Source organism: Tolypothrix tenuis PCC 7101, from assembly GCF_963874875.1.
In the GTDB taxonomy this organism is placed as follows: Bacteria; Cyanobacteriota; Cyanobacteriia; order Cyanobacteriales; family Nostocaceae; genus Aulosira; species Aulosira tenue.
The window spans coordinates 5278798-5394140 of sequence record NZ_CAWNJS010000001.1; the positions used below are offsets into that span (position 1 = coordinate 5278798).

Annotated in this window: 103 protein-coding genes, 1 tRNA gene and 1 CRISPR repeat array (1 of these 105 running past the window's edge); of the genes, 46 read left to right on the forward strand and 58 right to left on the reverse strand. The window is 40.2% G+C overall.

Annotated elements, in window-relative coordinates:
• Positions 1–805 carry the 3' portion of a hypothetical protein gene (locus AACU25_RS20810; protein ID WP_321206661.1) on the forward strand. Its footprint begins 395 nt before the window's first position, so only the last 805 of its 1200 coding nucleotides appear in the window; the start codon falls outside the window, past its left edge; its stop codon occupies positions 803–805.
• 141 nt (positions 806–946) lie between these two features.
• Here the strand turns inward: AACU25_RS20810 and AACU25_RS20815 are convergent, their stop codons facing one another.
• From AACU25_RS20815 to nadA, 3 genes are all read right to left on the reverse strand, one after another.
• A complete protein-coding gene (locus tag AACU25_RS20815) occupies positions 947–1201 on the reverse strand; it encodes a GIY-YIG nuclease family protein (protein ID WP_190445722.1) in 255 nt (84 codons plus the stop codon).
• 157 nt (positions 1202–1358) lie between these two features.
• Positions 1359–1910: a lecithin retinol acyltransferase family protein gene (locus AACU25_RS20820; RefSeq protein WP_096578877.1), complete on the reverse strand. Its 552-nt coding sequence runs from the start codon at positions 1908–1910 to the stop codon at positions 1359–1361.
• A 169-nt stretch (positions 1911–2079) separates the two neighbouring features.
• A complete protein-coding gene (gene nadA / locus AACU25_RS20825; RefSeq protein ID WP_096578879.1) occupies positions 2080–3054 on the reverse strand; it encodes a quinolinate synthase NadA in 975 nt (324 codons plus the stop codon).
• Positions 3055–3377: 323 nt separating this feature from the next.
• On the opposite strand from nadA, the gene AACU25_RS20830 reads away from it, so the two are divergent.
• Complete coding sequence (locus AACU25_RS20830; RefSeq protein ID WP_096578881.1) at positions 3378–4307, forward strand: TIGR04168 family protein; 930 nt, start codon at positions 3378–3380, stop codon at positions 4305–4307.
• A gap of 83 nt (positions 4308–4390) precedes the next feature.
• Positions 4391–4475: transfer RNA gene (locus tag AACU25_RS20835), tRNA-Ser, on the forward strand.
• Positions 4476–4496: 21 nt separating this feature from the next.
• Here the strand turns inward: AACU25_RS20835 and AACU25_RS20840 are convergent.
• From AACU25_RS20840 to AACU25_RS20855, 4 genes are all read right to left on the reverse strand, one after another.
• The gene (locus AACU25_RS20840) at positions 4497–5921 is read right to left on the reverse strand and encodes a hypothetical protein (protein WP_096578883.1); all 1425 of its coding nucleotides are present in this window, start codon (positions 5919–5921) and stop codon (positions 4497–4499) included.
• Between the two features lie 136 nt (positions 5922–6057).
• Positions 6058–7059: a hypothetical protein gene (locus tag AACU25_RS20845; RefSeq protein WP_096578885.1), complete on the reverse strand. Its 1002-nt coding sequence runs from the start codon at positions 7057–7059 to the stop codon at positions 6058–6060.
• Positions 7060–7216: 157 nt separating this feature from the next.
• Complete coding sequence (locus AACU25_RS20850; protein ID WP_096578887.1) at positions 7217–7933, reverse strand: flagellar motor protein; 717 nt, start codon at positions 7931–7933, stop codon at positions 7217–7219.
• 21 nt (positions 7934–7954) lie between these two features.
• A complete protein-coding gene (locus tag AACU25_RS20855) occupies positions 7955–9367 on the reverse strand; it encodes an MlaD family protein (RefSeq protein ID WP_096578889.1) in 1413 nt (470 codons plus the stop codon).
• Positions 9368–9568: 201 nt separating this feature from the next.
• On the opposite strand from AACU25_RS20855, the gene AACU25_RS20860 reads away from it, so the two are divergent.
• The 3 genes from AACU25_RS20860 (at position 9569) to AACU25_RS20870 (ending at position 11394) form a co-directional block, all read left to right on the forward strand.
• Entirely contained in the window at positions 9569–10600 is a 1032-nt protein-coding gene (locus AACU25_RS20860) for a serine/threonine-protein kinase (RefSeq protein WP_096578891.1), read from the forward strand.
• A 78-nt stretch (positions 10601–10678) separates the two neighbouring features.
• Positions 10679–10945, forward strand: a complete 267-nt coding sequence (locus AACU25_RS20865) for an Arc family DNA-binding protein (RefSeq protein WP_096578893.1) — start codon at positions 10679–10681, stop codon at positions 10943–10945.
• Entirely contained in the window at positions 10942–11394 is a 453-nt protein-coding gene (locus tag AACU25_RS20870; RefSeq protein ID WP_096578895.1) for a type II toxin-antitoxin system VapC family toxin, read from the forward strand. Before AACU25_RS20865 ends, AACU25_RS20870 begins: the two co-directional genes overlap by 4 nt.
• A 123-nt stretch (positions 11395–11517) precedes the next feature.
• Here AACU25_RS20870 and AACU25_RS20875 read toward each other — a convergent pair whose 3' ends face one another.
• Positions 11518–11730: a helix-turn-helix domain-containing protein gene (locus tag AACU25_RS20875; RefSeq protein WP_045872408.1), complete on the reverse strand. Its 213-nt coding sequence runs from the start codon at positions 11728–11730 to the stop codon at positions 11518–11520.
• 215 nt (positions 11731–11945) lie between these two features.
• Here AACU25_RS20875 and AACU25_RS20880 point away from each other — a divergent pair, with 215 nt between their 5' ends.
• From AACU25_RS20880 to AACU25_RS20890, 3 genes are all read left to right on the forward strand, one after another.
• A complete protein-coding gene (locus tag AACU25_RS20880) occupies positions 11946–12452 on the forward strand; it encodes a hypothetical protein (RefSeq protein WP_096578897.1) in 507 nt (168 codons plus the stop codon).
• A gap of 149 nt (positions 12453–12601) precedes the next feature.
• Entirely contained in the window at positions 12602–12811 is a 210-nt protein-coding gene (locus AACU25_RS20885; RefSeq protein WP_096578899.1) for a transferase hexapeptide repeat containing protein, read from the forward strand.
• 83 nt (positions 12812–12894) lie between these two features.
• A complete protein-coding gene (locus AACU25_RS20890) occupies positions 12895–13242 on the forward strand; it encodes a type II toxin-antitoxin system VapC family toxin (RefSeq protein WP_321206662.1) in 348 nt (115 codons plus the stop codon).
• A 129-nt stretch (positions 13243–13371) separates the two neighbouring features.
• On the opposite strand, the gene AACU25_RS20895 is transcribed toward AACU25_RS20890, so the two are convergent.
• The gene (locus tag AACU25_RS20895; protein ID WP_096578903.1) at positions 13372–14274 is read right to left on the reverse strand and encodes a S1 RNA-binding domain-containing protein; all 903 of its coding nucleotides are present in this window, start codon (positions 14272–14274) and stop codon (positions 13372–13374) included.
• Between the two features lie 183 nt (positions 14275–14457).
• Positions 14458–15198 carry a dienelactone hydrolase family protein gene (locus tag AACU25_RS20900; protein ID WP_096578905.1) on the reverse strand — a complete coding sequence of 247 codons (741 nt, stop codon included), beginning with the start codon at positions 15196–15198 and terminating at the stop codon, positions 14458–14460.
• A gap of 199 nt (positions 15199–15397) precedes the next feature.
• On the opposite strand from AACU25_RS20900, the gene AACU25_RS20905 reads away from it, so the two are divergent.
• Entirely contained in the window at positions 15398–16381 is a 984-nt protein-coding gene (locus AACU25_RS20905) for a GntR family transcriptional regulator (RefSeq protein WP_096578907.1), read from the forward strand.
• A 137-nt stretch (positions 16382–16518) separates the two neighbouring features.
• Positions 16519–17149: direct repeats of the CRISPR family, unit length 38 nt; unit sequence TGTTTCAATCCCTAATAGGGATTAAGTGAAATTTCAAC.
• 262 nt (positions 17150–17411) lie between these two features.
• On the opposite strand, the gene AACU25_RS20910 is transcribed toward AACU25_RS20905, so the two are convergent.
• The 4 genes from AACU25_RS20910 to tig form a co-directional block, all read right to left on the reverse strand.
• Positions 17412–18323, reverse strand: coding sequence for an alpha/beta fold hydrolase (locus tag AACU25_RS20910; protein ID WP_096578909.1), 912 nt, complete (start codon positions 18321–18323; stop codon positions 17412–17414).
• Between the two features lie 126 nt (positions 18324–18449).
• On the reverse strand, positions 18450–19793 hold the full coding sequence (clpX, locus tag AACU25_RS20915; RefSeq protein WP_096578911.1) for an ATP-dependent protease ATP-binding subunit ClpX: 1344 nt from the start codon (positions 19791–19793) through the stop codon (positions 18450–18452).
• Positions 19794–19802: 9 nt separating this feature from the next.
• Complete coding sequence (gene clpP, locus AACU25_RS20920) at positions 19803–20501, reverse strand: ATP-dependent Clp endopeptidase proteolytic subunit ClpP (RefSeq protein ID WP_045872397.1); 699 nt, start codon at positions 20499–20501, stop codon at positions 19803–19805.
• A 334-nt stretch (positions 20502–20835) separates the two neighbouring features.
• Entirely contained in the window at positions 20836–22260 is a 1425-nt protein-coding gene (gene tig, locus AACU25_RS20925) for a trigger factor (protein WP_096578913.1), read from the reverse strand.
• 845 nt (positions 22261–23105) lie between these two features.
• On the opposite strand from tig, the gene AACU25_RS20930 reads away from it, so the two are divergent.
• From AACU25_RS20930 to AACU25_RS20950, 5 genes are all read left to right on the forward strand, one after another.
• Positions 23106–24143: an aspartate-semialdehyde dehydrogenase gene (locus tag AACU25_RS20930; RefSeq protein ID WP_096578915.1), complete on the forward strand. Its 1038-nt coding sequence runs from the start codon at positions 23106–23108 to the stop codon at positions 24141–24143.
• 117 nt (positions 24144–24260) lie between these two features.
• A complete protein-coding gene (gene dapA / locus AACU25_RS20935) occupies positions 24261–25145 on the forward strand; it encodes a 4-hydroxy-tetrahydrodipicolinate synthase (protein WP_096578917.1) in 885 nt (294 codons plus the stop codon).
• A 289-nt stretch (positions 25146–25434) separates the two neighbouring features.
• Positions 25435–27207, forward strand: coding sequence for a ribonuclease J (locus AACU25_RS20940; RefSeq protein ID WP_096578919.1), 1773 nt, complete (start codon positions 25435–25437; stop codon positions 27205–27207).
• Positions 27208–27451: 244 nt separating this feature from the next.
• The gene (locus AACU25_RS20945; RefSeq protein ID WP_096578921.1) at positions 27452–28648 is read left to right on the forward strand and encodes a DNA cytosine methyltransferase; all 1197 of its coding nucleotides are present in this window, start codon (positions 27452–27454) and stop codon (positions 28646–28648) included.
• Positions 28642–29694, forward strand: coding sequence for a Bpu10I family restriction endonuclease (locus AACU25_RS20950; protein ID WP_096578923.1), 1053 nt, complete (start codon positions 28642–28644; stop codon positions 29692–29694). Before AACU25_RS20945 ends, AACU25_RS20950 begins: the two co-directional genes overlap by 7 nt.
• Before the next feature lie 35 nt (positions 29695–29729).
• On the opposite strand, the gene AACU25_RS20955 is transcribed toward AACU25_RS20950, so the two are convergent.
• Positions 29730–30926 carry an anion transporter gene (locus AACU25_RS20955; protein ID WP_096578925.1) on the reverse strand — a complete coding sequence of 399 codons (1197 nt, stop codon included), beginning with the start codon at positions 30924–30926 and terminating at the stop codon, positions 29730–29732.
• 520 nt (positions 30927–31446) lie between these two features.
• On the opposite strand from AACU25_RS20955, the gene AACU25_RS20960 reads away from it, so the two are divergent.
• On the forward strand, positions 31447–31824 hold the full coding sequence (locus AACU25_RS20960; RefSeq protein WP_096578927.1) for a Mo-dependent nitrogenase C-terminal domain-containing protein: 378 nt from the start codon (positions 31447–31449) through the stop codon (positions 31822–31824).
• 361 nt (positions 31825–32185) lie between these two features.
• Here the strand turns inward: AACU25_RS20960 and AACU25_RS20965 are convergent, their stop codons facing one another.
• Positions 32186–34177: a caspase family protein gene (locus AACU25_RS20965; RefSeq protein WP_096583914.1), complete on the reverse strand. Its 1992-nt coding sequence runs from the start codon at positions 34175–34177 to the stop codon at positions 32186–32188.
• Between the two features lie 193 nt (positions 34178–34370).
• On the opposite strand from AACU25_RS20965, the gene AACU25_RS20970 reads away from it, so the two are divergent.
• The 3 genes from AACU25_RS20970 (at position 34371) to AACU25_RS20980 (ending at position 36221) form a co-directional block, all read left to right on the forward strand.
• Positions 34371–34988 carry a hypothetical protein gene (locus tag AACU25_RS20970; protein WP_321206663.1) on the forward strand — a complete coding sequence of 206 codons (618 nt, stop codon included), beginning with the start codon at positions 34371–34373 and terminating at the stop codon, positions 34986–34988.
• A gap of 177 nt (positions 34989–35165) precedes the next feature.
• Positions 35166–35342: a 50S ribosomal protein L32 gene (gene rpmF / locus AACU25_RS20975; protein WP_045872386.1), complete on the forward strand. Its 177-nt coding sequence runs from the start codon at positions 35166–35168 to the stop codon at positions 35340–35342.
• Positions 35343–35627: 285 nt separating this feature from the next.
• Positions 35628–36221: a sulfite oxidase-like oxidoreductase gene (locus tag AACU25_RS20980; protein ID WP_096578929.1), complete on the forward strand. Its 594-nt coding sequence runs from the start codon at positions 35628–35630 to the stop codon at positions 36219–36221.
• 83 nt (positions 36222–36304) lie between these two features.
• Here the strand turns inward: AACU25_RS20980 and AACU25_RS20985 are convergent, their stop codons facing one another.
• From AACU25_RS20985 to AACU25_RS20995, 3 genes are all read right to left on the reverse strand, one after another.
• Positions 36305–37687 (reverse strand): aldehyde dehydrogenase, encoded by a 1383-nt coding sequence (locus AACU25_RS20985; RefSeq protein WP_096578931.1) that lies wholly within the window; start codon positions 37685–37687, stop codon positions 36305–36307.
• A gap of 66 nt (positions 37688–37753) precedes the next feature.
• Positions 37754–38899 (reverse strand): hybrid sensor histidine kinase/response regulator, encoded by a 1146-nt coding sequence (locus tag AACU25_RS20990; RefSeq protein WP_096578933.1) that lies wholly within the window; start codon positions 38897–38899, stop codon positions 37754–37756.
• A gap of 367 nt (positions 38900–39266) precedes the next feature.
• Complete coding sequence (locus tag AACU25_RS20995; protein ID WP_096578935.1) at positions 39267–39497, reverse strand: hypothetical protein; 231 nt, start codon at positions 39495–39497, stop codon at positions 39267–39269.
• A gap of 155 nt (positions 39498–39652) precedes the next feature.
• Between AACU25_RS20995 and AACU25_RS21000 the strand changes: the two genes are divergently transcribed.
• A complete protein-coding gene (locus AACU25_RS21000) occupies positions 39653–42037 on the forward strand; it encodes an NACHT domain-containing protein (RefSeq protein ID WP_096578937.1) in 2385 nt (794 codons plus the stop codon).
• Between the two features lie 117 nt (positions 42038–42154).
• Here the strand turns inward: AACU25_RS21000 and AACU25_RS21005 are convergent, their stop codons facing one another.
• The 4 genes from AACU25_RS21005 to ureC form a co-directional block, all read right to left on the reverse strand.
• Positions 42155–42610 (reverse strand): HNH endonuclease, encoded by a 456-nt coding sequence (locus AACU25_RS21005; RefSeq protein WP_096578939.1) that lies wholly within the window; start codon positions 42608–42610, stop codon positions 42155–42157.
• Positions 42529–42852: a hypothetical protein gene (locus AACU25_RS21010; protein WP_321206664.1), complete on the reverse strand. Its 324-nt coding sequence runs from the start codon at positions 42850–42852 to the stop codon at positions 42529–42531. Before AACU25_RS21010 ends, AACU25_RS21005 begins: the two co-directional genes overlap by 82 nt.
• Positions 42853–42957: 105 nt before the next feature.
• Positions 42958–43911, reverse strand: a complete 954-nt coding sequence (locus AACU25_RS21015) for an RpnC/YadD family protein (RefSeq protein ID WP_096578941.1) — start codon at positions 43909–43911, stop codon at positions 42958–42960.
• Between the two features lie 3 nt (positions 43912–43914).
• Positions 43915–45630 (reverse strand): urease subunit alpha, encoded by a 1716-nt coding sequence (ureC, locus tag AACU25_RS21020; RefSeq protein ID WP_096578943.1) that lies wholly within the window; start codon positions 45628–45630, stop codon positions 43915–43917.
• A 79-nt stretch (positions 45631–45709) separates the two neighbouring features.
• Here ureC and AACU25_RS21025 point away from each other — a divergent pair, with 79 nt between their 5' ends.
• Together AACU25_RS21025 and AACU25_RS21030 are read left to right on the forward strand one after the other, a co-directional pair.
• A complete protein-coding gene (locus AACU25_RS21025) occupies positions 45710–46087 on the forward strand; it encodes a GxxExxY protein (protein WP_096578945.1) in 378 nt (125 codons plus the stop codon).
• Between the two features lie 93 nt (positions 46088–46180).
• Positions 46181–46393: a hypothetical protein gene (locus AACU25_RS21030; protein ID WP_096578947.1), complete on the forward strand. Its 213-nt coding sequence runs from the start codon at positions 46181–46183 to the stop codon at positions 46391–46393.
• Positions 46394–46444: 51 nt separating this feature from the next.
• Here the strand turns inward: AACU25_RS21030 and AACU25_RS21035 are convergent, their stop codons facing one another.
• The 3 genes from AACU25_RS21035 to AACU25_RS21045 are packed head-to-tail and all read right to left on the reverse strand — an operon-like array spanning position 46445 to position 47956.
• Entirely contained in the window at positions 46445–46750 is a 306-nt protein-coding gene (locus tag AACU25_RS21035) for an urease subunit beta (protein WP_096578949.1), read from the reverse strand.
• Positions 46751–46768: 18 nt separating this feature from the next.
• Complete coding sequence (gene ureA / locus AACU25_RS21040) at positions 46769–47071, reverse strand: urease subunit gamma (protein WP_096578951.1); 303 nt, start codon at positions 47069–47071, stop codon at positions 46769–46771.
• 39 nt (positions 47072–47110) lie between these two features.
• Positions 47111–47956, reverse strand: coding sequence for an urease accessory protein UreD (locus tag AACU25_RS21045; RefSeq protein ID WP_096578953.1), 846 nt, complete (start codon positions 47954–47956; stop codon positions 47111–47113).
• 363 nt (positions 47957–48319) lie between these two features.
• Between AACU25_RS21045 and AACU25_RS21050 the strand changes: the two genes are divergently transcribed.
• Positions 48320–49159 (forward strand): hypothetical protein, encoded by an 840-nt coding sequence (locus AACU25_RS21050; protein ID WP_096578955.1) that lies wholly within the window; start codon positions 48320–48322, stop codon positions 49157–49159.
• 361 nt (positions 49160–49520) lie between these two features.
• On the opposite strand, the gene AACU25_RS21055 is transcribed toward AACU25_RS21050, so the two are convergent.
• From AACU25_RS21055 to groES, 3 genes are all read right to left on the reverse strand, one after another.
• Complete coding sequence (locus AACU25_RS21055; RefSeq protein ID WP_096578957.1) at positions 49521–50339, reverse strand: DUF4351 domain-containing protein; 819 nt, start codon at positions 50337–50339, stop codon at positions 49521–49523.
• 120 nt (positions 50340–50459) lie between these two features.
• Complete coding sequence (gene groL / locus AACU25_RS21060) at positions 50460–52097, reverse strand: chaperonin GroEL (protein ID WP_096578959.1); 1638 nt, start codon at positions 52095–52097, stop codon at positions 50460–50462.
• 107 nt (positions 52098–52204) lie between these two features.
• Positions 52205–52516 (reverse strand): co-chaperone GroES, encoded by a 312-nt coding sequence (gene groES / locus AACU25_RS21065; RefSeq protein ID WP_045872370.1) that lies wholly within the window; start codon positions 52514–52516, stop codon positions 52205–52207.
• A 741-nt stretch (positions 52517–53257) separates the two neighbouring features.
• Between groES and AACU25_RS21070 the strand changes: the two genes are divergently transcribed.
• From AACU25_RS21070 to AACU25_RS21090, 5 genes are all read left to right on the forward strand, one after another.
• Positions 53258–53407: a hypothetical protein gene (locus AACU25_RS21070; RefSeq protein ID WP_339382054.1), complete on the forward strand. Its 150-nt coding sequence runs from the start codon at positions 53258–53260 to the stop codon at positions 53405–53407.
• A gap of 310 nt (positions 53408–53717) precedes the next feature.
• Positions 53718–54395 carry a response regulator transcription factor gene (locus AACU25_RS21075; protein ID WP_010997804.1) on the forward strand — a complete coding sequence of 226 codons (678 nt, stop codon included), beginning with the start codon at positions 53718–53720 and terminating at the stop codon, positions 54393–54395.
• A gap of 1131 nt (positions 54396–55526) precedes the next feature.
• Positions 55527–56066, forward strand: a complete 540-nt coding sequence (locus tag AACU25_RS21080; protein WP_045872369.1) for a YqeG family HAD IIIA-type phosphatase — start codon at positions 55527–55529, stop codon at positions 56064–56066.
• A gap of 263 nt (positions 56067–56329) precedes the next feature.
• Entirely contained in the window at positions 56330–57439 is a 1110-nt protein-coding gene (gene proB, locus AACU25_RS21085; RefSeq protein WP_096578961.1) for a glutamate 5-kinase, read from the forward strand.
• Between the two features lie 199 nt (positions 57440–57638).
• Complete coding sequence (locus AACU25_RS21090) at positions 57639–59615, forward strand: MASE1 domain-containing protein (RefSeq protein WP_096578963.1); 1977 nt, start codon at positions 57639–57641, stop codon at positions 59613–59615.
• Between the two features lie 36 nt (positions 59616–59651).
• Here AACU25_RS21090 and AACU25_RS21095 read toward each other — a convergent pair whose 3' ends face one another.
• The 5 genes from AACU25_RS21095 to AACU25_RS21115 form a co-directional block, all read right to left on the reverse strand.
• Positions 59652–61316, reverse strand: a complete 1665-nt coding sequence (locus tag AACU25_RS21095) for an ATP-binding response regulator (protein WP_096578965.1) — start codon at positions 61314–61316, stop codon at positions 59652–59654.
• Between the two features lie 199 nt (positions 61317–61515).
• Positions 61516–64497 (reverse strand): methyl-accepting chemotaxis protein, encoded by a 2982-nt coding sequence (locus AACU25_RS21100; RefSeq protein WP_096578967.1) that lies wholly within the window; start codon positions 64495–64497, stop codon positions 61516–61518.
• Between the two features lie 779 nt (positions 64498–65276).
• Positions 65277–66755 carry an ABC transporter substrate-binding protein gene (locus AACU25_RS21105; RefSeq protein WP_096578969.1) on the reverse strand — a complete coding sequence of 493 codons (1479 nt, stop codon included), beginning with the start codon at positions 66753–66755 and terminating at the stop codon, positions 65277–65279.
• Positions 66756–66828: 73 nt separating this feature from the next.
• A complete protein-coding gene (locus tag AACU25_RS21110; RefSeq protein ID WP_096578970.1) occupies positions 66829–68199 on the reverse strand; it encodes a serine/threonine-protein kinase in 1371 nt (456 codons plus the stop codon).
• A 259-nt stretch (positions 68200–68458) separates the two neighbouring features.
• Positions 68459–69418 (reverse strand): ROK family protein, encoded by a 960-nt coding sequence (locus AACU25_RS21115; protein WP_096578972.1) that lies wholly within the window; start codon positions 69416–69418, stop codon positions 68459–68461.
• Positions 69419–69620: 202 nt separating this feature from the next.
• Between AACU25_RS21115 and AACU25_RS21120 the strand changes: the two genes are divergently transcribed.
• Positions 69621–69869 (forward strand): hypothetical protein, encoded by a 249-nt coding sequence (locus AACU25_RS21120; RefSeq protein ID WP_096578974.1) that lies wholly within the window; start codon positions 69621–69623, stop codon positions 69867–69869.
• Here AACU25_RS21120 and AACU25_RS21125 read toward each other — a convergent pair.
• Together AACU25_RS21125 and argJ are read right to left on the reverse strand one after the other, a co-directional pair.
• Complete coding sequence (locus tag AACU25_RS21125) at positions 69850–70617, reverse strand: Mut7-C RNAse domain-containing protein (protein WP_096583918.1); 768 nt, start codon at positions 70615–70617, stop codon at positions 69850–69852. The two genes, AACU25_RS21120 and AACU25_RS21125, sit on opposite strands and share 20 nt — an antisense overlap.
• Before the next feature lie 286 nt (positions 70618–70903).
• Positions 70904–72145: a bifunctional ornithine acetyltransferase/N-acetylglutamate synthase gene (argJ, locus tag AACU25_RS21130; protein ID WP_096578976.1), complete on the reverse strand. Its 1242-nt coding sequence runs from the start codon at positions 72143–72145 to the stop codon at positions 70904–70906.
• Between the two features lie 1229 nt (positions 72146–73374).
• Between argJ and AACU25_RS21135 the strand changes: the two genes are divergently transcribed.
• Genes AACU25_RS21135 through AACU25_RS21145 form a run of 3 tightly spaced genes read left to right on the forward strand, consistent with a single transcriptional unit; the run spans position 73375 to position 74740 of the window.
• Positions 73375–74013, forward strand: a complete 639-nt coding sequence (locus AACU25_RS21135) for a Uma2 family endonuclease (RefSeq protein ID WP_096578978.1) — start codon at positions 73375–73377, stop codon at positions 74011–74013.
• A gap of 29 nt (positions 74014–74042) precedes the next feature.
• A complete protein-coding gene (locus tag AACU25_RS21140) occupies positions 74043–74324 on the forward strand; it encodes a type II toxin-antitoxin system Phd/YefM family antitoxin (RefSeq protein ID WP_096578980.1) in 282 nt (93 codons plus the stop codon).
• The gene (locus AACU25_RS21145; RefSeq protein WP_096578982.1) at positions 74321–74740 is read left to right on the forward strand and encodes a PIN domain-containing protein; all 420 of its coding nucleotides are present in this window, start codon (positions 74321–74323) and stop codon (positions 74738–74740) included. Before AACU25_RS21140 ends, AACU25_RS21145 begins: the two co-directional genes overlap by 4 nt.
• 98 nt (positions 74741–74838) lie before the next feature.
• Here the strand turns inward: AACU25_RS21145 and AACU25_RS21150 are convergent, their stop codons facing one another.
• Positions 74839–75963 (reverse strand): site-2 protease family protein, encoded by a 1125-nt coding sequence (locus AACU25_RS21150; RefSeq protein WP_096578984.1) that lies wholly within the window; start codon positions 75961–75963, stop codon positions 74839–74841.
• A gap of 125 nt (positions 75964–76088) precedes the next feature.
• Entirely contained in the window at positions 76089–77009 is a 921-nt protein-coding gene (locus AACU25_RS21155) for a phosphodiester glycosidase family protein (protein WP_190445723.1), read from the reverse strand.
• 331 nt (positions 77010–77340) lie between these two features.
• Here AACU25_RS21155 and AACU25_RS21160 point away from each other — a divergent pair, with 331 nt between their 5' ends.
• A complete protein-coding gene (locus AACU25_RS21160; RefSeq protein ID WP_096578986.1) occupies positions 77341–77844 on the forward strand; it encodes a 2TM domain-containing protein in 504 nt (167 codons plus the stop codon).
• A 140-nt stretch (positions 77845–77984) separates the two neighbouring features.
• Here the strand turns inward: AACU25_RS21160 and AACU25_RS21165 are convergent, their stop codons facing one another.
• A complete protein-coding gene (locus AACU25_RS21165; protein ID WP_096578988.1) occupies positions 77985–78308 on the reverse strand; it encodes a TIGR03792 family protein in 324 nt (107 codons plus the stop codon).
• Positions 78309–78509: 201 nt separating this feature from the next.
• On the opposite strand from AACU25_RS21165, the gene AACU25_RS21170 reads away from it, so the two are divergent.
• Both AACU25_RS21170 and AACU25_RS21175 read left to right on the forward strand, forming a co-directional pair.
• Positions 78510–78833: a phasin family protein gene (locus AACU25_RS21170; protein WP_045872357.1), complete on the forward strand. Its 324-nt coding sequence runs from the start codon at positions 78510–78512 to the stop codon at positions 78831–78833.
• Between the two features lie 78 nt (positions 78834–78911).
• Complete coding sequence (locus tag AACU25_RS21175) at positions 78912–79436, forward strand: FKBP-type peptidyl-prolyl cis-trans isomerase (RefSeq protein WP_096578990.1); 525 nt, start codon at positions 78912–78914, stop codon at positions 79434–79436.
• A gap of 85 nt (positions 79437–79521) precedes the next feature.
• Here the strand turns inward: AACU25_RS21175 and AACU25_RS21180 are convergent, their stop codons facing one another.
• The 4 genes from AACU25_RS21180 to gloB all read right to left on the reverse strand — a co-directional run bounded on the left by AACU25_RS21180 (position 79522) and on the right by gloB (position 86455).
• A complete protein-coding gene (locus AACU25_RS21180; protein ID WP_096578992.1) occupies positions 79522–83652 on the reverse strand; it encodes a replicative DNA helicase in 4131 nt (1376 codons plus the stop codon).
• A gap of 289 nt (positions 83653–83941) precedes the next feature.
• Entirely contained in the window at positions 83942–84400 is a 459-nt protein-coding gene (gene rplI / locus AACU25_RS21185; protein WP_096578994.1) for a 50S ribosomal protein L9, read from the reverse strand.
• A gap of 165 nt (positions 84401–84565) precedes the next feature.
• Positions 84566–85645 carry a DUF2817 domain-containing protein gene (locus tag AACU25_RS21190; protein ID WP_096578996.1) on the reverse strand — a complete coding sequence of 360 codons (1080 nt, stop codon included), beginning with the start codon at positions 85643–85645 and terminating at the stop codon, positions 84566–84568.
• A gap of 36 nt (positions 85646–85681) precedes the next feature.
• Positions 85682–86455, reverse strand: coding sequence for a hydroxyacylglutathione hydrolase (gene gloB, locus AACU25_RS21195; RefSeq protein WP_096578998.1), 774 nt, complete (start codon positions 86453–86455; stop codon positions 85682–85684).
• Positions 86456–86829: 374 nt separating this feature from the next.
• On the opposite strand from gloB, the gene AACU25_RS21200 reads away from it, so the two are divergent.
• The 9 genes from AACU25_RS21200 to AACU25_RS21240 all read left to right on the forward strand — a co-directional run bounded on the left by AACU25_RS21200 (position 86830) and on the right by AACU25_RS21240 (position 96819).
• Complete coding sequence (locus tag AACU25_RS21200) at positions 86830–87057, forward strand: hypothetical protein (RefSeq protein WP_096579000.1); 228 nt, start codon at positions 86830–86832, stop codon at positions 87055–87057.
• 127 nt (positions 87058–87184) lie between these two features.
• Positions 87185–88024 carry a hypothetical protein gene (locus tag AACU25_RS21205; RefSeq protein ID WP_096579002.1) on the forward strand — a complete coding sequence of 280 codons (840 nt, stop codon included), beginning with the start codon at positions 87185–87187 and terminating at the stop codon, positions 88022–88024.
• Positions 88025–88098: 74 nt separating this feature from the next.
• Positions 88099–89205 carry a glycosyltransferase family 4 protein gene (locus AACU25_RS21210; protein WP_096579004.1) on the forward strand — a complete coding sequence of 369 codons (1107 nt, stop codon included), beginning with the start codon at positions 88099–88101 and terminating at the stop codon, positions 89203–89205.
• 179 nt (positions 89206–89384) lie between these two features.
• A complete protein-coding gene (locus AACU25_RS21215) occupies positions 89385–91715 on the forward strand; it encodes an ATP-binding cassette domain-containing protein (RefSeq protein ID WP_096579006.1) in 2331 nt (776 codons plus the stop codon).
• Positions 91708–92916, forward strand: a complete 1209-nt coding sequence (locus AACU25_RS21220; protein WP_096579007.1) for a glycosyltransferase family 4 protein — start codon at positions 91708–91710, stop codon at positions 92914–92916. The genes AACU25_RS21215 and AACU25_RS21220 overlap by 8 nt, the downstream gene beginning before the upstream one ends.
• A gap of 17 nt (positions 92917–92933) precedes the next feature.
• Positions 92934–93896, forward strand: coding sequence for a glycosyltransferase family 10 domain-containing protein (locus AACU25_RS21225; RefSeq protein WP_190445724.1), 963 nt, complete (start codon positions 92934–92936; stop codon positions 93894–93896).
• Between the two features lie 3 nt (positions 93897–93899).
• Positions 93900–94877 carry an Npun_R2821/Npun_R2822 family protein gene (locus AACU25_RS21230; RefSeq protein ID WP_096579009.1) on the forward strand — a complete coding sequence of 326 codons (978 nt, stop codon included), beginning with the start codon at positions 93900–93902 and terminating at the stop codon, positions 94875–94877.
• A 3-nt stretch (positions 94878–94880) separates the two neighbouring features.
• Positions 94881–95771: an Npun_R2821/Npun_R2822 family protein gene (locus tag AACU25_RS21235; RefSeq protein ID WP_096579011.1), complete on the forward strand. Its 891-nt coding sequence runs from the start codon at positions 94881–94883 to the stop codon at positions 95769–95771.
• Between the two features lie 16 nt (positions 95772–95787).
• Complete coding sequence (locus tag AACU25_RS21240) at positions 95788–96819, forward strand: Npun_R2821/Npun_R2822 family protein (protein ID WP_096579013.1); 1032 nt, start codon at positions 95788–95790, stop codon at positions 96817–96819.
• 98 nt (positions 96820–96917) lie between these two features.
• On the opposite strand, the gene AACU25_RS21245 is transcribed toward AACU25_RS21240, so the two are convergent.
• The 9 genes from AACU25_RS21245 to nfi all read right to left on the reverse strand — a co-directional run bounded on the left by AACU25_RS21245 (position 96918) and on the right by nfi (position 105962).
• Positions 96918–97802, reverse strand: a complete 885-nt coding sequence (locus tag AACU25_RS21245; protein WP_190445725.1) for a hypothetical protein — start codon at positions 97800–97802, stop codon at positions 96918–96920.
• A 319-nt stretch (positions 97803–98121) separates the two neighbouring features.
• Complete coding sequence (locus tag AACU25_RS21250; RefSeq protein WP_096579017.1) at positions 98122–98496, reverse strand: hypothetical protein; 375 nt, start codon at positions 98494–98496, stop codon at positions 98122–98124.
• A gap of 50 nt (positions 98497–98546) precedes the next feature.
• Positions 98547–100271 (reverse strand): ABC1 kinase family protein, encoded by a 1725-nt coding sequence (locus AACU25_RS21255; RefSeq protein WP_096579019.1) that lies wholly within the window; start codon positions 100269–100271, stop codon positions 98547–98549.
• Positions 100272–100677: 406 nt separating this feature from the next.
• A complete protein-coding gene (locus tag AACU25_RS21260) occupies positions 100678–101112 on the reverse strand; it encodes a hypothetical protein (RefSeq protein WP_096579021.1) in 435 nt (144 codons plus the stop codon).
• An 89-nt stretch (positions 101113–101201) separates the two neighbouring features.
• Complete coding sequence (locus tag AACU25_RS21265) at positions 101202–101912, reverse strand: GDSL-type esterase/lipase family protein (protein WP_190445726.1); 711 nt, start codon at positions 101910–101912, stop codon at positions 101202–101204.
• A gap of 159 nt (positions 101913–102071) precedes the next feature.
• Positions 102072–104036 (reverse strand): FHA domain-containing protein, encoded by a 1965-nt coding sequence (locus tag AACU25_RS21270; protein ID WP_096579025.1) that lies wholly within the window; start codon positions 104034–104036, stop codon positions 102072–102074.
• 130 nt (positions 104037–104166) lie between these two features.
• Positions 104167–104757, reverse strand: a complete 591-nt coding sequence (locus AACU25_RS21275) for an FHA domain-containing protein (RefSeq protein WP_096579027.1) — start codon at positions 104755–104757, stop codon at positions 104167–104169.
• 132 nt (positions 104758–104889) lie between these two features.
• On the reverse strand, positions 104890–105258 hold the full coding sequence (locus AACU25_RS21280; protein ID WP_096579029.1) for a pentapeptide repeat-containing protein: 369 nt from the start codon (positions 105256–105258) through the stop codon (positions 104890–104892).
• Between the two features lie 38 nt (positions 105259–105296).
• Positions 105297–105962, reverse strand: a complete 666-nt coding sequence (gene nfi / locus AACU25_RS21285) for a deoxyribonuclease V (RefSeq protein WP_096579031.1) — start codon at positions 105960–105962, stop codon at positions 105297–105299.
• 238 nt (positions 105963–106200) lie between these two features.
• Here nfi and AACU25_RS21290 point away from each other — a divergent pair, with 238 nt between their 5' ends.
• Positions 106201–107040: a prohibitin family protein gene (locus AACU25_RS21290; RefSeq protein ID WP_096579033.1), complete on the forward strand. Its 840-nt coding sequence runs from the start codon at positions 106201–106203 to the stop codon at positions 107038–107040.
• A 277-nt stretch (positions 107041–107317) separates the two neighbouring features.
• Here the strand turns inward: AACU25_RS21290 and mnmH are convergent, their stop codons facing one another.
• From mnmH to AACU25_RS21305, 3 genes are all read right to left on the reverse strand, one after another.
• Complete coding sequence (gene mnmH / locus AACU25_RS21295; RefSeq protein WP_096579035.1) at positions 107318–108385, reverse strand: tRNA 2-selenouridine(34) synthase MnmH; 1068 nt, start codon at positions 108383–108385, stop codon at positions 107318–107320.
• A gap of 569 nt (positions 108386–108954) precedes the next feature.
• Complete coding sequence (locus AACU25_RS21300; protein WP_321206666.1) at positions 108955–109812, reverse strand: methylated-DNA--[protein]-cysteine S-methyltransferase; 858 nt, start codon at positions 109810–109812, stop codon at positions 108955–108957.
• A 104-nt stretch (positions 109813–109916) separates the two neighbouring features.
• Positions 109917–111083, reverse strand: a complete 1167-nt coding sequence (locus AACU25_RS21305) for a hypothetical protein (protein WP_096579039.1) — start codon at positions 111081–111083, stop codon at positions 109917–109919.
• Between the two features lie 652 nt (positions 111084–111735).
• On the opposite strand from AACU25_RS21305, the gene AACU25_RS21310 reads away from it, so the two are divergent.
• Positions 111736–112359, forward strand: coding sequence for a CP12 domain-containing protein (locus AACU25_RS21310; RefSeq protein ID WP_190445727.1), 624 nt, complete (start codon positions 111736–111738; stop codon positions 112357–112359).
• Positions 112360–112490: 131 nt separating this feature from the next.
• Here the strand turns inward: AACU25_RS21310 and AACU25_RS21315 are convergent, their stop codons facing one another.
• The 3 genes from AACU25_RS21315 to AACU25_RS21325 all read right to left on the reverse strand — a co-directional run bounded on the left by AACU25_RS21315 (position 112491) and on the right by AACU25_RS21325 (position 115071).
• Entirely contained in the window at positions 112491–113606 is a 1116-nt protein-coding gene (locus AACU25_RS21315) for an LptF/LptG family permease (protein ID WP_096583926.1), read from the reverse strand.
• Positions 113607–113814: 208 nt separating this feature from the next.
• A complete protein-coding gene (lptB, locus tag AACU25_RS21320) occupies positions 113815–114543 on the reverse strand; it encodes an LPS export ABC transporter ATP-binding protein (RefSeq protein ID WP_096579041.1) in 729 nt (242 codons plus the stop codon).
• Between the two features lie 30 nt (positions 114544–114573).
• Positions 114574–115071: an LptA/OstA family protein gene (locus AACU25_RS21325; protein WP_096579043.1), complete on the reverse strand. Its 498-nt coding sequence runs from the start codon at positions 115069–115071 to the stop codon at positions 114574–114576.
• Positions 115072–115343: the final 272 nt, after the last annotated feature.

The window sequence follows — 115343 nt, forward strand, 5'->3', positions numbered from 1 at the left end:
GTCTAAAACAGAACTTGCTCAGGTCAGCTTACCTAAGCCAAATTCTTTGCGATCTGTGGTTTTCAAACGCAGAAATAGAAATAAGGCTAGAAATAGGTTCCAGAGTAAAAGTATACCTAAACAGTCCTTACCTATAGGACTACTGAAGGTATCTAGTTTATGTTTGCCTCTACTGTTGCTAGTTTGGGGTGCTTATGCATGGTTAGAAGGGAAAGGCGAAAGCTCTACTTCAGCAGAGACTTCTAAATCTTTAACTATCCAACCGCAAGTATCATCTCTGGCAAATACTCAAAGTTTTTCTCAGAAAACTGAAGACCCATTTGTCGCCGCAGTGCGGATTGCTAATCAAGCTTCTGCATTGGGTAAAAAGGCTCTAACACCTGAGCAGAGATTGGAGCTAGCTACTAAATGGCAAGAGGCTTCTGATTTAATGAGTCAGGTTCCAGCAAAACATAGCCGCTATCAGGAAGCGCAAAGCCGCATTCAACTGTATAAGAAATATGCAGAAGCTTCTCAATCGATAGCTGCAAAGCCAAAACCCACTCCTACGCCTGGAGTTAAAACTCTTTCTACCCCAGATCCATTTGCAGCTGCAGTGCGGATTGCTAATCAAGCTTCTGCATCTGGGAAAACAGCCGCAAGTTCAGAGCAATGGTCAACTCTAGCAGCGAAATGGCAAGAGGCTTCTGATTTAATGAGTCAGGTTCCAGCAGAACATAGCCGCTATCAAGAAGCGCAAAGTCGCATTCAACTATATAAGAAATTTAGTGAAGCGGCTAAAGTACAAGCTCAAAAAGGTCAGTGATGAAATTATCTACTGGTGGGGAATTCACATTCCCCATCTGTCATTTTGATATGCAGAGAAACACCTTTGCAAGAGAGGGTTTCCCATTGTGACTGATTGACGTAAGAAAACTGCTAAAAGAAGGCGATCGCACTACTTAATTTATTGATTATACTCAGGTTGAATCATCTGTTTCCATTGCTCAGATCGCTTGCTCATCAGTGATGGCTGATTCGCAGTCACTTCGATAATTCCAAACATAAAAGCTTCTTCTCCGAACTGCTGATAGTCATCAATGAATTGTTGGTAATCTTTACCAAATGAACCCCTTTGCAGTTCTCGTTTATTTGCCTCAAAACGTGACTCAATATTTTCGCTATAACCTATATATCTACGTCCATTGACTTTATTAGTCATTATATATACGCCACTTGTCATATCTAATTATTAGCTCCCATTGGCATACTAAATATCAGAATTATATGGGGTACAAAATATTTATTACAATCGTAATTATAATGATGTGAATAGTACGTAGGGTGTGTTAGCCTACAGCGTAACACACCTTGAATAGTTAACCTTCTTCATAATCTGGTTGATCTGAAAATAAATTTGCAATTCTTTTTCCTAACTCACTTCCCCCAAAACCAGCTGCCAAGCATACGCCAATAATAACTACTTCGGGAAGAGTTAAAGGTAGAACTGCACCTGCAACTCCTCCTGCTATTGCACCTCCTAAAATGCCTCCGGCTTCTTCTATAAAATTATGTAATTGACCGCATCTTTTTGTACCTGTTTTGCACCAATGTGCAAAGTGTTCGCAATTATTTCCAAATAAATTATAATCAGGTTCTCCTAGCTTATTTATGGCTCTATCTAAGACTAAATTATTATAATAACAAGAACCTTTTTTATATTGAACTACATAAATATTATGTCCTTTTGCAAATTTTTCAAATGATACTCCTCTGATTTGACCTCTTTTGAATTTTCCTTCAAAATGAATTACAACATTATGATAAATTTTATTTTTATATGGAATATCGCCACAATATATTCCATGATGATCGTGAGTTCCACAACGATAGAAAATGTGGTCACCTGGAATAATATCAACTGAATTCATGTTATTTAAATTCTAAGTATTGCTTTAATACTTAGATTACCCACTTTTTAAAAGAGATATATAATATAATTTTAAATTTATGAGCAAAAAAGAAAGGCTTTATTAAAGTTTGTATATTGCTTTTGTAGAGACGCAAAATGGCGCGTCTCTACAATTTATCTAAACATACCTAAACACTCATTTCTAACATCCGTTGCATTGGGCGCAACGCTGCTAAACGTATCTCCTCAGACATGGTGATTTCGGGAGTACGATTTTTCATTGCCAAATACACTTTTTCTAAGGTATTTAAGCGCATAAACGGACATTCATTGCAATTACAGTTATTAATTGGTGGCGCAGGAATAAACCGCTTTTGGGGAGCTAGTTTTTGCATTTGGTGAATGATACCTGGCTCTGTAGCCACGATAAATTCCTGTGCAGGGCTGTTTTGACAATATGTTAGTAAAGCTGCTGTAGAACCGATATAGTTAGCGTGGCGCAAAATGCTAGTTTCGCATTCTGGGTGTGCGATCGCCTCCGCTTCGGGATGGGCAATTTTTAACTGGACAATTTTCTTTTCCGAGAAAGTTTCATGCACAATGCAGCTACCGTCCCAAAGCACCATATCTCGTCCGGTTTGCTCCATGACATAGCGCCCCAAATTGCGATCGGGGGCAAAAATAATGGGCTGGTCTTTCGGTATTTGCTGCACAATCTTCACAGCATTCGAACTGGTGCAGATAATATCGCTCATGGCTTTAATATCTGCAGAACAGTTAATATAAGAAACCACTAGATGATCGGGATGGGCGGCTTTAAAAGCTGCAAACGCCTCCGCTGGACAACTATCTGCTAAAGAACAACCAGCATTTAAATCTGGTAGCAGTACCAATTTATCAGGATTTAGTATCTTTGCTGTTTCTGCCATGAAGTGAACACCAGCAAAAACAATTGTATCTGCATTGGTATTAGCTGCAGCTCTGGCTAGTTGTAATGAATCCCCAATAAAGTCTGCAATATCCTGGATATCTGGCTCTTGATAGTAATGGGCTAAAATCACTGCGTTGAGTTCTTTTTTGAGACTCTCAATCGCCGCAAATAAATCCAGTGGTAGTACACCCGGATGGGTGGTTTCTCGATCAACAAGTGCAGTGTTAAACACAATTAGGGGTTAGTTAAAGTTGCAAGTATTTATGCTGTGGATTAATTATAGTAGTTTTTACCAAAAAATATAGTGGTTTTTACCAAAAATCGTAGAAGCTTTATAGAAACTCTATCCTTGGACATAGCATATTGGTATGGTTTTGGGGAAAAGGTTAAAGGTTTTTTCTTCCCCTTTTCCCATTCCCCTTTTTTCCCTTAACCGACAAGTGTTGGTTTCTTTCCCATCCCCAATGCCCAATGCCCCATACCCAGAGTTTTGACAATTTATGTCCAAAATCTGCTGAGTTGCCTATCCTAAAAGTAGACGGCAAGGACAGTGGCATGACCAGTGAGATAACAGAATCAATAAACCTGAAAATAGCTGTAGTTGGCGACGTTCACGACCAATGGGAAGAAGAAGATGGTATTGCACTCAAGCATTTGGGTGTGGACTTAGTGCTGTTTGTGGGAGATTTTGGCAATGAGTCAGTGGAAGTGGTAAGAGCGATCGCTTCTGTTGATATTCCCAAAGCCGCCGTAATGGGCAACCACGATGCATGGTACACTGCCACGGAATGGGGACGGAAAAAATGTCCCTACGATCGCACTAAGGAAGACTGGGTACAAGAACAACTTGATTTATTAGGTTCCGCCCATGTTGGTTATAGTAAGCTAGATTTTCCGCAATGGAATTTAACAGTAGTCGGAGGTCGTCCCTTTAGTTGGGGTGGGCCAGAATGGAGATTTGCTGACATCTGCAAAGAACGTTACGGTGTCAACGATTTTGAAGAATCAGCAAATAAAATTATGGCTGCGGTCAAAAGTGCTGCCTACGACACGATTATTTTTGTGGGACACAATGGCCCTAGTGGATTAGGCGATCGCCCTGAAGACCCCTGTGGTAAAGACTGGCTCCCCATTGGCGGCGATTTTGGCGATCCAGATTTTGGCGAAGCAATTTCCCAGGCTCTCAACGCTGGTAAAACTGTTCCTCTGGTGACATTTGGACATATGCACCATAGCCTACGACACACCAAAAAAGAGCTACGCAAGCCACTGCTGAAAAGCCCAGAAGGGATATTTTACTTGAATGCGGCTAGCGTACCCAGGATAGTAGAAATTCAAGGCAACAAGCGGCGGAATTTTTCCCTAGTCTCCCTAGAGGCGGGTGTAGTGTCGCAAATCTCACTAGTTTGGGTAGGCAATGATTACCAGATAGTCTCAGAAGAAATTTTTTACGAGCGATCGCGTCCAGTAGTGCAATCTGCGTAGATGATGAGATATAGTGTTATCTGTCAGCTTTTGTGCTAATCTAGAAAAGGCTTTGCACCAATAAAAAAGCTAGACAGTTTACTGGAGAGGTGGCAGAGTGGTCGATTGCGTCCGACTTGAAATCGGATGAAGTGAAAGCTTCCGGGAGTTCGAATCTCCCCCTCTCCGTTTTTCAGATAAGGTAACAATTTAAAGAATTAGAGATTGATCTGAATTCGTCATAAACTGATCAAACTCTTGAAAGTTTTCAAATTGTAGTTTTTTGCCTAAATTTTCGGCAAACTCCGCTAGAGCTTGAGTTGTAGATTCTATATTATTCGACGTTAATCCTGCATCTATTGCAGCAAAATAGGCATCAAATTCCATACAACGAGCCTGGAAGTTAGTTTCAAAAAGATGCTCAAACTCAGCTTGTTGTTGTTCCATAGCTTTACAAGCTGCTTGGCACATAGCCACGACTCGTTCAGCTTCTGCTTCTGCCAGACGAGCCTGTTTAAAAATAGCGGCAGCAGATTGATATATACTCGCAGCTATAAGATAGCCTGCCATACTTCCTACTATTGCGCCGACAGGGCCAAAAATAGCTCCTGCTGCTGTACCTGCATACAGACTATAAGTAGTACAGGTTCCAGTCTGACCGACTTTTTGTATTAACTCTTCAGTTGTAATTTCTCCTTTAGCAAAGCTGTAGACAGAGGCTCCAACATCAATTACACCAGCAGCAATAGTAACCGCAACATTGGATTTAGCTAATGCCTTAATACCTAGCTTAGTAGCTCCATACCTGATGAGCGTACCTCCTACACCTGTAGTACCACCACGCAGTCCAGATTTACCTGCATCTTTAACAGTGCTAAAAATCGCATCTTCGACAGTGTTTTCGCCGTGTAAAACGGCTATGCTGTTTTTTACTGCTGAAATTACTCCACCAACTACGAATCCTGCAACTGCTGCGTTAGCTCCTGTAACGGCTGCTTCTTTAGCAACAAACTTTGCTTCGGTAATAGCTGCGTAAATATCAGGCTTTTTAGCAGCCCAAAGGTTTTCTTCATAAGATGTACCTTCTGACTGTATTTTCTCTGCTTTCAGTCTATCTGTAGTATTTTTAGCTGTATCTGCATATTCTTCTGCTTTGATAGTTCCGGATTGTGCGCGGTTTTCAGCTAGTTGCCTCACCTTCTCAGCATTACCATCAGGCACTAGTTTCTGCATTCCCTGATACTTTTGATTGCTGAGAGCATGAGTCAAGTTACTAGCTTTATCCATAGACTTAGCTTGAACTTCTTCGATAACTAAATCACCCTTCTTAATCAAGATATCAGCAACAGCGTGAGGTTCACCTTCAGCAGCTGTTACAACTGCCTTGAGCGGGGAACTGTTTAAAGCAGCATCCGCATTAAATTTAGCTGCTTCTATATATTCAAATAGATTACCTTGTGAAATTTTAGGGTCAACGGCTCCCAACTTTTCAGCAGCAATTGTGAATAAATCCATCCCTTGCTTTATGGCATCTGTTGCTGCTGCATTTTGTTGAGCTTCTACAGCACCGTAAATACCAGATGCAAAAGATGTTGCAGAATAAACTGATTCTTGATTTTGGGCTTTCTTAGGCATTTTTGATACCAATAAAATGGGAGTTTTTTAGTAAAAAATTATAGGCAGAAAAAACAAAACTCCCAACTTAAAAGCTTTATCATAGTTAGGAGTAATTGAGGCTACAAATTACAGCTATTTAGCCATCATTAATAAATTAGGATTGACCTAAGAATGACTGTCCTTGCTTTAAAGCTTTATTGGAGCTTTCATCCAAAGCCCCATCTTTGGTGAGTAGTGGAGTTTCTAGTAAAAGCTTTAGAACTTGAGCAAACTGAACGGTGAGATATACTTGATGTTTTTGTGACTGATTATATTTAACAAAATCTGTACCTGCGGCAAGAATTGTACTTTCCAAACCATCTAGTACGGGTGTCATAGCTGTTGACAGTCGCATGATGACTTCATCAAATTTTGTGGCTACTTTGGTGATGGCATCTAAAACACTAATAGCCTTTTCCATTTCTTTTGCCATATTATCTGCTTCTACTTTATAGCTGCGAGCCTTTGCTAGATTTTCACTCGCTTTTGCAGCCATTAACATACCACCAACAGCTAAGACGGGGCCTGCTACTATTCCACCAAGGACAGCCATACCTCCAGCCATACCAAATCCACCAGCAGCGATTGAGCCTCCGCCAAACCATGCCAGAGTAGCATTAGTGGCGGCAGCACCTGCAAGCGTACTAATCGCAGTCCCGGTTGATGCAGAGGCAAACATCATAACACCCCCGTAACTAGCAATTCCTGCTAATGCTCCTGCTCCAACTGCACCAGCTCCTCCTACGACCACTTCGTGCGCTTTTAATGCAATATCTCTCATCTGAGCTAATTCATCCCTAGTAAAATTAGCTGCGTTAAACTCATCTGTATTCGCTTGTCCGGTTAACTCAACGTTTTTTAATTGCTCATAAAGCTTCACGAAACGTCCAAGTTGTGTATCCCAGACTTCCAATTTAAGTTGTCCTAAATGCTCTAGTGTTTCGGTTGTTACTTGTCGTGAAGACTTTAATTTATTTTCTGCACGCTCATAAACTGCCTGTGCGTCACGCTGTAAATCCTTGGCTTTTGAGTTATCTGAGTAAGCATCTACTCCTTTTTTAGCTCCAAATAAGCCTGCTCCTAAAGCTGCTGCACCAAGAATAAAAGGTAGAACCATGTTTACTTCACTAATTAAATCGTTATATTTATAATTCCCAACGAAAAAATAATTTTCTAAATATTTATACGTATTTAATATGTACTAAAATCGACAAAGAATTAGCTCTAGCAAGATTTTGTGCCATGATTGAAAATTTTTGCAGGAATCATAGGTATTAGCGGTTATTCCCTGGGGTTTTATACTGTCCCAATTGCGCGAAGCGAATTTCAATCCGCCGGCGCTTGGGGTTATCCCTTCTGTCTGGTGGCGCAAATCCTTGATCGTCTGGTAGCAGTAATTGTGCCGCAGAATAGGCTCTAAACTTTAGCCGTTTGAAAAGTCCAGATTTTCTTTGACGTTGAACATTTTGCAGTTCTTTCACTACTGCTAAGGCGCGCATTAAACCCAAATCAGCATTAGAACCTGGGCAAAGAATAGACACATCTTTATTATGAGTAGCGACTTCTTCTAATTTTGTATCTAAATTACCGCCGTTGCGATCGCTACAATTTAAAGAACCTACTTCTTCTCCATCTGTATGCCCAATTACTTCAATAACATCTACTTTTTTATTACTATTTTCAATTTGCTTAATATTATTTTCAATTTCTTTTAAAATTATGCCATTTTGATTAATATCTTTTTTCAAATTCTGTGGTAAAACTGCGCTACCTGACTTAAACTCATATTTTTCTGCTGGTAGTTCTATGATGGTTGGTTTCTCTTCATCACCAGTTGATATCCGAGAATCATTTATACTTTTTGAGTTTCTCGCTATCACTAATAATAATAGCAAGGTAATTATCATAAAAGCATTAGACATTAAGTCTGTAAAAGAAGTCCAGATACTAAAGGTGTCATTTATTGGTAAACTTCTTGTTCTTCTCCGCATATTTAAATTTCTCCATTGAGGCTAGAATCTAGATTTCTGTAACTGTGCTAATGCTGACAATAAATCAGAAAAATTATTTTGGATTTGCCTCATGGTTTGAGCATTGCGATCAATACTCTCAGATATATTTTGCAATTGATTAATTTGGCTACCTAATAACGATGCATTTTGATTTAATACTGATACTATTTGCCCCATATTAGTATTAGAAGATTGTGTAGTATTTTCAATAACTCCAAGTAAATTCTGCAATCTATTATTGTGGTTACCTACTTGTCCTGTGTGCTGCGTTAAAGATGCTGTTACCTGGAATATATTATTATTGAAAGTCTGGCTAGTTGCAGATAGTGTATTCGCATTTTGCAGCAGGCGATCGCTCACATGATTCAGGTTTTCCTGATTAGTTTGAATTAAGCTTTGGGTCTGTGAAGAGTTGTTCACCAAAGCATTACCAATATCTGCCAATTTATCTGCATAAATTTGTAATGTATCTATGGCGTTGTCAAAAGATTTTGTCGAATCATGCAGAGAGGATGTGATATCAGAAAAAGTTGTGGTTAATCTTGCCAAATTGTTAGTTGCATTAGTTAAAACATTAGCGCCTGTTTGCATCGATTGCGAAGATTGATTCGCGACAACCTGAAAATTATTCGCAGATGTATTGAGTGTATTAGAAGCTGCTGTGACAGCATTTTGAAAATCTTGAGTATTTTTTGGTAGAGTTGTGACAAATCCACTCAAGCTTTTGGCATAATTGTCTATAGTTTTAATCAGTACATCTATCTGTTCTGCTACTGTTGGCTGGTTTTGAGAGATAAAATAATCATTATCAAGAAAATCTTCTAAAGAAATTAGCAGTTTATCCTTCTCTAAATCTAAATCATAGGTGGGATGAAACTTCGTCAAGAAGACACTTCCAGCTAAAGCTGCTAGGCTACTAACGAATGCGATCGCCATTGAACCAATAATATCTGGTAAGGCTTTTTGTAATTGCAATTCACCACCAGTATTTCTACTAATTAAGAATAGATTCATGGTTATACCCAAGAATGTCCCCAATAAGCCAAGCGCTAAAAGAGAGTTGGGTAGTAATTGATAAGAGCGTTTATGTCGTTCCCAAATTTTTAATTCTTGATTTTCGCTACATCTTTTTTCAATTAAAGCGATTTTATTAATTCTCTCATATTGATTTCTACTAATACCTTGAACTTTCTGGACAAGTTCAGACCGAAGTTTTTGCTCGATTATACCTACTTGTTGAAGTAAAGCATTTTTCAGACGAATCCCATCAATAGTAGATTTGACAGTTAAGCCTAAAAAGGCTAGCACTATTAAAAAGGGAAACCAAGGAATAAACGATGGCGTAATTAAATAAAGTAATAGCAATACAAAACAAATTATAAATACACCATAGCGCAGTGATAGTTGCTTCATAATTCCGCAAATTCAATAATTGATTAATCAATGAAAAATATGTAATAAAAATTCTAGGTGTGTCCAAAGGATCATATCATATTGGTTGTAGTATAAAATATGTTACATACTTCGCTCAAGTTAGTTTCCTAGCTTTGACGTAGAGGCTTGAATATAAATTGACAAAGATTGCTTGGGTAATCTCTGCAACAGTGGTATCACATGAATACAGGTATATCAAAAATTCTCGGCGGACGTTACGAAATAGTTGCATTGCTAGGAGAAGGTGGTTTTAGTAGAACTTATCTAGCTAATGACTTGTTTCAGTCTGGAGTTCAGTATGCAGTCAAGCATTTTATCTTCTCTAGCGGTAATCAAAATGAGGTGGTTACAGCCAAGCAACTATTCCAACGTGAAGTCACAATTCTCAAAAACTTAAATGGACATCCGCAGATTCCCAAGTTTTATGAATACTTGGAAGAAAATCAAGAATTTTACTTAATTCAACAGTATATTCAAGGAAATACTTTAAGTAAAGAAATCAAATCTCGCCAAAAACTAGAAGAGCCTGAAGTTATCAAAATATTAGATAAATTAATAAATATTCTGCTATTTGTGCATAGCAATAATATTATACATCGGGATATTAAACCAGATAATATTATTGTGGATGATCATGATAATTTATTTTTAATTGACTTCGGAGCAGTCAAAGAAATTATTGTTAGAAATACGAGGTTGCAAAAACCGGGGACACAAATTTATACTCAAGGTTATTCTCCCGTAGAGCAAATGCGCGGATATCCGCAATTCAATAGTGATATTTACGCACTAGGAATGACTTTAATTGAGGCAATTACAGGTTTAGAGCCTCAAGCTTTAACAATAGATAATTTAGGAGAAGTTGTCTGGCGAGATAAAGCGGATGTTAGTAATTGGCTCGCTAGTATTTTGTCTAAAATGGTTCGTTATGAATCTAATGCAAGATATCAATCAGTTACGGAACTACAAAAAGACTTCAATGTAAGTCTATCTGCCACTAAGCTACCAAACACTAAAATGATGGCAGCATCTCTCAACCCATATTCCACAAGTGGCGAATCAATAAGTAATATAATTCTTTATCTAATCTTGAGCTTACTATCGATAATAGCAATTTTATATGCTGCTGGTTTACTACCAGAAAAAAGAGATAATGAGCTAAAAAAGCAACAGTCTTTATTGCCAGAAATAGCTTTAATGGTGGATGTTTAATCAGAGGCGATCGCCTATCTTATCCCCTCAATTACATCATGTTATTATTACTAATAACTACCTTGTAGATATAAAAAAATGGCTAACCTAAATCTGCTCAATATACCTGATGATTTATATGAGAAATTGCAAGAGTTAGCTCAAGCTGAACATTCTTCTATTGATGCTCAAGTGATTACAATCTTGCAAAATGCCTTAGCAAAAAAGACACAGCTAACAGAAGAAGAAAGGCGAAAGAATGTCCCCAAACTTCTAGAGGAAAGTCGTAATCGCCGACGGTTAAATCCAGCAGACTTTGGATTACCTGATAGTACTGAACTGATTCGAGAAGACCGCGACAGATGATTAATTCTCTCAGATGCGTGGTAGATACCAGTGTGTGCATCAAGTATTTTATAGCTGACCCACTAACTGCTAAAGTTAATCAACTCTTTAGCCATCTTGCCAATCCACAGGCTGAAATTTATGTACCAGACCTGTTTTACATCGAGTGTGCTAACGTTTTCTGGAAATACGTCCGTGCAAGAATGTACACGGCTGCTGAAATACAGACAGATTTAGCTACTCTCAAAGCCTTTCCCTTGCGTATTGTCTCCACAGCCGATTTGATGGCAGATGCAGTCAATATTGCCTTAAATTATGGCATTTCAACCTACGATGCTTCTTATGTTGCGCTTTCACAGCAGGTAGATGCAACTTTGTTGACTCTCGACAATAAGCTAGTGAGAGCATTAAGCGCTTCATCTTTCGATGTTTCGTTTTTCAATGACTTTGAAGTACCACCGTTAGTTTAAAATAACAGCGCGCCTTTGTTCATATCAGCGATTCACGCCAGGTTTTGGCATAACCAAGCATAAAAATATTTCTTTCCCATGCCCTATGCCCCATGCCCTATGCCCATTTCCAAACTAGTATAATTATTCCTGCACAACTTCAACCAATTCCTCAATCATCACATCAAAAGTTCGTGCTAACTTCTGAATTGCGGTAAAATCTACAGTTGCAAGTCCAGGCGATCGCGCATAGGTTCTGAGAGTACTATAAACCACACCAGAACGGTCAGATACCTCTTTCAGCGTCCAGCCCTTCTCCGCAGCAAATTCTCGAATCTTTAGCCTAACCATTCCCATAATTTGCTTGACAAATGACTTATATGAGTCGTTTAATAATTATATCCTAAATAATAACGATCGCCCTCTGGCCTGGAAAACTAAAGGGCGATCGCATTATCTACAACTACACATTCCATCAAATTTAAGAATCTTCTCTTTTCATCAGAATCATCTGTTTGACGAGAATCATCTTTTTTGAAGGGAATCATCTTTTCTGACGGGAATTATCTTTTATGCTATCATCACTCAAGCCGAAAGTGCTTGTCATCCGTGAATCAAAAATTGTTCACAAATCAGCAATTGTTCACCCGTTGGCGCGATTTGTTACAGAAGAAGCAATTTGCTTAATATTCCAAATTAGCATTGAAGATATATATACTGTGGAATGCTGGCGCTACATGGTTTACGTCCACGGTAAAGGCTTGAGTAAATTTGTTAGTTACGCTGATTTTCCGCCAATCTTGGGTGTAAAACCACCTACCCAAAGCGACTTTATCAAATGGCGTAGACGCTGGCGTAAGCAACATGAACCTCATCGCCACAAACAAGCACCCCAGTGGTGGGCAAAATTTTTCGTTGATGAATTCTGCCAAGCTCACTCAGAAGCTATGTTAAATAGTTGGGTAGAACTAATTGAGTTGATTCAATTTGCTTTTAATCCGGAAAAGTTAAAAGAACTCCAAAATAGCTATCATCAAGAAAAATTAGTTTTGAGCAGAGAAGTTTTCACAGATTTTTAATACCTAGACAAACTCTACATTATTTAGCAAAACATTACCTAGATAAGTAAAGTGCCTCGCAGTAATATTGACCAATTTTCAACTGAATTGAAAAAGCATTCCGCAAGCTGAGTGGCTATATAACAGTGAACGCTAAAAGGAGAGAACCCATGATAGATGAAACAGTTCTAGAGCATCGCCTGTTAAACCTTGAGCAAGCAATCTCTGATCTCCAACGCAAAGTCGAAGGAAAACCTTCCGAAAACTGGTTAGAAAAACTCATTGGCTCAATTTCTGATGAGGAAGCTTTTCTGAAAGCTCTGGAATATGGACGTGCTTTTCGTCAGGCTGATAAGCCTACTGATGAGGATGAAGAGTAATTGTGAAATATTTGCTCGATACCGACCACATCAGTTTTTTACAGAGACGTTCAGGTTCAGAGTTTACTCGTTTGATAGAGCGCATGGGACAGCATTCCTCTGCCGACTTTGCCTTATCGATCATTAGTTTTCATGAGCAAGTGCTTGGTGCTCATAACTTCATTAATCGTGCTCAGACGAATACTGACATAATCCGCGGATATGCTTTGCTGCTGGGAACTCTTCAAGGTTTTGCAACAGCTCCTATTTTATCGTTTGATGCCAGAGCGATCGCAGTCTTTGATGCGTTACGAGGGCAAAGGGTTCGTGTATCCACAATGGATTTAAGAATTGCAGCGATCGCTATATCTCGTGATTTGGTGTTGTTGACCCGAAATGCTAGTGACTTTAGTAAGATTCCAGGTTTAATGATGGAAGATTGGACGATTTAGAACCATCAGGCTCAAAAATCAGTGGAGCTGATTGTTCCTGGCTAATACAAAGACGCTTTCTTAGCGCAAATGGGATGAGAAAAGAAAGCGTCTCATAAGTGAAAATTAATTGGTAATTAATCAAAGCCGCTATTCAGCAGCTTTCTGATTAGCACGATTAGCACGCGCCTCAGCCGAAGCCATAACTTCATCCATATTTTCTAAAACTTCACCGGGGAAATTTTCTAAAACTCTGGTGGAAAGTGCAACCCGGCCTTTACCTTCATCTAAGTCAATAATCACAGCTTTGATTGGCTGACCAATTTGAAATACTTTATCTAGAGACTCAATAAACTTTTGGCTGACTTGCTTAATATGCAGTAAAGCACTGACCCCATCTAAATCGATAAATACGCCAAAAGGTTTAATACCTGTGACTTTACCTTCGACTAATTGACCGATTTCTAACAAGCTAAAGTTGCTAGAACGACTCGCCAAACGTTGAGAAAGAATTAGCTTTTTGTTATTGCGGTCTACTTCTAAAAAACCAGCAGTGAGAGTTTGACCTTTAAGTGCTTCTAAATTATCACGCTCAATCAAGTGCGATCGCGGAATGAAACCTCTTAAAGATTGAAGATCAACGGTGACACCACCTTTATTTACCCCTGTCACCCGCACTGGCACCGTTTGGGAATTTTCTTGCATTTGCGCCAGTCTTTCCCAAATATGCTGAATTTCTAACTGTTTTCGCGAAAGAGTAACTTGACCTTCTGCATCCTGTTCGCGGATAATCAAAAACTCCAGATCCTCTTGCATGGGTAGCACTTCCGATAAATCGGTAACTGCTCTCAAAGAAGCCTCATCACGGGGGATAAACGCTGACGATTTGCCACCAATATCAACATAAGCCCCATCATGGTCAAGCTGGAAAACTTTGCCGTGTACTACCTGTCCCTTTTGAAACTGGTAGTCGTGTTTTTCTAGTGCTTTGGCAAAGTCGTCCATTGTAAATGACGAATTGGCTGTTTGAGAACGTTTCGCTTCGGAATTCATGACTTTTGCAGATAATATTGTTATTTGCGCTGATGCTACTGGAGTTTTCAGAAGATTGCTTGTCTTCTATCTCCTTTTTCTCGTTAAGATTAACATTTGTCATTTGTCATTTGTAATACCAAGGACAAATGACAAATAACTAAAAACACCTCGACGAAAAAGTAGGCAACGGCTACATAGGTTTTATGCCAGTTGACCAAAGAGTTGTTTCACCTGCTCCCAAGCATCGGCTGCAACTTTAGGATTATAGCTGGCGCGACGGTCGCAGAAAAATCCGTGGTCAGCTCCATCGTAGCGAAACACGCGGTGCGGAATGTTGTATTTTTCTAACGTTGCTTCAATCTCGTCTACCTGTTCGGGAGGAATGCTGGCATCTTCCATGCCAAATAAGGTGTAAATTGTGCCTTTAATTTCACTGGTACGGGTAACGGTAGGCTGTCCACCGCCGGGTGTGCGCGTTGTAATCCCTGCGCCATAAAAGGAAGCTGTAGCTTTAATATCTGGGAGAGTAGCAGCCAGGTATGCTACGTGACCACCAAAGCAGAAACCTATACAGCCGAAGCTATCTTGTTTGACATTGGGAAGAGTTTTTAGATAATCAATTGTGGCTTGAATATCGCTCAATAATTCAGAAGCTGTGGTTTGCATTGCATAGCCGCGGCCAATTTCAATATCTTCGGGAGTATAGCCAGTTTCAAAACCTGGTGCTTGGCGTTGAAACAGTGCAGGTGCGATCGCAACATAACCTAGTTTTGCAATCCGTTCGGTAACATCGCGAATGTGGACATTGACACCAAAAATCTCTTGCAACACCACAATTGCTGGGTAAGAGCCTGATTCTTTTGGCTGTGCCAAGTAAGCTACTATTGAAAGATTATCTTGCGAAATTTGAACCGTTGTGGTGTCGATTGCTCGCTCTGTCATAATAGTTTTTACCAGGGTTGCGTGATTATTTGATATAACTATGCCAGTATCTCAAAGCTTTCTACCATCAAATTATCAATTAACAACAGTGAACAGATTAGAAATTTCTCTCGGAAAAATTTTATGTATAAATAAATTATTTAAAAGGTAGCAAATGCAGCTGGTTATATATCGCTACTAGCACCTAGGAGGTTTGGTGATGATTCAATTTCGCATTCAACCAGACAGTGAGATTCCCGCCTCAACCCAGCTGTTTAATCAAATCCGGTTTGCGATCGCTTCCCGGCAATATCCACCTGGGTACAAATTGCCGAGTACAAGGGCATTGGCAATGCAGACGGGGTTACACCGTAATACAATTAGCAAGGTTTATCGTCAGTTAGAAGAAGACGGATTTGTCGAAAGTCTCGCAGGTTCGGGGATTTATGTCCGCGCCCAAGGCCATGAGGGTGGTAGCAGAATGCAATCGCCCATTCTCAAGCAACATCCCGAAGCAGACAAAGTTGTTCAGCAAGCACTTGATGAACTTCTTTCTCAAGGATGTACACTCTCGCAAGCAAGGGAGCTATTTTTAGCAGAAATTGATTGGCGGTTGCGTTGCAGCGCTCAGGTGTTAGTAGCAGTTCCTACTTATGACATCGGCGCTGGGGAGTTGATGGTCTATGAATTAGAAAAAGCCCTGCAAATACCAATCCAGTTGATACCAATGGAAGAATTAGCATCTGTGCTAGATAAAACTTCCTCTGCCACAGTTGTGACTAGTCGGTATTTTATTGGCGACGTAGAAGACATCGCTTCCCCGAAAGCTGTACGGGTGATTCCTCTGGATATCTACGACTATTCTAAAGAACTTAATTTGTTGAAAACCTTGCCCAAAGAAAACTGTGTGGGCATAGTCAGCTTAAGTTCTGGAATTGCGCGCGCCGCCGAAGTGATTCTTCACGGACTCCGGGGAGATGAACTATTGGTAATGACAACCCAACCAAAAGATGCTTACAAACTTCAGGCGATCGTCAAGCGAGCCGAGGTAATTATCAGCGATCAAGCAAGTTATGCAGCAGTGCAAGCTGCTGTACAAGCGGCGGTAGAAGACATCATTCGTCCGCCCAAGTTGATTAAGGTTGATAATTATATTGGTACTAATTCCATCAATTTATTGAAACGAGAATTAGGTTTGGGTTAATTGAACCTATCCCACTAATAATATTTGCGCTAGAAAACTTAGACTGAGTTGAGAATTAAAAACGAAAAATCAAGGTTTTTAGGCATTTTTTACAACTAGATTTAGAGGTTTTAAAAATAGTGGGATAGGTTATTCTTAATTTTGTATCCTAATAGGGATTAAGTGAAATTTCAACCTGAAGGTGCGATCGCACTGGTTACAGTAAAATCTCTGGTTTCAATCCCTAATAGGGATTAAGTGAAATTTCAACGAGATGGTAGACCGGGAATAAATGGTATCAACGGAAGGGAGTTTCAATCCCTAATAGGGATTAAGTGAAATTTCAACTAGTTTTGTTAGCTTTCTTTAAGTCTAGAGTAACTATGTTTCAATCCCTAATAGGGATTAAGTGAAATTTCAACTTCATCAATTCAATGCGCTGCCTCAATTGATCTGTTTCAATCCCTAATAGGGATTAAGTGAAATTTCAACTGTCCCTTTCACATGGTGCTGATGGCAGAACCCCGTTAAGTGTTTCAATCCCTAATAGGGATTAAGTGAAATTTCAACCACCAACTACCATTACGCCAGACTTAACACCAATGTTTCAATCCCTAATAGGGATTAAGTGAAATTTCAACACTATAAGGCAGGTGGCAGGATTTGGAAGTGGGAGGTTGTTTCAATCCCTAATAGGGATTAAGTGAAATTTCAACTTGCTAGTTTGGTGTTATCATTCATGATGTATATTTGTTTCAATCCCTAATAGGGATTAAGTGAAATTTCAACTGCGGAAGCCTGAAAGTCAACTAATATAAGGTTTTCAAGGTTCTGGTGCGCGGATAGGTCAATCATAACATAGGCAATAAAGAAAAAGCAAAACCAAAATCGCTGAAAGTCAGTCTGTGTAAGGAGCGCGGGTGATAGAACAGCAATGAATCTTTGAAATTATTACAGATAAGGAGTTTCAGCGCTTTATATATAAATGCAGTTTTCAACACCTACCCATCCGCGCATTCTGCAACCAAAGTTGTCAGATTGGACATCAACTTTAATCAACTTTTGTGGGAATTTGCAAAAACTCCCCCACCCGTCGTAGATAAGTTGGAGCATCTTCTAACATTGGGAAATGCGCTGTATTAGGAAGCATGGCAAACTCAACTTTTTCATTCATCGCTGCAGCTTGTCGCCCCATCTCAGCAGGAATAATCTTGTCATACTCCCCAGCTACCAACAGTGTTGGCACTGTTAGCTTGGCAAATTCCTGCGGCATAACTTCCGATTGTACTTTGCTTACTGAAGTAAAAATTGTTCCTAGTGCAGCATCATAATCAGCTTCCAGAAAATCCTGTAAAAAAGCCTGACGTTCAGCTTTTGGTATAGGGCGATGCAGAAATCTCGCCATAAACATCTGGTCAACAAATGGAATTTTACCTAACCACTTGGGGCGAAATTTAACTACGTACCCACCAAATTTATGAAAAGCAGCAAAAGCTTTTTCGTCGTACTCAAAAATTCCGCTACAAGTCAAAATTCCCTGTTCGACTTTTTGGGGATAGCGGTTAAAAAACAAAACTGCAATGGATGCACCCATTGAGTGAGCATTAATATAGACACGCTGAAGCTGCAATTTACCTAGCAGTGCTGCTAAGTCATCAGCGTATTCTTCTAATTCATAAGTTAATTTTTCGATTGCTGCTGCTGTTGCTTCCGGAAATTGGGATTCTGCAACCGATTCACTAGCCTCGGCTATGGTTGGTTTACCACCAGAACGCCCAAAGCCACGTAAATCATACAGCAAACAATCAAACTGGTCTAATAAAGCATTAGCAGTACTTTGCCAATATCTCGCCGAACCAGCCCAACCGTGGATGAAAACCATCACTGGCTTAGGTAAGGAATCTGATGGTTTTTTCACCCACTCATAGTAATGCTCAATACCACGAACATTAATGTAAGGCATTTGTCATTTGTCCTTTGTCATTTGTCCTTGTTCTTTATTATTGATTATCTTGTTGGACTAATGACTCTTGAACGCCAGTTCACTCAACGGAGGGAACCTCCGCATTTGACTGGCTCCTCTTGACTACTAAGCCGATTCTGGTTTGGGAAGGGAAGAGGGATGTACTAAGAGTTCAGCAGTGGAACGCTTCTCAACCATTTCCCGGGTGACTGTACAGCGAGTTACATCCTTGCGGGATGGTAACTCATACATCACATCTAACATTAATTCTTCCACAATACCCCGTAATGCTCTCGCTCCAGTTTTGCGGCGGTAGGCTTCTTGAGCGATCGCTCGCAAGGCTTCTGGTTTAAAGTCTAATTGGACGTTATCCATCTTCAGCAGTTTTTGGTACTGCTTCACAAGGGCACTGCGTGGTTGGGTGAGAATCGCCATTAAAGCTTCTTCATCTAGGGGATCTACCACTGCTACCATTGGTATCCGTCCGATGAATTCGGGAATCATGCCAAATTTCACCAAATCATCTGGTTCTAGGTAGCGCAGGGTATCTGCTGCTCGTTTTTCCTTCGTCTGTCCTTCACCAGGTTGCACAAAGCCGATGGACTTTTTACCGACTCGTTGATCCACAACCTTCTCTAAACCAACGAAGGCTCCACCACAAATAAACAGGATATTACTGGTATCGATTTGGATACAATCTTGATAGGGATGCTTCCTTCCGCCTTGGGGTGGTACGTTAGCGATCGTCCCTTCCAACATTTTCAGCAAAGCTTGCTGTACGCCTTCACCAGAGACATCGCGTGTAATTGAGGGATTCTCACTCTTACGAGCAATTTTGTCAATTTCATCGATGTAGATAATTCCCCTCTGTGCTTCCTCTACATCCAAATCTGCAACTTGCAACAGTCGCAGCAAGATATTTTCCACATCTTCTCCCACATACCCAGCTTCTGTCAGCGTTGTGGCATCAGCTACTGCAAAGGGGACATCCAGAATTTTCGCTAGGGTTTGCGCTAAGAGAGTTTTGCCGCAGCCAGTAGGGCCAATGAGCAGAATGTTGGACTTTTGCAGTTCTACGGCATCTTCACCGCCACCTTTACCACTAGCCTTAGACTGCACGATTGCCAACCGTTTATAGTGATTGTAAACCGCTACTGACAGTACTTTTTTAGCTTCGTCTTGACCAATGACGTGCTCGTCTAGATACTTTTTAATCTCTCTAGGTTTGGGTATTTGGTTAAACGAAAGACTGGAAGAGCGGGTGCGGCGTTTCTGAGGTGGTTCCGACTTTGGTGTTGGTTGGGAAGCTGCTGCACCATTTGTGTCGAGTAACTCCTCGTCGAGGATTTCATTACACAAGTCAACGCATTCATCGCAGATGTAGACTCCCGGCCCTGCGATTAGTTTACGCACCTGCTCTTGAGACTTGCCACAAAACGAACATTTTAAATGGGAGTCGTACTTAGACATACCAGCCTCTTATTTCAGAATGGTGACGTTTTCCCCTGGTGTGGGAAGATTTTGCCGAGAAATGACTTGGTCAATTAAACCGTAGTTCTTCGCCTCTTCTGCCGACATAAAAAAGTCGCGTTCCGTATCTGCTTCTATTCTTTCTAGGGGTTGACCAGTATGCTGGGCCATTAACTGATTCAACTTACCCTTAATGTAAAGAATTTCTCTAGCTTGAATTTCGATGTCAATAGCTTGCCCTTGAGCACCACCAAGTGGTTGGTGAATCATAATTCGGGAATCAGGTAGAGACATGCGTTTACCAGCAGTCCCTGCTGTTAACAAGAATGCCCCCATGCTCGCGGCTAGCCCAAAACAGATGGTAACTACATCGGGACGAATTTGCTGTATTGTATCATAGATTGCCATCCCTGCGTAGACAGAGCCGCCGGGAGAGTTAATGTACAGTTGAATGTCCTTTTCTGAGTCTTCGGCATCCAAGAATAATAGTTGGGCGACTATGGAATTGGCAACAGCATCGTCTATGGGTGTTCCCAAAAATATAATCCGCTCTCGCAGTAGGCGGGAGTAGATGTCAAATGCCCTTTCTCCCATACCAGATTGTTCTACCACCATTGGCACAATGTTGCTGATGCCGTTGAGGTGGGAGCTAATATTCATTTGGCTTAAGCTGCTGATTGGGTAATTTCCCGACTGCGATACAAGCATAAAAAAACATTTGACAAGTAAGTGGGACAAGTTCAAAGCAGCATTAACTGCTTCTTTAACTAATTTAGATTTTTATTTGAGCTATGTGTTAACCATTATGCCTCATCTAAATTTTTCTCGTGTACCCCAGTGTCCCGCCTAGATAGTAGCAGATGTAGTAAGTAATTTCTTTAACATTTGTTAACCATTTTAGCGGGATGTTGGGGATGGGGCATTGGTAATGGGTAATGGGTAATGGGTATGGATTTTGGTTATTTCCTCTCATCTCCCACCCTGTGGGTTCGCCTTTAGGCTACATCTCCCTCATCTCCCTCATCTCCCCAATCCCCAGTCCCTATTCCCCTTCAACAGTTTCTGCTACAACTTCCACTGTGGCAGATTCTGCTTCCGGCTCGGCTGATGTTGCTTCTTCTTCATCTGGGGTACTTAAAGAGCCTTCGGGTACTAGTTCCACTGATGAGTTTTCTAGCAGCCAATCGATGATTTTTTCGGTTGTGAGTTCATTTTCCACAACTGAGCGCAGTCTGTCTGCGTCTACATCTTCGTCTGGATATTCCTGCAACAACTCTGTGACTCTAGCTTTAATTTCTTCTTCTGTCACCTGGATGGATTCGCGTTTACTCACTTCCCGTAAAGCGAGGGAGCGTTTGAGGCGTTCAATGGCCTCATCACGCGATCGCGCCCGTAATTGCGGAATAATATCTTGGGTAAATAACTTTCTCACATCCAGCCCTTGCTGTGACAGCCGAATTGCTGTTTGTGTGAGCATCGCATCAACTTCCTGCTCGATTAATGTCGCTGGTAGATCGATTTCTACATGCTTGAGCAGTTCTGCTAACAAGGCTTCTTGCTTGTTAGTTTTGGTTTTCTGTTCGGCTTCTTTTTGATATCGCTCTTCTAAGGAAGTCCGCAATTCTGCTAAGGTTTCAAAGTCGCTGACTTCTTGGGCAAAATCATCATCCAACTCAGGTAGTTCTTTTTCCTTGAGTTCATTGAGCGTGACTGTAAATACAGCTGGTTTGCCTGCTAACTCTTCATTAGCATAAGGATCTGGGAACTGGGCAGAAATTTCTTTGGTTTCTCCAGGATTCATGCCTACCATACCCAAGATAAATCCGGGAATAAATTTATCTTCGTATAGTTCGACTTGAAAATCAGTCGCTTCTCCTCCGGGAATAGGCGTAGGTTCTGCGGATTCGTCGTCACCCTCAGCTTTCGCTATTACGCCTTTAAAATCAACAACTGCAACATCGCCAATTTGGGCAGCACGCCCTTCTACAGGAATCAATGTTCCCATTTGTTGACGTTCTTTATCTAGCGCTTCATCAACCCGTGCGGGATCGTACTTGATTTCTTCAGCTTTCGCTTGTAATCCTGTGTACTGTGCTATGTTGATTTCCGGTTCCACATCGACAGATGCAGAAAAGGTCAGCGGTTTACCTGGTTCATAATTATTAATCAATTCGTCAAACGATGAGCGCAACTGTGGTTGCCCAATCGCCGGAATTTCTTCTTGTTTAACAGCTTTTTCTATGCCATCTTGTATGAGTTCTTCCAGGGCTGCTGCCTTAATGCGTGTAGTGCCAAGGCGCTGTAGCAATATCTGCCGAGGCACTTTGCCTTTGCGAAACCCAGGAATATTGGCAGTACTAGCTAGGTTTTTAATTACCTGTTCGTAAGTTTGTTTGGTAATCTCTGGTGTAATTTCTATTTCTAGTCCAATTTGGCTGGCGGGAAGTTTTTCCTGGGTGACTTTCATGCTTCGTCTCTGTTTTCTGGTATTGGTGACTCCGAGTACAGACAAGATGCGATCGTTCGCTTCTGTAGGTGGATGTCTCTTAGCTGGAATGGCAAATGACCACAAGGCATCATGAGAATCCCAAAATGGATAAGTGCCTGGCAGCAGAGATCCAGTTTACTGCTAATGGCAAAATCCTGAACACTTTAGCGCAATAAGTTTACTCTTTGTACATCTAAAGGCGATGACAATGAGGTCTCTTGCTCCGTCGCCATCTGTGTTGCATAATCAAACACTTCCTCAATGACCTAACGATTAGGGGTTTCGCACTCTGGATCTAGGCAAGGAAGTGGATTTATGATTCAGGGGGCTAACACCGTGATATCCTGGTTTTCAAGTAGAATTTGATTTCCAGATTGGATTGATTAGGACTGACTGCATTGCCGCATAGCTCAGTTTGTAGTGGTTCGTGGTTTTCTTTCACTTGGATCATAGTACATCTATAATCTGTGCAGCCCAGATAAATAAGCAAAATTATTGACTGAACTGGAAAATTATTAAACTTTAACTATGGCTGAGTGCAGATATTTTAATTCTTTCGCTGCTGATAAATTAGTTGTATAATATATACTTTAAATGAAAGTAACGAAATATGAATGTCATAAAACCAAAGGAAACTAGAATATTAATTAATTGATGAAAAAGAAAAAAACTTAATAATGTAATAAAGTAAAAACAAAAGCATAAATTTCCCAGTAAAGAAAATTTTATTTAAATGTTAAAGCAGACGGCTGTAATTTAAATACTGCATAAGTTTTGTATCGATCGCATAAATCTTATATAACCTCTTAAAGGAGGAAGTTAGGTTGTCTAAATCCTATAATGTAGCTATTTTGGGCGCAACTGGTGCTGTAGGCACAGAGTTGTTGGAATTACTAGCAAATCGGAATTTTCCGTTAGCTAATTTAAAGTTATTGGCTTCAGAAAGAAGTGTGGGGCGGACACTGTCGTTTAAAGGGGAAAATTTGCCAATAGAGGCAGTGAGCGATCGCGCCTTTGATGGTATAGATATAGTACTGGCCAGTGCAGGTGGTTCGACATCTAAAACTTGGGCAGGCAAAGCAGTAGAAAAAGGCGCGGTAGTAATTGATAACTCCAGTGCCTTTCGCATGAAAGAAGAAGTGCCTTTGGTAGTACCAGAGGTAAATCCCCAAGCTGCGGCTCATCATCAAGGAATTATTGCTAATCCTAACTGCACAACCATCTTGCTATCGGTAGCATTGTGGCCCCTACATCAGGTAAGACCAATAAAACGGTTGGTTGTTGCTACTTACCAATCTGCTAGTGGTGCAGGTGCAAAAGCAATGGCAGAAGTGCAAACCCAATCCAGCGCCATTTTATCAGGGCAACCAGCAGTTGCCGAAGTATTACCTTATCCCTTGGCATTTAATTTATTTCCGCACAATTCCCCATTAAACGAGCAGGGGTACTGCGAGGAAGAAATGAAAATGGTCAATGAAACTCGCAAAATTTTTGGCACACAACAAATCAGAATTACCGCCACTTGTGTGCGGGTTCCCGTACTGCGTGCCCACTCGGAAGCAGTTAATATAGAATTCGAGGTGCCTTTTAGTCCAGAGGAAGCTAGGGAAATCATCAGTCGCTCCCCTGGAGTAAAATTGATTGAAGATTGGCAGGCAAATCATTTTCCTATGCCAATTGAAGCTACTGGTCGAGATGAAGTTTTAGTAGGCAGAATTCGTCAAGACATTTCACATCCTTGCGGCTTGGAACTATGGTTATGTGGTGACCAAATCCGTAAAGGAGCAGCTTTAAATGCAGTACAAATTGCGGAGTTATTAGTAGAAAAAAATCTACTAAAACCATTAGCCATTAGTCATTAATTCTTCAGAAAATATAACTGACAAATGGCACTTGTAAGCAATTTGCAGATAGGCTATTAAAATAAAAAACCACCAAGCGATAAAAAACAAAAAAGGGTAATCAGGAGTGAAAAGAGGGTGGGAGATTTTGGCAGAGTTTTAACCGCTATGATTACGCCGTTTAAAGCAGACGGCAGTGTCAACTATGATGTAGCGGCAGAACTAGCGGCACATCTAGCTAACAACGGTACAGATACATTGGTGGTATGTGGTACAACAGGGGAATCCCCTACCCTGAGTTGGGAAGAGGAATACCATTTGTTTGTTGAGGTGTTGCAGGCTGTAGCTGGAAAAGCCAAGGTGATAGCAGGGTGTGGTTCTAACTCCACCAAAGAAGCGATCGCCGCCACCCAAAAGGCAGCTAAAATAGGAGTACATGGGTCTTTACAAGTAGTTCCTTATTACAATAAGCCACCGCAAGCAGGTCTGTACCAGCACTTTCAGGCGGTAGCGCAAGCCTGTCCCGACCTACCTATGTTGTTATACAACATTCCTGGTCGTACCGGTCAAAATCTGAGTGCCGAAACAGTTACCCGGTTAGCGGAGATTGATAATATTGTTGGTATCAAAGAAGCTAGTGGAAATTTAGACCAGGCGAGTGAAATTCGCCGCTTGACACCAAAAGAATTTCAGATTTACGCTGGTGATGATTCTTTAACTCTACCTTTGTTAGCGATCGGAGCAAAGGGTGTGGTCAGCGTTGCTTCTCATCTGGTAGGAAACCAACTACAGCAGATGATTCAAGCTTTTGATTTAGGTAAAATTCAAATTGCGACAGATATTCATCTTCAACTTTTTCCCCTGTTTAAAGCTCTATTTTTAACGACAAATCCTATTCCAGTTAAGAAAGCATTAAAACTTCTAGGTTGGGAGGTAGGTTCAACTCGTCCGCCGTTATCTGAAGCTGAACCAGAAGTAAGTCATAAGTTAGAGGTGGTTCTGAAAGAACTTAGTTTACTCTAAGTAACAATTTGTTCAGCAATGGCGAATTGTTAGTATCTAAAATTACATATAATTTGGGAATAATACATATCTTTGATCAGGTTGCACTGAACAAAACCTGTGCTACGACTGAATCGCTATACTATTAATCCTTCAGCGTAAAATCCATTTTTATTGAACAAACAATAGAAAATTCTGACGTTTACTCAGCTGCTTTCAGATGACTTTATAAGACAGCTAATGATGTTGTCTTTGATACAAGACTAAATTTTTAACTTAAATTAACCACAAACAACAATCTAAGGAGCAAATGGCTAAAAACGAAGCTGATTCCGCCCTAAAAATTATTCCTTTGGGCGGTTTACATGAAATTGGTAAAAATACCTGTGTTTTTGAATATGACGATGAAATTGTCCTTTTAGATGCAGGTTTAGCCTTTCCCACAGAGGCAATGCATGGTGTAAATATTGTCCTGCCAGATATGACCTATCTCCGGGAAAATCGCCATAAAATTAAAGGGATGATCGTCACCCACGGTCATGAAGATCATATTGGTGGGATTGCATTTCATCTCAAACAGTTTGAAATACCTGTAATTTATGGCCCGAGATTAGCAATGGCCATGCTAGAAGGTAAATTAGAAGAAGCGGGAGTACGCGATCGCACAGAATTAAGATCGGTTTTACCTCGTGATGTCGTGAGAATTGGGAAATCTTTCTTTGTAGAGTACATTCGCAATACCCACTCCATTGCTGATAGCTTTACAGTTGCCCTGCATACACCCATCGGTATAGTCATCCATACAGGAGACTTTAAAATCGACCATACCCCAGTGGATGGTGAAAGATTTGACTTACAACGGTTAGCAGAACATGGCGAAAAAGGCGTACTGTGTTTGTTAAGCGATTCCACTAACTCAGAAGTGCCAGGATTTACACCTTCGGAACGTTCTGTATATCCCAATCTTGACCGCGTATTCTCACAAGCTACGGGGCGGCTGTTTGTCACAACTTTTGCTTCTAGCGTCCATCGCATCAACATGATTTTGGAGCTAGCGCAGAAGCACAACCGCACAGTCACAGTGGTTGGGCGTTCGATGCTCAATTTAATTGCCCACGCACGCAATTTAGGTTACATCAAGTGTCCAGATAATCTGCTGCAACCGTTACACTCTGTTCGCGGTCTACCAGATGATAAAGTATTAATTCTGACTACTGGCTCTCAGGGTGAGACAATGGCAGCCATGACACGCATTGCCAACAAAGAACACCCCCACATTAAAATTCGCGAAGGAGATACGGTAGTTTTCTCCGCTAACCCAATTCCCGGAAATACGATCGCAGTTGTCAATACTATAGATAAATTAATGCTCCAAGGAGCAAACGTAGTCTATGGTCGAGACAAGGGAATTCACGTTTCTGGTCATGGCTGTCAAGAAGACCAAAAACTGATGATTGCTTTAACTAAACCGAAGTTTTTCGTACCCTTCCACGGCGAACATCGGATGTTGGTGAAGCACGCCCAAACAGCGCAAAGTATGGGCATTCCTGCAGAAAACATGATTATTATCCAGAATGGCGATATCGTGGAGTTGACAGAAGACTCGATTAGTGTATCTGGAAAAGTGCCATCGGGTATTGAACTGGTGGATACTACTAGTTCGGGCATGGTTAGCGCTAAAGTCTTACAAGAACGCCAACGCATGGCTTCTGAAGGTATTGTTACCATCGCTGCTGCCATCGATTGGAGTGGTAAATTATTGGCAAAGCCAGAAATTCACCTGCGAGGCGTAGTCACAAGTATAGAGCGATCGCTGTTGCAAAAATGGGTACAGCAGCGCATTGAAGAAATCTTAAGCGTTCGCTGGTCAGAATTTTCTCAACCCGGTGAAGGCGAGCAACCTGAAGTCGATTGGGGTGGATTGCAAGGAACTTTGGAAAGAGAGTTACAACGTTCCATCCGTCGGGAACTGCAATGTCAACCAACTGTGACATTGTTGATGCAGATTCCTGATGAGCCACCTGTAAAAGTTGCTGATGGGAGAAGACGGCGGACTAGAACTGCAGCTCAGGTAGCATCGTAAGGTATTTAGAATTAAAATTCAGAACTAAAGGTAAGGTTTTCTTACTTGTTAAGGGTTGGAGTGGCTTTGCCTTCCACCCTTAGTTTTTTTATATGTAGTTACAACTCAACTATTTTTCCTAATACGTGAAAAAGCCTTTATTCCGATTCATCATGTGTAATATAGTTAAACAGTCTTATTAGTAAAATATCTTAAACAAACAAGATTTAATTGAATAAAAATATTGGTTTAAGGAGGTATTTAATTGCTAAAAGTACTTGATATATTTGCAGGCGCTGGTGGATTTAGTTTGGGGTTTAAGCTGGCAGGAAATATAATTATAGGAGCTATAGAAGAAGATAAATGGGCGGCGGAAACGTTTGCGTATAATCACAAAGAAGCAAAAGTACTTATTGGAGATATACAAAATTTTTCAGATGAATACTTGTTAGATGAGTTTAAAGATAATTTACCTGATGTTATTTTAGGTAGTCCACCATGCCAGGGATACTCAATATGTAGGAAAAATGCAGGTGATCCAAAAGACCCTAGAAACTCTCTTTTCCAAGAATTTTTAAGAATTGGAAAATTATTCCAACCAGACTTATTAATTATGGAAAATGTACCAGGACTTATAAAAGCTAAGACAATTCTAGGTGAATCTGTTATTAACATTATAAAATCAGAACTAGAACAGATTGGATATTATGTATATATTGATATCTTAGAAGCTTTTAAATATGGAATACCACAAATAAGGCGAAGGCTATTTGTTATTGCCTCTCGTGATAAACTTGAAAGACCTTTTCCAGCACCTACTCATTATTTTCAAGACGGTGAACAGCTACAAATATTTGATTCCCATCTGAAACCATGTGCTTCATTATGGGATGCTATTTCTGATCTACCTGATATCAATGCTAGAGAAGGTCAAGAGGAAATGAAATATGATAGAGAAGCTACTAATGAGTACCAGTATCAAATGCGAATAGGTTCGCAAAAAGTTTACAACCACGTAGCAATGAAACATTCTAAGCGGACTATAGAACGTTTTGAATTAATGTCTTGGGGAGAATCACTAGCTGATATTCCTGAACATTTAAAGCCATATAAAAGAAATAGTAATGGAATTATATCTGAAACAGTCTACGATCAAAACAGTAGAAGATTACACCCATATAAACTCTGCCATACTATTCCTGCATCATTCTATGCAAATTTTGTACATCCCTATAAAAATAGGAACTTTACTGCTAGAGAAGGCGCAAGAATTCAATCATTTCCTGATTGGTTTGTATTTAAAGGTAAACCGACTGTAGTCAGTCATAAGCTACTTCAGAGAGAAGGTAGAGTAGAGGAAAAACATCTCTGCCAATATAATCAGATTGGTAATGCAGTACCGCCACTATTAGCAAAATCTATTGCTGAAAACATTATTAATGAGACTAAAAAAATATGCTAGTACATGGCGCAAATTTAAGTACAAAAGAAAATCATAGATCAAAATACAAAGATTCTGTAAGTAAAGAATATTTAGCTGAAATTCGCTCTAAATATGATAATTGGCACAAACAAAATATCGATTTAGTTGGGCCCGGTGTAATTGAAGCAGGAACTGATATAGAAACAATACAAAAACGTGTAGCATTTTTTGAGGACTATAAGAACTTTATTGATCAACAGCATTATGCTGAAAAATTTGACTCTAGATCAAATTTGCACTCAAGTGCCTTAGAGGAGTTTTTATACTATTTGTTTAAGGATTTAGTGAGTGATTTTGGAGAGCGTGCATTGATGGGAAAATCTCGTACTTTTAAGGATATTTTCTTTGCAGCACCCAGTTACACCAAAATGTTGGAAACACCTTACGCAAGAATTGAGAAAAAGGATCATGATTTTGTCATAGGTGTTACAGTTTTAGCCTCTTTACAAACGAGTAAGTCAGGCTTATCAAATATACAAAATTATGATTTAAATCTTGAAAAACAGACTGAAGTTGTCGATGATGCGGCAGCAAAGGCTGCGGACATTTTAAAAGAATTAGAGCAAAATATAGACAAGCCAATTGAAGGCCCGCTTGTAGTACCTGCTGAAAGCTTATCAGCATTCAGTACAACTTTGACTGCTGGCAATTCAGAAGAGCATTTTTTTGATATTCCTGTAATTGCAATAGAATGTAAAACATATCTTGATAAAACAATGCTAGAAGGCTCATCTAGAGCAGCAGAAGAAGTAAAAGCCCGAAATCCAAACGGATTATATATTGTAGTAATGGAGTGGCTCAAGCTTTCTGATGCAGTAAATTTGCGAAAATACAAGGTTGATCAAATTTATGTCTTACGTAAACAAAAAAATACTGACAGAGAATATAGATACCTTGATAGCTACGTTAAAAATCCAATTGATCCTAATGTCGTGTGGCATCTGTTTGATACCGTAAGGAAACACTTAACTACAGACTGGGCGGGTAGTGTAGAACAAGGGCTGCAACGTGGTTGGTTAATTTAATAGATCACTTTAGTTTGCTTAGTTTTTACAGGCTTCTAAATCCATAGGTAAACTAGAATTAGGGTAAAAAAAGTAAGTGGTACGCCAAAGCGTAAATGCTCCAGAAATGTCAGTTTGTAGCCTAAGTTTGTAGCCGCTTCAACAACTATTAAGTTAGCAACTGAACCAAATAAAGTAAGATTACCTGCTAATGTAGATCCGGCTGCTAGTAAGAGCCAATAGTGGGTATCATCTTTGGGAATTAGAGGATGTAATAAAAGTACTGCCGGAACATTGGAAATCAGATTAGATAAGATAACAGTTACAGTCAAAAAACTGGCAGAAGTGTTGACTGCATGAGTAAATGGCTGCAATAAATTTAACTTTTGTGTGACGCGCGTCAGGATAAATAATCCTGAAAACATCACTAGTAAATTCCAATCTACTTTTTGCAAAATGCGCTGTGGTTTAATTCGCCTCGTAATCAATAATAAACTAGCAGCAACTAAAGCAGATTCGGCTAAAGGTAAACCCATCGCAAAAGCAATAAGTAACCCTGTAGTGATGACTAAAGTTTTATTAAATAAGGGTTTAAAAATACGATTTTTATTGTTACTACTTAACTCTTGACATGGTTGGGTGGAACGAACATCAGGATAAAGTAGCCATAGCAATCCTACCTGAATTGCTAAACCAATTAAGGCTACGGGAGCTAGTGTGCGCAAAAAATCGAGGTAGGGAATCCCGGAAAAGGAACCAATTAAAATATTTTGCGGGTTACCGCTGAGAGTGCAAACAGAACCTATATTAGTTGCACCTGCGATCGCTAATAAATAAGGTATAGGATTTAAACTCAATGCTTGAGTTAGGCTCAAGGTGAGTGGTGTAAAAATTAGCGCTATTGTGTCGTTAAGAAATACGGCAGATAGAATACCACTCCCAAAAGTTAAGGCAATCAATAAGCCTAATGGACTGCGGGTTACGCTCAATAGCAGCGAGAGCGATCGCCCAAAAAAGCCTGAGTATTCTAAGTTAGCGTTAACTACCATCATACTCAGTAAAAATACGATGGTGTTAGCATCAATTGCCTGCCAAGCTTCTTGTAAATTGACAGCACCCAAGGCAATTAAAAACGCCGATCCCACTAAGGCAATAGTGGCACGGTTCATGCGTAAACCAGGGATGTAGCCCAATGCTAACCCCAGGTAAGTCAGCCCTAATACGCCATAGATTGCAAATTGCAAGACAGTCACTCGCTTTACATATGAGCAGTCATGTCATATAACAATACAGCAGTTAGGGAGGATGAGGGGGATGAGGAGGATGAGGGAGAAATAACAAACCCCAATTACCAATTACCAATTACCAATTACCAATTACCTAAAATACACCTTTCCTTAACGGAACCTTATACAAGGTATGTGAGTCTGTATGTATATAATTGAGATGCTAATATTTTGACTAGCTAAAAATACGGCCGAAAATATTATATAATAATATTTGTAAAGATTACACAAAAACCTACCTGAAGATAGATGTCTTCATTAGAATTTAAACTGTGTCAAGTTATGAACAAGATCGGATTATTACACTTCCGATTCTAGGGAAATTGCGTTTAACTTGACGTAGTGATAAATGAGTTCTGACTCAGTGGCTACGGATAACATCAGATTGCATCAAAGTCAGAATAAGAATTTTCCGGGAATGGTCGTAGCCACTATGTATATGTTCATCGTTAAGGTGAATACCCTCAAGTCAATAGAGGAGTAAACCATGAAGGTATTTGATAATACCACAAAAAGAATTTTTCTCGCAAGTTGGGTATCAATAAATCCAGCAGAAGTCAACAAGACCGATGTAACTCAGCTACATAGTGCTGCTGCTAAGTCTAAATTTGATATTCTCCAGCCCTTACGACAAACCGTAGACAAAATACAAGTCCGCGATCGCAAATTAGCGCACCGCTTGTGTCAAATAATACCTTCCCAATGTCCTTTTGAGCGTGATGTCAAGTTATTTGGCAAAACCTTATTTCACATTCCGCCAATGTGTAAGCTGAATCCTTTGTATGAAGAAGTTGTGAGCTTACGTTTCCGGGCGTTATGCTATCTAGCTGATGAATGTGGAGAGGATGTGTCTCAGTACTGTTAAATTCCAAGTTACGCCTTATGTGAATGACAAGCGCCGCTTAGTTAATCAGGGTTTCTAAACTATCTCAAAGTTATGGTTTTGTGACTATCGAAGAAATTAAAGGCTTTTAAGACTGAATTCACATTAAACGTAAGCGATTATTTCTCAATTTTTAGCCATTATTGCTTGGTCAAGGACAAAGGGTAAGGGGACACAACCTTTACCCTTTCGTCTTTTTCAAGTTAAGGGGAAAAGGGGAATGGGAAAAGGGAAAGAAAAAACCTTTAACCTTTTCCCCACAACCAATTTTGAGTTCAAAACGCTTAACCAGTAGTATTGGAGTTAATCCAAATCTCTTTGACTCTAGACTTTGGACTCTAGACTAATTTTTTATCCGCCTAACTTGCCATTTTTGGATGGCTTCTTGAGCATCTTCATAGGCAGATGTCATTTCTGGCACTAAGGCTGCGGTTTCAATTGCTGCATTGAGTTCGCCTTGGACTGCACGATTTTTCGCTACGTCCAAAATCTTTTCGCTCCATTTATTAATTGATTTTTGAGCAACATCGAAGCCTGGCTGTCCTGGTGGGACTTTTTTCGCAACTTCGATTGCTCGATTATATGTAGATGCTTGCCCTGACTTAATTAAGGCATTAGCCGCATCTAAAAGAGTTTTGTTACTGACATACTGCTTGGCTTCTAGTCGCCATTGATTAATCAGTGCTTGTGCTTTAGGATACAGATTTTCGTCTTTAGTAATTAATTGTGCGGCAGCTACAGCACTGGCATACTGTTTTTGTTGAGCGCGACCTTCTGCCAAATCTAAAATCATGCGACTCCAGATTTTAATATCTTCCTGAGCTTGTTCGTAAAGCGGTTCACCTGGTTGAATTTTTCGCGCCGTGGCGATCGCTAAACTTAAATCGCTAGCCTGAGTTTCTCTCAGGGACATTTTCGCCAGATCTAAGACTGCTTGACTCCGTGTTTGTGACTCAGGATTAACTACTGGTGGCGGGTTTGATGGTTTTGGTTCGGGAGTTGGAGAAGCGGCAGTTGTGATAGGACGAGTACTTGGTAAAGTATTGAGGTCTTGTGGCTGATTAGTAGCTGTATTAGTTGATGTCCTAAATACTTCGGTAACGCCAAATTTTGACTGATTACGGAGAAAAACTACTGCAACTAAACCAACTATTAACAAACCACCGCCAAACCACCACAAAAGCTGTTTCCAAAAAGGTGTACTTGGCTGAGTTACAGGCGCTTGGGAAACGTAACCTGGGGAAGCATTAGGAATAAACCTTTCCCTACCACTTTCTTCTGGGGAAGATGGCGGTAGTTGTTTAAACTTCTCCTCTGGGTGAAGAAGTGCTTGAGAGGTGAATTTACTAGCTGAACCTGAGACTGGTTGAGCGGGAAAGTTTTCATTTCCTACTGTCAACTGGGCAGATTTTCCGGGCTTGGATCTACGACTGACAGTAGTTTCCACTCCTTGCACTGGTCGGTTGATGCCCGTTTTTTCTAACTGTTCTGAAGTTTTGGAAGAATTGGCTTCCAGAGAAGGTGCTGCACGTGTGACAGCGAAGGATTCTTCCGGAAAAATCACGGAGTTGACTTCGCTTTTAATTGGGATACTAGGAGGTGACGATGGTGGTAAGATAACCTGCTGCTGAGATGGAACTACAGCGATCGGGTTTTGCGTAGGTCGCCAGTAATGTTGACATAATTGTGGCGTAAGCAAACTCAAGTAGCGTTCCAAATCTACTAAGTTCGTGCCACGACCAGAACGCAAAGCTTCCAATAACGCTGCGGTAAAGAATCCGTGACCTAGTTCCCGGCTTTCATGGGAAAATTGCTCTGGTTGGCAAGACAGAATAGTCGCCAGTTGTAGTTCTTGAGCTAGTTCTATGGTTTCTTGCCCTACGGGAGCATCGGCTTGAGTACCAAAAGCGCGGTTGATATCCAGTAGTAGCAATACATTGAGATTAGTAAGTTGCAGACTTTGCATCAGCGATCGCAATTCTATGCCAGTCTCCTGTACGAGATCAGGGTTCCCTTCCACTGGCATTAAGTAATCTTGACCTTTGTAGTTGATGCCGTAACCGCTAAAGAATAACCACAGATGGTCTTGCGGTTGCCAAGATGATGCTGCTAAATCCTCCAATAACAGCAGAATATTTTCCCTAGTCGGATAGGTAGATTTATCTTTATTAAGCGGCGGTGAAGTATCTGTCATCAACAGGCAGTTCTGCGGCATGAACCCTGCCTGTGTCACCAATAAATCCTTGAGTGCCTCAGCATCTGCTTTGGCACAATCTAAAGGTTGAAATAGATGATATTGATTAATTCCAATTGCGATCGCCCAGTAATTTGTCATCCCCTCTTTAGTCATAGTTGTTTGCTTAAAATTGCGGTTGGCTTTGCCTAAAAAACAAAGTTAACCTATGTCTTATAGTTTAGGAGATTTCTCTCGAACCCAAAATTGTATGTAATTTTTATTACATAAATTACTCTGTAAATACTTTCACTCAATTTAAATTACAAATAATGTAGTAAGGAGTTACCAGGTCATGAGTAGAAGTGTTGCTCATCAACCATCATCGATCATTTCCTTTTCAGTTATTAGCCAAATTGGCACAAAAATCCGGATAGTTCCGTTAATATTTTTGCTCTTAACTGCTGTTCCTGTGTGGTTTGTCTGTGAAGCGATCGCCCCGCAGATTGTTAGAGCTTACACCGCTAGAGTTGATCTAGCAATTGATCGGCTACCGGAAGAAACCTACGAAACTGTACTGAGAAGGGCAGAAGCGGCAGCGAGAGCAGCAGCCCAGAGAAGCTTCGATCAAGATATTCTAGTTACAGATGTTTCAGTAATTGTATCCGTACAAAGCCAAGGAGCGATCGCCCCAGTTTTAGCTTTAGATGTGAGTCGTCCCCAATGGCGGAATCGTCCCGATACTCAACGTTGGGCAACTTATTTTAAAACAGCGCGATCGCTATTGTTTTTTGAACAAAATCTCACAACTGTACCTGCTCTACAAAATCTCACAACTCCACCTCCTCTGCAAAATCTCGCCACTCCCCCTGCTACTACAGAAAATCCCATAACTCCACCTGCTACAGAAAATCCCACAATTCCACCTCCACCTGTTACAGAAAATCCCACAACTCCCCCTGCTAGTAATTAAGGGAGTGGGGATTGGGAAAAGGCAGGGGACAGGGAGACAAGGGGAAAAATTCCAATTACCAATTATCTATGCCCAATGCCCAATGCCCCATGCCCAATTCTTTATTAACCTCTTGTTGCCAGTGTCAGTGGATGGCTTAGAATAAAAAGGTTGTCAAGAATTGCGATATCCGCTATCATGGCTGTTCCTAAGAAGAAAACATCTAAATCCAAGAGAGATAAACGCCGCGCTACCTGGAGACATAAAGCTGCTGTTGAAGCTCAAAAAGCTCTTTCAATGGGCAAGTCAATTTTGACTGGACGCTCTACATTTGTTTATCCAAGTGCTGAAGAAGAGGAAGCAGAAGAAGAATAAATTCCTTAGTTAAGAAAAGCACGAACAGCGCTATTAAATGAGCGCTTTTTCGCTGCTTTTCGGCATTATGCATAGTTATAGTTAATTGGATCAGCTCAATTAACTATTGCTTATGACTGATGCTTAAAGAATTTATAAAAAGTAAGTTATCTGTAGTTTCTGGATTTTTAGTATTCAGCGCGATTGGTATTTTGCCTCCTTTTGAGGGTAGCGCAGATGCTCAAATCCTTAGACAATAATCTCAAGAGTACTAAATTATCTTGAAAAATTCATTTTTCTACGAATATGTTAGGAAAATTTTTTCAGAAACCAGAGCAACAAGAAAACGAACGGGTACCTCCTGGCCAATATCTAGCTAAGGGGTTCCCGGTTTTAACTTATGGTGCAACACCGCAAATAAATACTGAAGAATGGGAATTTAAAGTTTGGGGTTTGGCAAAACCTGCCACTTTTACATGGGCAGATTTTATGGCTTTACCTCAATCTGAATTCACAGCAGATTTTCACTGTGTAACTCGCTGGTCTAAGCTCGATGTTAAGTGGACTGGGATTAAAGTTACAGACTTTATGAGTTTGATAGAGGTAGATCCCCAAGCAGTTCATGTGATGGAACATTGCTATGGTGGCTACACTACAAATATCTCAATGGCAGATTTTCTGCGTGAAGAAAATTTCTTTGCTTTTAATTTGTTTGGTGAACCTTTACCAGCAGAACATGGTGGCCCAATGCGGTTAGTTGTTCCCCATCTTTATGCTTGGAAAAGTGCTAAGTGGATCAATGGTTTAGAGTTTCTCAGTCGTGAAGAACTGGGTTTTTGGGAGCGTAATGGTTACCACCAACGTGGTGAACCTTGGGCAGAAGAGCGTTATAGTTACTAATTCGTAATTCGTAGTTCGTAATTCGTAATTAAGTATGAGTTTGCAAATAGCGCACTCTAGAAATTAGGAATTTTGTGACTTATTTAGTAACCAAGAAGCCGTTTGAGGAAACCTAGTTTTCCTTTATAGGGAGCGTAACGCCAATTTATGTCTAATAAAAAGGAGTTTTGCAAGACGCTTTTACGGTGGGAGAAGGTGTCAAAACTGGCTTTACCGTGATAGCTACCAATACCGCTATCATTAACACCACCAAAGGGTAAAGATGGAACACCAAATTGCAGTATTGTATCGTTGAGACAAACTCCACCGGATGAAGTTTCCTGCAAAACGCGTTTTTGCAGGCTTTTATTTTGGGTAAATAAGTATAAAGCTAAGGGTTTTGGTCGAGAGTTAATTAAGGCGATCGCATCTTTAATGTCACTATATTCAATGATGGGCAAAATCGGCCCAAAAATTTCTTCCTGCATCACTGCATCTTCTAAAGAGACGTTATCAAGCAGTGTGGGAGCAATATAAAGTTCTTCTGAATTGATTTCTCCGCCAATAATTACTTCACCATTTTTGAGGACATTTGCTAATCTATCAAAGTGTTTTTGAGAGATAATCCTGGCAAAATCTGGACTCTTAGCAGGGTTATCTCCATAAAATTCTTTGAGACATTTTTTGATAGCATCTAATAAATTATTTTTAATTTTTTTATCAACTAAAAGATAGTCAGGCGCGATACAAGTTTGTCCAGCATTAATGAACTTACCCCAAGTAATTCGCCTTGCCGTTTGTTCTAAATTAATTTCAGTATCTACAATACAAGGGCTTTTCCCGCCTAATTCTAAAGTAACGGGTGTCAGGTGTTTTGCAGCAGCTTCCATGACTATTTTGCCTACACTTGTACCACCAGTAAAAAATATGTGGTCAAATTTTTCTGCTAGCAGATTTTGGCTGGTTTCAACACCACCTGCTACCAGGGTAATATATGCTGGATCAAAGTATTTAGCAATCATCTCAGCCAGTAAACTAGAGGTATGAGGTGCTAGTTCTGAAGGTTTGAGAATTGTACAATTACCCGCTGCGATCGCACCTACTAAGGGTGAGGTAATTAAGTTAAATGGATAGTTCCAAGGGCCGATAATTAAAACTACTCCTAACGGCTCTGGATAAATCTTGGCTGAGTATTGCAAAAATTCAATAGGAACTGCGGCTTTTTTTGGCTTTACCCAATTTTTAAGATTTTTAATTGCGTAATCAATTTCTTTAATGACCAAAATTTCTGTAGCGTAAGTTTCAAATTCTGGTTTATGTAAATCAGCTTTTAATGCTTGCACAATTGCTTGTTCATTCTCCAGAATTGTTTGCTTCAAAATTTTCAGTTGTGCAATCCGAAAAGCAACGTCTTTAGTCTTACCAGTTTGAAAAAACTCGCGCTGTTTCCGAATAATATCAGCCGCAGTTGATAATTCACCAATCATATTTTTTAACTTTTAACTTTTGTACAGACGCGATTAATCACGTCTCTCCAACTCTTGACCTTTAACTTACTTTTTTATAGGTAGCATGACCATGAATAAACTACCATTACCCAATTCAGATTTAACTAAAATATTACCTTGATGAGCCTCAACAATTCGCCGCGAAAGGTATAGTCCTAATCCACTACCAGAAGTTTTGTGACTTCCTTGGCGAAATCGTTCAAATAAACTGGCTTGGTCTTCAGCAGAAATACCGGGGCCTGTGTCTTCTACCTCAACAATTAGGTAGCCACTAATGGTTGAATTTTCCGCAGCATCGACATCAAAGTTTTGACTGGTTTCAGTCGTTGAACTAAGACGAATATTGACTGAGCCAGAAGCGGTAAATTTAATGGCATTACCGATGAGGTTAGTAAATAGACGATGCAATTCCAAGCGATCGCCCATAACTGTATTAGTGTTTAACTCTTCAGCAACAGCCAAATTTATAGCTAGTGTTTTGGCTTGAGCTAAAGGTGTTAATTCTCCCACTACTTCCTCTAATAATTGCTGAATATTCACTGGTAAAAACGCCAAGGTTTTGCGCCCAGCTTCAAAGCGGTACACTTCCAATAGAGTATTAACCATCGAAAGCAGGTTGGTGTTGCTGCGCGCCATGATGGTGATTACTTCATGCATTTGCGGAGATAAGGCTCCCAAAGCACCTTCCTGAAACAACATGAGGACGCGATCGGCTGCTACTAGGGGGGTGCGTAAATCGTGGGTAAGGCGGGAGACAAAATCTTCACGCTGGCGAGCAATTTCATCACGTTCATCGATACTGTGTTTTAGGCGTAAGAGCGATCGCACCCGTGCTAGCAATTCATCCACCGTTACAGGCTTACGAATGAAATCATCAGCACCTAAATCCAATCCCTTAGCAACATTTGGCGCATCGTGAGCAGTAATGAGCAGTATGGGAATATATTGCTGCATAGCAGCATTACCCCGAATCCGGCGAGTAACTTCATAACCATCCATTCCTGGCATCATCAGATCCAACAATACCAAGTCACAGGGAGATGCTTCTAGTTGCGCTAAAGCCGAAGCACCATTTTCTGCTGTGCTAACGGTGTAGCCTTCTTCCTCCAAAATTGTTTTGATTAAAAACACATTATCTGGAGAATCATCTACAACCAAAATTTTGTCAGAGCGAGAATTCTGTGAGTTCATGTAGCGACCAGGTATAGGTAAATTGAATTTTTGTAATCTTATTTATATTTATATGAATTATATTTAAAGTCCTCTTGAATAAATATTATTTACCTAAAAGCTTAAATTGATTTTTAAATTTTATATAACTTTAAATTATCTAATTTTTTATCAGCAAAGAATTACTCACTAATTGAATCATGTTTGGTTAAGTTTTAAAACTAAATTAGTAGCAAGTTGATATATTGTAAGCAACAGACATTAATTTTATTAAGCAAATACACCAAGGCGGAAGCTTTCCCAGCCTAGAGAGTAGACCATAGACGCAGGTTTAGCGTATCCACTAAAGTTAAGACTTTATCCTGTGTCATGTCCTCCTTATTTGATACTAATCATTAATTTCTGAATTATTTTCTGGTGCGAACTCAGGTAGATATTTTAGAGGTGTTTTGAGCAAAACCCAATCAAGATAGAGTGTGAGAATTTTGATTTTCAGAAATTGGTTCAGGCGTTGACAGTTGTTATCCTTCAAAACCCAAGCCCAGAATTTTTCCAGTAGTAGCCCCAGAATAATTTCTACAGACTTGTTGATAACTAGGGGAATTAGTGTTTCGAGCATTGCGATCGCCTCAGTAAGCAATAGTGTATTTACGCCCTTCTAAAATCCCTCAAATTATGTAATCACAAGGCTTTCTGGGTGTGTGAGTTATGTACGCGGTAAGTATAACTTTTGTTTTACGTCGTTAAAATGGGTAAAAAGTTGTTCATCAAAATATGGTCAAGCGATCGCTTCAGGCTTCTCATCAAGGTATTCAGTCTGCAAAGTTAGCTTTAATCGACAAATTTGGAACACAGCAAAAGCTAGCGGACGCTTTATCCGTTACTCGTCAACCAGTCAATAAATTTTTTAACCGTAAGCCTGTTGATAGCAGCTTATTTGTTGAGATATGCAAAAAATTGGGGCTGGAGTGGCAAGAAATTCAAGAAAATCCACAATCTCAAGTAAAACAAGCCTCAGAGCAAGAATCTGATATTGATGCTCTAGTTCAAGAAATCCGCGAACAGGTTAAACCCAGCATTAAAGAAAAATGTGGAACAATGCGGGTGCTAGATATGCCCCAACCAATAGAGTTAACTGGTGAGCAGGGTATCTATACCAATGTCAACATTCTGGAGAAAATCACCGGACGCAGACGATTAGATATTCCTGAACTGTTGCAAAACTTTGACCCAGATGACTTTGAACGCTTTAGCCTTAACAGGGTTAAAGAGAAGCGAGTACCAGGAATAGAAGCAGTACAGCAGCATCAAAAACTGATGGTGTTAGGTAAACCAGGTGCAGGAAAGACTACATTTTTGAAGTATCTGGCTATGCAATGTATTGAAGGGCAGTATTTGACAAATCAAGTTCCTTTATTTATAACTCTGAAGGATTTTGCAGAAACACCCAAACAGCCAGATGTTTTGGAATATATTGCTCAGCAATTGTCGATTTGTGGAGTACAGGATGCCAGCTTGAGAGCAGACCAACTTTTGAGACAGGGTAGGGTATTGCTTTTGTTAGATGGCTTAGATGAAGTCCGCGAGAAAGATACAAAACGTGTCTTACGAGAAATTAGAGATATTTCCGATCAATTTCATACGAATCAGTTTGTCATTACCTGTCGGATAGCTGCCAAAGAATACTCCTTTGAAAGGTTTACAGAGGTGGAAGTTGCAGATTTTGACGAGAAGCAAATTGCTATCTTTGCTGAAAACTGGTTCCGACTAAGTGATCTAAACGAAGCAAAACGATTCGTCTATAAATTGGAACAGAACAAGCGAATTCAAGAACTGGCAACTAGTCCATTACTGCTAACTTTGCTCTGTCTGGTATTTGCAGAGAAAAAAGATTTTCCTAAAAGGCGTTCTAAACTTTATCAGGAGGGCTTGAGAATATTACTAAAAAAATGGGATGCAAAAATTTTTAATGAACGAGATCATGTTTATAAGAATCTCTCAGTGCAGCATAAGGAAAAATTACTCAGTCAAATCGCTTTGACTACATTTGAGCAGCAGAACTACTTTTTTGAGCAAGAAACAGTTGAGGTATACATTACTGAGTTTTTCAGCAGACTATATCATACTGACTCAGATCCAGAAATATTACTGTTGGACAGTGAAGCAGTTCTAAAATCTATTGAAGCACAACATGGCATGTTAGTAGAAAGAGCAAATAGGATTTACTCTTTTTCTCACCTAACATTTCATGAGTATTTTGCGGCAAAAAAAATTGTTGCTAATTCTGCTTACGAATGTTTGGTGCAACATCTCACTGAAAAAAGCTGGCAGGAAGTGTTTTTACTAGCAGTCGGAGTCATGCAAAAGGCTGATAATTTAGTAAGTTTGATGAAGCATAAAGTTGATATGATTATGGCTTTAGATAAAAATTTACAGGATTTTTTAGAATGGCTTAGTCAGAAATCTAGTTCCTTTGAAGCTCCATACAAGCCAGCAGCTATCAGAGCCTTTTATTTTCAAATAACCACAAATTTTGAGCAGCATAGATTAGATAATGCTCTTGGGTGGGATTCTGAAGATACATTAGAAGATACTTCTCTTGACTGGTTACTTAATGATGCTCTTACTAATTCTCTTGCCATCGCTGACTCCTTAGCTGATGCTTTTTGCCAAGGTCTTAATTATATAGACATTCATGATGAAACTATTGATAAATCATCCCGTAAACAAGCCTTTATTAATCGAGATACAGCTTGGTGTATGATAGCTGATATGGATGATTATCTAGAAGATGCTATCTGTTTAGCTTTTGCGTCTCAATCTGAATTAAGTACTTCATTACAGTTACTTATAGATAAACTTAATGATCCAATACTAGAATGGGATACTTTATTTGCAGAATTAGAAGGATTTGGAGAATGGTGGCGAGAAAATGGTGAAGATTGGTCTGAGCAACTCAGATTATTGATGATTGAGCATCGTAATATTGGTCATTACTGGTGTTTTAACAACGAGCAGGAACAACTTTTGCAGCACTATTACAATGCTAATAAGCTACTAGTAGACTGCTTGAATAGTGGCTGCCATATTAGCTACGAAGTTAGGCAGGAAATTGAGGATACTTTGCTGTTACCAATCAGAGCATTAAAAATAAATTAGCAATTTAGCAAAGTATATAAATTTTATTGTAGCTAATCATAGATATCTGTACTGTCAGAATAGATATGGTGATCGCACTCTGATCACAAAACAGGCGATCGCTTGTTTAAGCTTAAATTAATTCTCATTTTCTTGGCGTGGATCTTCTTGGGGAGGATGCCAACCTACTTGCACCCAAAGCCGACGAGATTTTTGAATGAATCCGTTACCATGACGTTGATCGTTCATATCAAGTCGATTACAGGTTGCTCGACCTGTTGGGGTTATTCCTCCGATTTTTGTCCCTTCTACAGACCAGATAAAATGTTCTGACCACTGTTGTGTACGAGGATTAAATAGAGGTATTTCCTTTTGAGTTTGCGGGTCAATTCCTGATGTAAAATTATAGCGACGTTCATTGCAACGACGGCAACATAAAGCTAGATTTTCCAGTTCATCCGAGCCACCTAAAGACTGTGGAATGAGATGATCGACAGTGAAGCGGTCAGTATTTACAAATTCTGGGGAGTGACAATATTCGCAGAGGTATTTTGCTCTGTCAGCGATGATTTCTCGGATGGATTGGGGAACCATTTTGATTCAGCAGCTAAAACAGAATTAGCGTAGGTAAAAATCTGCGCTAACTCAGATATACCATCTAATTCCGCTTTTTCTTCTGCCGTGATTAATCCAGATTTGCTCCGTTCTAGCAGATCATCTGAACGTGCTTGCAGTTCATCGGTAAACTTAAAAAAATTAAGATTATTAACTTTTTCTAGTTTGATTCCTGTTCCCAACCAATATGAAGGTTCAATCATCAATTTCGGAGTCATCATAAATTGAACATGGAATGCTTCACTTTGATTTTAGCTTTTAAAAATTGCTAATGTTGACGCTCTCAAGAAAAGCGATCGCACTCTCAGCACAAAACAGGCGATCGCTTATTGTCCAGAACTAAGATTATCCAAGAGTTGCTGAAATTCGGCTGTGGAAGGAATGGCGATCGCTCTCTTCAAAAGAGTCTTTAATACCGATGGTTCTTCTATAGTATTGATAGCTTCCACAATAGCATTTGGCACTTCTCCAAAGCGAGTTTCTAAAACTTCAATCACGCTTTCTCTCGCAGTCTCAATAATCCCTTCTTCTTTTGCTAACCTTTCAATACTAGTTACGTATCGCATTCTATTTGTCTCCTCGTAATTTCTCACTTCTGTTTTGAAACTACTTGTCAATTCTTTTGGTAAAACCATCACCCAGTCGATAAACCGAAAGATTTCTTGTATATCTTCCCGGCTATATCCCTTTTCAAAAAGTTGTCTAACTAGGCTTAGTTTCCACTGTAGCCGACTTTCTGGGTTTCGTTGCGTCGCTTTGGTTTTAAGATGCGCCATCACTATTATCCCAAAGGGATTGGTGGTTTGCTCTAGGGTTTCCCAAGCTTGTTCATAGTCCAATAACTTCGCTATGGGAAACTCTAAGCTGACACGACATCCCGCCAGTTCATAGCCGTAGCTGGAAGGTCGCCAATTTGCTTGTTCATCGGCTAATACAGCCAAGCTAATGACTCGCTGTTTATGGCGGTCAAATAAGCGGTAATTGTAGGTGTACATCCGTTCGGGAAATTGGCTGTCATATTGTCCTTGGACTTCTACGTGAACTAATACCCAAGCTTCTTCCCCATCAAGTAACCAAACTTTGGCGACTTTATCAACATAACGCCGCCCAATTTCTGCATCGGGTTCTAGCTGTTGCAGTTCTGTGTCCAGAAATTCATAAGGTCGCGTCCAGTCAATGGCGTTGTAAGCTAGGGTGAAAAAGAATTCCAGAAAGCGGGGAAAATATAGCTCAATGATTTCTTTCCAAGGACTATCGTAATCGGTAGATTGCTCGGTCATGGATTAAAACAAAAAGTATCTTTGCGCCATTGGTAAAACTGTCGCAGGTTCACAAATCAACAATTCGCCATCAGCCCTGACTTCATAGGTTTCTGGATCTACTTCAATATGGGGTAGTGCATCATTTAGCTTTAAATCTCGCTTAGTTATTTGGCGTGTCCCGGAAACTGCTACCGCCGATTTTCTTAAACTCAACTGGCTAGGAATTTCCCTTTCTAACGCCTCTTGGGAAACAAAAGTTAATGATGTGGCGTGACGCGCCCCTGCAAAACTACCAAACATCGGGCGCATATGCACTGGTTGCGGTGTGGGAATGCTGGCGTTAGCGTCGCCCATTTGCGACCATGCGATCATCCCGCCTTTAATCACTATTTCTGGCTTCACACCAAAAAATGCCGGTCGCCACAAACATAAATCTGCAAGTTTCCCCTCTTCCACTGACCCGACATACTGGGCGATTCCGTGGGTAATCGCGGGGTTAATGGTGTACTTGGCAACATATCTTTTGGCTCGAAAATTGTCTGCCCTTTGCTCATCTCCTTGCGGGTTAAGGATTCCCCGTTGCACCTTCATTTTATGAGATGTCTGCCAGGTGCGAATTATTACTTCGCCTACCCGCCCCATCGCTTGGGAGTCGGAGGAAATCATGCTAAACGCGCCTAAATCGTGCAAAATATCTTCGGCGGCGATGGTTTCCCGACGAATGCGGGATTCAGCAAAAGCGACATCTTCCGCGATCGCAGGATCGAGATGGTGACATACCATCAACATATCCAGGTGTTCGTCTAAAGTGTTGAGGGTGTAAGGGCGTGTGGGGTTGGTGGAAGATGGGAGAACATTCGCCTCGCCACAAACTTTGATAATATCTGGTGCGTGTCCTCCCCCTGCGCCTTCAGTATGGTAGGTGTGGATAGCACGATTTTTAAAAGCTGCGATGGTATCTTCAACAAATCCGGCTTCGTTGAGGGTGTCGGTGTGAATTGCCACTTGTACATCATACTCATCCGCGACGCTGAGGCAAGTGTCAATGGTTGCGGGTGTGGTTCCCCAGTCTTCATGCAGCTTTAACCCCATTGCACCGGCTTGTACTTGTTCCACAAGTCCTTGGGGTTGACTGGCGTTTCCTTTCCCTAAAAATCCTAAATTCACAGGAAACGCATCAGCAGCTTGCAACATCCGGTACATATTCCAAGGGCCTGGGGTGCAGGTGGTGGCGTTTGTTCCTGTAGCGGGGCCTGTTCCACCGCCAATCATCGTGGTAATTCCGGATGCGATCGCCACTTCTATCTGCTGCGGACAAATAAAATGAATATGGCTATCGATACCCCCAGCAGTGAGAATCATCCCTTCCCCAGCTAAGGCTTCGGTTCCGGGGCCAATAATAATATCGACATTATTTTGAATATAAGGATTTCCCGCTTTACCAATTTTAAATATCTTCCCGTCTTTAATGCCAATATCGGCTTTAACTACACCCCACCAATCAAGAATTAAAGCATTTGTAATTACTAAATCTACAGCACCATCGGCGTTAGAAATGGGCGATTGTCCCATACCATCGCGGATGACTTTACCGCCACCAAATTTCACTTCATCGCCGTAGGTGGTGAAATCTTGTTCTACTTCAATAAATAATTCTGTATCCGCAAGTCGGACGCGATCGCCTACTGTGGGGCCATAGGTTTCTGCATAAGCACGGCGAGACATTTTGTAAGGCATAATACATTCCTTGAAACTGAGGTTAGAATCGAGTTTAAACGCAAAGGGGCGCAAAGGTAAGCGCAGAGGTACGCGGAGTATGGATGAGAATGATTTGAGTGGGACAATTATTGGTTGTGGAATGCGAGTACATACGGCATTGGGGCCGGGGTTGTTGGAGTCAGCTTATGAGGAGTGTTTGTATTATGAATTGAAGAAGAGGGGATTTAATGTTGGTAAGCAAGTTCCAATACCCCTTGTGTATGAAAAAGTGCAATTAGATTGTGTTTATCGATTAGATTTAATAGTAGAAAATAAAGTAATTATTGAAGTGAAATCTGTAGAATCTATTCACCCAATTCACTCCGTACAACTTTTAACTTACCTTAAACTCACAAATTGCAAACTGGGTATGCTGCTCAACTTTAACGTTCTCCACCTTAAAGAAGGCATTAAACGTGTGGCAAACAAACTCTAACTCCGCGTACCTCCGCGTTTCCCTCAGCGCCCCTCTGCGTTAAAAATAATTGGGTTTATGCTATAAATAAGCGTTCTTGGAGGCGTTAACATCATGACCATAGCAGAGGTAATTTCCATAGTCCGCAAGCTTTCTCCATCAGAAAAACTCAAGCTAATTCGCATCCTTCTCAAAGATTTAGATACAGTCGAGGATATTTCTCCGTTGGAACCATTCAAAACCTATGATTTACCTACTCTGTATAATAGCTTCGGGGCTGGTACAGTCTTGATGAAAGCACTCCAAAAAAAGGATTCCCGTAATTAAGCTGTATGCGCTTCAAGAACCTTTTTAAACAGCAGAGTAACTCGGATATTTTTAGATGCTTCCGTTAATTTTGGCGTTAAATCCGTAGACTTGACGAGTACCAACCAAGGGAACTAAGGTTACTTCTTTTTCATCCCCTGGTTCAAAGCGAACTGCGGTTCCGGCGGGAATATCGAGGCGCATTCCTCGCGCTAGTTCTCTGTCAAAACTTAAGGCTGTATTAACTTCAAAAAAGTGAAAATGTGAACCAACTTGTATAGGGCGATCGCCTGTATTTCCTACTATTAATTTAATAGTTTCACGCCCAGCATTCAATTCAATCTCTCCATCTGGCGTAATAATTTCCCCTGGAATCATACCTTACTCCCTTACAAATTAACGAATCGGATTATGCACCGTCACCAACTTTGTCCCATCAGGAAAAGTTGCTTCTACCTGCACTTCATGCACCATTTCTGATACACCTGACATCACATCCTCTCGCGTTAACAAAGTTGTGCCATAACTCATCAATTCCGCAACAGTTTGTCCATCTCTAGCACCTTCTAAAATTGCAGCAGAAATATAAGCCACTGCTTCAGGATAATTTAATTTCAAACCTCTATTTTTACGTCTTTCTGCCACTAAAGCAGCAGTAAAAATTAACAACTTATCTTTTTCCTGCGGCGTAAGTTGCATTTCTCCCTCCTCTGCGTTCTCTGCGCCTCTGCGGTTCGTTCAAACCTGCCAAACTCTAGGTACACAGCTACCACGACTCAAAAAATTAACCCGTAGCATCTGCCAAACAGACGTAAACCAGTTTCGCACCTCAGACGACGAAGCACCGCGATATCTACATAAAAGTCCATGTTGTAGTCGCGACACCCCCACCTCTCCTGCACCATCCCATAAATTGCGGGCTTTTGCCACTATTTCTGAGTCAACTGGATTACCCACCCAAACTAGACTACCGACAATTGGTTGTCCAGCCAAGCCGTGGGGACTGTGAAAAACTTCCTCGCTACCAGGTAAATATTGCCGATCAATCCATAAGGGTACACCTTGCTGCCAAATTTCGGTATGCGATCGCCATTCTCCTTGCAAGAATTTCTCTCCTCTAGCACTGCGCCCTAATCGCGTAATTTCCCAGCCTAACCAACTGGCTTCGGTTGCTAATTCTACCCGTAAATCTTGCCGATAAATCGCACTGTTAAACAAAATTGTTTCTTGGGGTAACCACTCTAAACAAGCACCAGCATCCACTTTGATATCGATTAATTGTCTGGCTTGCAGTCCATTGCTGCGGTAGATTTTACTAGCTGCAGCTGTAGTGATTAATGCTTGGGCGTGGGGTTGGAGGTGGAAATCGAGAGAAAGGCGATCGCCTGCCACAACTCCCCCAGCCGTATGTAAAATGACGCTATGACAGACTTGTTCACCTTCAGGATAAAACGGACGCTGTACCTTTAGCGGTGCTTGCTGGTGGTTGTAAATTAGCTGGGTGGTATTTTTGCGATCGGCGTAGACTAAATTAAGTTTGCCATGCCAAGCATTAGCAACTTCTTTTTCTAGAATTTCATTCATTAATTTTGTGTAGTAGCAGGGGTAATAATCTCACGCATTCGACGAAGTCGTTCCCGCAGGGTAGGCGCAAAGTTTTTTCTGAGGTTTTTTCTACAAAGATAGAGATTAAGTATGAATGTTAATTATCTATCGATATAAGAGTGTTCTTTGATTTGTGAAAATTGGGATTATTCAGATACCTTAATTATCAAATAATTCGAGTATCTTGTTATTTACAGAAAAGTGTATGAGCAAATTTTATTTCCATGTATTTACTGAAATTATAAATAAAATTAATGCATGACATCCGTGCTATTTCCGAGGATAGATGCTTTTTTATCATGATAATTTGTAGTTATTAGAGCAATTTTCAAGGAAAGAATCATGGTGCATATCTTAGAAGACAGTGTAAAATTTTCTCTATCAATGGGGCTTCCTGAACAAGCTACCCAAGGTATTGAGAAGGCTAAAAATTTCTTGAATGATACAACTAATAGTACTATTAATAATCTAAAAGACATAACTACAAAGTCTATCACTGTTGTTGGTGAGTCAACAGAAAAAGCAAATCATGTTTTAAGTACAGGAGCAAAGGAAGCAAAACAAGTTTTAACTCAAACTGTAACTGATACAGCTAATAACGTAAATAAATTTACAATGACAACTGTAGATACAATTCATGAGCAAGCGAACAACGTAAAGGATTCTTTGTTAGTAACGAGTAGCAACATAGAACAGTCATTAGAACAGAAGCTACATCAAGTTGAACAATTAAGTAATACTATTTCTACAGAAATTGAACGGACTATTACTTCTTTTTTTACTCATCAAATTGATAATATTAAAATCTGGATTGATGCTCATCCAATTATATCAGTTCCACTCAAATTCCTTGCTTGGGGAGTGAATCATCCTATACCAGGCTTAGTTATTTTTATTGTTTTTATACTTATTTTTTTGCAATTATTTACAGTTTTTAATCGTCTTTTGCAAAGAGGATTATTACTTACATTAGCCGCTCCATTTAAATTAGTTACACCATTATTTAAATGGAGTTTTATACCTTTAAGATTATTAGGGCAAAAATCTAGCAGTGCTTTTATATCTGGCTCTCAGAATAGCAACGACAGGCTCACTAACCTTTTAAGCAGACTAGAAATAATTAAGCAAGAACAGAACAGTATTCTAGAAGAAATTTCGGCAATAGTTGCAGCTAATAAATAATTATTTGAGAAAAACAGCTACTTTTTTAAAGTAGTTGTTTTAAAAAATTTCTAAACTAATATAATAAATTATACTCATTTATTTGGCACTATTGCCGCACTTGTTGCACACTATCCAGAATTTATTTTATTAGCAAATAAGTTACTAAATTTGATAATTACAGGAGCATCAATTCATGAAATATTTACGGCTTTAGTAGACTTTGCTAACTCGCTAGGATTATCTTTAAATGTTGTTCTTGAATTGTTACAAACAATTTCAGGAATATTAGTTATATTCTAAACATAATAATTTCAATTTGAAGCAATAAGATAACAGGTGGGTAGGGGCACAACATTCTTGTGCCCTTATGAATATAATTCTAATTATTGTCATTTAACCAAAGCTCTAAATCAGCAACTTCTGAAAAATCAAACAACGCTTCTCCCAATTCTTCTAACTTTTCAATAGATAATCCCCGAATACGTTCAATGAGTGACGTACCTATTTCACCAAAACGCCGATTTAGCATCCGTAATATCAAACTTTCTTCACCTTGTTTTTTACCTTGTTGCAAAATATCTTGATAAATTACAGACTCTTTCATAATATCCTCCCGTAATAATTGGCGAATCAAATCTTTTTCAAACCGCAAACCTGCCAAAATTTCTACACAACCTGCTATATTTTGTCGCTGCTCTCTATTAGGAATTGTAGCGACTCGTTCGGCAACTTGTGCTAGCAATCCTTGGGGTGACTCGGTTCTGGTTAATGTTGCTAGAGGTAACAGTGCAGGATTTGCCAAAAATGCTGCTGAATCTTGCTCCCATAGACGAACTACTCGATATTGATGAATTGTTGTGTCATCTCGATATTCTTCAGTAAAAGCCATTTCGTTAGTAGTTTCCTGTAAAAAGATGATTACTTGGGTTACAGGACATCGATATTGACGCTTTAACCTCACAGAATAATCAAGCATTCGGAAGTTAAGTGGCGGATCGGATATCGTTAATGTTTGAAATTCAATATGTAAAATTTTGTTAGCTGCTTGCAGAAATGTCACAGAATCTGCACGAATTGGTTCTAGTGTCAGTTCAGTTTTTAAGATTTCAATTTGTGGCGCGTCTACTCCCAGCAACCAACGGACAAAATCTCCTGGGTACTGTTCAGCTAAATATTTACAAGCGTTGTCGTAACTCAAGTTATTTGGTTGTTACACGATATTAATTTATTTACTATAATTCTGCGATTTGATAACACAAAAAAACAGCCGCCTCCACCAGGGAAGCAGCTGTTTTGACAAATAGGGGGCTAGTAAATATTAGTAATCGAAGTCGCCGCCACCCATACCGCCACCAGCAGCAGGTGCAGCATCTTTGGGTTCAGGCTTATCAACTACGATGCACTCGGTTGTCAACACCATACCAGCGATGGAAGCTGCGTTTTGCAGAGCAGAACGAGTTACCTTAGCAGGGTCAACAATACCAGCAACAAACAAGTCAACAAACTCGTTGGTTGCAGCGTTGTAGCCAACGTTGAAGTCTTTTTCTTTCACACGTTCAGCAATTACAGCGCCGTTTTGACCAGCGTTTTCTGCAATTCTCTTCAGAGGTGCAGGTAAAGCACGAGCAACAATCAACGCACCAGTTAATTCTTCACCAGAGAGGTTGCTGTTAGCCCATTCTTCCAGTTGAGGAGTTAAGTGAGCGAGGGTTGTACCACCACCGGGAACGATACCTTCTTCAACAGCAGCTTTAGTAGCGTTGATAGCGTCTTCTAGGCGCAGTTTCTTGTCCTTCATTTCGGTTTCGGTTGCTGCACCAACTTTTACAACTGCGACACCACCAGCTAGTTTAGCTAGACGTTCTTGCAGTTTTTCTTTGTCGTAAGAAGATTCGGTTTCTTCAATTTGACGACGGATTTGGTCAATCCGAGCCTTAACAGCAGCTTCGTTACCTTCAGCAACAATTGTGGTGTTGTCCTTGGTAATGGTGATGCGGCGAGCTTTACCTAAGCTATCTAGCTTGGTGTTATCCAATTTCAAGCCAGCATCTTCGGTAACTAGTTGACCACCAGTGAGGATAGCGATATCTTCCAGCATAGCTTTGCGGCGATCGCCAAACCCAGGAGCCTTAACAGCAGCTACGTTCAGTACACCACGTAGGCGGTTAACTACTAGAGTTGCCAAAGCTTCTTTTTCAATATCTTCAGCAATGATTACTAAGGGACGACCAGCACGTGCTACTTGCTCAAGCACGGGTACCAGGTCTTGTACCAAAGCAATTTTCTTATCGGTTAACAGAATGAAAGGCTCATCGAAGACGGCTTCCATCCGTTCTGGGTCGGTAGCGAAGTAAGGAGAAATATAGCCTTTGTCAAAACGCATCCCTTCGGTGATTTCCAGTTCGGTGGTCATGGATTTCCCTTCTTCTAGGGAAATTACGCCTTCTTTACCCACCTTATCCATTGCTTGGGCAATCATCTGACCGACTTCTTCGTCGTTACCGGCAGAGATGGAACCAACTTGAGCAATAGCTTTGGAATCTTCTACGGGACGAGCGTGTTGAGCAATCTTTTCTACTAAGAAGTTAGCGGCTTTGTCAATACCACGCTTCAATAAAATTGCATTTGCGCCAGCAGCAACGTTGCGTAAGCCTTCTTTCACAATTGCGTGCGCTAAAACGGTAGCTGTGGTGGTACCATCACCCGCAGCGTCGTTGGTCTTAGAAGCAGCTTGGCGAATCAAAGCCACGCCAGTATTTTCAATATGGTCTTCTAATTCGATTTCTTTGGCAATGGTTACGCCATCATTGACGATTTGCGGTGCGCCAAATTTCTTCTCTAGCACGACGTTACGACCTTTAGGGCCAAGGGTAACAGCCACTGCTTCAGCTAGAATATCCATGCCTCGTTCCAGGGCGCGACGGGCGTTTTCGTTGTAGATAATGCGCTTTGCCATAATTGTTAATAGTCCTTTGTCATTTGTCTTTTGTCTTTTGTCATTTGTCCCTTGTCATTTGTCTTTTGCCATTGGCTAATGACAAAATGACCAATGATCAATGACCATTACGCAACGACTGCTAGAATATCTTTCTCAGAAAGCAGAACGTACTCTTCGGTGCCCAGCTTGACATCTGTGCCAGCGTACTTGGAGTACAGAACTTTGTCTCCAATTTTGATTTCTGGTTCTTGACGAGAACCGTCATCATTCCGCTTGCCAGGGCCAATTGCAACCACTTCACCTACCTGGGGCTTTTCCTTGGCGGTGTCGGGCAAATAAAGACCACCTGCGGTCTTTTCCTCAGAGGCGCTCACTTTCACGAAAACGCGATCGCCCAAAGGTTTAACTGTAGAAACGCTTAAAGATACTGCTGCCATATTTAATTTCTCCAGAGTTAGCACTCTCAACTCCTGAGTGCTAATTTACCGAAGAGTTGCACACAATGGCAACAATTTTTGGTGTACGGGTTTCCGAACTGGTTGGGGAATGGGGAACGGGGAATGGGGAACGGGGAATGGGGACTGGGGATTGGGAAAGGATTAACTCTTAACCTTTGTACAGACGCGATTAATCGCGTCTCTGCAACTACTGACAATTTGACTCTTGACCCTTAATTCTTCACCCTTAATTACACATACTTAAGCATAAATACTTATTAATATTTAATCTTCAGGTTTTTTGCTGTCAGTGATGAATATTTGTATAGGAATGAATTTATTTGCAAAGCGGGGAAATTGTTATAGAACTGTAATCAGGGAGCAGCTCGATGAATAACAATATAGCGATCCAGTACAGCCGTAAAATCCCCAAAACCACTAAATATCTAGGCAATAAACCCCTGGGTAATTGTCTAGAAACTTTTGGATTTGCAAAGATTCAACGACATATTTTCATTTGTTTTAGACAGACAGTTACTAAACTGCTGCTAAAAACAAGCTAGTCTGGAATCCTGGGAATACTTAAAAAAGCGCCTGAAGCAGCTCAAACTCTATCAGACGCACAATAGTCGTCCCATTTGCATTAACGAAAATAAAGCTAATTGCTTGCGGGTTTTCGGTTCTAGACGGATAATAGTTGTTTACCCGGATGGTGTCTGGTATCGTCGAGCAAACACGGAAGTGATTGAGCGGATCACCCAAGAACACTTGATAGGCAAATTAAGGTGGTGGAAGAATTATGTATTTTTAACCCATCCTTTGCCAGAAACTTCTCTGGTTGCTTGTGAACAACTGATAGAGGACTTAACATCCGAAGGATATCGTAATTAGGTAGTAAGCGCTCTGAAGCGGGGGTTGGTTTTGAGCTAGGGTCATCTTCAGCCATTACTGAACTTGTGAATCGGAAGGATTATTATTTAATCAGCGCTTTTTTCACCCACCACTTTCAAAGCGATATATAATAACGCATTATAATTACTACTGCTCTACGTATCCTTACTGGACTATTGCCAATAAGCTAGTAGTCTCCTAAACAGTGGTTATCACTGATAAGACTTCCCAGAAGCAAAGGCAGGTTAAGTGGGAAAAAAGACAACATCTCAGAATAATCCACCATAGAGGATAAATATACAAGACCTTGATGGACCGAAGCGCGACAAGTGCCACTGCTATGAAAGAGCCCAGCATGAAAGATCACAAACGACTTCTACTGATTGATGATGACCCTAACCTCATCTTGCTGGTGAAGGATTACTTGGAATTCCGGGGATATGAAGTCATCACCGCCGAAAATGGAAGAGAAGCTTTAGAAATTCTAGAGCATGATGTTCCAGATATGATTATCTGCGACGTGATGATGCCGGAAATGGACGGATACACTTTTGTAGAACAAGTCCGGCAAAATGAACGTACTAGCTGGATTCCCGTTCTTTTCCTTTCAGCTAAAGGACAAAGCGCAGACCGAGTTAAAGGTCTGAATAAAGGTGCTGACGTTTATATGGTCAAGCCCTTTGAACCTGAAGAACTCGTAGCGCAAGTAGAATCTTCACTGAAACAAACCATCCGTTGGAAAGAACACCAAGCAAAAGGAGGGGAAAACGGTTCTCGTATCCAAGTTCCCTTCGATGTGCAGCTAACTCCAACCGAACTGAAAGTTGTACAGTTCGTAGCTAGAGGTTTAGCTAACCGCGAAATTGCTGAAGAGTTAAACGTCAGTCAGCGTACCGTTGAAAGCCATGTGTCCAACATGTTGGGCAAAACCAATCTCCACAACCGTACTGAACTAGCACGGTGGGCGATTGAAAATCAAATGGCTTAAATAGCTATCAGCATTCAGCCGTCAGCCTTTAGCTGTCTAATTGACTGCTGATAGCTGATAGTTAAATGAGTACTAATCTGCTTGCAGGATGAATGGGCGAAAATTTCTCCATCTAATTCATCAAATTCTGACATCTAGTTTCCCAACCAATGAATTATGAATTGTGAAGCTCTGAGGATTAAGTTTCATAACTTCTTTTTTCATAATTCCCCGCTAAGAATAGAATCTTTACTGGTTGATGCTGGCAACTCTACCATTTAGCGGAACTACTTCCGCTCATCCTCCGCTCCCTAGGTAAATTGGTAGTTTGTCGATAGCTTGACAGTAAGTGATTCTGGCTCCCCACAACATAGCGGCGATTTCTGGATGTTGGGATAGTAGAGAGTATTTAACTTAGGGCAGAAGATAACGGTAGTTTTTCCCTAGTTATTGTCTCGCCAATCTCACCATGCCATAACAGGATTACTAGGATTGAGAGTAGATCAACATCATCAGTCCCACTCGCTTGCTTGGATTGAGTTCACAGTACGCATCTCCTCACCTGAATCGCACTAAGACATTTAGCAAGCGGGTGTTGATTTCATGATTTATTGATTGGCACTTAGTTTCACTAATGCTATGGGAATTTTGATGGCAAATTCTGTTCCATATTCAGGATGGGATATTAAGTGGATATTGCCATGATGATTCTTAATAACTTGATGGCTAATAGCTAATCCTCGTAATTAAGCGTGATTAAACTAGTAAAGCTTTGCAGGGGGTAAGGGAAATCATTTTTCCCTTCCTCCTTTTTTATGTATCTAACTGGAAAGTGCTGAGTTCTGAGTGAAAATCGCAATTCTACTTTCTTGCAAAGCTTTTGAAAACTGTTTAATCAGAAAAGCTCCCTGTGCTGACATAGCGATCGCACTCTATCAGATATATAACTTTCTTAGGTTGGCAAGGTTACCATCCAAGCTTTATCCTAAAAAAACTAAGTATTTGTATTTTTAGGAAAATCATCATAGCATATTTGTGCTATTTCATACCTAACAAAATACTAAATAACTGATGTAAAACTTCACAGAAAACAACAGTCATTAATTCATAAGTTAATTGTGACTGCTGTCAAGACACCCTTGATTCTTAAATATGGCTTGGAACAACCTCTTACAACCGGACTTGATTTTAGAAGGTTCCATTTTAAAACTGACACCAGACATTATCCAGCAATATGGATTAAAAGGATTAGTGCTGGATGTAGATGAAACTTTAGTACCGATGAAAATAGGGGCGGCTTCAGCAGAATTACAACAATGGGTAGAGGAAATGCGTGCCTGTGCTGTACTTTGGTTGGTCAGCAATAACCTGAGTGAAGCGCGGATTGGGAGTATTGCCCGTTCCTTGAACCTACCTTATTATCTAGGCGCTGCCAAACCATCACGACGCAAAATTAGAGCCGCACTCAAGGCGATGAATTTACCCGTTCACCAAGTGGGGATGGTAGGCGATCGCTTGTTTACCGATGTCTTAGCTGGTAACCGCTTGGGAATGTTTACCATCTTAGTAGAACCAATTATCCATCCCGAAGTGGCTCTACGCTCTCACCCCATCAGAAACTTTGAAGTTTGGGTTTCTGAAGCCTTGGGCGCTAGCATCAGCCCCAAGTACACAAAAATTCACAAAGATTGATTTTTAGTTAAAAAACTAAATCTAAAAAAAACATTAAGGAATCTTTCGCAATGAAAAAAATCTGGGATTATAAGTGTTAATAACATGGGGTCAGCCAAAAAAAGACCCTAAAGTTTAATAAATACATATAAAACCGTAAAGCGTCGGCCCTCACTAATAGAGGTGCTGGCGCTTTACAATTTTTTTTAGTCATTTGTTATTTGTTACTTGTCCTTTGTCTGATAACAAATGACCCATGCCCAATGCCCCATGCCCAATGCCCCATGTCTAAAACAATCGTCGTTAAAATTGGCACATCTAGCCTGACTCAGCCAGAAACCGGACAGCTGGCACTTTCCACTATTGCGACTTTAGCTGAGACACTTTCTGATTTGCAGCGCCAAGGTCATCGCGTGATTTTGGTGTCCTCTGGTGCAGTAGGGGTGGGTTGTGCGCGGTTAGGTTTAACGGAACGTCCCAAAGCGATCGCACTCAAACAAGCAGTAGCCGCAGTGGGACAAGGGCGGTTAATGCGGGTTTACGATGATTTATTTACCACCCTGCAACAACCCATCGCCCAAGTTTTGTTAACACGTAGTGATTTGGTGCAGCGCAGTCGCTATCTCAATATCTACAACACCTTTCGCGAACTGCTGGGACTAGGGGTAATTCCGGTAGTCAATGAAAACGATACGGTAGCGGTGGATGAACTAAAATTTGGCGATAACGACACCCTTTCAGCATTAGTTGCCAGTTTAGTAGAAGCAGATTGGCTATTTTTGCTGACTGATGTTGATAGATTGTACTCAGCAGATCCCCGTTCTGTACCTGATGCTCAACCGATCGCCTTGGTAAGTAGCATTAAAGAATTAGCCAAATTACAGATTCAGACAGGTTCTCAAGGTTCGCAATGGGGTACTGGCGGGATGATTACTAAAATTTCGGCGGCGAGAATTGCGATCGCGGCTGGTGTGCGGACAGTAATCACCCAAGGAAGATTTCCCCGCAACATCGAAAAAATATTACAAGGTGAACCAATAGGTACTCACTTTGAACCGCAGCCAGAACCTACCTCAGCTAGAAAACGTTGGATAGCTTACGGGCTTGTGCCAGCGGGAAAATTGTATTTAGATGCAGGTGCGATCGCAGCTATTTCCGAATCTGGAAAATCCTTATTAGCGGCTGGTATCAAAGCAGTAGAGGGAGAATTTGATACACAAGAAGCAGTGCAATTATGTGATATCACTGGTAACGAAATCGCCAGAGGACTGGTGAACTACAACAGTGAGGATCTGCAAAAAATTCGCGGTTGCCATTCACGAGAAATCCCCACAATTTTGGGCTACGCTGGCGCGGAAACTGTAGTTCACCGGGATAATTTAGTGTTGACTTAGGGATTGGGGACTGGGGACTGGGGACTGGGGAAGAGAGATTTTCATGTTTGGGTGTGAGTTTTTTCTGTGATGGACTAGTGGTGGATCAATCCAAAATCCAAAATCCAAAATTGTTCTTGGCTGCTTGATGTTCCCACCAGAGAGGAAAAGGGAATTCTAGATTTAAGGAAAACGTCTATATCAAGCAGTCCCTAAACGGATGACTCCACAAAAATCTCATATAGTTCCTCATGCACTCAAGCAAATCGGATGCATTATTGTTTTGGCGATCGCCTACTATGGCATGGCGGAAATTTCACGTCATGTAGCTTCTACACCGCAGGATGTGACTCCAGTTTGGCCCCCGGATGGAATTGCTAGTGGGGCTGTTTTGTTGTTTGGTAATTGGATTGGGTACGGTGTGTTGCTGGGTTCATTTTTCGCCAACTTCTGGGCGTTTCGAGATCCTACAAATTTCTCATCTCTGGCGATTTCAACGCTGCCGGTTTTCTTGATTGCGATCGGCACAACATTGGGAACTATGTTGGGTGCTTTTCTACTACGGAAAACTACCAATCTTCGCTATCCCTTAGACCAGATTCGCGACGTTTTCAAATTTTTGATATTAACGGGTATGGTAGGGCCAAGTATTAATGCCACGGTTGGAGTAACTTGCTTGGCGTTGAGTGGTAAAGTTCCTTGGGCAGCGTATGGGACAGTTTGGTTAACCTGGTGGATTTCTAATGTGTCAGGAATTTTGATTGTCACCCCAATGCTGCTGAGTTGGAGTCAATTCATTCAAAAACACCGAGATTCCTTCTGGGAATGGTTAGCTTCCATTTCCACCTCAGAGACGGGACAACGCCAAGTAGCCTCACACCGTTGCAGATTTTGGTTAATTTTAGTAGATCCAGTGATTCTGATGGGTTTGGTAATTCTCATCAGCAAAGTGGCTTTTGGAGAAGGATATCACCTGGAGTATATGTTAATTCCCATGTTGATTTGGTCTGCGTTTCGGCTGGGGCAACCAGGTGCAACGCTACTAACTTTTATTGTGGCTGCGATCGCAGTCCTTGCTACGGTGAATGGCAAAGGTGGTTTTGCAGATCGGGATCTCAACCAATCTTTGATGCAACTGCAATTGTTTATTGGCGTAATTACACTTACCATTCTTGTACTGACAGCAACAATTGCAGAACGCACACAAGCAGAAACAAAGTTGCGTTTAGCTTTTGCTGAATTAGCTAGTACTAATGAAACTTTGGAATTTAGAGTCCGGCAGAGAACTGAAGAATTAAATGTTAAGAATACGGCTCTAAACCAAACCTTAGAAACGCTGAAACAGACTCAATTACAAATGCTTCAGAGTGAAAAAATGTCTGCATTGGGACAGATGGTGGCAGGGGTTGCCCATGAAATCAATAATCCTGTTAGTTTCATTCATGGCAACTTAATTTATCTTTCTGAATATATCCAAAACTTGTGGAAAGCATTGCAAGTTTACCAGCAGCACTATCCTCATCTACCTCAAGCCTTGCAAGCAGAATTAGCTCAATTGGAATTGGACTTTTTACAGGAAGATATAGCCAAAATTCTTCATTCCATGAAAAGCGGTACTGAGCGCATCAGTACTATTGTGTTATCGCTACGGAATTTCTCACGCTTGGATGAAGCAGAATTAAAAGCGGTAGATATTCATCAAGGTATTGATAGTACCTTGGTGCTTTTACAACATCGATTGCAAGCAACAAGCAATCGCCCAGAAATTCAGCTAATTAAAGATTATGGCGACTTACCACTAATTGAATGCGATGCTGGCTCTCTTAATCAAGTATTTATGAGTCTTTTGAGTAATGCTGTTGACGCATTAGAAGAATCTCATCAGGGGGATTCATTCATGGATAATTCCGCTAACCTCAATGTCATCAGAATTCAGACTCTTCAAATGAATACAAATCGAGTGATGATTATAATTGCTGACAATGGTATGGGCATCAACCAAGAGATTTTATCTAAAATATTTGACCCTTTCTTCACTACCAAACCTGTTGGCAAAGGCACTGGCTTGGGCTTATTTATGAGTTATCAAATTGTCACCCAAAAGCATGGCGGTAATCTTTGGTGTGACTCCATACCAGGACAAGGGACAAAGTTTGTAATTGAAATTCCTGTTAAAGCAAGTATTGGTAATTGGTAATTGGTAATTGGTAATTGGTAATTGGTAATTGGTAATTTAATTAACGCTCATCCTTAGTGCTGTTAAAAAATCTTCTTCAACATAAGGTTTTGTAAAGTAGGTAGTCGCGCCTAATTGCATAGCCAACTGACGATGCTGATTAGTGCTGCATGAACTGAGCATAATGACTGGGATTTTGGCTAATTGCGAGTCTTTGAGACGATAGCTGAGAAACTCAAAGCCATTGAGATTAGGCATTTCAATATCACAAATCACCATTTGCACATGAGGATTTTGCTGCAACTGGGCGATCGCTTCTTGTCCATCTTCGGCTTGCAACACTTGGTAACCCTCTCTTTGCAAGGTCAAAGATACTATATGGCGCACGCTATGGGAATCATCTACCACCAGAATTGTTGGTTCTTGGTGAATAATTGCTGTGTCTGCTGGATTTAATAATTTAGTAGTGGAGTAAATCTGTTGACTGTGATTAATTGTCTGCTGCAACAGTGCCGCTACATCAATTACTGGCAGTAAATGATCTTTCCAAATCGTACAACCATAAACGCAACTGGAAAATTCTTGGTCTGTTGGTAAAGGATTGATGATTAACTCTGGTTCTGCAATGAGGTATTGAATTTCTGGTTCTAAAGCCAGAATTTGCTGACCTAAATTTAGTACTAACATTGGTTCTGGTTGACGATTCCCTAAGGGTTTGGAACTACCGTAACTGAGTAGTTCTGATAGTTGATAGTTAGGAATTACTTGTCCGCGCCAATGCAAAAACCGCTGTTGTTGAGAATAGATAATTTGGTCAGCTTCCGCAACTAAAAGTTCTTCCACGCTATCGGAGTTGACTGTAAAAACATTCCCATCCGCTACCCAAACAAATAAATTAGCGGTTTTCAGTTTGTGTGGTAATGCTGGGTTTTGACTGTTTTGGATGACAACCCCACTCGAATTAGCAGTTCCATTAGCCGCTTGGGGATGATTTTTGTTTACAATCGACTCATAAGCTGCACGCCAACCAGCCAAAGCTACCTTCCCAATTGTTGGAGCCGCTTGTGGGGTTGTTTGTAGAGTCGCGATCGCAATTTGGGCGATCGCAATGAATTCCGAGATATTGTAGAATTCGCCAAAGCCCAAAAATAAATTTGCCTGTGGGATCAGTTGCTCTGGTAATTTATCAATGTCAGATTCTGCCAGAATTCTTTCTAGGTTTTCTAAAGCCTGAGCCATCTCTGTTGTTGGCATTAACTGAGATACACTTGCCTCTAGATAAGAAGTTTCTAGCACATCAGGCACTATTTCTACCTTATGGCTTAACCTAGCCTCTAGATAAGCAAAGATTGGTTCTGCTTTGGCTAAAGCGCTGGCTAAATCATCAAATTTTTCTTGAACTTGTGCTATTAGCAGCAAACGCAAACAATCATTAGCTTGCAACAGCAAATTTGTTAACTGGTCGTCAATTACTGCATTTCCCAGCGATATCAACCGAAAAATCTTTTCCAAACGATGAGCTAAGGTATGTATCTCAGTGAAATTTCCCTGGTCTGCTGTAGTTTTAACTAACTTAGCAGCTCGCACCAGACTACGTATCTGGGGATCGCTATAGTTATGTGAAAGCTCTAGCAATCCTTCGTGAATTAGCTGTAGAAGCCCTGATGCTTCTTGCACAAAATTTTGAACAACGTTATTTTGTATACCAAAGTCAAGACCCATAGCTGATGCTGGTGTTTTTAACTATGATGATTTAAACAATTTATACTATTTATTTCAGTAGATGCACTTAATAAAACTTGCAGAAAATAAATTATCCATTTTTCAAAGAGAAGACCATGATTGTATTCTTCCTCCTCTGCTTCCTCTGCTTGCCAAAGCGATTGATTATTTTTTTGGAAGTCCCTAAATCCGATACCTCCTACATTTCTTGTGCAAATAACGTTAGCTGGGCTAAAGAATCTGCCAAGGCTATGGCTTGCTCAGAAGTTTGATTGGCAATACTAGCTACTTCTAAAATAGATTGATTTACAGAGCTAGAAGTTTCAATTTGGACAGCAGCAGCTTGGGAAATTTCTGCCACCAATGTTTGCATTTCGATACCCAGCGCGATCGCCTGCTGGAATTTCTGTTGAGTTTGTGCTATCAATTCACTGCTGCTTTGTGCTTGTTCTGTGCTGGATTGCATAGCTGCGATCGCGTGATCGCTTTCTATGTGAATATCCGCAACCAATGGTTGAATGTCTGTAATCTCTAATTCTAACTGTTGTACTAAGGAAAGTGCTTTTTGAGCGATCGCCGCAAATTTTTGACCTGCATCTCCACTCCGCGATGCTTCCAGTGCTGTATGCATAGCTTGCAGCTTAATCTGAGAGATAATATTACTGATCAGATTTATTTTCTCAGATAGCTGTTGCCAAGGTTCTTCAAGACGGTTAACTCTTTGGGCAGCTTGGAAAATAGTTTGTTGAATAGCATAGATGCTCTCTAAAATTTGGCTCATGGACTGATTTTCGTCCTGTACTGTCTGATTGAGCTGCTGTTCTTGAAGTTCTAGTTGTTGGGTAGAATAGACCATTCTCTGAGTAAAATCACCCAACAATTGAGTTTGATTGTAGATAAATTCAATAGATTGCAACTGCGTCAGCGCCACATTTGTAGAAAGGTTTTGCACAACTGCATTCCCATTTCTCAGCAGTTCGGAAACCTGTAGCTTGAGTTCTTCGTGTTTTTGAGACTGCTCAAAAGATGTCGCGGTGGCAGCTTGGTATGCTTGATCTACTTGGTTCAACAGCCTGGCGTGTTCCAGTGCAAATCCAACTTGCATGGCGACTTGAGCGAACAAATCAATCTCAGATTGTTGCCAATCACGGGGGCCGGAACATTCATGAGCAATTAATAAGCCATATAGCTGACCATCTTTGAGAATCGGTGCGACTAAATTAGCTTTGACGGCAAAAGGTTCGAGTTGGCTCAGGTGACACTCAGTTAAACCAGCTTCATAAACATTGTTGACAGATTGGACTCGACCTGCTTGGTACTTTTCTATATAGCCTTCTGCAAAACAAGGGTCTCTGATAATCGCCCACAAAGCTTTAGGAAAACCGGGAAGTACTGATTCGGCAATTACAGTACCATACCAATCGGGATCAAAACCATAAACTATGACGCGATCGGCACTAATTGCTTTGCGGACTTCTTCCACTGTGGTTTTGAGGACATCCTCTTCGTTGAGGGATTCTTGAATGCGGCGAGTAATATCTACTAGCAAATGAGTTCGTACAGCTTCAGCATCAATTCGCTGGAGTAGCCGCGCATGGTCAAGAGCAAATCCAACTTGCATGGCAATTTGAGTGAACAAATCAATCTCAAATTTGCGCCAATCACGGGGAGCAGAACATTGATGAGCAATTAATAAACCAAATAGCTGGTCATCTTTAAGAATTGGTGCAACTAAATTAGCTTTGACACCAAAGGGTTCGAGTTGTCTCAGGTGACACTCAGTTAAACCAGCTTCATAAATATTGCCGATCGCTTGCACTCGGCCAGCTTGATACTTTTCTATATAGCCTTGGGCAAAGCAAGGGTCTTTGATTTTGGCTCGCAAGGTTTTAGCAAAACTCGGCAGCACTGATTCTGCAATCACAGTGCCATACCAATCGGAATCAAAACCATATACAATGACTCGATCCGCGCTCAGGGCTTTGCGGACTTCTTCCACAGTGGTTTTGAGAACATCCTCTTCATTGAGTGACTCACGAATGCGGCGGGTAATATCTACAAATACCTGAGTTTGATCAGCTTTGCTCTCTACCTGTTCTAGGAGGTTAGTGTAGTTGAGGACAAATCCTAATTGTGTGGCGATTTGAGCAAACAAATCAATTTCTGACTGCTGCCAAAAGCGGGGTTTAGTACATTCATGGGCAATTAATAAGCCAAATAGTTGATTTTTCTGCAAAATTGGTGCCACCAAATTAGCTTTGACAGCAAATCGCTCTAAAAAGTCAAGTTGAGCAGCACTGAAATCGACTTGATAAATGTCATCAATAGCAACGATGTGGCCATTTTGGTATTCTTCTATGTCTTCGCCACCAATGGAGGTAACTGAGACTGTAGTCCGCAAGGTTTTTGGTAAACCGAATCCCACTGATTCTGCAACAAAGGTGCCTTCTCTATGGGGATGAAAGCGAAAGATGGTGACGCGATCGCTATTTAAGGCTGTGCGAACTTCTTCGACGGTGGTTTTGAGAACATCTTCTTCATTGAGACATTCTTGAATGCGCCGGGTGATGTTCATTAACACTTGGACGCGTTCAGCTTCTTGTTCTTGTTTCCACAGCAAATCTGGCAGCTGTTTTTTGATTAAGCTGATATTTTTCTCTAACACCACCAGTTCATCTTTAGAGGCGATCGCACCCCGAATTCCCGCTTGGTCTGGTAGTAGCCGTCGCACAATATTATTAGAAAGGGCCGCCGCATTCAGTAGGGGACGCAAAGCGCGATTAGTCAACAGAACTGCGATCGCACCCACCAACAAAGTTGTTACCCCTGTTCCCATTAACAATAGCGATAACTGGTTTTGTAGCGCCAGTTTAGTTGCTGTTAACTGTTTAATACTTAATGGTTTTGTATAGGAAATCTGCTCGCTAATTTGCTGGCTGCCAATGTAATAAGTTGCAGACCCAACTGCTAGCACGGGCAGCATACTAATAGCACAAGACCAAAATGTTGCCTTGGCTTTCAAACTCCAATCTTTCTGTGCCAAACGCTGAGAACTAGGGATTTGAATTATTGTTGGCCGTTTTGCACTATCTAAATTCGAGTTCGCTACATCTTTTTGATTACCCTCTAAATGATGAATTTTTTGATTACCTACTTGCTTCTTTGGAGAATAATTAGACATAAATACAATCAGATTGGGCGGCGAACTTTATACAACAAAAAACATCTGTTACCAGATTAATTTCATCAACATAGTTGGTAGGGTAATGCACTTGTTGCGATTGCTGCTTCGTCAAAGATAGGTCAAAAAAGCGCAACTTTTCCCTGATGATATGGGAGGCTTTTATCCAGAAGTATAGAGACTGCAAATAAGAGCTGATTTGAGTTTTGTAATTAGATGCCAAATAGCTCTATGACTTTTAATCTATTGGATTTTTACTTTCTGAACTTTCTACCTCTTTTAGACAGTGAGATGCACCAATTTATACTTTTTAGTATTGACTATATTAGTGTTTAATTTACCAGAATTGTATTAAAAAAATTTTTTAATTATTTAAAATACAGCAAGTAGCTTGATAAAGATTTAAAATAAATATTGTTCACCTACTAAAAGATATATATTTATCTATATCTTAACGATGATCAATTCAAAGCTAATCTCAGTTTAACACTGTTATTTCCTAATATTGCTGAGTATAAAAAATGACTTTATATATTGATAGTATTGTAGTGTACGTGAAAGTAATAGGACACCGCCATCTTTGCTGCTAAGTAAGACTATTAAGCGCGATTATTAGCGCTTAAACCGGAAAACAGCATTAAAGACAAACTAAAAACCTCCTCTGTCTGAGAAACTTTCAAGGAATCAATTACTCAATTCTGGCATCGAATATAGTAATCCGATTTCTGCTTCCTCAGCCGCCGCTGTTCACCAAAGCAATTGTTTGATTTGGAAGTCCTTTATTGCACTAGCACGAAATTATAACCAGTGCTAGAAGCGCAAGGCTTACCTGGCTCACAAGGCTCAATCCTGGCTAAAAATACACCACCTTGGCGCTGACCTGATGCAGAAAACTGAATTTTACCTGTGGCTCCCATTGCAGAAAAATTAGGATTTGATAGTACCTTTTGTAAGCCTTGACGAGTACTATTTTCTTTTAAACCAGCAATAATTACTTGCATTGCATCATAGGCTGTAGCAGTTCGCGGACTGACATCTCCACCCCAAAGTTTTAAGGCTCTATCAGCAAAGGAATTACCTTTATCCATACTCCGGTTAGCATCACGATGCCAAGGTACAGGCACTACCATGCCTTTAATATCGCCTTGTCCAAACTTTAAAATTCTTTCACTGTAAAGCTGTTGAGAACCAAAAAGTGTCAGCCTATTTCGATTTGCTCTTGCCACATCTACTGCTACGTTGAGGCTACTTGTACGGGGAATTAATAGTAAAGCTTCTGCACCATCGCTAATAGCTTTGGGAATGACATCATTAGCTCTAAAATTTGCAGCCCCTAAATCGCAATCTGTAGCAGTAACTTTTCCACCTGCTTTGGTGATGAACTCAGTGTATTCTTTAACAATATCTTGATTTAATCTTTCTTGATTTGACCTGTCCTGATTAGATGTGTCTTGGCTAGTTCTAAATGATGTATCGCGACAAATAGCTATATTAGTCCGGCGTTCTTTTTTAACAATATATTCAGCTAAGGCTTGATTGAAAATTTCCCGATTCGGGCTGATATTAAATACATATTTACTATCGCCATAAGCCTGTGCCTGATTTTGACCCATTTGATTTCTGGAACTTCCCGGAGAAACTCTCACCAAACCATTCTTTTTATAGAGTTCTTCGTTCCGACCAAAACCTACTACTGCTACTAAATTAGCATCTTTGACTAATTCATTATCTATTTTATCAAGCTGGTCAAAGCTATTTAAATTAGAAATTTCCAGTTGCAATGGTACCCCATTAATTCCTCCTCCGTTATTAATTTCATCTTGCGCTTGTGCTACACCGCGTAAAGTTTCTTTCGCCTCATTTAAGCTATTACCAATTGGTGCAATTACGCCTACTTTTAATGCTTTAGAGTTAGCAATTTTGGCATTATTCAAATAAATTAATGTCTCTGGATCGTTCCGCATAGTTTGCAGCGATGCTTGGAATTTGATGACAGCAGTGCCAAAATCACCAGATTTGACTGCATTCACCCCAGCTTCTTTATTATCTGTTTTATCGGCGGTTACCAAAAGTTTTTCACCCAAACTCATCCACTCCGGAGTAGGTGCGCGTGAGCTTCCCCTGGGCGTAACCATAGAATTTGGTGTAGATTGAATCTCCGGCGAAAACTTACTGACTAAGCCTAAAATTACCGCTACCAGCACTCCAGCAATTCCCAGAGAGGCTAGCAACCGAATATTCTCTTGTTTAGTTGTCATCAATAATTCCTCAATTAATTAAGTTAAATTTATCTGAAAATTGCTTTTACAATAAGCCAATCTTAAGAAATAATCAGAAATATTTAGACATTAGTTTATTCATTAACTGTGATGTACCCAACAAAATAAATGCCAACAATCCAGCTAAAATAATTAATAAAACCGCTACTATCAAACCATTGATACCTGACCGTAAAGGATTAATAATTTGCCAGCGCTGGAAGATAAACACAATAAATAAATTCGTTAACAGAGCAATTAAAAATAAATAACTCTTTTCAAATAAAGGGCGAGATTGAATAAAAATTAAAAATCCTAAAATTATCAACCATAACCCCGAACTGATCAACGTAGTTCCTAAAAAACTCAGTAAAACAATAGCCAAAAAAGAACTACCTGTACCTACAATCACAGCCCCAGGTAATAGTTCTGATAGCGATATGTGTGAAACACTTTGGTTAGTTTGTTGGGGAATCCGTCCCCGTGATTGAAATAATTGTTCTGGTGAAAAGATGGTATGTGGTACCTTGGGATTTAAACCTGGCTGAACATTTAAATCTAATAATACTGCCTGAGCCGATTGATAACGTTGCTCGTGGTTTTCTGGCATTAACCTATCGAGAATCAGCGCTAATTCCTGACTGATTGGTTGCGACAATTGACTACGCCAATTATTAGTCCAGCTAAAACCTTGCTTCATCCACAATTGGGATGGAGTAATGTTAGTCAGCAGATGAAAACAGGTAATTCCCAAACTATATAAATCGCTAGATGGGTAAGCAGTACCTAACTGCAGTTGTTCTATTGGTGCATAACCCAAAGAACCGATAATTGTTCCTGGTGCTGTGTTTGCTGCTTCCGTTTTTTGCTTGGATACGCCAAAATCAATCAACACTAACTTACCATCATGTTGACGGCGAATAATATTTTCGGCTTTAATATCGCGGTGGATAACTTGTTGTTCGTGGATGGTATTCAGAACAGGTAACAAGTCATTTAATAGTTGACGAATTTTTGTTTCATCAAATACTCCCTGCTGCTTTAACTCCTGCAACAGATTTTGCCCCTCAATCAACTCTTGCACTACATACAGGTAGTCATTTTCTTTAAAGTAGGCTAAAAGTGTGGGGATTTGGTCATGTTTTCCTAACTCTTGTAAGCGTTTAGCTTCTCTCTCAAACAACTCAGTTGCTTTTTTTTGGGCATCGCTACCGCCACCATTGTAAAATTGACCGCGAACTAACTGTTTAACAACACATTTCTCGTTGAGCTTGTCTATATCTTCTGCTAGATAAGTACGTGCAAACCCTCCTCTGCCAATTGGTTGGATAATACGATAACGATTTCTTAGTAGATACACTAATCCTGTTCCACAGCTTAAACAAAAGTGGGAACCATCAGGATTTTGAGGATTTGGGCAATCGGGGTTTAGGCAGCAGATCATATAGCTATCGCTGTCATTTTATTAACAACTAAAATATATCTTAAATTCTCTTGTACTCTGGGACTGACCTCTCTTTTACTAATAATTCTTATAGTTTTGCTGTTAAAGGATTACTATGCCATTTTTGCAATAGACTCAGTTGCACATTTGCCTATTCGACACTTAAACTTTTAGGGTGCGTAATTTATGCAAAAAATCAACTGGATTTCTATATTTATACAGACAAGAATACATCTGTGATTGTTGCGACCAATCTTTTTTAGTTAGCTAATCTTAATTCTGCTAAAGCAACAGCACCCCATAAAGGTGCATCATCAGCTAAAGCAGCAGAAACAATTTCAAAATCAATTTCTGGTAGTGCTGTTTCTCTTGCTACCTGACGTAAAATTTCCCACCATTGAGTACCAGCTTTAGTTACACTCCCACCTAGGATAAATAATTGCGGGTTTACTAAGTTTGCTATATTACCAATACCCGTACCTAAAGCCCAAGCAGATTTGCGTAAAACCTCTACAGCTAAATCATCCCCATCTGCTGCTGCTTGACTGATTAATTGTCCTGTTAATAGCTCTAAATTATCCTCCACCAAACTCCGCAATATCTTCCCTTCCCAGAGTTTCGGTTGTGCTGTTAAAGCTTCCCGCGCATTTTGCGCCATGTAGGGGCCGGAAGCCAAACGTTCCACACATCCACGTTTACCACACAAACATACCGGGCCAGCTGGGTCTACTACAATATGTCCAATTTCACCAGCCATCCCCCCTGTACCGCGCCAAGGCTGGCCATTGAGTATCCAACCACCACCCACACCAGTGCTGACAGTGATGTAAAACAGGCTATCGTAACCTTGACCTGCACCAAAACGATATTCGCCTAAAGCAGCGACATTAGCATCATTATCCACTGCTGCAGGAACGCCAAACTCTTGTTCTAACAACTCTTGGAGGGGAATATTTTCCCAACCAGGAACATGATGAGACAGTCGCACTGTACCTGTGGTAGCGTCTACTGGGCCCCCAAAACTCACACCAATAGCGACAGGTTGAGTATCTTGCAGCAAAGAGTGAATGAGCGATCGCATAATCTCTAAATCAGTGCTAGCATTCGCGATCGCTGGTGATAGGCGACGTTCATAACGCAGCCATTCTCGAGAACCAATATTTACAGTTGCTGCGGCTAACTTAGTTCCGCCAAAGTCGAGAGCTAATATTGATGTCATACAATTTTAGATTTTGGATTTTGGATTTTGGATTGGGGATTTAGCTTGTGCAAATCCATTTATCGCTATCATCTTTTACTTTGATGTCATAATCTTGAATTCTCACTGCTGCACCTCAAAATGTTGAGTTTCCTTCTTAAGAAAGATGTTGGCGACTAAGATAAATTCAACACTAGAGAAAATTATATGATTTAGCGTACTCATGACTTCCGAGCAGTCTCAGCCACGCATCGATTTTTCTCACGCTAAAGAACCTGCTGTCTCGTCCAATCTTGAGCAGGAAAAAAATCAACAGAAATCACAAGAACTGAGGGGAGAAACTAAACAACAACCTCTGGCTGATGATTTAATTCACTCAGAAGATGATATAGAGAATGTGGGAGAACGCCAAATAATTGTTGCCAATATTCCCGGAGGAGCAGCAACGAGTCTCAATGATGCTCATGATTAGATTGCTCAGTTTTTTCGGAATTTAATACTCCATCAATAAACTGTTGCAATCGTTCATAATGGGTTCCTTTCCAATAAATTTGAGCGCAGCTTTGACAGCGATGAAAGTCCTGATTTTGTAATTGCACACTTTCAGGAAGTAGATGCATGATAGTTTCCTTCGCTATCGATTCTAGTAAGCCATTGCAACGCAAACATCTTTGAAAGGGTGATACTGACTTAAACAAATCAAAGCGTTGTAATACTTCTATTATTTGCTGCTGAGGATTTGTGCTTCTAACGTAATAACCATGCGTTACAAGACTACGCATTAATAAACCCTTATCACGGGTCAATAGAATCCGTTCTTGGTTGTGAGAAACCTCAGCTAATTCCTCATCACCATAGTCATTACGATATAAACTATCAAAGCCTAACAGCCTTAAAGATGTGGCTAATTTACCTAAATGAATATCTAAAACAAAACGAATAATACTTAGCGGTTGCGGACGTACAGAAATGCTTTGTGTATTATTCACAGAGATGGGATAGACATTAATAATATCTCCATCCTGAACAATATAAGAAAAATCTACATAATTATTATTTACTTCAATAGCATCAACTTCTGGATGGGGAACACCCAAAGACTCAATCATATCTTTAATTGAGGCTCTTTCCCCAAATTTATGTATGATTTTGACTCGCCTTTTATTGCGTGGTAAAAAATCGTTTAATTCTGCATAAAAGTGGAAATAAGCAATAGACATAATGGGTAATGGGTAATGGGTAATGGGTAATGGTGAATTTTTGGGATTAATTACTTTTGATTTAGGTTTCTCAGCAATAACACATATATTGTGCATATTAAAATTTTATCAATCTCTTTTGGAGTAGGCATCTTGCCTATCCTGGTGATGAAATTTCAACGCTGATTAGCTGAGGTAATTTTGTTACAACACTGCACAACCTTTGATTTCTGGGAAAAATTCGCTTCCCCACAAGAACGAAGTTTAATTACCAATTACCAATTACCAATTACCAATTACCAATTTATCAAGTAGTGTATTCGGCGTTAATTTTCACATAGTCGTAACTCAAGTCACAACCCCAAGCTTTACCAGTACCATAACCATTACCAACGCTCACAGAGATTAATACTGTATCTTCTTTGAGATAAGCACCTGCTGCAGCTTGTTTTAAATAAGCACTCGCTGCTGCACGATCAAATGATAGCGGTTGACCATTTTCTAAGAGTAAGAAATCCCCTAGTTTAATTTGCAAATTTTCTTGCTCAAAGGGTACACCTGCACGTCCAGCAGCTGCGGCGATACGTCCCCAGTTGGGATCGCGTCCAAAAATTGCAGATTTTACTAAGGATGAACCTGCAATGGTTTTAGCGATTTGACGCGCTGAAGTTTCATCATGGGCCCCAGTAACTTGCACTTCCATTAGACAAGTTGCACCTTCACCATCACGGGCGATCGCTTTTGCTAAATGCTGACAAACTGCTGTTAACATTGCTTCTAGTTTTTCCGCCTCTGGCCCAATTTCGATAATGGCTGGGGTGCGGGATTGTCCATTAGCTAAGGCGATTAAGCTGTCATTGGTGCTGGTATCACCATCAACGGTAATGGAATTAAAGCTTCTGTCGGCGGCGCGACTTAACATTTGTTGCCAAAGCGCTGGCGATACAACCGCATCACAGGTGACAAATGCCAGCATAGTTGCCATGTTGGGGTGAATCATCCCCGAACCTTTAGCAATTCCACCAATTCGCACCGGGCGATCGCCTATAGTTGTCTCTAGCGCAATGGATTTAGTTACTAAGTCTGTAGTAATAATTGCTCCCGCCGCCGCATCTGAACCTGTTTCGGAAAGTGCTGCTATCAGTTGCGGAATCCCAGCTTTGAGTTTATCCATCTTGATCCGCTGTCCAATCACCCCAGTGGAAGCTAATAATACCGATTCACTAGGGATATTCAAAGCTTGGGCTACTGTCATCGCTGATTCTAAAGCATCAAACCAGCCTTGAGTACCTGTAGCTGCGTTTGCTTGTCCAGCATTACAGAGAATTGCCCGTGTATTCTGCTTGGCTTGTAAGCGTTGGCGACAATAATCTACGCAAGCGGCTCTAACTTGACTAGTGGTAAACACACCTGCTGCGATCGCTTCCACATCTGACAATATCAAAGCTAAATCAGGTAATCCCGAAGGCTTTAAACCTGCGGTAATTCCTGCTGCTCGATATCCCCTTGGTGCTGTGATACCACCCGTAATCTCGTGCCAGTCTGCCATGATTATTCTCCCACAACTATCTAGTGGCTCGACTGGCGATTATACCAAGTCTTATGTAATTCCAAATTCAAACTTCAAAATTCCATAGGATTGGGGGTTGGGGACTGGGGATTGGGGATTAGGGACTGGGGATTAGGAGATGGGGGGAAATAACAAACACCAATTACCCATTACCCATTACCAAATAACTTTTAAGTACAGACGCGATTAATCGCGTCTCTCCAATTCTTAATAACATCAAAAATTGAAAAAGGAGAGCCACTTGGGCAGCTCTCCAGATCATCAGGGTGCATCTATATACCACATCATAACATATTTTCGCTGAGGGGCAATACCCCTTAATCAGGTTTTTATGAAAATATGGTGAAGTTGGCTTTCAGGTTAACACAAAAAATACAAAAGGCAACTACTTTGGCAAATTTTCCAATTATCAGGGTGCTTTTACTTAGCAGAGGAGTAGATTTTTAACATGAGTAATACCACTTGTTATTTAATGGCTTGATTCAAAATTCTCATGAAGACTCCTCATAATCAGCTACATATCAGCCAGTACAGATGCGATTGCGTCTAATGTTTTGCCTAGCAGAAATTCTCAAAGATGATTCTTGAGTGGTTTTTGCAGCTAAGAGACTACTAATAAAGCTCATCTCACACCTAAAAGTTCGCGGGCAGAGGAAAAGCTACCAATGCCCAATGCCCCATGCCCCATGCCCCAAGTAAAAAAAAAGAGAGCTACTTGGGCAGCTCTCCAGGTCATCAGGGTGCATCTATATAGCATGATTATAGCATCTTTGTGATGATGGGCAAGACCCCCCAATGAAAGTTTTTTGTATAAATTTTTGGCAAATTTTTTGAGGCTGGGTTGGCTCAATCGCAAGAAGCGCTACTTAGATAGCTTTTGAGAGCACCAGCGTATATTGTTAACAGAGTATAACATTTTGGGAGTGAGGGGTATAACCCATCTTTATCATCTCTTGTTATCACATTTTGTAAAGCAACTACCGAACACTAGCGATATCAGAGGGTACAAGCGTGTAGTGCGATCGCCTTAACTCTTCAATGATAATTGACAGCTGACCATAAACCAAAATTTAAACCTGAACCCGAATGCAGAATTGGTAGTATTTAACTGCCGAAGATACAGGACAAGGAAATAATGCAACGACTCCATACTGGCAAGTGGCGTGTCAGTATGGAAGAAATAGCGCAGGAGTTAGTGAAGCAAAAATATGAGCGTCAGCGTCCCTATTCAAGCTATCAAACTTACTCCCGGTAGCCAGATTATGATTTCTAACCTCTCCTGGCAAGACTTTGAGCAAATTCTCACCGATTTAGGAGAAAAGCGCAGTAGTCGCGTCACTTACTACCGAGGAATTTTAGAAATCATGTCCCCACTAGCCTTGCATGAACGTCCCCACCGCATTATTGCCGATATCGTCAAAGCTATTTTGGATATTCAAGAACGAGATTGGGAAGATTTCGGATCAACTACCCTAAAACGTCCAGAAATTGCTGGTATTGAACCAGATACTTGCTTCTACATCCAAAATGCTGACCAAGTGCAAGGCTGTACCAATTTGGATTTAACAGAGTATCCACCGCCAGATTTAGCCATCGAGTCTGATGTTACCTCTACAACTACGCTTGATGCTTACGAAGCGATGGGTATTCCCGAAGTTTGGATTTACCGCAACAAACAGTTAAAAATATATCTTCTTTCTAATGAAGGCTATATGGAAGCTTCCATCAGTCCCATCTTTCCGGATCTACCCTTAACCGAACTAATTCCTCAAATGGTGCAAAAAGCCATTGATCAAGGAACCAGTCAAATGTTGCGCGACTGGAAAAGCCAATTTCGCCAACTATAAATTTTAAGAATAAATAGAGTTAAATATTTATGTCTCAGCAATATTCAATTGAAGAAATTCCGGTTAACTTTAACAGAATTATTGAAGAAGTTGAACAAGGGGAACCGATAAAAATTACACGGCAAGGTCAGCAAGTAGCAGTTATTCTTTCATCTGCAGAATACGAGAAATTGTTGAATAAAAGCCCTCGTTTTTGGGAATCTCTTACAAAATTTCGCCAAGAAATCATAGAAGAAGGCATCGATATTAATCCCGATAAAGTATGGCAGGATGTACGCGATAAATCACCTGGGCGTGAGGTGAATCTTTGAGTCTTTTCTTATTGGATACTAACATCATCTCTGAACCATTGAAGTTGCAACCGAATCCGACGATTATCTCTATGTTGCAAAGGTATCAGGGAGAAGTTACTATTGCCTCAGTTACATGGCATGAATTATTATTCGGTTGCTATCGTCTGCCAGCTTCTAGAAAGCGAGAGAGAATTGAGCAGTATTTGCAAGATATAGTCGAACCAAATATTCCTATTCTTCCCTACAATGTTGCCGCAGCTGAATGGTTTGCCATAGAACGAGCAAGGTTGACATTAATTGGTAAACCTCCAGCTTATGCAGATGGACAAATTGCTGCAATCGCTCAAGTGAATAATCTCACTCTGGTAACAAATAATATTTCAGACTATGCAGATTTTCAAAACTTGAAAATAGAGAACTGGTTTGTTATTTGAAATATGGCAATAAAAGCAAACTTGGTAAAAATTTCCCATAAAAAATTCCCTCAGAAATTCTGAGGGAGGTGCGAGAAGGAGTCTATGTGATGGGAAAACTATGCAGGGTTAAATTGAGATCTGCGTTGCAGGAGTTGGATAATCGCAGCTTTCTCTAAAATTCCCACGAGTACGCCATTTTCTCGAATTACAGGTAGTGCAGAGATTTGTTGTTGTTCGAGTAGCTGAACTACTTCTACTAATGGCTTGTCTGATTGGACGGTGGTAGATTCTGCAATTGGTCGCATGACTTGTTTAACTTGAGTTGCTGACCACTCGGTTGTGGGGATGGTTCGCAAATCATGAGCTGCGATCGCACCTACTAATTGTCCTTCATCGTCGGTCACTAAGAAGCGATGCCATTGTTCGCCACTTAAGATGCGTTCGTCAGCGAATTCTCTGAGAGTTAAGTTAGCAGAAACAATCGGGCTATTCGGGGTGACAACATCTGCAGCAGTTAAGCCTGTGAGTTTTTCTTGGACTCTGGCAAATTGTGCGGCATTACCTGCGTTTTGTAGCAAGAAGAAACCGATTAATAAGTTCCAGATGTTCGCAAAGCTGCCGAAGAATAGTATGGGAAGTAAACCAGAAGCGATCGCAACCCAACCAAATATCTGTCCAACTCGACTGGCAAAGGTTACACCCTTATAAGCATTGCCTGTAATTTTCCAAACTAGGGCTTTCAGTATATTTCCACCATCTAAGGGTAAGCCAGGAATGAGGTTAAATAGAGCTAATGCCAGGTTAACAGCAGCCAACACACCCAGTATTGCTGCTAGTGGCCCAGTGGCTGCTGTGGCGTAACCAATACCTGTGGTTAAACCGCAGATTAATAGACTAACTAACGGCCCTGCGATCGCTACCCAAAAAGCTTCACCTGGGGTTTTCGATTCTTTCTCTAAGCTGGCTAAACCACCAAATATAAACAGCGTGATTGATTTAACATCAATGCCCTGGCGAATAGCTACAAAGCTATGTCCTAATTCATGGGCGACGACAGAGGCAAATAACAACAGCGCTGTCATCAATCCTAGTATTAAAGCTAGTCCCCCGGATAATTGCGGGAATTGCCCCATCAGTCCGCTGCTATAAGTCCAAGTTACTAAACCCAGAACTAAAAACCACGACGGATGGATATAGAAGGGAATCCCGAAGAGATTACCAACGCGTATTGTGCCATTCATGTCGTTCACCTTTGATTTTTGTTTCTAGAGGTTTGCTTTCATTCCTCTTGATGTTTTCAGTGTAACGAAATGTAAACGAACATTAATCTTTCTGTTGGTAGGGGTGTCCGTCTTTATAGGTGCGGTTATTTCGATTTAGCTGTGTTTACAGATGTCGGCAAAGCGTAAAAACCTAAATGATTGCCAACTGGACGTTCCCGCATAGGTAGTTTGGTATGAACAGGCGCATTTAATACCTTTGCACCATCAGCCTTTCCCATAACTAAGGTGACGGAACCGCCACCATCCATATTGATTGCACTATCAGCACCTAAATCTATAGCAGTCTTGGTTAATTCAGTTAGAGTCAATCCTTCACTATATAAAGGTTGTTTACCATCTACAGCAATTAGCCAGAGTTTGTTACCCTTCTGGTTGATTGCTGCTGCTAAACGTGGGTAAGGTTTATTTTCTTGGAGATGAGAAATCACAGGCTTACCCTCAGTAACTAACATTTCTTGCCCTGCAATGGCTTGAAATGTATCTTTTGGGCATTTGCCACTAACAAAGATTTGCGCCAGATTATTTTGGGCAAAGCACAGCACAGCCTTATTTTCTTCTGGGTTGGAATAACGATGTCCATTAGAAATGACTTCTCCTAAAGGATAGGAAGGATCACCACTATGGGGATAGTAGTCCCAAGGAGATTTTTCATAAAAATTATGGAAATAGCTTCCATTTACCGCCAATTGCAACTTAAATTCATTCAGAAATTCTGAGGTAGTTCTGGCGTTAGTTTTTTTACCTTTCTCAGGTAAGCCTGGAGTTACCAAAGGTTTGACTCCCGGCGCAGTCAAGTCAATAGTGACGATATGAAGCATCACTGGACGCGTCTGGGACACAGCGCGACGTTGATACACAATCCCCTGAAACAATACTTGCTGGCGATCGCTTCGGGAGGGACGTAAAATACACAACCATCCATAGAACAGTGCGGGTGCTAAAAGCAAGCTAGAAAAACCTGCCAGCAAAAATCTTCTGATGTAAACTTTGTAGCGATGATGCATAGCTCGATTAAGTAACAGCAGTTAATCTTGTGTTTATGCACCCCCAATATCAACATTGCAGTCTATGTAATCCTGACGAAGAAATCTACTAACTAAAGTTATAGTGTTAGCCTAACGTACTGTCTGATATGTTGTGGTGCGTCAGAAAACTCTCTGCTTTCGTTCCCAAGATAAAACCGCACCGAGCGATTTTTTAGAAATTCTTACCTACGAGACTATCTAGATTTGTTAGTTTAGACATAATGAAATTAGTGCGAATGGTGCTGACGTAGTTGAGCGGCTTCTGTCACGCGGTAAATCGTTATTAAAATTAATACTCAGAGAAAGAATTATGACGGCATTTGAACCAAAAAGCATCCGTTCTTATAGCCAAGAAGAGGTACAGCAGATTCTCCAGTTGGCGATCGCAAGTCATGCTGAAAATATAGATAGAGAATTTTCCTATCAGGAGTTAATAGAAATCGCCGCTGAGTTAGAAATTTCTCCCGATACATTACAACTAGCAGAACGAGACTGGCAAACGCAACAGAGCGAAGTGCAACGTCGGCAAGTTTTTAACCTTTACCGCCGAGGTAGATTTAAAAAACGTTTAGGCAATTATGCGATCGTTAATACTTTTTTTATCCTAGTTGATTTAATTAGCGGTGGTGGTGTCTCTTGGGCGCTGTATATTTTGCTATTCTGTAGTTTCTTGGTGGGGCTTGATATTTGGAATACATTCCAAACTCAAGGTGAAGACTACGAAAAAGCTTTCCAACGCTGGAATCGCAAACACCAAATTAAACAAACTATCAATTCAGTTTTGAATAGGTGCTTTAAAGCATTGCAGACTTAAGTAGCATGGCGAAATTAAAGATAACTGCTAAGGACTGTCATTTGTCAGGGTTTCTGATGGCTAATGACTTACTTGGATATCATTAAATACTTGTGGGTGAAGAACACAAGGATAAAAGGCAAAATAAGAACCTTTAACCCTTACCCCTTAACCTTTTCCCCCACCCATTGTTGATACTCTGCTGACTCCACCAGTTCATAAGTATCTCCCAAGGCTGCGGCAAACTTTTGTTCAATAGCCGCCAATTCTTCTAGGGGTATAGCTTGCCATTGCTCTTTTGTTGCCCAACGAACCACAAATATAATTTCTGTAGGGTCTTGGGGATTCAGCCAAACTTCTTTACCCAGGAACCCTGGATATTGAGCCAGGGCTGTTGTCCAGATTTCCGCATCCTTCTGGATAAAAATTTCCTGTATCAGGGAAGTAATTTTAAACTTAAGGAATTCTATAACTACGCCCTGCATTCCTTGTATTTGCCAATTTGCCAAAATAGAGTTGTAGGCTAGAGTAACTACGCTTTTAGCATAGCTGATTTGCGTAGAAGTTAGAGCAAGGGCTGGCTGTCTTAAAATTAGGGGCTAGGGACTAGAGAAGAGTGATTATCATGTTTGGTTGTGGGATTTTCCCGCAATTAGCTAGTTTTAAATAATTAAGAGGAAGGGAGTATGGATAACAACAATTGGATGCAGCAGTTAGTAATGCTTGGTATTGGCACAACATCTTTAGTAGCTGACAAACTGCGACAAGTCAGCGATGAATTAGTCAAAGATGGCAAGCTCAATCCTGAACAAGCAAAAGCTGTAATGGATGACATTGTACAGCAGTTGCGATCGGAGCAAGGCACTTGGGAAACTCAGATGCAACGGCAAATGCGTAATATGATGCAAGATTTAGGAGTAGCTCGTCAGTCAGAGGTAGACGAACTCCGGGGTAGAATTGACCGTTTAGAACGTCAAGTGCGGGATTTAGAAAATAAGCTTTGGCGTTAGAACATCACTTTGTGCTTTAAACTAATTTGTGTCCTATTGGTCATTTTTTCCAAACTACCTAAGTAGGGAGGGTTAATTTTGAAAGCAATTATACTCAGCGTTGGATTAATGCTGGCGTGTGTTGTGGTTTTAGTATTAGCGCAAATTGGTGGCAGTAAACAAGACTCTGCCATTGCTGCTAATCTCAGCCAACCAACACCAGCAGCCATAGCTGTCCCCGAAAACAATACCTTGATTGCGAGCAATACTATGTCTGATGCCAATGCTGTCACTACCCCTTCTGGATTGAAGTACATTGAAGTAAAAGAGGGGACTGGTGCAACTCCTCAAACCGGACAAAAGGTTGTAGTTCACTACACCGGCACTCTAGAAGATGGTACAAAGTTTGATAGTTCACGCGATCGCAATCGTCCTTTCGATTTTAATATCGGACGCGGACAAGTGATCAAAGGCTGGGACGAAGGGCTAAGTACAATGAAAGTCGGCGGTCGTCGTAAGTTAATTATCCCACCAGAATTAGGCTATGGCGCTCGTGGTGCTGGTGGCGTGATTCCACCCAACGCTACCCTAATTTTTGATGTGGAATTACTAGATGTGAAATAGAGGCTAGGGACTGGGGACTGGGGACTAGGGACTGGGGATTGAATTCTGTTCTAGCCCCAGTAATCAATCATTTAATAATTACTAGTTAATAATTATTTGGTCTTGCTAGGTTTTTAAACTTTGTAAACTGAGGATCGAATAACAGTTTAACTGTACCTGTTGGGCCGTTACGGTGTTTAGCTACTATCACTTCTGCAATACCGCGATCGGGGCTATCATTATTGTAGTAATCGTCTCTATACAACATAATTACTAAATCCGCATCCTGTTCAATTGAATTGTGAACAATAATATTGTTAGCAACAAAGTTGTGTAAACGAGGAACTGTTAGGTCAAAAACTTCTTCCTCTCCACTAAATTCAATTAAAACTATTTCATCCCAATAAACATCACTGTTGGCAAGGGTAAGCATTTCATTTGATTGAACAATCTTGCCAACTTTTAACGCTCTTTCTCTACTTAAATTTGCTTTGTAAAGTGTAGAACCACAATAGGATTGTCCCAGGCAAGATTGTATTTCTCTTGTTGTCATACCAATACTTTGCATGGCAGGTACAACTTGTGTTTTCCAAACCTCTTTGGGTATTACATCTCTGTTAGGGTTATGAATGCAATTGTCAAGGTGTTCAGATATTTTTTGTAATGACCCTAGTTTGTATTGACCTACCGCTCCAATTTTTTTAATAAATAATTCAAGATCAATTTTGCCAGTAATTATGACATGATACTGATTTCTACCCTTACCAGGTTGAGGAATAATTTTGAGTTTTGCATTAATGCCTAATCTTAATAAAAGTGTCTGAACATCAAAAGCTAGTATTTCGCTGCTACTTGCATAATATGCAATAGGTCTTGGTTTTTTACCAGCCACTAACTGTATAGAACCATCTGTACTCCAAAGATGCCTTAGAAAACAAGCTATTAACTCTTGAGGTTGTGAAAACAATTCTTGAGGTAGGAATTTTTCGTAAGATCTTAAACCAAAAACACCGAGCGATTCTAACCATTTCGCTACTGGATTTCTCACATTATGAGTTAGGTGCTCTGCTGCCGACAAGTAAACTTGATACCAGCTACGTTCAGGTGAAATTCTAGGAACAATTGCATCTCCAAAAACTTCTTTTGCTAAGAAAGCAACATTCTCGGCTAAATCTATCTCTCTAGTTGTGTACTGTATGGCATGACGTGGCAATGTACAACCGTCACCAATTAAATGCCCTAATAATGCAACCTCAGCATAAGTCATGGTTAGTTGCCCTGGAATGGGTACAGACCTGGGTAAACATAGATGTTGTTTAGGGCTTAGTTTATCTAGCCTACACCAACCATTAATAGTTAAAAATTTGTGATTAGCTGTAGCTCGAATTTTTCGCCCCAATCGAGTTTTTAAAGTAAATACAGGCTTCACTCCTGTAGAAAAGGCATTACTAACTATTGCCTTTTCTAACTGCATTGTCGCTTCATTTAATGCCAAAACTGAAAAGCCAGATTTGCCTACTAAATTACGAATTGGTACTTGTACGCCAGTATCTGCTAAGGTCACTAAACTATCGCCAGTTAAACATCCAGATTCTCTTAAATCTGACAACATTGGGCGTTTATTAGTACGTGCTTCCACCCCTCGACTTAGCTGAGATAAAGCAATAACTGGAACCGATAATTCCCGCGCTAAACCTTTTAAAGAACGTGTAATTTTAGATAATTCTTGTACACGATTATCACCTGCTCCTTCCATTAATTGCAAGTAATCTATCACAATTAAACCCAAATCCATGCCTTGTTCTGCTTGTAGCCGTCGCGCCTGACTCCGCATTTGGGTTACTGTAATATTTGGCGTGTCATCAATAAAAATTGGCATCTCCGAAAGCATACCAATAGCGCGGCTTAAAGGTTCCCATTGCGCTTGACTAAGCCTGCCACTTCTTAAATAACCACTTTCAATTCCTGCTTCACTAGCTAATAGACGCTGCACTAGCTGTTCTTTAGACATTTCTAAACTAAAAACAGCGACTGGCATTCTATGAGAAGCAGCAATATTATAAGCAAGGTTAAGGCAGAAAGCAGTATTGTGAACACATATATCATTAGCGACAAAATTGTGTGTTTCTGGAATAGTTAAGTCATAAACTTGCTTATAACCTACCGACTCAATAGAAACTATTTCATCCCAATATACATCACTTGTTGCTAACTGTTGAAGTGGCAAATTGTCTAAAGCAGTAGCTAACATCCACAGTCTTTGTCGGCTAACAGCACGTTTACCAACGTGCATATTTGTATAACCTTGAATACCAGCACGTACAGCTAAACTACCCCAACTTTCGCTACCTTTTGCTACGGCTATTTGTTGCCAAATTTCTACAGGTATTAAGTCACGATTAGGTTGATATTTTCTTTGAGATATTGCATTTGCAACTTTGGCTAATGCTGCTTCTTTACTAAAGATACCTATTTCTGAGATAAAAGTTTTAATAGATAAGGCATCAGTAATATCTAATTGCCATGCTGGTCTACGAGTGTTATTGTACTTGACTGAACGTTTTTTTAAAGAGGCAATGATGCCAAACCTTAATAAAAGATGTTGGATTTGTCTTGCTAGTTTCTCACTAACTGTTCCATATCCTAACTGAGATTGACCACTAGCCAGGACTGTAGCCCATCCATCTGTAGCGAAAAGACGGTTTAGGAATAAAGATAATTGCGATCGCTCTAATTTAAAAATAATTGATGGGATAGTTTTAGCATGAGCATCTTTACCCCATAAACCTAATTCCTCTAACCAAACTGTCAAAGCATTTTTACTAGACTTGCTAATGCTAGAAAATCCATGAGGTGCAAATTCTGCTGGTTCTAATTGCAGAATTGTACATAATCTGGCAAAAGTTTCAAAATTTGGGACACACTCACCTTGTTTCCATATACAAAGTAAAGATGGAGTTACCCCCAATTCCTGACTCAACTTTTTAGCCGATACACCTTGAGACTGCATCATAGTTTGTAAGCGTTGAGCAAAAAGCTGCCTTTGAATAGTAATAAACTCTAAATCTCCTCGCACACAAAAAGATGGTGTACGTTGTCCTTGAGAAGTTTCACAACGCACTTTCAAACCACCAAAATCTGTAACTGCTTGTGAGAAATCTGCTTGGATTAATGGATTACTATTGATAAATCGGGCATTGCTATTGGTTAATCCGCCATCACCAATTAAATATGCTAATAATTTGACTTCACACTCACGGAGATTTGCTGTGCCGAACACATCTATTTTTCGAGGTACGGCAATTTTATCACCTACTTTTAAATTCGCTAATTGCTGCCAACCTTGAATTGTCAAATATGGATGGGTGAGAGTTGTCTCAATCGTTCTGCCTAAGCGAGTAGTCAGCCGAAAAACTGGTTTAATACCATCATCTACAAAAGCAGATGGTTTGGTAAAATTAAATTTCCAATCATTATTCAACGTCAATAAAGAGCCACGACGTTGGTTATATAATTCTTCAATTGTGGTAATTTGCCCATTTTCTAAAACAATTTCTGAATCAAAGCTGAGGCATTTTCCCATTGCAGGCCTTGCAGCCACAATAATCAAATCAGAACGCTGAAATCCACTAGTAAGGGCATCTAAATCGTAAAAACTACAAGTAATTCCAGGTAAGGCAATGCCTTGATTTCGCTCTTCAATATCCTGAAAATTACTAATTAATGTATCAGAAATATGAACTAATCCTGATTGGGCACGTTCTTGAGTAATACCAAATACTTTTTGTTCTGCTTGATCTAAAACAATTGGTAATTCTTTCTCAGTTTCATAACCCAGATGGACAATTTCATTACCAGCTTTAATTAACTGTCGCCGCTGGTATTTATCCATGACTAAGCTTGCTAAAGCGTCAATATTAACGGCTGACACTGTGCGATCTACAAGGGTAGCTAATTTATTTCTCCCACCAATCCGATTCAGCAAATCGTGATCGGCTAGCCAACTTGTCACCGCGAGTAAGTCTGTAGGTTTACCCTGTGCGTGCAGTCGCAATGCTGCTTGGTAAATATCTTTATGGGCGCTAATGTAAAAAGCTTCGGCAACTAAGCGATCGCTGACTCTTCCAATCGCTTCTGGATCTAGTAGAATTCCCCCCAAAATCGCTTCTTCTGCCTCAATATTTTGGGGTGGAAGGCGATCGCTACCATTGCCCTGAAAACTTAGTTCTTCAGCCATAAGCGATGTTCAACTGGCGAGCCAGATGGCGTTATTACCTTGATGATCAAAAATTGCCAATAATTCGTAATTGTGAATTCGTAATTCCTAATTAGTCCGTAGATGAATTTAGTAACTAGAAATCAGCAAAAATATTTGTCTTGTTACCTCAACAAATGAGCTGATTCTGCATCTTAAATAAATTACGAATTACTCTTCGGGTTCGGCAGTTACTTAACTTGGGGAGACCCCAAGACTGTACTGCCTCACAAACTACGAATTACGAATTACGAATTAGTAATTAATTCAGTTAGCTAGCAACAACTTCAATGGTTACTTGTGCGGTTACTTCTGAATGTAGCTTAATTTCAGCTTTGTAAGTGCCAAGGTGGTTAATATCGGGGAGGGTAATACCGCGACGATCAATTTCTTGATTGGTAGCTGCTTGAATTGCATCTGCAACGTCTTGAGCGGTAACAGTACCGAAAATAGCTTCATTTTCACCAACTTGCTTGGCAATTTTCAAGTTGCCAATTTTTTCTAAAGCTGCTTGTTGTTCTAAAGCTTGTTGTCTCAGCTCTAATTGCCGTTGACGTTCTTGTTCACGACGACGTTCTACTTGCTTGAGAATACCAGGAGTAGCATGAGTTGCTAATTTTTGCGGAATTAGATAATTACGAGCATAGCCAGGAGCTACATCTACTAAATCGCCTAATTTTCCCAGCTTACTCACATCTTGAGTTAAAACTAACTGTACGCGTTTCGCCATTGTTTTTCGTTTTCCTGTAGAATCTCATTAACTTGGGTTGCAGCCGGATAGCTCACAGATGTGTAGCTGTATCCCAAGCGGCTTGGTCAATACCCTAAAGCTTACAGATCCTAGCGAATCGCAGGGTGCGATCGCAACTATTAGGGTGCAAAAAAATTGTATTGCTTATAGCGCCGCGATCGCGCGATCTACCAAATCTAGTCCTTTAGAGACTACCGCATTCCGCCAACCCATATCCGCAGGCACAAAAACTTCCATTAAGCGCTGGCTTGTCGATTCTTTAGATGGGTGATTTGCTGGCGAAAAGAAATGAGCGCGGTTTTCGGCTCGTAATGCCTCCACTACTTGAATTACTGAATAAGTACCAAATTCTGCGGTAAGATACCTGTAATTACATTGGGCAACTTTTGCCTGACACCAATTTCCCAATCCTCCACGAAACTTGTAAGCAACTTTTCTGGCTAGATAAGGTTCCACATAATTCGCGCCAAACTTCGCAATTAGCCATTGGGTAGACTCAGACTCCGGCGGATAATCAATGAAAAGTTTATAAGTAGCTTTCTTACCTAAGCCTGTATGTAAATCAAGATGTACTACATCTGTGGCATTCCCCACCCACCGAGCAAAATTAGCATCAAGAATCTGATAAGTCTTTGAGGGTTGATGTCCGCCAAAAAATAACCCTTGGGGAAAATCATATTGTCCTACTGGTAGCGTGCTGGTTAAAGAATTGATGCCATAGCGAAGAATAATCGCGATCGCTTTTAGCAGAAAGAGCTCAAACTGAGATGGTGGTGAAGTTGGGTTGAAAAAAGCATTTAACTCACCATACTTTGCTGGACTTCCGCAGTAGGCTTCCCCAGGTAGCAGGAAATTACGATTGAGGTCGATATTTTCCTCATTCCATCGCCTACGCCAAGCAAAGCCGTAAGGATTCAAGGCGTGTACAAGTAATAAAGCAATCTCTTGGCTTTGATTCCAATTTACAAGACGCTTCTCTAGCAAAGTACATTGCACAGCAGAACCAAAAAATCCCTCCACGCCATGCAATCCACTGGAGACAACTACAATCTTTTGCGAGTTGGGGTTTCCTAAAAAAGCCACATCAATAGTCAAGTCTTCCCCATCTGGCCCAATTTGCTCAATGGGATATGCTTCTAAGCTACATCCCATAGCCAACGCCGCATCCCGAAATCGCTTCCGCGCTGCATTGTAATTAGGACAAAAACCAGCATCATCAAACATACAAACACCAAAAACCAAACCCCAAACACCAAATAGCTAAAATCTATCCTTCATCCCCCTAATGCGTGCAAAAGTCTGCACCGGATCGTTACTCTTAGCCGCCGATTGTAGTGTTGGTTGCTCCCAGCGTAAAAAAGGATTGGTACGCTTCTCCACCCCTATCGTTGAAGGAATGGTAGCTTTTCCCTGATTACGATACGCCTTAACTTCATCGAAGCGTTTTTGTAAGTCAGCGTTTTCACCATCAACAGTCAGGGCAAATTGTAAATTTTTTAATGTATATTCATGGGCGCACCAGACCTGTGTATTATCAGGGAGAGAGCGAAGTTTATTTAACGAATTCACCATTTGTGCAGGAGTCCCTTCAAATATACGACCACAACCCCCTGCAAATAGAGTATCGCCACAGAATAAGTCCCCTGGTTCCCCGGCTACTTCTGGGGGAAAATAGTAAGCAATGTGTGCGCGGGTATGTCCGGGAACGAAGATGACTTCAGCCATGCGATCGCCAAACTGCACATGATCGCCATCTTCAAGAAAAACTGTTTGTCCTGGGATTCTTCCCCGATCCTCGGCTCCAGCATAGACTATCGTCTCAGGAAATTTTTGCATTAACTGCTGATTACCACCCACATGATCGTGATGATGGTGGGTGTTAAAAATCGCTACTAATTTAGTGTTAAGTTCTGTCAGTTTCCTGAATACAGGTTCAGCCTCTGCAGGATCAACAGCAGCGGCGATATTTTGGGTGCGATCGTACAGCAAGAATATATAGTTATCCGAGAGTGCTTCCAGACGAATGACCTGCATAAACTCAATTTCCAAAAGAAAAGAACATCAGAGCTATCTGTACTAGCTATATAAATTATTTATATGTTGTTCATTTTAGCGGGAAAAATCATGAGACATCAGCATGAATAACCGTATTTTCCCGGTGGTGAGGGTGATAGTAATTATTAAGCAATGAGATTAATCAGTACAATTTCTCTGGAAAGAAGCATAAATGCGACGCTAGATTAATGTTGTTCTTTTTGTCAGCAAGACAATCAGAATTTCGGTCATCAGGCATCAACGATATTTGTTTAATTCAAGAAAATTTAATATTCCAAAATTTTCCTGCAAACCTTTTGTAATACAGAGGTCTAGCAAATATTGTCATGCTCAATTGCATCTATAGGAGATTTATGAATTCCCCAGCCTTGCTTTATCCAAGCATCAGTACCCCAGCAGAAACTGCTGTGAAGAAAATTGTCGATAAAATTATTTCATCAGGCATAATGAGCCGTCAAGACCATACTTTACTGACATCTACTATTTTGGCTAATGGTGATCTTACTGAGGGAGAACGCCGCCTAATTAATCGTGTCTTCGATCATATCCAAACAGGACAACTGAAATTATCGGATTGGTAATAAACAGTAAGTAATTCATTATTTTTCTGAAAGTAATGAAACTAAACCATAAAATTTAATATTTAGCGAATGCTTGTTGTTTAAGCAGCAAGCATTCGCTGTTAAATAATAAAATATTTTATCAAATATGAATTTTGAAAAAGGCTTTATTACTATTTTAACAGGAATGTATTCTTTTCAAGATTGCATTCATTTTTTGGCATCTGTGAGAAAATTTCATCAAGAGCCAATTATTATTTTAATCGACCGCGTCCCACCAATATTCTATCCTTTCCTCAAAGCTTTCAAAAATGTCATCTTAAAACCTGCACCAGCAAATGAAAATACTGTTTTAGCATCACGAGAAGCCAAGCTAGCTTTGTATGCGACTTCGCAATTTCAAAAAACCATCTACTTAGATTCAGATATTTGCTTACTCTCCAACATTGATGATGTATTTGAAGCTTTAGAAACGGAAGATTTATTATTAACTGAAGATGTACAGCCCAATATTATTAAAGCAACAAATTTATTAAGAGGTAAACAGCAAGATATATTAGCAGATGTGCTGCCAACTTTACAAGCAGTAGGTTTACCGCTGCAGGAGGATAGTATTCAATACAATGGGGGATTTATTGCCTTTAGTAAAACAGAAATAACTGCCAAATTTTTTGATGAATTCAAGCGTTATTTTGAGATTATCAAAAATAATCAAGATAAATTGCTATTAAAAGACCAAGGTGCTTTTGCAGCTGCGATCGCCACCGTTCAACCAAAGCTAAAAGTCTTACCCCCTACCTATAATTACCTCAGCAAGTGGAAGGAAGCGTACAACATTCACGAGGGTATCAAAGTGCTTCACTGTACATATCCTTACCGACCTCAATATGCAAAAGATGTGACTCGCTCTGTTTACACGAGGATATTCGATAAATTAGCTCCACTATTTCTGCCCAATCAAATTACTAACCCTTGGCGTACTAAATAATTTTAATAAATAAATAAGTGAAAAACATTTCCCTAGTATCAATAATAGTCTCTGATTTATCAAGTGCTGCTATTATGCGTGCCTACTTGTTAGGTAAAGCTATTAAAACTTTAGATATTGAGGTAGAAATTATTGGTTTTTTATTTGGTAATAAATTATATAGTGATTTACCAGCGGAATTTAAAGTCTACCATCTACCTGGTAGTAATTTTCCAAGCTTTGCTCAAGAAATTCGCAAAATTATCCCTAAAATTAAAGGAGATGTAGTTTATGCTATTAAGCCAAAATTACCAAGTTTTGGAGTAGCTTTACTAAAAAAAATATCTAGCAAAAAACCAATAATTTTAGATATAGATGACTGGGAACTTAGTTGGTATGGTGGTGATGAGTGGAAATATCAACCCACCGTTAAACAGTTAGCTAGAGACTTATTTAAACCAGATGGAGCGCTGAAAAATCCTCATCATCCTTTATATATCAAATGGATGGAGAATTGGAGAAATTATGCTGATTCTGTGACAGTACATACTCAATTTCTCCAGCAGCGTTTTGGCGGTACTTTAATTCCCAATGGCAAAGATACCTCTTTATTCGATCCGGCTAAATATGAGCCTGAAACTAGCAGAATTCGCTACGGTTTATCTGCATATAAAATTTTAATGTTTCCCGGTGCTCCTCGACCTTATAAAGGTTTAGAAGATGTTCTCATAGCGCTAGATAAAATTAATCAGCCTGACTTTAGGTTAGTAATTGTTGGCGGTAGCCCTTATGATGATTACGATCAGCAACTTCAACAAAAGTGGGGAAATTGGATTATCAAATTGCCTAATTATCCTGCTGAGATAATGCCTGATGTAGTGGCTGCTGCTCACATTATTGTTGTTCCCCAAAGAGATACACCCGAAACTCGCGCACAATTTCCTCTGAAACTTACAGATGGAATGTCAATGGCTAAACCTGTTTTATCAACAAAAGTCGGTGATATTCCCGAAATTTTAGGTGAAACTGGTTATTTAGTTGAACCTGCTAACCCAGAGCAAATTGCAACAACAATTAAATTAATATTTGAAGATTTAGATTTAGCAAATGTCCGTGGTAGAAAATCACGTGAGCGATGTATAGAAAAATATAGTGTGGAATCTATGGCTTCTCATTTAAAATCAGTAATTTTTCGGTTGTGAATATATATTTATAAAAAAAATATTAAGCTTTTAAAAAGCCTAATATTTTTTTAAATTTATCTTGTAAAGAAAATACGTATTTACCCTGAAAAAACTGATAATAAATATGAAGATTAGCCAATGTAGTGACATCGGTAATATTCGTGTTAATAATAAATAAATTATGATACGCAGAACTGATGTCTACCAAAAAATTGCTACTCAGATTTGCCAAGCCTTATCCTGGTTTGATTATTTTGACAATAATTTTAGGCTTTTCCGGAGCATTATTTAATGGTATAAGTACAACTTTAATTGTGCCAGTAATTTTAAGAATTGTCGGGCAAGAGGTAGATTTAACTAATGCGCCAAAGCTTTTAACAGCTATTATGTCTCCTTTTGATCAAGTTCCAGAAAATTACCGTATTGGGGTGATGGCTGGAGCGATTATCTTCACAATATTTTTAAAAAACTTAGCAAATTATAGCAGCAGTTTAGCATCTAGTTCTTTAAGCAGAATGCTGACATCAGATATGCGAGAGGCTGGATTAAAGTTATTACTAGATGTTGATATAGATTATTATGCAAAAACAAAAGTTGGCGATTTAATTAATAAATTAGGTGGAGAAATTGGACGTGCGTCAAGTACTTTAGGCAGTACAATCAGGTTAATTATTCTTGTAATTACAATTATCGTTTTTATCGGTTTATTGTTATCAATATCTTGGCAATTAACAATTATTTCTACGTTGTTGCTGTCGTTGGTCACTTTAATCAATCAGTCTGCTATTGCTCGTTCTCGAAAATTTGGCAAGCAGCTGAGTGAGATGTCTAGTGCATATTCAATTTCTTTATTAGAAGTCCTCAATGGTATTCGCTTAGTTAAGTCAACCGGTAACGAGTCAAGAGAATTTCAACATATTAAAAAGCTAATTCGGGCGCGCGAAAAAGCAGATTTCCAATCTCAAGTAAACTCGGAAGCGATCGGGCCTTTGAGTGAAGTCATGGGAGTCTCAGCTTTAATGCTGATTGTCTTATTAAGTAAAATTTTCTTTGCAGATCAGATAGTATCTCTTTCTGCCGTACTTCTAACCTATTTATTGGTTTTATTGCGGGTACTGCCATTAATTTCACAACTCAATTCCATTCGCAGTAGTTTTGCCAGCACAGCTACTAGTGTGGACATGGTAAGTGAATTTTTAAGCTTCACTAACAAGCCATTCATGGGCAATGGTGAGCTGACATATACAAAATTAGAAAAGGGAGTAAGTTTTAATTCATTGTCTTTTAAATACCCTGGCCATGAAAAGTTGGTGCTGCAAGATGTGACATTAGATTTACCCCGTGGTCAAACTCTGGCATTAGTAGGCGGTTCTGGAGCAGGGAAATCAACTTTAGCAGACTTGTTGCCCAGATTTTATGACCCAATAGCTGGCTCCATTACGATCGACGGTAAAGACTTGCGAGAATTTGATGTTATATCCTTGAGAAAACGGATGGGGATTGTTAGCCAAGATACCTTTCTGTTTAATGACTCAGTACGGAATAACATTTCCTATGGCAGACCGGAAGCTAGTGAAGAGGAAATTATCGCGGCTGCCAAACAGGCGAACGCATACGAGTTTATTATTAAATTGCCTCAAGGATTTGATACCTTAATTGGCGATCGCGGTGTCATGTTATCGGGAGGACAAAGGCAAAGATTAGCGATCGCTCGCGCCTTAGTCCAAAATCCGGAAATTTTAATTCTCGATGAAGCCACCAGCGCCTTAGATACCGTTTCCGAACGCCTAGTTCAAAGTGCGCTAGATGATCTCAGCCGCGATCGCACAACTGTGGTAATTGCTCACCGTCTTTCTACAGTCCAAAAAGCCGATCAAATAGCAGTCTTAGATCATGGAAAAGTAGTAGAGACAGGTACCCACGAAGAATTGTTAGAAAAAGGTGGTTTTTACTCACGCCTCTACTCCATGCAATTTGCTGATCGTCCTGATAAGAACTCACCAAGATTAAAAATCCTCAGTGCAATGCGTAAATACTCAGCGCAGGTTGCCTATCCTGAGGTTGTTACTCAATACAATCCAAGCTTAGTCCGCATTTCGCACGAAATTCGGACACAACTGAACTCAATGATTGGATTCCTCAACTTATTACTTGAGAATCTGATAGATAATGTCGAAGAGCGGCACGAAATTATTGAAGAGACCTACAAATCGGCCTGGAGAATTCTGAATATTATTGATATTTTTGACGATATTGTTAACTTGAAAACGAATAAAAGTTTACTTCCAGTTGTTGAGCAAAATCCGAACAGCTTAATCATCCAACCACCAAGTTTGATTCAGATGTCTTATGATTTTCGGACTTCGCTCAATCTTATCCGCAGTTCTATCCGTTCCCTTGCAGATAACACATCAGCCACCCCAGAAGAACAAAATCAATTAATAGAAGAATCTTATCATTCTTCCATTTATTTATTAGATAAATTAGAAAACCTCGAAGGTATTATTACTAACTATAATTATGAATAAAACTGCTTTAAAGAAGCACTATATATTTTTTGTTGGCGAAACGCTACCAAAGCCTGAAGCTCATTTAGTGCAGTCTACAAATGCAGCTAACGGAGCAGCAAATCTCGGTTACTCAACTGTTTTAGTTTATCCAAAAACACAAATCAAGACTTTAAATCCAGTTAATTTACTGCTGCCTTTTCAACCTCGACCAACACCTATAGAACTGATTAAATATTACAACCTGCATGACAAGTTAAAGGTTGCTCCTTTAGCTATGCCTTGGCCGATTGACACATTACACTATAAATTTACTAATTCCAACACTATTGCCTGTAAATATTATTTTCCGTTTCATATCCTACCAACTACCAAACTTGTCCATAGTCGCAACTGGAATTTTGTTAAAGCTGCCATTAAAAATGGTGTGCCAGCAATTTACGAACATCACCATCACGAAGATAAGCAATTTGAGCCAGAAATTATCAATCATCCACTGTTTCAAATTGCAGTTACCGTTGCCGATACCATTCGCGAATCCATGATTCAACATGGTATGCCACCTGAAAAAGTGATTAAGTTACACAATGGCTTTAATCGCTTATTTATGCAGAGACAGCCAGAAAAGGCAGAAGAATGGCGCAATAAATTATTACAACAACATTCACATTTAGTAGTTTATGCCGGAGGGTTACGGCAATTTAAAGGTATTGATGTCTTAATTGAGGTGGCTAGTGAAATGCCAAATGTACAATTTGTTTGTGCAGGTGGCAATACAGATGAAGTCGAACATTATCAAAAATTAGCCCAAGAAAAACAAGTTCATAACATTAAATTTTTGGGCTATGTCTTGCACCATGAATTAGCATCTTTACTCCAAGCCGCAGATATTTTAGCTCATCCTCATTGTTTAGGAGCAGCTGCAACTTTCACATCTCCATTAAAATTATTTGATTATTTTGCTTCTGGAACTCCCATTATCGCTACAGAAATTCCTTCATTAATAGAATTTAAAAATACCTCAGCTATTGCTGCTTGGTGTGAGCCTGATAATCCGAAAAAATTTGCTGAAGCTCTCCAGCATCTTTTAAAAACTCATCCCAGGAAAGTAGAGGGTTATGCCGATAGTATAAATTTCGTTCAGCAGTTTTCTTGGGAAAATCGAGCCGCCAAAATTTTAAGTTACGTCGATAAATCTTTGCTTCCGCCATTAATTGCTTAAGTTACTTTTAATTAATTATGAATATTAAAACTATCGGGATGATTAGCAGCTATCGAGGTCTAGAAAATAGAGCCGATTGGCTATGGCAACAAACTCCTAAGCCCTTTGGAATATGGGGAAATATCCAATTGCGTGCGCCAGCAGTTAAACCAGATTTTCTACTCATGTATCAGTTTGATTTTATCCAACCATCTCCCCAAAAATCTTGGTTAGATAAGTTACGTAAACGTCAAGCAGAGTCAACAACAGTAGATATTAATTCTTTACTGCGTGGTGTAAGTAAAGAAAGAATTATCTATTTATTGAGGGAACCACCATTAGAGGAAATTGTCGAGATTACTAATCGTAATTATCAGCAAGCTCAAAATTATTGTGGTTATGTTTCTGGCCCCGATGATTTTGCTCCAACTCCTGATTATATGCCTGCAATTTGGTACCATTCTAATTCCTTTCAGGAATTAGATGAAATGCCATGCCCCCCTAAAGTTTCTACTTGTAGTTGGATTACTTCTGGAATTAGCCGCACAGCCAATCATCGCCAACGTTTGGAATTTTTACGTTCTCTACAATCAAATGGATTTAAGTTTGATTTGTACGGTAGAAATTTACCTGTATGGGCAAATATTGCCGGAGAGCTAAGTAATAAATGGTATGGCATGGCACCCTATTTTTATAATTTAGCGATTGAAAATTATGCTGACAATAATTGGTATGTGAGTGAGAAACTTTGGGATAGTTTACTGGCTTGGTGCTTACCAATTTACTATGGTGGCCCTGCTGCTGATAAATTATTACCACCAGGTAGTTTTTTAAGATTACCTAGCTTAGATAAAAAAGGTCTTGCTTACATACAAGAAGTAACTGCTACTCCCGATGCGTGGTATGCAGCTAAAGATGCGATCGCAGAAGCACGTCAAATAATTTTACATAAACTCAATCTGCTGAATTGGTTATCAAATTTTGTAGCTCAACACTCATAAAATATGAATGGTATTTGTACTCTGGCGAATGATTATGTTTTTGACCAATTAGTAGCTTTACTCAACAGTATCGATGCAATATTAGGTTCTGAAACTCCTGTCTGTATTTATCCTTTTGATGACCAGACACAACGAATTGCTGATGAAATTACTAAGCGACCTAATGTATTTATTTACAATAACCAAGAATCTATAAATTACTGGGATCAATTTATGGTGTCAGCCGCACCAGAAAGATTGAATCGCAGTCAATCCCGACTTTATGGTGCTCATCGTCGGTTTTGTGCCTTTGATGGCCCCTTTGATAAATTTATCTATTTAGATGCTGATACTTTAGTGATGAACTCACTAGCAACAGTATTTCAAAAATTAGATAGTTATGACTTTGTTGTCTATGACTTTCAATTTAAAGATGTTAGTAAAGTATATAATACTGATTCTCCACAATTACTAAAAGTTTTTGCCAAAGACCGAATAGATTTAGAAATATTTTGTTCTGGATTTTATGCTTCTAAAAAAGGTATTTTTTCAGAAAAGCAGATAGAATCTCTAATACTATCTCTCCAGAATGGTGAAAGAAACATCTTGTATCAAGGTGCTGGCGAACAGCCTCTAATTAACTACATGGTGATGAAATCTCATCTTCCTATTTATAATTTTGCTCAACAATTACCATCTCATGAAGTAACAGGATGTTCTGTCGGCTCTAAGCATTTTGAAGAAAGAGAGCATATCCTTTATGACAAAGGTAATCGACTAACTTATCTTCATTATATTGGTATACCTCCTAACATCCATCAAGCTGTATGTACTGGTGAGAATATTGATTTTCCTTATAGAGATTTATTTCTCTACTATCGCTACTTACATGAGCCAGAAAAACGTCCAGTATTTCATGATCACCCTAAACCTTATGACGCTCCACCACCAAATTTATTCACTAGAGCTTTGAGAAAATTAAAATTAATTAACCAAGGATAATTTATGAGTAGGGGAATTTACATCGTTGCTAACGACCGAGTAATGGATAATGCGATCGCTTTACTCAATAGTATTCGCTTTTACGACCAGAAAGTTCCAGTTTATCTCATACCTTTTAATGAAAGTTATCACAAAGTTGCAGAGAAACTTAGCACTTTACATAACGTCCAACTGTTCCCAAACCTAGAATTGATTGAGCAATTCACCAACCGTATAGGTGAAATATTTGATCGAGATTTCCTAGCTTTACCCAACAAAATGCGTAAGCTGGTAGCATGGTTTGGCCCTTTAGAAGAATTTATTTATATTGATACAGATATTGTCGTTTTTGAAAGAATTGCTGACAATTTAGACAAACTTGCAGAAGTCGATTTCTTCTGCTGCGATTATCATCATGCTAATGACAAGTTACGCAACATTTTTTCGCCATTAGTAATAGAACAGCAAATTTTTTCTGATACGCAATTAGAAGATGTTTTTAACAGTGGCTTTTGGGCTTCACGCAAGGGAGCTATTACTGAGCAACAGATGGATGAAACTTTGTCTGAATGTGCTGCTCATCGCGAATATTTTGATTTTTCTGAAGGAGTGACAGACCAACCAATTTTAAATTACTTGGTTCTCAAACTCATTGCCAAACGCGGCAATCTTGTGAAAATTCCTGGCGGTGGGCCTGGTAGTTGGGCTGGTTCCCGCAGTTTTCAACAGCAAGGATATGCTCTTTATGACAGAGGACAACAACTGAAATATCTGCATTGGGCGGGAACTAAGATAAAAGCTGGTAGCCCTTATTGGGAATTGTGGGAACATTATCGCTACCTTCATGAGGGGAAATTTGCTTTTATTCCAAAATTAACTCGCCGTTTCTTTCCCTTTGTTGGAGCCCACAATTAATAATAGGAGTACGCCGATGATTGATGGTATTTACACGCTCGCTAATGATGTAGTCTATGACCAACTAGTTGCTTTACTCAACAGTATAGAAGCTAATGCTGGGAGAAAAATTCCTGTTTGTATAATTCCCTATAACGAGAAATTAGATAAGGTAAAAGCAGAAGTTGCTACCAGAGATAATGTTACTTTATTTGAAGACTATGCTTCTATAAATTACTGGGATAACTTTGCAACTCAGGTGTGGAAAAATTATCCTAGAGCACAAAAAACTTGGCGACAGTGGGGGTTCTCTGAACTCTATGAGCTACCAATGCACCGCAAATTTTGTGTTTTAGATGGCCCGTTTGAAAAATTTATTTATTTTGATGCAGATACTCTTTTAATGGGGCCTTTAGATTATGTATATGAAAAGTTAGACCACTATGATTGGGTAACTAATGATTTTCAATATAAGTCTAATTTAGATTATATTTTTGATGGCTCAGAAAATTTAATGCAGCAAGTTTTTCCTGTAGATAACTTGCAATCTCATATATTCTGTGCGGGTTGGTTTGCTGCTAAAAAAAATATTTTATCACCAGAAATATTAGCTAGTCTACAGGAAAAATTACAATCTGGTGAAGCTGATGTTATGGCTTTTATCGCCCCCGATCAATCTTTATTTAATTATATTGTATTGAGAAGTGGTATTTCTTACTATAACTTTGCTTATCACCATCCCGATCAAGTCACTGGTAATCACTGGAGTTCTAAATTTGATGTAGTCGATAATGTTTTATACGATCAAGGAAGAAGGTTGACATACTTGCACTATATGAGTATAGGTTCATCAGCTTTTACTAAACTTTGTGCTAGTGAAGATATCAATATTCCCTATCGAGAAGTGTTTTTACATTATCGTTATTTAAAATCACCAGAAACTAGACCACAAAGCTTTAAGCGTCCCAGCTTGATTTTAAAGTTGCAACAAAATACTACAGATTTCTTCAAGCAAAAAATCGCTAATATTAAGCTCAATTATCGCAATTTTAGAGATAATCTCACTTGATAGATAGGCTGTAATAGATTGTAAAATGAGCCCTCAATCAGGTGCGTTAGCCAACACTAACGCACCTGAAAAATTTTAGACTATTATTAGTATGGTAACTAGCGGTAATAAAAATTAAAATTATTCAGACTTACTATTCTTAAATAGAAATAGCGATAATAATAACCGATAAATTTCTCAAGTCTACGCTTTATTTTTTGTAAGAGAGAACTTTGGCGATATTCAATTGCTTCATGTTGCTGAAAATAAATTAAAGTATCATCTGCATTTGCTTGACCCTTTTTGATTTTCTGCATTTGCACCCAATCTTTAAAGTAAACAATCTCCTGCATCGCATCCCATTGAACTTGTAACCCCGCCTTAGCCGCAGCCATTCCTATTGCATAGCCTTCCGCACCATAAAATCCATTTAGCTCACAGTAAAGTGCGATATTGTTCCAGTGGTTGAGAAATTCTATTTCTTTTCCATCTTGCCTCGTAATCACAAATAGCATTTCCATCACAAACTGGATGTTAGTATCTTCTAAATCTAAATCTAGCTTTTTCGCTAACTTTCTCAGAATTTCTATATCTCTAATTCGCTTTGGTTTATATTTATCATTTACTGAATCAATATAAACTTGATTATGTTTAGCAATACTAGTACAACTGATAGCAGTTATCCCAGGTAGCCATTTCATTTCTGATAAAAATTTATCTAATATTCTGATATCTGCATCTACAAATATACAACTATTAAATAGTGATAGAGCTTTAGCAATTACAAATCTTTTATCATGGTAACATCCAATACTCTGTTGTTGATGTTTAAAGGCTAGAACATGAGAGTATTTACTAAATTCTTGGGGCTTATCTGTTAAAAGAAGTAAATATATCCCTGGTAAATTTTTCTCAATATCTTGAGCCAATAGGAGAGCATGAGAGCGGTATCTTTCACCTAAGGCTAAACTACAAAAACAAACTTCTTGTTGCTCTTGCTGCATTGGCTTTAAATTGCTATTTAACATACTAAAAGTATGAATTTTTATTGTCTGAGCGTCTAACTAAGTATTATATTTACATAAACAATACATTCATGCTATAGTGATATTACGTATTGTGCAATTATTCTAAAATTTAGATTTTCATTTATCAGCAATAATAAATATCAAAATAGTAATTTTTTAAGTTAGTAAGTGGTATTGATCAAAGCCTTTTCTCAACATGGTATTAGATGATAGGAATTTATTCATAAAAAATAGCTGCTAGACATTAGTATCTAGCAGCTATTTTTATTAATAGTAGGAGTAAATTTTGCGGTCTCTAAGATAAAGAATCTAAATCTAGAGATTGCATACCTCGGCGTTCTACAAACTCCAGCATACTTCCCAATTGCCACCAAACTAACAAACAAGTTAACAAACTCATTGGCAAGCCAACACCTAAAGCTAGGATCGGGGGAAAGCCAAATATCTCGAAACCGGAACAAAGAAACAGGCAAACACCACCTGTTATTCCCAGAAATGGCACAATAATTTGCTTCCAGGCGGAATGAGGTTTGATATTTTCTGCGCTCTTGCTTGGCCATTTCTGAACAATTACTTTTAAAGTACCAGATAAGGCGATTCCAGAAGTGATAGCGATTAATAAACCAACAACTAGTAGGAAATACGGTGGATGCAGAGGGTAATAGTACATGAAAACTCCTAATTGGTAGGGAAATTTAAAAGTAATTGTGGTTTGAGTTGTTAGTTTTGGTTTGGTGCTGAATTACCACCAAAAGTCATAAATGATGTAGCTCTAGGTATAATTGCTGCTGCACCTTCTCTCGATAACTCTGTTAAAAAGCCGATCGCAACATTGAATAAGCGATTTGGCTGTAGGTCATCTTTGACTAGGTTCCACAGACGTTGAACTTCTTCTGTATGCAGACGGTCATCTTCGGTGAGTGCTAGCACTAATTGCTGACGCAGAAATTTACCTTCTTCAGACAGCAGAAATTGCAATCCCATTTGGGCTGTAGGTAGCACATCAAAACTGCCGTCGGTACGTGCGATCGCAATTAGGTTTTCTAAGCGCTGCCACTGGAATTTACTATCTTTAAACAGTACATTCAGTAACCGTCGCCGTAGTTCGGGAGATTCGCCTGTTAGTAAGCGGCGGGCAATATAGGGATAGCCTACTTCCACAATTTTGAAATTGGGATTGAGACTGAGAGCAATACCTTCTTGGGTAACTAGAGAACGAATAATCAAAGCAAACTTTGCTGGTACTCGGAATGGATATTCGTACATCAATTCCGAAAATTCATCGGTAATGGTTTTGAAGTTAAAATCTCCAACATTTTTACCGATGGCGTTACCCAATACAGATTCTAATGCTGGGACAATCGGGCAAATATTTGTGTTTGGTGTCAGAAAACCTAACTTTACGAAATCTGCTGCTAAGTCAGAGTAGTCTTTGTTAACCAAATGCACTAAGGCATCCACTAGAGTTTCTTTAGTGGTTTCCTCTAGCTGATCCATCATCCCAAAATCTATGTAAGCCATGCGACCATCAGGCATAGCAAACAAATTGCCTGGATGGGGGTCTGCATGGAAGAATCCATGTTCTAATAGCTGTTGTAAACCGGAGGTCACACCAATTTTGATGATGTCTTCTGGATCTAAACCTGCGGCGCGAATGCTTTGAGTATCGGTTAGCTTGTAGCCGTTAATCCATTCCAGGGTTAAAACACGGCTATTAGTATAACGCCAATAAATGCTGGGAACTTTGACGCTGGGGTCATCGCGGAAGTTATGAGCAAATTTTTCCGCGTTGCGCCCTTCATTGATGTAATCAATTTCCTCAAATAACTTGGTGCCAAACTCGTCCACAATTAAGGTGAGGTCGTGACCGAGATTGAGAGGTAACCAAGGCGCTAGCCAAGCGGCCGCCCAGCGCATGAGATACAAGTCCTTGGTCAAAATTGGCCGTAAGTTGGGGCGTTGCACCTTCACGGCTACTTCTTCGCCACTTACCAAACGTCCACGATAAACTTGACCCAAGCTAGCTGCTGCTACAGGTTGAGGTGACAGTTCACTAAATGCTTCTTGAACTGGGCGATTTAGTTCCGCCTCGATAATTCGGTAGGCTAAATCATTATCGAACGGCGGTAACTGGTCTTGCAGCTTGACTAATTCTTCTAAGAAATCCTTACGTATTAAGTCAGGCCTAGTCGATAGGGCTTGACCAACTTTAATGAAAGTGGGGCCAAGGCGAGTGAGCAGTTCTCGTAATTGAGTGGCGCGTTTACTCTTGTTCTGCTCTTCTAGATTTTGCCATTCATCCCACTTCAAACTAATAATAAATCCAGCAAAAGACCAGATAATTGTCAGTATTCGGCCCCAGGCTAGCCAGGGACGGTAACGATAATAACTAGCGATCGCGTCTGGATTGTAGCGCCTTAGCTGAGCAGATTGATACTGACCCACGCTTTTATTTGCCTCTTCAACTGGGAAATTTACACTTTTTTTGGTTTCCAAGACTACATACTAAATGCAGGTATGGGATACCGATAGTTTTTATAAAGCACAATAAAGGCTTACCCATTTCTGAGTAGTTTTTCCGGCTATATTTTGCCTACTTTATTGTTGCGGTTTTGTTATCTTTTTCTTAATTATACTTTAGAAAACTACAAATATTCCTGCTGTGTAAGGATTTTGGGTACTTGTGTAATTTAAAATACAATTTTGTCTGTGGGAGTACTTGGGCATTGGTGATGGGACAGAGCTGAGTGCTGAGTTGGAGAGACGCGATGAATCGCGTCTGTACAAGAGTCAAGATTTATTCACCTTGTCTCCCAATCCCCAATCCCTAGTCCCCAGTCCCCAGTCACATCTACAGCCACTCTCCACCCCGGAAACGCCAACGAGGGAAAATGATCCGCATGAGGCTTTGGGAGGAAATGAACACTCCTAGCCATACGATACTGTAATGCAGGAGAAAAATTTGTGGTGGAAGTTCTTCTTTGGGTATGGGGATTGGTAAAAAGCCAAACAGTTTTACACCACAATAAACGAAGATAAATTCCCAAATTCCAGCAAAGAGTTGATAAGCTGCAGGCCAGTCTCTATCCCAACGGAATTTTTGCAGATAGTTATAAAGTACATCCCAACCTAAACCGAAGATGGCAACGTAGGTAAGTATCAAGAAATAAACTGAGTTAGGCCCAGGCCCAATTAAACCCATTGCAAAGGGTAATGATACTAATACGCCTACAGTTGCTAATAGTAATAATCGAGTTTGCCACCGACCAAATAATGTGGGAGTCATAGGAGTGCTGAGTCCTGATTGTAATACTCAATATTAAAAAACTCCACGTTATTGTGGAGTTTTTCGTAAAAATAAGTCGGAAATATTGTTTAAACTGCTACTGGGGAATGATAGATGCTGAGTGCTTCCCAAGTGATGACATCGTCTAGCAAAGCTTGATAACCCAAGGTATTGGGGTGTAGTCCGTCGTCACTGATGCGCTTGCGCCACCAAGTTTCACCACGTTCTATCCATTGGTCGAAAATATCAAGATAAGGAATCCGGCGTTGATTGCAAGCTATTTTCGTAGCTTCTTTGTAGCGATACTGATCGGCGTGATTGTAGTAGAAACAATCGAGAAATGGCATTTTGGTTTCATCAACTGGAACCATACCCACAAATACTACAGGGCAGAGTTGTTGTGCTTGTTCTAGTAATTCAGCGATTTGAGATTCAAATAAAGCAAAATCTGTATAATTACGTCCATTAGGGCGAGATAACCGCGCTGAATCATTTACCCCGACCGACAAAATAATTAAGTCAGGGACACGATTTCGCAGTTCACCCCGATGGCGGAATTCAACTTCTAGTCTTTGGGCGACTTGTTGAGTGCGATCGCCTCTGACTCCCAAGTTATAAAGAATATGGCCAGAACTATTGGGTAACATCCAGTATCGCCTTAGTTGTTCTACCCAGCCTCCTCTTTCCGGATCGCCAAAGCCATAAACTATGCTATCCCCTAGTGCGATAATCTTCAAAGGCTGACAATGGGTTGGTGCTATGGACAGCTGCATTGAGGAAGGTCGCTCGAATGTTTGCATCTTAAAAAGACTTTATTTTATATCTTTACAAGATTCTATACATTTCTACACCATTACAAAGTATATTTCTACTCTCTACTCTGGAAAGAGTTGATGAAGTAGAGGACTAACTCTTGACTCTTGTACAGACGCGATTCATCGCGTCTCTCCAACCCAGCACTAAATTGGAGACTGATTAAACACCCATTTCAACCACTGGCTAAAAGAACTGAAGGCGTTCAGATGCTTGACTCCTGGCGCACGGGAATTAGCGAGTGCTTCAACTGCGACTAAGGCAGCGTACTGCAAACCCAAGAAACTATCAACTGCTGCATAGGGGCCACCCAGGGTAATTGCACCAGCCGCATACATTTGACCTTTGGTGTTACGCATTTCTGCTAACTCAAAATTGTTGGCAACAACTAATCTCCCTAAGTGATTGAGTGGTAAATTGTAATTCTTCACTAAGTCATCTAGTAAGGGATTGGTTTGGACTTTGGCATCTAAACCTGTAGCATCAACAATAAAATCAGCTTCCAGCTTCATTTCTCCCAAGCCTTTTTCACGGATGTGGCTAATAGTTCGGTTTTGGCTTCCCCGTTCTACATCCAGCACATCCCCAAAGGTAATTTGATACCAACCTTCCCTTAAACCTTGTTCGGTAATCTGCTGCCAATCGTGGCGATCAGCGGTAGTAGTTCCACCCCAGTCTGCGAGTAGGCTTTTGCGTTCGTCGGGAGTGGCTTTTTCTAGCATTACCCGTAGTTCCCCACTCCAACAGGCTTTAGGCCAGTTAAAAGGTTGGAATTCGTAGTGATTTTTGACAAGACGTTGGGCTTTTTGGAATTTGTTGCCTTGGGGTTTAGGCGATCGCATTAAATGCAAAACTGTAATATTGCGATTTTTCTTGCGTGCCTCATAAATTCGCTGCACAATCCGCGAAGCCACAATTCCCCGCCCACGTAATAATACAATTCCTCCCTGTTGTTCTAGCTGTTGATAAACATGATCATGTTCCTCATAAGCATTCACAACAGCTTTAAAATCTTGATATTTTTCTCTATAAGCTTGTAAATCTGGTAAAAACTGAATTGCGGGATAACCTGTTGCTAAGTGCAAATAACGCGATACAAAAAAAGCATAATCTCTCGTCCCGCGAGAATAAGCTACGCAATATCTACCATCCGCAGTTTTGCGAATTGCCCTAACTCGCCCATAACGATAAATTTGTTGCCAACCAATGCGTCGGCATTCCCTATCTATAGAATCAAAAACATTACCAGCTCGTGGGGTATAAGTTTCTATAAATGTGGGTTCAGCAAATACTTGCCATAAATACCTGAATGCGGAATTGGGTTTGCCTTGAGTAACATCATGCCAAGCTTCCCGTAAAGCATAACTAGGCCAGCCCCAAATATTATCAGGACAAGAATCAGAATTAGACCGTAATCTTTCGTATAAAGGAATTTGCGAATTTAAGCAGAGGCGCTTGTAACGTGCATAAGGTTCTGCTTCTAATCCCAAAGCGACAATTTTATCAGCACGCACACCGCTAATTCGCAGTAAATCCGTCCAAATAAAACTACCCAACCCCGCGCCAACTGCCAGATAATCACATTCATCCACAGGTAAGCCTGTAGCATGAAGCGCTTGCACGTCAACTTGTTGCGCCTGAAATGCTGGTGGTGGAAAATTGCTACCTAGCGGTGTTACAGGCCGCAAAGACGGCAAACTAGGATCTGGAATATTGGTCTTGGGATTAAAGTGAATAGTTGAAGGTGGGCTAGTAACTGGTGCGGGTGCTGGTGCATTGATACTAAAGTTTACGGTGATCATGTATGGCCCAATTTGTAGCGTATCACCGTTATTCAAAACAGAGCGTGTTTGTCGTTGACCGTTGACAGATAAACCATTGACACTACCTTGATCAATCACCACCAGTTGATTTTGTTCCCAATCAATCAAGGCATGATAGCGCGAAACTTCATTACTATTCAGCAGCATTCGCGAGACACGCTCTCCCCTGAGTTGCTCTGGTAACCTAGCGAATTCTCGCCCAAAAGCGATTGGTACACTCAACCTGGGTTCTCGCCGTTCTCCTGTAGCTGGATCATCCCAACTTAATAGAATTTGTAAATTTGGCATTTGGTCTTTGGCATTTAGTATTTGTCATTGGTAATGGGGCATGGGGCGTTGGGCATTGGGCATTGGACATTTGTAATTTCCCCCTGCTCCCTGCTCCCTGCTCCCTGCTCCCTTGCCTCTTCTCCTCATCCTAATGATTCGGTGCAACCAGCACACTAACTGCTGCTGCTAAGGATGTACCACACCAGGGACAACCAACTTGCAGGTTTTCAGGGGGGGAGACTTTGTGGCATTTGGGACATTCTAAGCCATAAATTCCTGGTGGGGGTGCAGGTGGGTGCTGGTGATATCTCGGTTGCACCTGTGGCTGCTGGTTGATTGGTGGCCATGTAGGCTGGTTACTGACTACTGGCGGGGTTGGTGGTGTCAAAATTGTGGGGGGAATACTTTTAATTAAAATATTAGTAACTCTAAGTTCCATTTGTCCCAATTGAATCATGCTACCTTCTCTTAAAGGCAGTTCACCTTGGGTTAGTTGCTGTCTATCTACTAGGGGCGGATTTTGCGATCGCAAGTTTCTAATGTAAAACTTTTGCTGTTGAGTATTAAAAAATATTTCTACGTGTAAACCCGATACGGTAGGGTTACTGACAACAATGTCGCACCGGAGTGGATCTCGACCGATGCGGACAGTGCCAGGATTCTTGCTAGGCTGTTGTTCGTAAATATTCTGGGTTTTATCTTGACCTGCATCATGCCACTGTAAAGTTAGTGCATTCATCGTTATAACTAGTAACTTTTATTTAGTTACTTCAACTCCTTTCTGTGCGATTCCTAACACGATTAGGCACAAGCAAGCAAGTGTTTAGAAAAAACTTCAAATCAGATTTGTGTTTAGTTCTAACGCTGATCGTCAAAATTTATGCATATTTCTACTGATGGGGTCAAAATCTTTAGAGAATCGGGTAGTTTCGTCATAATAAGCACCTGTTAAATCTGCTCCATACAACTTGGTGAAGTTGAGTTTAGCGCCTCGCAGATTTGCTTCATTTAGCTTCACACCGCACAAATTAGCTCTAGTCAAATTAGCGTTGGCTAAGTTGGCTCTACTCAAGTCTGCTCCCCAAAGTTTAGCTCTAGCTAGGTTAGCACCACTCAAGTCTGCTCCCCATAAATTTATCCCAGGTAAAGAAGCTCCAATCAGTTTAGCTTTAATTAGGTTGGCAGCAGGAAAATATCTCTCACCAGCTGCATAAAGCTGTTTAATCTTCTCAGCATCCATAAATTGTATTGACCTTTTCACAAGTGCTTGTCATCGCTTTATCTTGAAGATGCTAACTTGTCAGCAATGCGTGTAGTTTCTGGCAGTCGATATTTAGTGGTGCAGCGTAGTACATAGTCGATTGCTGTAGGCAAGCTAATGCGATGACCACTAGAAATATATAAAGGTTTTACGCCTGTGCGCGTGCGTAAAACTGCGCCAATTATTTCGCCTTGGTGTATTAAAGGTTGCCAGCTGCCTTTTGTTTCTGGGACTTCGTCATATTTGCCAATCAATAAGGATTTTGCCACGCCGATTGTTGGCATATCTATCAACAATCCTAAATGACTAGCTATACCCAGTCTACGAGGATGAGCGATTCCCTGACCATCACACAAAATTATATCTGGTAGAATTCTTACCTTTTCTAAAGCATCAAGTACAGCCGGGATTTCGCGGAATGAGAGAAAACCGGGAATATAAGGAAAGGAGGTAGGACGGCGCGCTACTGCTGTCTCGACTATTTGCAAATCGGGGAAACTCAGCACTGCTACAGCAGCATGGCTAATTGTACCATCCGCTTCAAAGCCCATGTCTACGCCAGCAACATATTTGATGGTTTCTGGCAGTTTATCTTCGGTAATTGTTTGGTTTCGCAATTTTTCTTGGATTGCGATCGCTTCTTCTAAAGTCTGGGGCCAATCGTGCTGTTGATAAATCTTCATAATTAAAAGTTTTTCTTAACAAAAATTCAAGGCTCGTTTCCCGAAATATCCCCTAGCCACAGTGTAGCTACTGTTGTCATCAACTTAAAATCCTTTGTACTCTTTGGCTAAAGTTAAACTATCAACATTATTTATTTGTCTCACTGTGAGAATCGGCAAACTATTAACTAGTTTAGGGTGGACAATGTTAGCTTACTGAGGTTAGTAATTAGTCAAAAATTACTATTAAAAAATAGCCATGCGTAACCACATCCCAAATCCGGCAAATGCGTTCCAGTTCAGTTCCTATATTGTCGGTGGCATATTCTTATTTATTTTGGCATTTATTTTTCGTCCTTTCACGATTGTAAATGCTGGGGAACGGGGCGTTGTCATGAAGTTTGGTAAAGTCCAGGAGCAGGTGTTAGATGAGGGACTGCATCCTATGATGCCATTAGTAACCTCAATCAAAAAGCTTAGTGTGCGGGTACAACAAAATACTTTTGAATCAGACGCGGCTTCTAAAGACTTGCAAAAAATTACTACCGAACTAGCTGTTAACTGGCACGTTGATCCAACAAAAGTCAATAAAGTTTTTCAACAAGTCGGAGACCAACAACAAATTATTACTGGAATTATTACACCTGCTGTATCTGAAGTTTTGAAAGCGGCCACAGCCAAAAAAACAGCAGAAGAAATCATCACTAAAAGAACAGAACTTAAAGAAGAGATTGATAGCAATCTCAAAAATCGGCTATCGGCTTATAGTTTAATGGTTGATGATGTTTCTCTAGTCAATTTTTCCTTTTCGCCAGAGTTTAGTAAGGCTATTGAATCTAAACAAATAGCTGAACAAGAGGCTAAACAAGCAGAATTTATTGCTAAAAAAGCGACTCAAGAAGCACAAGCCGAAATTAACCGCGCTAAAGGTCAAGCAGAAGCACAAAGATTACAGCGACAAACCTTAACCGCAGAATTGTTGCAGAAACAAGCAATTGAAAAGTGGGATGGGCGTTTTCCTACGGTGATGGGTGGTAATGGTTCAGTACCATTAATCAATATTAATCCTAGTAATCTCTCTAGCACGCCAAATAGATAGTTTTTGTTCACGAGTTGTAGAGACGCGATTAATCGCGTCTCTAAAGTCAAAATACAAAGGTGAACACTAGTAGGATGCGTTAGCGATAGCGTAACGCATCCCACGTTTATTTCTGGCGATAAATATTTAACCGAACAAAATATTATTGCTTCTTTTCTGTTTCCTGTTTTATTCATCAACTAACAGTTTCAGGAATCAAATCAAATTTAATGGATTTTGTAGTGGATGTAGTAAACAATAGTGATACACATCATTCATTACATCCATTACAATATTTTCATTGTATTGCCACATAATTGGGCAACAAAGAATCTAGCACATTCTCAATACTACAATCCGATAAATCTGGAATCGATAAAAATCTGTAAGCTTTACTAAAATAACTCTTTGTTGAGTGGTTATAAATGGGGTCGTAATAGCAATGTAATATATCTTGCACTAAAGATTCCCAATTACCAGCATCAATTAATTGATACCACTGACTTAATTTCTCCCAACCACAGCGATTTTTCAGTTTCTCTAGCTTGCGTTTTAAAACATCGGGATGGGTAATTAAGTGGGGATATTCTTGTAACAAGAACTGAACTCTAGCAGCTATTGGTAGTTGAATTTCTACACAATTAGCTTGTCTCATTTTCTGCCACAAAGATTGAGGTAAATAGATTTGCCCAATTTTGATACTTTCTGATTCAATCCAAACTACTTCCTGCGGATTAAACTGTTGCAGATGTTGTACTAGGAGAGATTCAAAGTATTTTTGTGAAGGTTGGGATATCGGCTTACCTGGCCATTGTCCGCCTAAAAGAGAACCGCGATGATTAGCTAAACTTTCTAAGTCTAAAACTTGTGCGCCACGCTGACGGATTTTTTCTAAAATATGAGTTTTACCAGTACCAGTTAAACCACATAACATCTGATAGTTAAATTGTGCTGGTAAATGTTCTATTTGCTGGCGGACATAGTTACGATAAGTCTTGTATCCGCCATCAATTACAGTCACTTGCCAACCAATTTGTGTCAGTACCACAGCCATGCTAATGGAACGCTGCCCACCTCGTCCACAGTACACTAAAGGATGGTAGTCTGGATCTTTTGCAGCAAAGTGCTGGCTGAGATGTTGGTAAATATTTCTCGTTACTAAAGCTGCACCAATTTTTCGCGCTGTGAAAGAGCAAACTTGTTTATAAATTGTTCCGACTTCAGCGCGTTCAGCATCATTCAAGACTGGTAAATTAATCGCGCCAGGAATGTGGTCTTCTATAAATTCACTAGGCGAACGAACATCAATAATTTCACTGTAAGTTTCAGCCCAAGGCAGACGCGTATATGTAACTGAAGATGACATAGTCTTTAAATTCTCGCTTCTTCAATTGTGGCACTCCCATAAGTTTAATGGGGGTATTCTGTACTTAGGTAAATTTAAATGAATCTATGTAAAGTCTCAAAATAAAACTTGGAAGACTTAAAAATCTTGTTTGCAAATACCAAGGGAAAATATTGAGCAGAGAAAATAATTTTTGAGGTTTTGACTTTTTCGGGGAAAGCACAATTGCATCTTTTAAAACTCACTATATAGCCTCTGTTATCAACTATTTATGGTCAGCAAAAGATACCACTGCTAAATTTATTAACATCATAAATAATTAATTAGGCGATCGCACTTCTGGCTTGGTGATAATAATTGTTAAGAATAGGGCTAAAACCAGAAGCTTCGATGATTATGGAAATTTTATTGGTGAAATCTAACTAGCGATCGCCAATGGAAATTTAGCAGCTTCAGTGAACTAGTTTCAGGATGAAAAACAACTAAAGTCATTGTATCGGTAGTCAGCGATCGCGGTATTAGGGGTCAGACCAATTCTCTCAAAAAAGAAAAAGCTACAATCAGATTGTATAAAATTTGTCCTAGAAATTTTATACAACTCTACGATTAGCTTCCCACGCTAACAGAATAGTCTTTCGCTCCCAACCCCAACGATAGCCACCAAGTTCTCCAGACTCGCGAATCACACGATGGCAAGGGATGAGGTAGGAGATGGGATTTTTGCCTACAGCATTGCCAACGGCTCGTGCAGCAGTTGGGAGGCCAATCATTTCCGCAATACTTTGGTAAGTTGTCAGACCCCCAAACGGAATTCTCAAAAGTGCGCGCCAAACTTGAATCTGAAAGTTAGTACCTTTAAGCAAAAGCGTTAAAGGTTTTTGTTCTGTGAAGCTCACTGACTCAAAAATCAAGTCATGCAATGGTTGAGTTACTTGTTGATCGCAGATTATTTCAGCTTTTGGCCATTCTTGTTGAAGTGTTTGTTGGACATTTGGCTCATCTGTGCCATTTAAAAAATACAGATTGCAAATACCGCGATCGCTTGTGGCGATCAGAGCTTTGCCAAACAACGTTTCATGAATACCATAGCGAATTTGCAAACCTGCTCCGGCTGCTTTAAATTCACCTGGGGACATTGCTTCTAAGTTGACAAATAAGTCATGCAATCTTCCTGGACTCGACAAGCCTACATCTAAGGTTAAATCTAGTAAGCTTTTGGTTCGGGTAATTTGTGATTTAGCATATTCAACTGTGAGATATTGCAAAAACCGCTTGGGGCTAATGCCAACCCACTGAGTAAACATCCGTTGGAAATGATACTCACTTAAACCTATGTGCTGGGCAACTGTAGCCAGATCCGGCTGGTGGAAATGGGATTGGCGCATAAATGCGATCGCCTGAGCAATCCGCTGATAATCTCCGCTGTCATGGGCAGTTACAGTCTTCATCGCAATCATCTAGGCTGAATTAAAGAACTATTGGCATTCTTCAATTTACCGATGTTGTCGATCTAAAGCCACCCGTTTCTTGCGGTTGATCTGCGTAATAATTTTTAAGGATATCTATAGCCGTTAATCTGCACTCCACCATAAGGCCCGGGTGTGGGGCGAGGAAGAGATATCTGAGACTGCTGTACACCATAGTTGCCATATACTGACGGGGTTGAGTTATTGGCAACGTTAGGAATTTGAGATGGCGTAGAGTATGGTGAAATATTAGTGGTTGTAGTCGAAGTAACGGATGGTGTCACTGAAGTTGTTTGTATTCCATTAGTTAATGTCTGACTGTTATTAAAGTTAGTGTAAGAATTTTGGGGTAAGTTTGTGGCTATTGGTTGAGAGTAAACTGTACCTGTATTTAAGTTATTGTTAGCAGGTAAAGGCTGACTATATATATTGCTAGTGACTGGTGTTACATTGTTGTTAGAGCTAGTTCCCATCATACTTGTGGGGTTGGTAGCACCAGAAAGATTTTGATTGGTTGATGTGAAATTGCTGTAGGAAGCAGTTCCCATAAGATTTGTGGAACTGGAAGCCGTGTTGTTGTAACCAGAGAGATTTTGAGTTGGGGCTTGATTAATAGCAGTTTGTAAAGGGCTGATAGTAGCAGGATTTTGATTTTTTTCGCTTTGATTAACTAATGCCATCCCTTGATTCAAAGGGGTTGTGACGCTTGCTGTTTCTTCTAAAGGTGCAGTTACAGATTTAGCATTTAACAAATGACTACCACCATAACCAGACTTCATCTGCAATAAATTTTCGGTTTGTACAACAAAGGGATTATTATTCTTTGGTGCAGATGTGTCATTTACTGTTGGTAAAACTGGATTTGATTTAGCTTCATTGGTGGTAGAAGATTGTTTACTGATAACATCCTCAAATAGGCTGGGGCTATTTTGATCTGGTGATTTTTCCGGTGGGAGACTTAAAGTGGCTGCCAAAATAGCTTGTTCATAGTCTTTAATTAAAACGGGAAAATTATCAATGTCTGCAACCATAGCTCTGTCTTCGGTTGACAATGTTGAGTCAGAGCCTGTTGGCGAAGCTACTTCTGATTGTGACTTACCAGCCAAAACATTTGGATTAGACAAGTATTGCCACATTCCTATCCCAAACACAACTAAAAAAACTCCTGTACCCCAAAAGCTAGGTCTGCTAAGATTCCGTAACCTGGCTTTAAGATAACGTAAGTATGCCGGGGGATAATTTCGGTTTTGCATATGTTTGGATATAGTAAATTTACTGAATCAGCGATCGCGCTTTGCGTATTTTGTCAGTAGTGCTGCTGCGGGGAAGTTCTGCTTTAAAAGAAAATTCAAACAAAGTTTAAGGATAATTTCATCCTAACTGTTCAATCTTTATGAGTCATTAGTGCTGGACAATTATTCGTTAAAAATTTACCTTTTCCTCACCTGAGTTATGAGGGAGTGACAAATAAACACAGAGGTTGACAATATTTGGTTACGGTAAAAAAGAAGAAAGGGTGAAAGAATTCTTTCTTTTTTTTTCATAAATAAATTGAAGGGCTTAAAACCTTATTGGCAAAGGAAAAAATTATTTTCTTCAACCTTCTGCACCCTACAATCAGGCTCATGCCTTTCTTCGGTCACTTTCGATATCATCAGGAGTTGAAAGCTAGTCTAAGGTTATTGTTGTAGCTGCCTAAAAGACTGCTGAGTTCAAAGTTCAACTGTAAGAATTACTCACCACTCAGCAACGCCACTTACTTGAAGCCGGGAAACCCGTAAGAGCGCAGTGGCTCCACCCTGCGGGAAGTCGCAAAAGCGTCTACAGCACTCATTACTTAGCAATATTGTGTGCGCTGTCGCCTGGCGCTTGCATCGCATTACTATTTACCAGGAGACTACAGCAATGATGAAAGCTGAAGATATCATGACCAGGAACGTAGTTACCATTCGCGGTTCGGCGACAGTTGCTGAAGCGGTGGGACTCATGAAGGATAAAGGATTGCGCGCTTTGGTTGTGGATCGTCGTCATGAGCATGATGCCTATGGCATAGTCACAGAAACGGATATTGTTTACAAAGTTACAGCTTACGGTAAAGATCCAAAACAGGTCAGGATTTACGAAATCATGACTAAGCCCTGCATTATCGTCAATCCTGAGTTGAGCGTGGAATATGTAGCGCGGTTGTTTGCTAATACTGGGATTCGTAGGGCACCTGTGATTCAAGGTAAGTTATTAGGGATTATCTCGATTACCGATATTCTGACAAAAAGTGACTTTGTAGAATCTCCCAAAGCCATAGTTTTAGAAGAGAGAATTCAACAAGCGATCGCCCAAGCTCGCAGTATTTGTACCGCACAAGGAGCCTATTCTAAAGCCTGCGCCGCCGCTTGGGATGAAGTTGAGGAACTCCAAGCCGAAGCAGCTCACCAAAAAGCTGAAGGTATGGAGTCAGCCAAACACTCTTTTGAAGAATACTGTAAAGACAACCCCGAAGCCCCGGAATGTAGGCGGCAGTATAAAGCTTGAGGGGATTGGGGATTGGGGAACTCGGGGCCCCCTCTGGGGATAAGGGGTAATGGGGACTGGGGATTGGGAGACAAGGAGAGATTACCAATTACCCATGCCCCATGCCCCATGCCCTATGCCCCATGCCCTATCTACCTTTGAGCAACTCGCATCAATAAAAATAACCCTGTTCCCAAACCAATAAAGTTGGGTAGCCAAGCTCCCATAAAGGGCGATAGGACATTGGCTTGTCCTAATGCGCCAGTAATAAAGCTGAGAAAGTAATAGGAGAAAATTACAATTACGCTAATACCAAAACTGGTACCGCGTCCCGTGCGCTGGGGTATACTGCCCATTGCTGCGCCTACTAAGCCAAAAACTACACAAACAAAGGGTAAGGCGATTTTTTGCTGAATCCGCACTTCTAATTTCCGAATTTTTTGGCGATCGCCACCGAGACGTTCTACGGCTAGCTGTTCTACAGCTTCGGAAATATTCATCTCACCGTAGTCACGGCTTTTTTCTGCCAAACTTAATGGTGTGCGGGGAAGTCGCAGTTGTTGGTGTTCAAACCGTAAAATGTTGCGATAAGAGCGATCGGGAGATACTAAATAAATAGTGCCGTTATAAAAATCCCAAACGTTTTGCGAACCATTCCATCGCCCTGATTCTGCTACAACAATTTGGTTTAAACCTTCTTCGGAACGGTCAATAATTGTTAAACCTTTCATCTGCTGACCATCAAATTGGTCAGCATAAAATAAGCGTGTCAGTATTCTGCTACTAGTACCATCTTGTTGCTTAACATCCCGATATTCGGGATAAAAAATATTTTGCTGCTTCAACATTGGCTTATCTGACTTTAAAGCATTCTGTAAAGTCATATTTGCTTGATAACTAGCAGCTGGTGCGATTTGCTCATTAAACAAAAATGTCAAGCCTGTCACTACCAAACTTAACATTACAGCAGTCAAAACCATGCGATAAACACTTACCCCACAGCCACGCAAAGCAATTAATTCACTCTCGCTAGAAAGACGACTATAAGTCATCAAAGTAGCTAGGAGCGTGGACATAGGAAAGGCTAAAACAATGAAAGTTGGTAGTTTTAATAAAAAAACCTGAAGAGCAATATCTATTGGTAGACCGGATTCTACAATTTTTCTAACTAAGTCAAATACGGCATCAATTGTCACACCAATTGACGAAAAAGCCCCTACACCAAATAAAAATGGCGGTAGCAATTCGCTGGTCAGATAGCGATCCATGAGCGTAAAAGGCATCAGCGAATTGAGGCTATAAAAAGATGTGAGCTTTTTTGATACCATAAGCTAACTTGAGAATAAAATATTTATGTCATTGGGCATTTAATATTGATGATTTAGGATTGATATTTAAATTCACTAAAACTCTAAATTGGCACTAAATCATTAACGCTAAAAATTTTTGAGCAATTATTATTTAATATCTATTATTTTAAACTTGGAAGTTATCCCCCAAATAATATTGACGCACGAGGGGGTTGTTATAAAGCTCATTAGCATTACCAAAAGCCAGAATTTGTCCTTCGCGCATGATATAAGCACGATCAGTAATTGCTAGGGTTTCGCGGACATTATGATCTGTGATTAAGATACCCATACCGCGATCGCGTAGTCGGGCTACAATTTGTTGAATTTCCGAAACAGCAATAGGATCGACTCCCGCAAAGGGTTCATCTAAAAATAAAAACTTTGGCCCTTCTCTACCAGATGCTAAAGCTCTAGCTAATTCAGTCCGCCGTCGTTCCCCACCAGAAAGTTGAATTCCTTTACTGTTTGCCACTTTTTCTAAGCGAAATTCTCGCAGTAAATTTTGTACCCGTCCCGACCATTCCCAGTTTGGCACATTAGTTTGTTCCAAAACTAGAAGTAGATTGTCTCGTACTGTCAGCTGGCGAAACACACTCGCTTCCTGGGCTAGATAGCCAATGCCCAATCTTGCCCTTTTGTGCATTGGTAGCGCTGTAATATCCAAATTATCTAGCCAAACTTTTCCTTGATTTGGTTTTTCTAAACCTGTAGCAATATAAAAGGTTGTGGTTTTACCAGCACCATTTGGGCCTAGTAACCCAACAATTTCTCCTTGGGCAACAGAAAGACTAACACGATTGACAATCTGGCGCTTGCCGTAAGATTTATGGATGTTCTCTAAGACAATTTTCACGCTAGAGATGCCCCTTGAGAGTAACTACTACTAATTAGAACCTTTGAGTGGTGGCGTTTTTGGGGCAGGTCTGGCAGATTGTCCGCCAATTTCACCATCCTGTACCATATAAATTGACTCTACCTGACGGTTAGATTGCGGTAAAGCCACAAATCTTCCCTCATCAATCAAATATGTCACCTTCTCTGCACGAATACTATTGCCACCTTGTTGCAAAATATAGACATTGCCACTGAAATCTATGCGGCGTTCCTTGCTAAAGTATTGTGCTTGAGCGGCTGTGGCTTGAATCTGACGCGAAGGATACAACATTTGCACATTGCCGCGAGCAGTTACTACTTGACTTTTGGCATCATACTCTTGAACATCCGAGCGAATTGTCAGCGGGCGGTTTCCTGTGGATGTTTGAGCAGTCACGGTTTGCACTTGGGAGGGAAAAGCTACTGCGCCAAAGATTGTAGCAGGTAACACCAAGGCTAAGAGCAAGCGCCGGATTTGCGATCGCGGAAATTTATAGGAGAGTATCATAGCAATTTACAATTTAGAGTTTTAGCTTGTATTTTAATTATCTCAACTACTTTATCCAACAGTAAAAAATAGCATCTGGACTAATTTCGCATAAATGCTGACGCTATTGACGCTTACCTTACCATTAAGGTTTCGCCCAAATATCTGTTTGTAAAGTCTAATTCCAGAATTCTCCGGATCAATGGCTAACTGGGAAGGGATGAGGGGGATGAGGGGGATGCGGGAGATAAACAATTCAAAATTATTACCTGTTCCATGTTTACTGTTTCCTC

Bases quoted from the DNA above. Each gene is read 5' to 3' on its own strand.
- AACU25_RS21005 (WP_096578939.1), bottom strand. From the start codon at position 42,610: ATGGTTCCCCAATCCATCCGAGAAATCATCGCTGACAGAGCAAAATAC.
- AACU25_RS21180 (WP_096578992.1), bottom strand. From the start codon at position 83,652: ATGGCTGAAGAACTAAGTTTTCAGGGCAATGGTAGCGATCGCCTTCCA.
- AACU25_RS20960 (WP_096578927.1), top strand. From the start codon at position 31,447: ATGAAGGTATTTGATAATACCACAAAAAGAATTTTTCTCGCAAGTTGG.
- AACU25_RS21120 (WP_096578974.1), top strand. From the start codon at position 69,621: ATGACTTCCGAGCAGTCTCAGCCACGCATCGATTTTTCTCACGCTAAA.
- AACU25_RS21135 (WP_096578978.1), top strand. From the start codon at position 73,375: ATGAGCGTCAGCGTCCCTATTCAAGCTATCAAACTTACTCCCGGTAGC.
- rplI (WP_096578994.1), bottom strand. From the start codon at position 84,400: ATGGCGAAACGCGTACAGTTAGTTTTAACTCAAGATGTGAGTAAGCTG.
- AACU25_RS20860 (WP_096578891.1), top strand. From the start codon at position 9,569: ATGAATACAGGTATATCAAAAATTCTCGGCGGACGTTACGAAATAGTT.
- AACU25_RS21165 (WP_096578988.1), bottom strand. From the start codon at position 78,308: ATGCAGGGCGTAGTTATAGAATTCCTTAAGTTTAAAATTACTTCCCTG.
- AACU25_RS21280 (WP_096579029.1), bottom strand. From the start codon at position 105,258: ATGGATGCTGAGAAGATTAAACAGCTTTATGCAGCTGGTGAGAGATAT.
- AACU25_RS21225 (WP_190445724.1), top strand. From the start codon at position 92,934: ATGAATATTAAAACTATCGGGATGATTAGCAGCTATCGAGGTCTAGAA.
- AACU25_RS20840 (WP_096578883.1), bottom strand. From the start codon at position 5,921: ATGCCTAAGAAAGCCCAAAATCAAGAATCAGTTTATTCTGCAACATCT.
- AACU25_RS21090 (WP_096578963.1), top strand. From the start codon at position 57,639: ATGACTCCACAAAAATCTCATATAGTTCCTCATGCACTCAAGCAAATC.
- AACU25_RS20950 (WP_096578923.1), top strand. From the start codon at position 28,642: ATGCTAGTACATGGCGCAAATTTAAGTACAAAAGAAAATCATAGATCA.
- groL (WP_096578959.1), bottom strand. From the start codon at position 52,097: ATGGCAAAGCGCATTATCTACAACGAAAACGCCCGTCGCGCCCTGGAA.
- ureA (WP_096578951.1), bottom strand. From the start codon at position 47,071: ATGCAACTTACGCCGCAGGAAAAAGATAAGTTGTTAATTTTTACTGCT.
- AACU25_RS20970 (WP_321206663.1), top strand. From the start codon at position 34,371: ATGAGTAGAAGTGTTGCTCATCAACCATCATCGATCATTTCCTTTTCA.
- AACU25_RS21030 (WP_096578947.1), top strand. From the start codon at position 46,181: ATGACCATAGCAGAGGTAATTTCCATAGTCCGCAAGCTTTCTCCATCA.
- AACU25_RS21205 (WP_096579002.1), top strand. From the start codon at position 87,185: ATGAATTTTGAAAAAGGCTTTATTACTATTTTAACAGGAATGTATTCT.
- AACU25_RS20985 (WP_096578931.1), bottom strand. From the start codon at position 37,687: ATGATTGGTGAATTATCAACTGCGGCTGATATTATTCGGAAACAGCGC.
- AACU25_RS21160 (WP_096578986.1), top strand. From the start codon at position 77,341: ATGACGGCATTTGAACCAAAAAGCATCCGTTCTTATAGCCAAGAAGAG.
- AACU25_RS20940 (WP_096578919.1), top strand. From the start codon at position 25,435: ATGGCTAAAAACGAAGCTGATTCCGCCCTAAAAATTATTCCTTTGGGC.
- AACU25_RS20870 (WP_096578895.1), top strand. From the start codon at position 10,942: ATGATTAATTCTCTCAGATGCGTGGTAGATACCAGTGTGTGCATCAAG.
- AACU25_RS20990 (WP_096578933.1), bottom strand. From the start codon at position 38,899: ATGAACTCACAGAATTCTCGCTCTGACAAAATTTTGGTTGTAGATGAT.
- AACU25_RS21270 (WP_096579025.1), bottom strand. From the start codon at position 104,036: ATGCCAAATTTACAAATTCTATTAAGTTGGGATGATCCAGCTACAGGA.
- AACU25_RS21260 (WP_096579021.1), bottom strand. From the start codon at position 101,112: ATGACTCCCACATTATTTGGTCGGTGGCAAACTCGATTATTACTATTA.
- proB (WP_096578961.1), top strand. From the start codon at position 56,330: ATGTCTAAAACAATCGTCGTTAAAATTGGCACATCTAGCCTGACTCAG.
- AACU25_RS21265 (WP_190445726.1), bottom strand. From the start codon at position 101,912: ATGCAAACATTCGAGCGACCTTCCTCAATGCAGCTGTCCATAGCACCA.
- AACU25_RS21045 (WP_096578953.1), bottom strand. From the start codon at position 47,956: ATGAATGAAATTCTAGAAAAAGAAGTTGCTAATGCTTGGCATGGCAAA.
- AACU25_RS20995 (WP_096578935.1), bottom strand. From the start codon at position 39,497: ATGCTCGAAACACTAATTCCCCTAGTTATCAACAAGTCTGTAGAAATT.
- AACU25_RS21190 (WP_096578996.1), bottom strand. From the start codon at position 85,645: ATGTTTGATGATGCTGGTTTTTGTCCTAATTACAATGCAGCGCGGAAG.
- AACU25_RS21150 (WP_096578984.1), bottom strand. From the start codon at position 75,963: ATGAATGGCACAATACGCGTTGGTAATCTCTTCGGGATTCCCTTCTAT.
- clpX (WP_096578911.1), bottom strand. From the start codon at position 19,793: ATGTCTAAGTACGACTCCCATTTAAAATGTTCGTTTTGTGGCAAGTCT.
- AACU25_RS21125 (WP_096583918.1), bottom strand. From the start codon at position 70,617: ATGTCTATTGCTTATTTCCACTTTTATGCAGAATTAAACGATTTTTTA.
- AACU25_RS21105 (WP_096578969.1), bottom strand. From the start codon at position 66,755: ATGACAACTAAACAAGAGAATATTCGGTTGCTAGCCTCTCTGGGAATT.
- AACU25_RS21170 (WP_045872357.1), top strand. From the start codon at position 78,510: ATGGATAACAACAATTGGATGCAGCAGTTAGTAATGCTTGGTATTGGC.
- AACU25_RS20845 (WP_096578885.1), bottom strand. From the start codon at position 7,059: ATGGTTCTACCTTTTATTCTTGGTGCAGCAGCTTTAGGAGCAGGCTTA.
- AACU25_RS21075 (WP_010997804.1), top strand. From the start codon at position 53,718: ATGGACCGAAGCGCGACAAGTGCCACTGCTATGAAAGAGCCCAGCATG.
- AACU25_RS20875 (WP_045872408.1), bottom strand. From the start codon at position 11,730: ATGGGAATGGTTAGGCTAAAGATTCGAGAATTTGCTGCGGAGAAGGGC.
- AACU25_RS21230 (WP_096579009.1), top strand. From the start codon at position 93,900: ATGAATGGTATTTGTACTCTGGCGAATGATTATGTTTTTGACCAATTA.
- AACU25_RS21220 (WP_096579007.1), top strand. From the start codon at position 91,708: ATGAATAAAACTGCTTTAAAGAAGCACTATATATTTTTTGTTGGCGAA.
- AACU25_RS21100 (WP_096578967.1), bottom strand. From the start codon at position 64,497: ATGTCTAATTATTCTCCAAAGAAGCAAGTAGGTAATCAAAAAATTCAT.
- AACU25_RS20850 (WP_096578887.1), bottom strand. From the start codon at position 7,933: ATGCGGAGAAGAACAAGAAGTTTACCAATAAATGACACCTTTAGTATC.
- AACU25_RS20890 (WP_321206662.1), top strand. From the start codon at position 12,895: ATGGGACAGCATTCCTCTGCCGACTTTGCCTTATCGATCATTAGTTTT.
- AACU25_RS21240 (WP_096579013.1), top strand. From the start codon at position 95,788: ATGATTGATGGTATTTACACGCTCGCTAATGATGTAGTCTATGACCAA.
- AACU25_RS21110 (WP_096578970.1), bottom strand. From the start codon at position 68,199: ATGATCTGCTGCCTAAACCCCGATTGCCCAAATCCTCAAAATCCTGAT.
- AACU25_RS20980 (WP_096578929.1), top strand. From the start codon at position 35,628: ATGTTAGGAAAATTTTTTCAGAAACCAGAGCAACAAGAAAACGAACGG.
- AACU25_RS20830 (WP_096578881.1), top strand. From the start codon at position 3,378: ATGACCAGTGAGATAACAGAATCAATAAACCTGAAAATAGCTGTAGTT.
- AACU25_RS20895 (WP_096578903.1), bottom strand. From the start codon at position 14,274: ATGAATTCCGAAGCGAAACGTTCTCAAACAGCCAATTCGTCATTTACA.
- AACU25_RS21025 (WP_096578945.1), top strand. From the start codon at position 45,710: ATGGATGAGAATGATTTGAGTGGGACAATTATTGGTTGTGGAATGCGA.
- AACU25_RS20910 (WP_096578909.1), bottom strand. From the start codon at position 18,323: ATGCCTTACATTAATGTTCGTGGTATTGAGCATTACTATGAGTGGGTG.
- tig (WP_096578913.1), bottom strand. From the start codon at position 22,260: ATGAAAGTCACCCAGGAAAAACTTCCCGCCAGCCAAATTGGACTAGAA.
- groES (WP_045872370.1), bottom strand. From the start codon at position 52,516: ATGGCAGCAGTATCTTTAAGCGTTTCTACAGTTAAACCTTTGGGCGAT.
- AACU25_RS20820 (WP_096578877.1), bottom strand. From the start codon at position 1,910: ATGAATTCAGTTGATATTATTCCAGGTGACCACATTTTCTATCGTTGT.
- AACU25_RS21200 (WP_096579000.1), top strand. From the start codon at position 86,830: ATGAATTCCCCAGCCTTGCTTTATCCAAGCATCAGTACCCCAGCAGAA.
- AACU25_RS21140 (WP_096578980.1), top strand. From the start codon at position 74,043: ATGTCTCAGCAATATTCAATTGAAGAAATTCCGGTTAACTTTAACAGA.
- AACU25_RS21010 (WP_321206664.1), bottom strand. From the start codon at position 42,852: ATGATGACTCCGAAATTGATGATTGAACCTTCATATTGGTTGGGAACA.
- AACU25_RS20880 (WP_096578897.1), top strand. From the start codon at position 11,946: ATGCTATCATCACTCAAGCCGAAAGTGCTTGTCATCCGTGAATCAAAA.
- argJ (WP_096578976.1), bottom strand. From the start codon at position 72,145: ATGGCAGACTGGCACGAGATTACGGGTGGTATCACAGCACCAAGGGGA.
- AACU25_RS21235 (WP_096579011.1), top strand. From the start codon at position 94,881: ATGAGTAGGGGAATTTACATCGTTGCTAACGACCGAGTAATGGATAAT.
- clpP (WP_045872397.1), bottom strand. From the start codon at position 20,501: ATGCTTGTATCGCAGTCGGGAAATTACCCAATCAGCAGCTTAAGCCAA.
- AACU25_RS20885 (WP_096578899.1), top strand. From the start codon at position 12,602: ATGATAGATGAAACAGTTCTAGAGCATCGCCTGTTAAACCTTGAGCAA.
- AACU25_RS21275 (WP_096579027.1), bottom strand. From the start codon at position 104,757: ATGAATGCACTAACTTTACAGTGGCATGATGCAGGTCAAGATAAAACC.
- rpmF (WP_045872386.1), top strand. From the start codon at position 35,166: ATGGCTGTTCCTAAGAAGAAAACATCTAAATCCAAGAGAGATAAACGC.
- AACU25_RS21245 (WP_190445725.1), bottom strand. From the start codon at position 97,802: ATGCAGCAAGAGCAACAAGAAGTTTGTTTTTGTAGTTTAGCCTTAGGT.
- AACU25_RS20855 (WP_096578889.1), bottom strand. From the start codon at position 9,367: ATGAAGCAACTATCACTGCGCTATGGTGTATTTATAATTTGTTTTGTA.
- AACU25_RS21000 (WP_096578937.1), top strand. From the start codon at position 39,653: ATGGTCAAGCGATCGCTTCAGGCTTCTCATCAAGGTATTCAGTCTGCA.
- AACU25_RS21115 (WP_096578972.1), bottom strand. From the start codon at position 69,418: ATGACATCAATATTAGCTCTCGACTTTGGCGGAACTAAGTTAGCCGCA.
- AACU25_RS21250 (WP_096579017.1), bottom strand. From the start codon at position 98,496: ATGTACTATTACCCTCTGCATCCACCGTATTTCCTACTAGTTGTTGGT.
- ureC (WP_096578943.1), bottom strand. From the start codon at position 45,630: ATGCCTTACAAAATGTCTCGCCGTGCTTATGCAGAAACCTATGGCCCC.
- AACU25_RS21080 (WP_045872369.1), top strand. From the start codon at position 55,527: ATGGCTTGGAACAACCTCTTACAACCGGACTTGATTTTAGAAGGTTCC.
- AACU25_RS20865 (WP_096578893.1), top strand. From the start codon at position 10,679: ATGGCTAACCTAAATCTGCTCAATATACCTGATGATTTATATGAGAAA.
- nfi (WP_096579031.1), bottom strand. From the start codon at position 105,962: ATGAAGATTTATCAACAGCACGATTGGCCCCAGACTTTAGAAGAAGCG.
- AACU25_RS21290 (WP_096579033.1), top strand. From the start codon at position 106,201: ATGCGTAACCACATCCCAAATCCGGCAAATGCGTTCCAGTTCAGTTCC.
- AACU25_RS21210 (WP_096579004.1), top strand. From the start codon at position 88,099: ATGCGTGCCTACTTGTTAGGTAAAGCTATTAAAACTTTAGATATTGAG.
- AACU25_RS21015 (WP_096578941.1), bottom strand. From the start codon at position 43,911: ATGACCGAGCAATCTACCGATTACGATAGTCCTTGGAAAGAAATCATT.
- AACU25_RS21310 (WP_190445727.1), top strand. From the start codon at position 111,736: ATGATGAAAGCTGAAGATATCATGACCAGGAACGTAGTTACCATTCGC.
- AACU25_RS21095 (WP_096578965.1), bottom strand. From the start codon at position 61,316: ATGGGTCTTGACTTTGGTATACAAAATAACGTTGTTCAAAATTTTGTG.
- AACU25_RS20965 (WP_096583914.1), bottom strand. From the start codon at position 34,177: ATGACAAATTACTGGGCGATCGCAATTGGAATTAATCAATATCATCTA.
- AACU25_RS21215 (WP_096579006.1), top strand. From the start codon at position 89,385: ATGTCTACCAAAAAATTGCTACTCAGATTTGCCAAGCCTTATCCTGGT.
- mnmH (WP_096579035.1), bottom strand. From the start codon at position 108,385: ATGTCATCTTCAGTTACATATACGCGTCTGCCTTGGGCTGAAACTTAC.
- AACU25_RS20905 (WP_096578907.1), top strand. From the start codon at position 15,398: ATGATTCAATTTCGCATTCAACCAGACAGTGAGATTCCCGCCTCAACC.
- AACU25_RS21315 (WP_096583926.1), bottom strand. From the start codon at position 113,606: ATGGATCGCTATCTGACCAGCGAATTGCTACCGCCATTTTTATTTGGT.
- AACU25_RS21325 (WP_096579043.1), bottom strand. From the start codon at position 115,071: ATGATACTCTCCTATAAATTTCCGCGATCGCAAATCCGGCGCTTGCTC.
- AACU25_RS20815 (WP_190445722.1), bottom strand. From the start codon at position 1,201: ATGACTAATAAAGTCAATGGACGTAGATATATAGGTTATAGCGAAAAT.
- AACU25_RS21050 (WP_096578955.1), top strand. From the start codon at position 48,320: ATGGTGCATATCTTAGAAGACAGTGTAAAATTTTCTCTATCAATGGGG.
- AACU25_RS21305 (WP_096579039.1), bottom strand. From the start codon at position 111,083: ATGCAAAACCGAAATTATCCCCCGGCATACTTACGTTATCTTAAAGCC.
- gloB (WP_096578998.1), bottom strand. From the start codon at position 86,455: ATGCAGGTCATTCGTCTGGAAGCACTCTCGGATAACTATATATTCTTG.
- AACU25_RS21300 (WP_321206666.1), bottom strand. From the start codon at position 109,812: ATGAAGACTGTAACTGCCCATGACAGCGGAGATTATCAGCGGATTGCT.
- AACU25_RS21035 (WP_096578949.1), bottom strand. From the start codon at position 46,750: ATGATTCCAGGGGAAATTATTACGCCAGATGGAGAGATTGAATTGAAT.
- AACU25_RS20900 (WP_096578905.1), bottom strand. From the start codon at position 15,198: ATGACAGAGCGAGCAATCGACACCACAACGGTTCAAATTTCGCAAGAT.
- AACU25_RS21155 (WP_190445723.1), bottom strand. From the start codon at position 77,009: ATGCATCATCGCTACAAAGTTTACATCAGAAGATTTTTGCTGGCAGGT.